The organism is Bacteroidales bacterium, from assembly GCA_041671145.1.
Classification (GTDB): domain Bacteria; phylum Bacteroidota; class Bacteroidia; order Bacteroidales; family JAHJDW01; genus JAQUPB01.
In genome coordinates this window covers 57672-158104 of the sequence record JBAZBZ010000002.1, presented here as the reverse complement: position 1 = coordinate 158104, position 100433 = coordinate 57672, and the positions used below count along the sequence as shown (strand labels likewise).

The window sequence follows — 100433 nt, the reverse complement described above, 5'->3', positions numbered from 1 at the left end:
GTCAACCGGTTCGGTGGACGCTTAGCAACGGAACTAATGTTCTTCCGATAGAGCTTCTTTCGTTCAATGCAATTTATGAAAATGGTGTTGTGAATTTGTTCTGGACAACAGCATCGGAAATAAATAATGATTATTTCACAGTGGAACGTTCAATCGATAGTAAAAGTTTTGAAATAATAACAACAGTAAAAGGAGCAGGCAATAGCAATACAGTTCTTAAATATTCTGCTATTGATAATAATCCGCCGCTTGGAATAATTTATTATCGTTTAAAGCAAACTGATTTTGATGGAACATACAAATATAGTAATGTAATTGCCGTAAAAACAAATAGTAAAATCACAAACCTGATATTAATACAACCATATTTCGACGGAAAAGAAATTGCTGCTAATGTGATAAATACCGGCAAAGAAACATTGAAGGTTGAAATAATTGATTTTACAGGAGCCGTAGTTTACTATAAAATTTTTGAATCATTGGAAGAAAATATTGCTTTGAAATTACCTGCCGATAATATTGTAAAAAACACATCCTATTTCATGAGAGTAAGAAACTCAAAGGAAATCGTTGTAAAGAAGTTTGTGTATTAAAAGAGTTTGAAGTTTAAAGTTATGCAAAACTTAGCGTCTCTGCGTCTTGGCGAAACAAAAAAGTTTCTCGCAAACTTACTTTATTTTACTACTAACAATTTCCAGAATTTCCTTTTCAAGTGCAATTGCTTTTTTCTCTATTTCCTGTCCTTTTTGAATTTTTTCTTTCACAAACAAATCATCTTTCAAACCCGAAGAATTTATTTTTACATTCAGAAAAGCACCCATCACGGCAGAGCGTGCGCATAAAGAACCAACTCCTGCATCACTTACAGAATTTGGATTCCCTTTTTCAGCCATTTCTTTAATAATTTCCATTGAATCATAAGCTGCCTCCATCACTTTAAAAGGTATTTCGATTGCGTATTTTGTTGCTGCATTTACAGCTTCTTTCCTTATCCTCTTTTCTTCGTCAGTAGAATTAGGAAGTTTAAACGAATCCATTATTTTGTTAAATGCATTTGTATCTTCATCAACGAGGTACAAAAGCTTGTCTTTAATAACCTGACCTTTTTCAGCCCAATCAGAGAATTCTTCCCATCGTTCATCCCAGCCGGCTTTATGAGATGACAAGTTTGCAACCATTGTACCCAGCGAAACACCGAGTGCCCCTACATATGCCGAAATTGAACCTCCACCCGGAGCAGGCGATTCCGAGGCCGTTTCATTTGCAAATCCTTTACACGTAAAATCAATAAGTTTCTTTTTTGAATTGTCTTCGAGTAAATATTCTATTATTTTTTCTTTAGGATTAAATGGCTTTAAATCATCAAGACCAAGCGACTTTACTGCGATTTTTATTATTTCTTCTTCTGAAATGCCAACCGAACGTTGTTGTTTTTTTAGAAAATATTTTCCTGCATCAAGCATTGCTTTTAAAGGTATCAATCCAACAAGTTCCGAGCCGGTAACTCTTATTCCTCTTTCCTGTGCTTTTTTAGAAGCTTCCTCAAAAGCAACGTGCACGGGAGTTATGTTTATATTTGTAAGATTTATTGATATTTGGGCAATGCCATATTCTTCAATGTACCAGCCAATCGCTTTTACTGCTTTGAGTGTGCCGGGAATATGCACTGTCTCGCCTTTTTCATCTTTAACAATCTTGCCTGTTATCTGGTTGCCTTCTCTTTTGGGACGGCCTTTTTCTCTTATATCAAAAGCAATTGCATTTGCTCTCCGCACAGAAGTTGTATTCAGATTTACGTTATAAGCAACTAAAAAATCTCTTGCTCCAACAGCGGTTGCTCCTGCTGTTGCATTAAATTTTGCAGGACCGAAATCGGGTTTCCATTTCGTGTCTGTTAATTTTTTCTGGAGCCCTTCATACTCTCCTGCGCGGCAATTAGCAAGGTTTCTTCTTTCTTCGGTAAAGCAAGCATATTCATAACAATAAACAGGAATGGAAAGTTCTTTTCCGATTCTCTCTGCCAGCTTATGTGCATATTTAACGGTTTCTTCCATTGTAATTCCTGCAACGGGAATAAGCGGACAAACATCAGTGGCACCCATTCGCGGATGTTCTCCTTTATGAGTCCTCATGTCAATAATTTCCGATGCTTTTTTAACAGCCAGAAATGCAGCTTCAATAACTGCTTCCGGTTCGCCTACAAAAGTTACAACAGTTCTGTTTGTAGCTTTTCCCGGGTCAACGTCGAGTAGTCTCACTCCTTCAACCGATTCAATCTGAGCGGTAATTTGTTTGATTACATTCATGTTGCGCCCTTCACTGAAATTAGGAACACATTCGATTAACTTTTTCATAAAATGATATTAAAATTTTTACAAAAATAAATTGAATTATTGAATTTTCCCATTTAAAATCACCATTTCAACTTTATTGCTTCCGAAAGAATAAGGAAAATATTGATAAGAAGGAATTGGTTTGGTTATAAAAATATTTGCTTTTTTGCCAACTGCAATACCTCCGAGTTCTTTTTCAACTCCCATTGCATAAGCGCTATTTATAGTTGCAGCATTTATGGCTTCTTCGGGAGTCATTTTATATTTTATGCAACCAAGCGAAATCACAAACTGCATATTTTCCGATGGTGATGAGCCGGGATTAAAATCGCTTGCTAAAGCAACCGGTAAACCCGCATCAATCATTTTGCGAGCAGGAGCATAAGGTAATCCTAAAAAGAAAGAAGTTCCCGGTAAAAGCGTGGGCATTGTTTCTGATTTTAATAAGCACTTGATTTCTTCTTCGCCTGTATATTCCAAATGGTCAACAGAAAGAGCTTTATGTTTCACACCAACCTGCACTCCGCCCGTATAGCCAAGTTCATTTGCATGTATTTTCGGAGTTAAATTATATTTCTGTCCTGCCGATAAAATCCTTTCGGTGTCTTTAACTGAAAAGAATCCTTTATCGCAAAACACATCAATATAATCAGCAAGTTTTTCTTCGGCAATGACAGGAAGCATTTTGTTTATTATTAAATCGATATACTTTTCGGGTGCGTTTTTAAATTTAGCAGGAATTGCATGTGCTCCCAGAAATGTTGATTTTATTGTTAATGGCGAAAGTTTTTTTAGTTTTTTTATTACTCTGAGAATTTTAAGCTCGCTTTCTAAGCTAAGTCCGTAACCGCTTTTTATTTCAACAGCTCCCGTACCAAACGATTTCATTTCATCAAGACGCAATAATGCCTGTTCAACTAATTCTTGTTCAGTGCAACCCTGAAGTTTTTTTGCAGAGTTCAAAATTCCACCGCCGCGTTTAGCAATTTCCTCATAAGAAAGTCCTTTTATTTTATCAATAAAATCAAACTCCCTGCTGCCTGCATAAACAATATGAGTGTGCGAATCACAAAAACAAGGGAAGACCATTTTGCCTGCCGCATCAATTTGTTTTATTTCTTTATTGTTTTTTAATATGTAAATATGCTTGCTTTCAGACATACATCCGAAATCGGATATTTTTCCGTTTTCAATAAAAATAAAAGCATCCTTCAAAGTATTGAGTATTGACATATCTTTTCCCAATATTTTTGAAATTGGTTTCTGCTTAATCCCAATTAGTTCTTTGATATTTTTTATGAGTATCATTTTTTTTAATAAAAATACGCAAGTTTAAATAATTTTGTTTGTCTAAATTAAATATGAAAAGTAGTGGTTTTTATTGGTTTTAAATAATATATATATATAAATCGACATATAAGTAAAAAAATAAGCTATAAATTTCGCAAAAAAGTTGACTTTTTAAAATTTAATATGTACATTTGTTATACTAAAAAATATACGATATTTACATTATAAATTGAAAACTAAAAACACAAAATTATGAAAAAGAAAATTACCATTTTAATTATTTTAGCATTTGTATTAAGTAATTTTACATTTGCCGTAAAAATTGAAGTTAAAGAAGCACAAAAGATTGCGATTAATTTCTATTATGAAATGTATAATAAATTTTCAAAGCATGTTAATCAGAAAGTAGCTCTCAGTGAAATAAAATTAACAGAAACATATACTGAATGTTTGACCATAGGTATTCCCGACTTATACATATTCAACGTAAAAACTCCGTACAATGAAGGTTTTATAATTGTTACCGCTGATGATGCTGCAACGCCTGTTGTTGGTTATTCTTTTCAAGGGGCATACTCTACGCAAAACCAACCACCTGCTTTTGCTCTATTTATTGATTCATATAAAAAAGGAGTTGCATACATAAGAGACAATAATATTGCTGCAACACCTGAAGTTACTGCATCAAGGAACAAATACCTGAAAGGTAATGTTGACATTAATGCGAAAGATATTCTTGACGTAGCACCTTTATTAGCTACAACATGGGCACAGGGTATTGGTTATAATTCAAAATGTCCTGCTGATGCTGCGGGAGAGGGAGGGCATGCTCTTACCGGCTGCGTTGCAACTGCAACAAGTCAGGTAATGAATTATCACATGTGGCCCACAACAGGATATAGTGGTACTCATACTGATTATTGGACTAATTACGGAACATTAACCGTTGACCCTGGGTCAACTACATATTTGTGGAATCAAATGCTCAGGAATCAGGGCAATGATGCCGTGGCTACTTTGCTTTATCATGTCGGTGTTTGCGTGGACATGCATTATGGTGCAACCGCCTCAGGAACACAGATTAGTTATGTGCCGAATGCGCTTACTTCACATTTTAAATATGCAAATTCTGTTACATATGCTACTTCGCCCGGCACCAATCCTGATGCAACGTGGAAAAACAGATTAAGGGCGCAATGCGATGTGCGAAGACCTATGGTTTACGGAGGATATGACGGTAGTGCTGGACATGCATGGGTTTGCGATGGATATCAGGGAACTGATTACTTTGACATGAATTGGGGATGGAATGGTTCAGATAACGGGTACTTTATGTTAACAAATTTGAATGCAGGTGGATATAATTTTATTAGCAATCAGATGGTAGCTTACGACATTATACCAGTAGCGGGATATCCTACTTATTGCAGCGGCTCACAAACATTTACTACACCTACAGGTGTTTTTGAGGATGGAAGCGGAAATGCAAACTATCAGCCAAATGCAAATTGCAGCTGGCTGATTGACCCCACAGACAGCATTGCAACATTGACCTTAAATTTTGAAAAATTAAATACAGAATCAGGTAGTGATGTTGTTACAATATATGATGGAAAAACCACTGCGGCACCGATTTTAGGACAATATTCGGGAAGTCCAGGTACTATGCCTTCAGTTGTTACAACAAAGCCATGGGCATTAGTAACCTTTACATCCGATGCTAATAGTACGGTTGGAGATGGATTTCGCTTAAGGTACAATTCAACTTATCCTGTATTCTGTGCCAGTAACACAAATATTACTGCAACTACTGGTACGGTTTATGACGGCAGCGGTGATGGCTTAGGTTATAATAACAACACAAACTGCCAATGGACAATTACTCCTTCGAATTCTCCTACTTCAATATTAATTCACTGGCTTACTTTTAATACTGAAGCTACTAATGACCATGTTGACATAATTAATAATAATGTTCTTCCCAATGTGACACTTACAACATTTTCGGGTACAAGTTTACCTACCGATTATACTTGCAATACTCCTAAAATAAAAGTAAAATTCAAAACAAATAGTACTGTTACAGGTGCAGGATGGAGTTTCTGGTATGAAACGATAACAAGCGTTCAGGACAGAACAGGAATTAACTCCCTTGCAATTTATCCGGTGCCGGCAAATAATATGTTGAACTTTAGTGTGGCATTTGACAATGTAAAAGATGCAAAAGTAAAACTCATAAACATACTTGGTGAAACAATATATTCAGAAAATGTAGGTACATTTAACGGTGAATACAAACAGGCAATTGATGTAAAGAACTTTGCAAAAGGAATGTACATTATGGAAATAAATACTGACAAAGGAAATATGACTCAAAAAGTTATTATTGATTAATTTTTTTTCATAGTGCGAAAAAGGAGCGACGATTTTTGTTGCTCCTTTTTTTTGTTTTTAAATAAATTTCACATTATCAATAAGTCGTATTTTTCCTGCATAGAATGCAATAAAAGCCATTGTGTCTTCGTAGTTATGCCAGTTCTTTACTGGCAAAAGAGTAGTATTGTCGGCAATTTCAAAATATTCTAGTTTTAAAAGAGGTATTTTTTTTATTTCATTTTCTACAAAAAAAATCATTTCATCAACACTCATTTTTCCTTTAAGTTGTTTTATTTCTAAAAGAATTTGCGAAACTTTTACTGCGTCTGCCCTTTCTTTATTTGATAAACGAGTATTTCGCGAACTCATCGCCAAACCGTCACTTTCACGAATTGTCGGACATCCAATAATCTGAATGGGAAGATTCAAAATGCTTGTCAGTTTTTTTATTATTAAAAACTGCTGATAATCTTTTTCACCGAAGTATGCTCTGTGCGGCTCAATGATTTTTAAAAGTTTTTTTACAATTATCGCTACGCCCTTAAAATGCCCGGGACGAAAATTTCCTTCCATTACTTTATCAAGATTGCCGAAATCAAATTTCGAATTATCGGGTTCGGGATACATTTCTTCTTTTGATGGTGCAAATATAATATCGCAGTTTGCTTTTTCGAGTATTTCTTTATCTGTTTCGAGAGTTCGCGGATATTTTTCGAAATCCGATTTGTCGTTAAACTGCGTGGGATTTATGAAAATGCTTGATACAACAATATTATTTTCTTTTTTTGCTTTGTTAATAAGTGATATATGTCCATTGTGCAATGCTCCCATTGTCGGCACAAAACCAATTGTTTTTTTCGCTTCTTTCAGTTCCGAAATGTGCTTTTTTATTGAAATTATTTTTTCAAATACCAGCATTATCGTGGGGAAAAAGTTAATTGTTAATTGTTAAAAAAATAAAGTAATTGTCAAGAGGTTGTTAAATTTTATTTTGTTTAAAGTTTAAAGTCGTGCATATTGAACTTCAGAACATAAGAATAAGAGTAACAATAAAAAAAATTAACATGCAAATTTCAAAATTTTTAAAATTGAAAACAAAATAAAAAAATAGTAGTAAACTCAAATAACAAAAACCTTAAACTTTAAACCTTAAACTTTAAACTGTTTTAACTGAACATCTGCATATCAAATAACTTTTTATAATAACCTTCTTTTTCGAGAAGTGTAGTATGAGTGCCTTTTTCAACGATTTCGCCTTTATGTAAAACACAAATCGCGTCAGCGTTTTTAATAGTTGAAAGCCGATGTGCAATTACAATTGATGTTCGGTTTTTCATTAATTTATATATTGCATCCTGCACTAAACGTTCCGATTCAGTATCAAGTGACGACGTTGCCTCATCAAGAATTAATATGGCAGGATTTTTCAATACCGCTCTGGCAATGCATAGTCGCTGCCTTTGTCCTCCCGAAAGCTTGCATCCACGGTCACCGATATTCGACTGATATTGATTTTCCATTTCCATGATAAAATTATGTGCATTGGCAACCTTAGCGGCAGCAATAACTTCATCCATCATGGCAGTATCCTTTCCTAAGGCAATATTGTCGAAAACAGTGCCGTTGAATAAAATTGATTCCTGTGTAACAATGCTCATCAAATCGCGCAAATCTTTAATTTTGTAATTTTCAATATTTATTCCGTCAATTAAAATTTCTCCCGACTCAATCAGATGAAAGCGGGGAAGTAAATCGGCAAGAGTGGTTTTACCGCCGCCCGATTGTCCCACTAATGCAATCGTTCTGCCTCTTTCAATCTTAAGATTAATATTTTTTAAAACCCATTCTTCTTCATCATGTTTATAAGTAAACGAAATATTTTTATATTCAATTTCCTTTTTAAATTCATTAACCGCGATAGCATCAGGTTTTTCTATGATTTTAACTTCTGCATCAATAATGTAAGAAATTCTTTCTATTGAAGCTGCACCTTTTTGAATGTTGTAATAGCGTTTGAAAGGGATTTTATCGGAGGTATTATCTGAGATAAAATAATAAGATAACCTATAAAGGATGTGGGAGACAATGACCCCTCTTTGCTTAGCACGAGGGAGCCACCATACCACATAACCGTTACCATTACAAGTGTGCCGAGAAATTCTCCCATTGGTGTTGATAATGAACGCTGGCGAGTTACAGTATTCATTATTATATAATATTGATTGTTCAATGCTTTGAATTTTCTGATTACAACATTTTCGGCATTGAAAGCTTTTATTATTCTTAATCCGCCCAAAGTTTCTTCAATTAGTGATAATAAATCGCCCATTTTATGCTGACCTCTGAGAGAAGTATTTTTAAGTGTTTTTCCAATTCTTCCGATTATTAAACCGCTTACAGGAAAAAATACCAATACAAAAATCGATAATTCAAAACTCATGAAAATGAGCACCGAAATATAAATAATTATTGTCAGAGGGTCGCGGAAAACCATATCAAGTGAACTCATTATCGAAAATTTAATTTCCTGAACATCATTTGTTATGCGGGCAAGAATGTCGCCTTTGCGCTCTTCAGAATAATACGACAGGGGAAGAATAAGAATTTTATTATATATTTTTTTTTGAATATCTTTTACTACACCATTCATAATAGGCGACATGAAATAACTCGCCAGATAATTAAATCCCGTTTTAAATAATGTTGCTATTGTTACAATAATGCAAATCATTATGAGTGCATGTGTTTCGCCATAGTTTATAATGATTTTACTGAGGAGGTAATAAAAATTGTGCTTGATTATTTCAATTGAAAAACCGAAAGGCAGCAAATCTGTGACCAATGGCTGAGTTCTGAAAAGTATCCCAAGAAAGGGAATTACCATTGTCATTGAAAATAAAGCAAAGAAAACAGAAATAATGTTGAATAATATATTTAAGAAAGCATAAGACCAGTAAGGTATTACATAAGAATAAATTTTTTTAAATTCTTTCATTATATAATTAATGTTTAATTTAATAACTTTGCAAACTTAAGAAAAAGAAACAATACATTTTAATTTTAAGATAATAATAATGCTTAGCATAATTACTGCAATACACAATCAGCTTGAGATGAACAAGCTTTTTTATGAAAATATTGTACGGTACACAAAAAATATTTTTGAGCTGATTATAATTGATAACGCTTCGACAGATGGCAGCCGCGAATTTTTCGAAGACAAAGGGGCGAAGGTAATAAGTAATAACGGAAATTATTCTTATCCTTATTGCCAGAACCAAGGGATTGACGCTGCAAAGTACGATTATATGGTTTTTCTTAATAATGATGTTATAGTTTCAAAAGATTGGGACGAAAGAGCGATAAGCATTATGAATTTTCATAAACTTGATGTTGCTTCATGCTCTGCCACAGAAATACTCGAAACACCTGAGATAACTCATGCTCATCTAAAAAAATGGAAATATATTAAAAATCCTTTTGTGTTTTTTTTCGGAAATAAAAGGTGGGTTTTGAAGTTAACTCACAAGTTAATGTACAACAATTGGAAAGAGTGGACTGAAGGAAGATTTGAAAAATGCGGAAAAGTAATAAGATTAGGAATTGCAGGAAGCAATGTTTTTATAACGCGCAGAGGTATTGAAAAAATTGGAAAATGGGATGAAAGAATTCAATCTGCAGATTTTGATATTTTTCTGAGAGCAAAAAAAAGAAGCTTGGAATTTGTTGATATTAAGTCCTGCCATGTCATGCTTGGGGTGTATCTGCATCATTACAACCGGCTGAGTCGAAGAAGAAAAAAAACATCTTTTATTGATAAAGAAAATAAAATTTTAATAAAAGAAAAATGGGATATAAAAACTGCCAATGAAATGCTGAAAGATACCAATATGGTTGTGAAATAAATGATACGTTAAGTAGCATAACAATTAGACAATTCAACAATAAAACACAAAAAATAAAAAAACAATTAAACTTCTAATGAGCGACCATCATTAAAATATGATAGAAAACATAATTAAGTATCAGCGGACAAATAAAACTAACTACAAATTCAGCGTGTTGATTCCTACATGGAACAATATTGAGTTTTTGAAACTGTGTATAAACAGCATACTTAAAAACTCTCATTTTGAAATTCAAATTATTGTAATAGTAAACGAAGATGAAGATGGGACATTAGAATGGCTCGAAAACCAAAAAGAAATAGATTATGTACATTCAAAAAATAATATAGGTATATGTTATGGTTTAAATATTGCCAGAGCACTTGTTAAATCCGAATACATGGTTTATGTGAACGATGACATGTATGTGCTTCCAAACTGGGATTTAGAGTTGCATAAAGAAATTGAACACATCGGCAGTAAAAGTTTTATGTTGTCGTGCACCATGATAGAACCAACAGATACCGGAAATTCCTGCGTAATAGTAAAAAATTACGGACAGGATATTCAGAGTTTTAAGGAAGAAATATTGTTAAATGAATATCATGATTTATTTGTCAATGATTGGAGCGGCAGCACTTGGCCTCCCAATGTCGTACACGTTGATATGTGGGATTTGGTTGGTGGATTGAGCATTGAATTCACTCCGGGCATGTATTCCGACCCTGATTTTTCAAGAAAACTTTTTGAAGCAGGTGTTAGATTGTTTAAAGGTAAAGGAAATAGTTTGGTTTACCACTTTGGTTCTAAATCAACCAAGCGAATTAAAAAAAATAATGGAAGAAAAACCTTTCTGCTAAAATGGGGTATTACTTCGAATACGTTTACAAAAAAATATTTAAAAATAGGAAAAAGTTTCTCCGGAAATATCACAACACCTGTGTTAAATAAAAAAACTATACTGATAAATAAATTGAAGCGAATTATAAGTTGTTAGTAATGTAAGCAATCTGACTGATGGAGGCTGTCTCAAAAGATGAAAATATTTACTTTACCGCAGAGTCGCTAAGTCGCAAAGGTTTAAAAATAAATATTTTATCTTTGCGCCTTAGCGTCTTAGCGGTTATAAATAATACCTTTGATGTTCTCATTCAATATCCACAAATATTTTATTTCTCAAATCAACAGTTTTTCTAATGTTTTTATAAAGTTGTTCTGCCTCTTCAAAATTTAAAGATTGTTGTCCGTCAGATATTGCTTTTTCAGGAACTTCGTGTATTTCAACTGTGATTCCATCGGAGCCGGCAATTGCTGCTGCAAGCGCAATGGGTTCAACAAACATACGTATTCCTATGCTGTGTGATGGGTCTGCAATTACAGGCAGGTGGGTTTTTTCCTTTAATATTGGAATAACATTTATGTCGAATGTATTGCGGTATGCTTTTTCGAAAGTGCGTATGCCGCGTTCACACAAAATAATTTTTTCGTTACCGTTTGAAAAAATATATTCTGCCGAATGTAAAAGTTCTTCAATTGTTCCCGACATTCCTCGTTTAATGAGAACCGGTTTATCAATTTTTCCAAGAGCATCGAGAAGGTTGAAGTTTTGAGTGTTTCTTGTACCAACCTGAAATATATCAATGTAATCAAGCATTTCGTCAATCTGCGAAACCTGCATCACTTCCGAAATTAATTTTATTCCGTTTTTCTTTGCTATTGTTGAAATGGTTTTTAATCCTTCAATTCCGATTCCACGATATGAGTATGGCGAACTGCGCGGTTTGAAAACCATTGCCCGCATGATTTTTATTTTGTTTTTTACAAGATGTGCAATAATGCCGTCAACTTGCTCTTCGCTTTCAACAGAGCATGGACCAGCAATAATTGTAAAATCATTATTTCCGATTTTTATTCCATCTCCAAGAGAAATAACGGTATTCTTAACTTTCCATTTTCGCGAAACAAGTTTATAATTATCGGAAACCCTATGAACATCTTTTACTCCTTTCATGTTGCCGATTATACGAATATCAAACTCATTACTTCCAACGCAAATGATGTAATTGTTAAACTGAGTTTTTACTTCATTTGTTTGGTATGCGATTTCTTTTACTTTTTTAAAAATATTTTCTTTTTCGCTATTTGAAATATTTTCGCTTAATTGAATTATCATAATGTTAGTTGTTTGTTGTCAGTTATTGGTTGTTAGAATTTTTATCATTGTTCTTTATGTTTTATTGCTTAATTGTTAAATTGTCTAATTGTTATATTGTTTATAGCTATGAAAGTTCAGGATTTCTTTTTTTTAACAATTAAACAATTTGTTATTTTTAATTTCATTTACAAAATTATTTATTGTAGTTTTTAAATTTGTTTTACTGTTTGATAGTGCTTTTATGAAAGCACTTCCTATAACCACACCATTTGCAAATTGACATGCTTTTAAATATGATTTATTATCAGAGATTCCGAATCCTATTAATTTGGGATTTTTTAATTTGAGCCGGTTAATTTTCCTGAAATATTGTTCCTGCGATTTTTCGATTTTATTTTTTGCTCCTGTTGTTGAAGATGACGAAATCATATAAATAAATCCTTTTGATGCTGCATCAATTTTTATTATTCGTTCTTCCGAAGTTTGCGGTGTGATAAGAAAAATGTTGTAAATACCATATTTATCAAAAGTTTTTTCATAATCTTCAATAAATTCATTAAAAGGAAGGTCGGGAATAATAACGCCGTCAATACCTGTTTCGCTGCATTTTTTGCAAAATTCATTTATCCCGAATTGCATTATTGGATTTAAACTGCCCATCAATAGCAAAGGAATATCAACTGATTGTCGGATATTTTTTAATTGGTTGAAAATAATTTTTAAAGTCATTCCGTTTGTGAGAGCTTTCTCGTTGCTTTGTTGTATTGTTGGTCCATCAGCTAACGAATCGGAAAATGGAATTCCTATTTCAATAATATCAACTCCTGCTTCTGTAATATATTTGATGATTTCAGCAGTTTGATTTAATTCGGGAAATCCTGCGGTGAAATATATATTCAATATCTCTTTGTGTTTCGATTCAAATAATTTGTCAATTCTGTTCATTTTTTCAGTCATTAGTCATTAAGTCATTAGTCATTAGTAAAAAACTTCGACATTCGATATTTTTTTAATCTTTCAATCTTTTAATTTTCTAATCTTTAAATACTTTATAAACGCCTCCAAATCCTTATCACCGCGTCCCGAAAGATTTATAACAACTTTTTTATTTTTTGTGAATTTTATTTTTTTCAAACAAGCAAGTGCGTGAGCGGATTCGAGTGCAGGAATAATACCTTCCATCCTTGTCAACAGCATTGCGGCTTTCAAAGCTTCGTTGTCGGTAATACTTATAAACTTTACTCTTTTTATATCAAACAAATGAGCGTGCAACGGTCCCATGCCCGGATAATCGAGTCCTGCAGAAATTGAATAGGGCTCTGTAATTTGTCCATCTTCATTTTGCATTATGAGAGTTTTGCTTCCGTGTAGAATTCCGGATTTGCCCAAAACAGTTGTAGCTGCTGAAAAACCTGAATGGATGCCTTTTCCTGCTGCTTCAGCGGCTATAAGTTTTACTTTTCCGTTTTTTAAATAATGATAAAAAATTCCTGCTGCATTACTTCCTCCTCCCACACATGCAATAATGCAATCGGGATTTTCGTTTCCTGTTTTCTCTTTCATCTGAACTTTCAGTTCTTCACTTATTATTGACTGAAATCCTGCAACAATTTCAGGGTAGGGGTGAGGACCAACAACTGAGCCGATTAAATAATATGTTTCGGGGTTATTAATCCAATCACGAATGGCTTCGTTAGTTGCATCTTTCAGCGTTTTATTTCCGCTGTGTACGGGAACAACTTCTGCTCCGAGCATTTTCATTCGTTCTACATTGGACATCTGCCGTTTCATATCGGTTTCGCCCATGTAAACAACACATTTTAAATTCATCAAAGCACAAACGGTAGCTGTTGCAACTCCGTGCTGCCCGGCACCGGTTTCGGCAATAATTCTTTTTTTGTTTAGTTTTTTTGCAAGAAGTATTTGTCCTATTGTATTGTTTATTTTATGAGCACCAGTATGACATAAATCTTCACGTTTAAGAAAAATATTTGTCTTAAAATATTCAGATAATCTTGATGCAAAATAAAGCGGAGTGGGACGACCAGCATAATCTTTCAAAAGCTGACGATATTCCTTTTGAAAATTTTTGTCCGTAGTAATTTTCTTATAATTATTTTTTAATATCTCTATGTTTGCATGCAGCATTTCGGGAATGTATGCTCCGCCAAACTTTCCATAATATCCGTTTTTATCAGCATTATAGTTCATTTGTTTTTTTCGCTATTTTAAGGTTAAATTTTGTTTGCATTATAATTTCGTGCTTACGGCACTTTAATAAATTTGAATTTGCTCGTTCTACCATAATATCGTACCTGCGGTACTTTTTAGCCTCGTTAGAGGCGACATTTTGGTAGAAATAAAACAAAATAAAAAATAAGCCCCGTAGGTGGCGATATTATTTCAATGTATTGAGAACATAGCATTGTAGCATTTATTAAATTATTTTTATAGTACATTAAGTGTTTAATTTGTTTTTTATTTTGTTGATGAATAATTTTATTTTTTCAACATCTTTAATACCGTAGTTAATTTCAAATTTGCTGTTTATATCAACACCGAAAAAAATTGAATTATTTATTTCTTTTATTTTTTCGATGTCTTCCATATCTATACCACCACTGATAAAGAATGGCAATGAGAAATTATAATTAGCAAGAAGTTTCCAATTAAATTTTTTTCCGCTGCCACCAAAATTTTCGGTTTTAGTATCAAATAAAAAATATGTGCAATAGTTTTTATAATCATTTATTTTTTCAAAATCCTTTTCTTCAGATATTCCGAATGATTTGATAATTGATATATTTTCATCGAATAAATTTTTGCAAAAATCGGGAGTTTCATTTCCGTGTAGCTGAACAAAATCAAGTTTGTATTTTTCTTTTTTTAATTTCACTTCGTCAAGTTCAGAATTTACGAAAACACCAACTTTTTTTATTTTAGTGGGAATGCCTTTAAGAATAGCTTTATCGAAATTTTCATTCACATATCTTTTTGAATTATTATAAAAAATAAAACCCATGAAATCTGGATTGACAGCAATCAATTCTTTGATGTTGCTTTCATCTTTCATTCCACAAACTTTTATTTTAAGTGTTTTCACCTGTTTATTTTAAATGGTTATATTATTAAAATGATGTTTTATACTTTATAATTATTGTACGACCAAAAAAGATTAATTTTAATCGGGAAATGGCGATAATTAAAATATTTTGTTGATGTTTAATTTTTAACAATTTAGCAATATAACAGTTAAACAATTTTATTTAAATTATACTTAAGTTTTTAACCATTAGTAACATATCTTTATCATTATACTAATTTCTTAATAAAATCCGCACAAGCTTTTGAAGGATTTGCTGTTTTCATAAAATATTCTCCGATTAAAAATCCTTTAAAACCGCATTTTCTGAGATTTTTAATTGCTTCAATTGAGCTTATACCACTTTCGGAGATTTTAAGAAATTCAACAGGAATTTTTTTTGACAATTCTATTGAAGTATTTATGTCAGTTTTAAAATCATTCAAATTACGGTTATTTACTCCTATAATATCAATGTTGTTGTTAACTTTCTCCAATTCTTCTTTGTTATGAATTTCAAAAATAATTTCGAGATTAAGTGATTTTGCAAATTCTGAAAGTTGCTTTATTTTTTCTTTTTCCAAAACGGCAGCTATAAGAAGTATTACATCAGCACCTATTGATTTTGCTTCAACAATCTGGTATTCGTCAATAATAAAATCCTTCCGCAAAATGGGGTTATAGTTGAATTTGCGGGCAATCGTCAAATCTTCATTTTTTCCATTAAAATATTTTTTGTCGGTCAATATCGAAAGTGCCGAAGCTCCCGCCTGCATATATCCTATGCTCACTTGCTCAACAGATGCATATTCATTGAGCATTCCTTTTGAATGCGATTTTCTTTTAAATTCTGCAATTATTCCTTTTTTATCTTCACGGAGCAAATACTTTTTTAAGGAAACAGTTTCGGAAGCAAAATATATACTTCGTTCAAGAAATTTAACCGGATATAAAGATTTGTTTTCTTCTACTTCGGTTTTTTTGTATTTAATTATTTCGTCAAGTATTGTCATAAGAAGTTTACAGTTTATAGTTTTCAGTTGTTAGTTATTAGTCGTTGTAATTTTACTTCGATATTCATTATTCGGTGTTCGATATTCGATATTTTTTTGATACCACATTTTTAATAAACATTAATTTTTTATTAGTTTTTTAAAAGCACTAAGTGCTTTTTTCCCAAACAAAGAATCTTTTGCTTTCTCAATGCAATCAGCAATACTTTTATTCTGATTAAAACATTTAATTCCTATTGCAGCATTTGCAAGCACTACATTATTTTGTGCTGTTGTTCCATTTCCTTCAAGAACATCAGTAAAAATTTTTGCCGACTCGGGAATAGAGCCGCCTCCTGTAATTTCTTTTTGTTTTATTCTGGTAAATCCAAATTCTTCGGGTGAAATTATTTGTTCGGAATTATTGAAAATTAATTTCACATTGCTTGTCAGCGAAATTTCGTCATAGCCGTCAGTACTGTGTAAGATGACATATTTCTTATTTGTTTGCTGATATAGATAATTATAAATTCGGGCAAGTTCAAGATTAAAAACTCCGATAACCTGATTTTGCGGGAAACAAGGATTTACCATTGGTCCGAGCATATTAAAAAATGTCTTTACTCTTAATTTTTTTCTTATCGGAGCCACTGCTTTCATCGCAGGATGAAACAATGGTGCATGAAGAAAGCAAATACCTGCTTCTTCAATATCTTTTTTCAAAACAGATTCGTCGTTTGTAAATTTGTAACCGAAATATTCCATAACATTTGAAGAACCGCAACCGGAAGAAACTCCGTAGTTTCCGTGTTTTGCAACTTTTGCTCCCGTACCTGCAACAACAAACGATGCAAGAGTGGAAATGTTGAATGTATCTTTACCATCGCCGCCGGTTCCGCACATATCAATGAGTTTGTAATCTGATAAATTTATTCTGAGGCATAAATCAAGAAGAGCATCTCTGAAACCGGCAAGCTCATCAACGGTTATGCTGCGCATAATGTAAACCGACAAAAATGCAGCAACTTCACTTTCGGTGTATTTGTCTTTTGCAACATTTGTTAAAACTTCGTAGGCATCTGTCCTGCTCAGTTTTTTGTGCTCAAATAAATAATTTAAAATGTCTCGCATAAAAAAAAGTTTTTGGTTTTCAATTTATAGTTTTCAGTTAGTTGCCAGTTTCTCAACTTTAAACTGAAAACTGAGAACTATAAACTGTTAAGTTTTAAGCCAATTCTCAATTATTTTATTTCCATATTTTGTAAGTATTGATTCGGGGTGAAACTGCACACCTCTTACTTTGTATTGTTTGTGGCTTATTGCCATTATTATTCCTTCGTCATCAACTGCGGTTATTTTTAAAGTATCCGGAAAATTATTTTTATCAGCAACCCATGAATGATAGCGTCCGCCTTCGAATGTTTCGGGAATACCTTTAAATATTAATTCTTCTTTATCAATAATTTTTACGGGTGTATTAATTCCATGATAAACTTTGTGCAGGTTTATCAACTTGCCACCGAACACTTCAGTTATCGCCTGAAGTCCGAGGCAAACACCAAAAATATTTTTCGACTGCGAATAAGTTTTAATAAGTTCTTTCATAATGCCTGCTTCATCGGGAAGTCCCGGGCCAGGAGAAAGAACAATTTTATCGTAATTTCCAACTTCTGCAATTTTTATTTCATCATTGCGATATACATCAACCGGTTCTTTCGTGAGGTTTTCGATTGCATGAACGAGATTGTACGTGAATGAATCGTAATTGTCTAAAACTAAAATTTTATTCATTTTTTGAAATTTTGATTTTTTTAATTAAAAATTTAATTGTTTAAAAAATTAACTCTTTTGATATAAAATTGTTCAATTAAGTATTCATTTTTCCTGCAATATCTATTGCTTTTTTCAGTGCAGCAAGTTTGTTATTTACTTCGTTGAGTTCGTTTATTTCTTTTGATTCGGAAACAATTCCTGCTCCTGCCTGATAAAACAAAGTGTTGTTTTTACTTAAAAAAGAACGTATCATTATTGCCTGATTAAAATCGCCATTAAACCCTATGCAGCCAATGCAGCCGCCATAATAACCCCTGTTTTGATTTTCATATTTATCAATTAATTGCATTGCTTTATATTTTGGTGCACCCGATAATGTGCCTGCCGGAAAAGTATCTGCCATTACTTTGCAGCTATTTGTTCCTTTTTCAAGTTCTCCTGAAACTGTTGATACCAAATGCAAAACATGACTGTAATATTGAACTTCCGATAAAACTTCGACTTTTACATTTTTCGAATTTCTGCTTAAATCATTTCTTGCAAGGTCAACAAGCATTATATGTTCGGCATTTTCTTTCGGGTCTTTGAGAAGTTTTTCGGCTAATAACTTGTCGGCTTCATCATCGCCGGTTCGTTTGAAAGTTCCTGCAATTGGGTTAATGAAAGCTTTTCCGTTTTTTATGGTTAACTGCGATTCGGGAGAAGAACCGAAAATTTTATAATTTCCGTAATCAAAATAAAACAAATACGGCGAAGGATTTATAGAACGAAGCGCCCTGTAAACATTAAACTCATCACCTGTAAATTTTTGTGAAAACTGCCGCGACAAAACAATCTGAAAAACATCACCTCTGAAACAATGCTCCTTTCCTTTCTTCACCATTTCTATATATTTTTCGTCGGTAAGATTCGACTGTTCACCGGTAACCGAAACAAATGGATATGTTGCAAAATTCTTGTTGTTCAACAGCGTTTCTATTTCTTCAATTTTTGTTTTTTCATCACCAAAAAGATTTTCGATAATTGTAAGCTCATTTTTAAAATGGTTTATTGCAATTATATATTTATAAAAACTGTATTTTATTTCCGGAACATAATATTCCTCTTTTATTTTTGCATTAATATCAATATTTTCAAAATATTTTACGGCATCATAAGCTGCATAGCCGAAGAGTCCGTTTATATTGGAAACTGCGGGTTCAGTGTTATCGAACTGAAATTTGTTAATGAAATCCTGCATTTTTTCGGGAACAGAAACATTCTTATCAATAATTGTTTCTTTTTTGGTACCATCGGGAAATTGCTCTATTATATTATTTTTTTCAACTGTGAAACCGGCAATATGCTGAAAACATACAAAAGAAGAACTGTTTATGCTTCCTCTATAATCAGAGCTTTCGAGCAATATGGAATTTGAAAACTTATCTCTTACTTTAAGATAAATGCTTACAGGAGTTATTGTGTCTGCAAGTATTTTTTTTGTTTTAATAGTTATTTTAATTTTATCCATGTTATTCTTTGTATATAGTTTATCAATTTATATTATAAATTAAGAACGGCTTGCCGTAAGTCCGACAAGCCGTTCAATATTTTTATTTAAAATGGCTTTAGCCCTTTACGGTATAAGAGAAAGTAAATTGCCACCACCATGCTCTATTTAATTTGAAATTCATTTGTTTTTTATTTTAGTTGCAAAGATATGATTAATTTTTTATTTTTAAAAAAAAATTCTTTAATTTGAAAAATATATTTTAATTTAACACTCTCAAAACATATTACCATGCGTATTTCACTTATATCGCTTTTATTGTTTTTTAGTTTATTTTCTTATGCTTCATTTGATGAATACTTTGAAAACAAAGCTCTGCGTATAGATTATTATCATACCGGCAATTCCGTTTCCGACTCTTATTCTATTGATGAAATGCTCGAAGAACCTTATTGGGGAGGGAGTAAAGTGAATTTAATTGACACATTCAATTATGGTAAATATAAATTTGTTGTTATTGATGAGGCAACACAAAATATTATTTATTCTCATGGATATTCAACTTTGTTTTCGGAATGGCAAACCACCGATGAAGCGAAAAAGACAATAAAAAGTTTTTCCGAAACAGTGTTATGTCCTTATCCTAAAAAAAATATTAAAGTAGAGTTTTATTCAATTGATAATAATGGAAAATTCATAAAGAAATTTGAATATTTTGTTAACCCTCAAAATTATTTTATCTCAAAAGAAAAGAAAGCTGTTTACCCTGTTTTTAATTTATTGAAATCGGGTGACCCTGACAAAAAGATTGATATAGTTATACTTCCTGAGGGATACAAAAAAAGTGAAATAAAAAAGTTTAAAAATGATTGTGAACGGTTTACCAAAGCATTGTTCAATGCATCTCCTTTTAAAGAAATGAAGGATAAATTCAATGTAAATGCAGTTGAAGTAACATCTGAAGAATCGGGCACTGACATACCGGGAGAAAATATATGGAAAAATACAGCGATTAATTCCAGCTTTTACACTTTCGGAACAGAAAGATATTTAATGACTGCAGCCAACAAGAGAGTTAGAGATGTTGCATCGAATGTTCCTTACGACCAGATTTACATTTTGGTAAATACCGATAAATATGGGGGCGGTGCAATATATAACTTGTATGCCATAAGTGTTACCACTAATGACCTTTTTGATTATATTGTTGTTCACGAATTTGGTCATGCTTTTGCTGGTTTGGCTGATGAATATTATACTTCCGAAGTATCATACAGGGATTTTTATCCGAAAAACATTGAGCCATGGGAACCCAACCTTACAACATTGGTTGATTTTGGTAAGAAGTGGAAAAATATGCTCGATAAGGATGTGCCCATTCCCACGCCACCCGATGAAAAATATTGCAATAAATTAGGTGTCTTTGAAGGCGGCGGCTACGAGGCGAAGGGAGTTTATCGTCCTGCTTGCGATTGTATTATGAAATCACTAAAAAAAGAATTTTGTGGAGTATGTAAAAACGCAATAATAAAAATGATAGAATTTTATACTAAATAAAATTAGTTTGTAGTTTAAAATGTTTGTTGTTTGTAGTTAAAAATTGAAATAACAACAAACTGCAAACCACGAACTACAAACTCTTCAATAAGAGAGAACAGATTAATTTTTAGTAATAATAATTTAAAACCTTAAGAATTATGTTAAATAAAATTTCCGAAATACATGCACTGGCGAAAAAGTCGAAAAAGAAAACGATAGCACTTGCTGCGGCACATGATGAGCATGCTTTAATGGCAGTGGTTAAAGCAAGAGAAGCAGGTATTATTGATGCCATTCTTGTCGGCGATGAAGTCAAGATAAAGCAAATTGCTGCTGAGAACAAACTTGATATTTCAGGTATAGAAATAATTAATGAACCTGATATAACCGAAGCATGCAATACTGCCGTAAAACTTATCAGTGATAAAAAAGCCGAAATTCTTATGAAAGGCGATGTGCCAACTTCAGTCATGCTAAAATCCGTATTGAATAAAGATTATGGTTTAAGAAAAGGGGAATTATTATCACATTTTGCAATTATTGAAATTGAAACCTATCACAAGTTATTTGCATTCTCCGATGCGGGAGTTAATATTAGTCCCGATATTAATACAAAAAAATCAATAATAGAAAATTCTGTTGATTGCATGAGAAAACTTGGCATAGACAAACCGAGAGTGGCAATAATTTCAGCAGTTGAGTTAATCAATCCATTTATGCAATCTACAATTGATGGGGCAGTACTCTCAAAAATGGCACAACGAAATCAAATAAAAGATTGTATAATTGATGGACCTTTGGCATTGGACAATGCCATTAATCCTGAAAGTGCAAAGCATAAAAAAATAATAAGTGATGTTGCCGGTAATGCTGACATTTTAATTCTGCCTAATATTGATGCAGCGAATATTCTTTATAAGTCAATTGCTTTTCTTACAAATGCAAAATGTGCAGCAATTATAGCCGGTGCATCAGTCCCGATTGTTTTAACATCACGTTCCGATTCGGATGAAACAAAATTAAACAGCATAGCACTTGCTGCTGCAATGAAATAAGTTTGTAGTTTGAAATGTTTATTGTTTGTTGTTAAAAAAAACAACTACAAACCACAAACTTTTTTAATATTGTGCGTTTAATTATAAAAACAAAAATATTAATTTGAAATAAATAATTTTAAAATTATTAAACTATGGAGAGAAAAAATAGTCCGTTGATTTTAGTTGTAAATCCCGGCTCGACATCAACAAAAATTGCAGTTTATTATAACAACAAAAGTATTTTTCAGAATAACATTACACATTCGGCGGAAGAAATAGGAAGGTTTAAAAAAATCAGCGACCAATACGAGTTTCGCAAAAATATAATATTAGAGGAATTAAAAAATGCCGGAATAAATATTAATAATATTGTTATTATTATTGGCAGAGGCGGACTTGTAAAGCCAATCAAATCGGGAGTGTATGAGGTAAATGAAAAAATGATTAAGGATATTAAGAATGAAGCTCTTGGTCAGCACGCAAGTAACCTTGGAGGGTTGATTGCACAGGATATTGCAAAATCATTACCTAAAGCAAAAGCTTATATCGCCGACCCTGTCGTGGTTGATGAATTGGAAGATATAGCACGAGTTGCAGGACATCCTGCATTTGAAAGAATTTCTATTTTTCATGCTTTGAATCAAAAAATCATAGCAAAAACCTATGCCAAATCAAGGGTTCAGAAATATGAAGATTTAAACTTAATAGTAGCTCATATCGGAGGAGGTGTTACTATTGGCTCGCATAAAAAAGGTAGAGTAATAGATGTTAATCAGGGATTAGATGGTGAAGGTCCATTTTCACCTGAAAGAAGCGGAACCCTGCCTGTCGGAGCATTAGTGAAACTTTGTTTTAGCGGTAAATATTCTCAAGATGAAATAAAAAAAATGATAACCGGCAAAGGTGGATTAACTGCATATCTCGGAACAAACAATGCTTTGGAAGTTGAGGAGAGAATTAGGAAAGGTGATAAAAAAGCTAAATTTATTTATGAAGCAATGGCTTATCAAATAGCAAAAGAAATAGGTTCAGCAAGTGCTGTTTTGTTCGGAAAAGTTGATGCTATATTGATTACAGGAGGAGTAGCTTATGATGAGATTTTCGTGAACTGGATAAAAGAAAGAGTTGAATTTATTGCGCCTGTTTTTGTTTATCCCGGAGAAGATGAAATGAAAGCACTTGCAATTAATGCTCTTGGTGTATTAAAAGGAGAAATTGAAGTTTTTAAATATGAATAAATACGCTTCGCTTCTTGCAGGCAGCAATCTTATTTAATATCATCTTTTAAAATCTCATTCCCATAAAAATAAACTTAACCTTACAATAAAAAAACCTGATAAATTATATTTCATTTATCAGGTTTTTTTTCTTTTATCTAATGACACTATTTTAATAAATTTCTCGAAATTACGATTTTCTGAACTTCGGACGTTCCTTCGTATATTTGAGTTAATTTAGCTTCACGCATTAATCTTTCCACATGATATTCTTTCACATATCCGTATCCGCCATGAATCTGGACAGCTTCTGTAGTAACTTCCATAGCAATGTCAGCAGCATATTGTTTTGCCATTGCACTCATAATGCCGTAAGGTTGGTGTTGGTCTTTAAGCCATGCAGCTTTTAAACAAAGATTTCTTGCATTTTCGACTTTCACTGCCATATCGGCAAGTTTAAAAGCAACTGCCTGATGATTGCAGATTTCCGTACCGAATGCCTTTCTTTCTTTTGAATACTGTATTGCTCTTTCCATTGCACCGGAAGCAATACCCAATGCCTGCGAAGCAATACCTATTCTTCCTCCGTCAAGAGTTTTCATTGCAAAAGAAAATCCGAAACCATCTTCTCCGATTCTGTTCTTTTTAGGAACTTTAACATCAGTGAACATTACTGAATGTGTGTCGGAACTTCTCATTCCCATTTTATTTTCATGAGGTCCTAAACTTATACCCGGAGAATTTTTGTCAACTATCAATGCATTTATTCCTTTGTGTTTCTTTTCAGGATGAGTTTGTGCAATAACAAGATAAACAGATGCGCTGTTTGCATTAGTTATCCAGTTTTTTGTTCCATTTAAAAGATAATAATCACCTTTATCTTCAGCAAGTGTTCTTTGTGAAGTGGCATCTGAACCGGCTTCGGGTTCCGATAAAAGAAATGCTCCGATTTTTTCGCCGCGTGCAAGTGGTTTTAAATATTTTTCCTTTTGCTCATCTGAGCCAAATTCTTCAAGCCCGTAGCAAACAAGTGAGTTGTTCACCGACATTATCACTGCTACTGATGAATCAACTTTGGAAATTTCTTCCATAGCCAGCACATACGATATTGTGTCCATTCCACCACCATCGTACTTTGTGTCAACAAGCATTCCAAGGAAACCAAGTTCTGCAAGTTTTTTTACATGTTTTGCCGGGTATTCTGATTTTTCGTCTCTTTCAATAACATCCTGCAATAATTCACGCTGTGCAAAATCTCTTGCAGCTTTTTGAATCATTAATTGTTCTTCTGTATATTCAAAGTTCATAATTTTGGTTTTTTTGGTTATTAAATAATTTATGAGAAAATATTTTTAATAATGTATCGAAGCAAAAATAAAATAAGATTTTCTAATAATCTAATTTTTCACTTTAAAAATTTTATTTTAAAATGAAATTAGTGCGATGATGGGGAGTTTAACAAAAAAATAATAGTTTGTGGTTTGTAGTTATAGCAATCCCGATAAACTTTGTTGTTCGGATAAATCCATACGAAAATCACTGGCAGCTATCACGGAAATTAGTCAATTCAACAATTTAGCAATTCAACAATTTAGCAATTCAACAATTTAGCAATTCAACAATATTAAACTCAGAAAAAATTTTTTTAAAAACAATTAATTTTATATTTTTGAAAAAAATAAAAACAAATAATATGGATTATAAAATTTTAAAAATCAACATAATCGATGCGATTGCAACGGTTACTATTAGTCGTCCTGAAGCAATGAATGCACTTAACTCGATTTTTTTTACCGAAATGAATAATTTTCTTGATTCCATTTCGGAAAGAAAAGATATTAGAGTGTTAATCATTACAGGAGAGGGTAAATCTTTTGTTGCAGGTGCTGATATTGCCGAAATGGCAAATATGAACCAATCGCAGGCGACAGCATTTTCAAAAACAGGACAAAATACATTAAGAAGGCTCGAAAATCTTTCGGTGCCGGTTATAGCTGCTGTTAACGGCTTTGCTCTTGGCGGTGGCTGCGAACTTGCTATGGCATGTGATTTTCGTATTGCAAGCACTAAAGCAAAATTCGGACAACCGGAAGTAAATCTCGGTTTAATACCGGGTTATGCAGGAACGCAAAGGTTTTCAAGAATTGCTGGTATTGCAAATGCCTTATATTTAATTTGCTCGGGCGAAATGCTTACAGCAGAAGAGGCACTCAGAATAGGACTCGTTCAAAAGGTTGTTGAACCAGAACAATTAATTGAACAAGTTATGGATATTGCAAAGAAAATTGCTTCGAAAGGTTCTATTGCAGTGAAAAAATCAAAAGAAGCTATCCGTAAAGGCATTTCTATGGATTTTGAATCTGCATCCGATTTGGAAGCAAAAGAATTCGGAGCTTTATTTGGTAATGGTGAGTCGGGAGAAGGAATGAAAGCATTCCTTGAAAAACGTCCACCAAAATGGTAATTATTTAGAGTTTGTTCAGAATGTCCGATTTCTTCGTTATTCTCGTTTTAAAAATCAGTCATTTACTTTAGTAAACTCCCGATTTTTAAAACTTCGAAAGCCTCGAACTCGGACATTCTGAACCAAACTCTCGACTTTATGGACAGAGACTATTTAATTAAAAAAAACTAAAAAATTATGGACTATACAGGAAAATTGGAAAATGTATCGGTGCTTGGCGCCGCAGGTAAAATGGGCAGCGGGATTGTTCTGCTGACTGCCATGGAAATGGCTGATTTAAGCATTAAACCCGAAAATAAATCAAGAGTATTTGTTTTGAATGCTGTTGATATATCGCAAAAAGCTTTAACCGGCTTAGTGAAATATTTGAATTCACAAGTTCTGAAAGCTGCTGAAAAGAAAATCTCTCAGCTTAGAAAAGCTTATGAAAGCCGCGAAGACCTTATAGAAAACGGTGACATCATAAACCAATATGTTCAGGATGTAATGTGTATTGTGAGACCTGTTACAACAATCGAATCAACTTACGAATCGGATGTTGTTTTTGAAGCAGCAAGCGAAAATCCTGAATTAAAAGTTAAATTATTCTCAAAAATAAATGAGAATAATAAAAAACAACCTTGGTTTCTTACAAACACTTCTTCTATTCCAATAAATGAAATTGACCAGAAAGCAAAGCTTGGGGGCAGAATAATAGGATTTCATTTCTACAATCCACCGGCAGTTCAAAAGCTTGTTGAGGTTATTAAAGCAAATACAACTGTTCCCGACTTGGCGGAATTCGCTTTGAGCTACGCAAAGAATCTGAGAAAAGTTGTTGTGCCATCAAATGATTTCGCCGGATTCGTTGGCAATGGTCATTTTATGCGCGATGCTATTTATGGAATGAATGAAGTGCAGCGGTTGACAAAGGAAATGTCGTTTGTTGAAGCTGTTTATACAATAAATAAAGTAACACAGGATTATCTTATCCGCCCGATGGGTATTTTTCAGTTGATAGATTATGTTGGTGTTGATGTTTGCCAATATATTATGCAAGTTATGAATCCTCATGTTAAAGATGAGGACATACACAGTCCTTTGCTTGATAAATACATGGAAGCAGGTGTAAGAGGCGGACAAAATTCCGATGGTTCACAGAAAGACGGATTTTTGAAATATGAAAAAGGTAAGCCCGTTGCAATTTATGATATTGATAAAAAACAATATGTTGCAATAGAATCTTTTTCTTCTAAATGCAATGAAAAGCTTGGCAGCATGCCGGCTTCTTTTGTTTCGTGGAAAGCAGTTATCGGCAATCCTAAAAAAGAAGAAGTGTTTAAAAAATATTTTGGTGAGCTAAAAACAATGAACACTTTCGGAGCAGAACTTGCAAAAGCTTATTTAAAACGTTCAAAAGAAATCGGTTTGAAATTAGTTTCAGATAAAGTTGCTGCAAAAAATGAAGATGTGAATACTGTTCTGTTAACTGGATTTTTCCATGCTTACGGACCAATAAATGATTTTATTTAATTGTTAGATTTTATTTAATAATAAAAAAATATCTTATGAAAAAATTAAGGAAAAAAGTATATATGATTGGTGGATACAACACCATATCAATGGGCTCAGGAAGAAAAGAATTCAACCCCAAAAAAGCCCGACCGGGATTGGAAGATTACATTAAAGAAGCCGGACAGGGAACACTGAAATTAATCGGCGGTGCTAAGAATGTTGACGAAAGTGTTATCAGCAACTTTATGGCTGCAAGGTACAACAGGCAAGGAAATCTCGCAGGATTTATTCCCTCTATTGATGAAGGATTGAAATGGAAACCTGCAACAAGAGTTGAAGGTGCTTGTGGCTCGGGTGGTCTTGCACTTGCTTCAGCAATAAAATCTGTTTTGGCAGAAACTGCTGATGTTGTTCTTGCACTTGGTGTGGAAGTGCAGAATACAGTTAAAGCCGTTTACGGTTCCGATATTCTTGCCGGAGCAGGTTGGTTTAAGGAAAGAAAAACAGGACATGTTCATTTTTTTCCCGGTAAATTCAGTGACAGGGCAGGTGAGTATTATAAAAAATATGGAAGAGAAAAAACAAGAAAAGCCATGGCTGTTTGGTTCAAAAATGCAGTTGAAAATGCACGCCTCGACCCCACTGCACAGGAACATCACAATGCAACAAAAGACCTTGAAGCAACCGGCTTAACCGAACCAAATGCTAAAAGTTTTGTTGAATTCATAAATGTTTATGATTGCTCAAAAGTATCCGACGGAGCTGCCGCTATTGCCGTAGTTTCCGAAGATGGCTTGAAAAAAACAGGAATTCCTAAAAGTGAAGCCGTTGAAATTATTGGCTTAGGACAGGCAGCATTTGATATTACTTCTAATCCAACCGACATGACAAAGCTTGAAACTACTGAAAAAGCAGTTAAAGCAGCTCTTGATAATGCAGGAATAACAATAAATGAAATTGGTACAGTTGAATGTCATGACTGCTTCTCCATTGCCGGAGTAATGGCAACTGAAGCAATTGGTTTTGCTAAACCGGGCGAAGGTCCCGATTTTGTTATTGCCGGAAACACTTCGCGAACAGGCAAAGTTCCATTTAATACAACCGGTGGATTAATTGGATGGGGACACCCAGTTGGTGCTACCGGTGTTCATCAGGCAGTTGTTATATTGCAGCAATTGACAGGTAAAGCAGGAAATTCACAAATAAAAATTGATGAAAGTCGTCCTTATGCATTATCAGTAAACATGGGCGGTGACGATAAAACTCTTACTGCTATTGTTTATAAGAAAGCAAAATAATATATTTTGTTTTTTATTTATTTCAAAACAGAGATTCCATCTTTTCAAAAGATGGAATCTCTGCTTTTTATAGGGTAATTCGTTAAAACTTAAAACTAAAAACTGTAAGCTTCAAATTCACATATTCCTTCTATATTGTCCGCCAACAGTAAACAATGCATTTGTAATTTGTCCCAATGAACAATATTTTGAAACTTCCATTAAACTTTCAAAAACATTTTTATTGCTCACTGCATCTTTTTGTAATTTACCAAGCATTTGAGGCGATTTGTCTTTGTGAATTTCATGAAGCAGTGCGAGCATATTTATTTGGTATTGTTTTTCTGTTTCGGTAGCTCGTATTACTTCTCCCGGAATTAGAGTCGGTGAACCTTTCGATGATAAAAATGTGTTTACACCCATTATTGGCAACTCTCCGCTATGTTTCAATGTTTCATAATACAGTGATTCTTCCTGTATTTTGCCACGCTGGTACATTGTTTCCATTGCACCCAAAACACCACCGCGTTCGGTAATCCTGTCGAATTCGAGCATTACGGCTTCTTCAACCAAATCTGTTAATTCTTCAATTATAAAAGAACCTTGTAGTGCATTCTGGTTTTTTGCAAGTCCTAATTCATGATTTATTATCATCTGTATTGCCATCGCCCTGCGAACTGATTCTTCCGTTGGAGTGGTTATTGCTTCGTCATAAGCATTTGTATGAAGCGAATTGCAGTTATCATAAATTGCATACAATGCTTGTAGTGTTGTACGTATGTCATTAAAATCAATTTCCTGTGAATGTAGCGACCTTCCTGATGTTTGAATATGATATTTCAATTGCTGCGAACGTGAGTTTCCTTTATATTTAAGCTTCATGGCTTTCGACCATATTTTTCGTGCAACACGACCAATTACGGAAAACTCAGCATCAATACCATTTGAGAAAAAGAATGATAAATTTGGTGCAAATTTGTCAATTTCCATTCCTCTGGATAAATAATATTCCACATAAGTAAAACCATTTGAAAGAGTGAATGCCAACTGAGAAATAGGATTAGCGCCCGCTTCGGCAATATGATAGCCGGAAATGGAAACGGAATAAAAATTTCTTACATTATTTTTTATAAAATAATCTTGCACATCACCCATTAGTTTTAATGAAAAATCAGTTGAATAAATGCAGGTGTTTTGTGCCTGGTCTTCTTTAAGAATATCTGCCTGAACAGTTCCTCGTACCGCAGAAAGAGTACATTCTTTTATTTTATCATAAACTTCTTTCGGAAGAACCATGTCGCCTGTAACACCAAGAAGCATGAGTCCGAGACCATCATTACCTTCGGGCAATTCGCCCTGATAATGTGGTGGCTTTGTTCCTTTACTTTTATAAAATTCTTCGATTTTCTTTTTTACTTCATTTTCTAATCCATTTTCTTTTATGTATGTTTCACATTGTTGGTCAATTGCGGTGTTCATGAAATATCCAACCATAATCGGAGCCGGACCGTTTATTGTCATTGAAACAGATGTTTTAGGATTTGATAAATTAAATCCCGAATATAATTTTTTCATATCGTCAAGGCAACAGATAGAAACTCCTGAGTTGCCTATTTTTCCATAAATATCGGGGCGAACATGAGGGTCTTCTCCGTATAATGTAACCGAGTCAAATGCTGTGGACAATCTTTTTGCGGGCATTCCTTGCGACACATAATGAAACCGCTTGTTCGTTCTTTCAGGTCCGCCCTCGCCTGCAAACATTCGCGTAGGGTCTTCTTCTTCGCGTTTAAACGGAAATGTGCCCGCAGTGTATGGAAATTCACCGGGAACATTTTCCTGCAAATTCCACTTTAAAATATCGCCCCAGCTTTTATATTTTGGTAATGAAATTTTCGGAATAGACAAGTGCGACAGTGATTCTGAAGATGTTTTTATTTTTATTTCCTTACCTCTTACTTTATAAACGTAAAATTCGTTTTTGTATAATTCAACTTTCTTTTCCCAGTTTTCAAGTATTTCCTTATTCTTTACATTTAATTCTTTCTCGATTTCCTTATAAACATTTTCAAGTTGCTTTTTTGTATTCTCATTTTCTTTTTTATTCGGAGTGTTTAATTTTTCAATTGCTTCAATTGATTGTTTTATTCCGAATAGTTTTTGAGCAACGTCTGCCTGTTCATTGCTCCATTTGTTGTATTCCCTTATTGTTTCTGATATTTCCGAGAGATATCTTGTCCTGCTCGAAGGAATTATAAGTATCTTTTCCGGCATTTCATTCGACATTTCAAAAGAACTTTTAAAACAAATTCCTGTCTTTTCTTTTATTTTATTGAGTAAACCTACGTAAAGCCCGTTAACTCCATAATCGTTGAATTGTGATGCAACGGTTCCGTACACTGGTAGAGTTTCTATGTCTATTTCAAAAAGCTGATGATTGCGTGCAAATTGTTTTTTTACATCGCGCAAAGCATCCAATCCTCCGCGTTTATCAAATTTGTTGAGTGCAATAATATCGGCAAAATCGAGCATGTCAATTTTTTCCAATTGCGTGGCAGCTCCATAATCAGGAGTCATAACATACATTGACAAATCGCTATGGTCAACAATTTCGGTGTCCGATTGTCCGATTCCTGATGTTTCAAGAATGATTAAATCGTAATTGGCAACTTTTAAAATGTTCACTGCATCTTTCACATATTTTGACATTGCAAGGTTTGACTGGCGGGTAGCAAGCGAACGCATGTAAACCCGAGGGTTGTTTATTGAGTTCATTCTTATTCTGTCTCCGAGTAATGCTCCGCCTGTCTTGCGTTTCGATGGGTCAACAGAAACTATTGCAATTGTTTTATCAGAAAAATCGAGTAAATATCTTCTTACAATTTCATCCACCAATGAAGATTTTCCTGCTCCGCCTGTTCCCGTTATTCCTATCACAGGAATTTTTTTACTGCTTGCAATTTTTTCTATTTCATTTAAAACCGTTTTTGCTTTATCGGGATTATTTTCAGCAGCAGATATTAGTTGTGCTATGGATTTTATTTCTTTATTTTCAATTTTTTTTATGTCAACATCGGAATTTGTTCCTGTGGGAAAATCAGATTTTTCAAGTAAATCGTTAATCATTCCCTGCAAACCCATCTGTCTGCCATCATCGGGTGAATATATTCTTGTAATACCATATTTATGTAATTCATCAGCTTCATCGGGTAAAATAACGCCGCCGCCGCCGCCAAAAATTTTGATATGTCCAAAACCTTGTTCTTTCAGCATATCATACATGTATTTAAAAAACTCGAGATGTCCACCTTGGTATGAAGTAATTGCAATGCTTTGCACATCTTCCTGTATGGCACAATCCACAATCTCTTTAACGGATTTATTATGACCTAAATGAATAACTTCCGCACCTGTGCCTTGAATAATTCTTCTCATAACATTTATTGATGCATCGTGTCCATCAAACAACGATGCTGCCGTTACAACACGCACATGATTTTTTAAAACATATTTTTCCTGCATTTCAGTATAATTTAATGGTATTTCCAAGATTTTTTTTAAAATAACAGAGGCAAAAATAAAACACGATTTTCTAAAAACCTAATTTTACCTGCTTTTTTAATGTGGCTGTTTGTCAATATTGAATAACGATTTTCATTAATGAGTAATCCCGAATCGCTTTGCTCTCGGGACAAGTTATATACGACTATTGACAATAAAAGATTTTATACTTTAAATTATAGAGGAATTTATTTGCAATTCTGCTTCAAATATTTTTTTGCTTCTTCATCGCCTATAGCAGCAGATTGTTTAATGTCGGCGCATGCGTCAATAAAATTTCCGAGGTTAGCTTTTGCCAACCCTCTGTTGAAGTATGAATCGGTGAGTTTGTAATTAAGTCCTATTGATTTTGAATAATCATCAATTGCTTCTTTATATTTTCTTAGGTTGCTGAAAGTATATGCTCTGTTGAAATAAGCGTTTGCAAAAACAGGGTCAATGTTTATCACTGAAGAATAATCATCAATTGCACGTTCATCTTCTCCGAGCTGGTTGTAATCAAATGCCCTGTTGAAAAGTACATTTGTAAATTTCTTATTAATGCCTATTGCTTTTGTATAACATTCTATTGCTTTATTTATCTGATTCATTCTGTCATAAATCACTCCCATGCTGAAATAAATCTGTGTATTCAGCGGGTCAAGTTCTTTTGCTTTATTAAAATCGGCAATTGCTTTATCATATAAATTAAGTTTGTCATACATAAATGCTCTGTTGAAATATACATATTTATCTTTTGGGTTTATTTGAATAGCATTTGTATATGCTCTAACTGATTCTTTGCTCTTGCCAATCATATCGAAGCAAACGCCAAGATTAAAGCATGTCATAAAATTTGTTGAGTCAATGCTGAGAAATTTCATATAATCATTTATAGCATTGTTATATTCTTTAATTTTTTGGTAAGATATTCCCCTGTTGAAAATTGCTTCTTTGAAATTATTATTTTTTGCAATTGCCTGCGTGAATAAGTCAATGGCATTTTTGTATTCTGTTTTATTGTATTTTTCCATTGCCTTATCGAAAAGTTCTTTTTCAGATTGAGCACAAACAAAAATAGGGGTGAAGATAAAAAGCAGAAAAAATAAATACAGTTTATTTATCATTTGTTTTTATAGTTTAAAGTCTAAAGTTTAAGGTTTAAAGTTTCGTAAAACTTGGCGTACTCAGTAGTTTATTGGCATTGCGGTTAAATTTTTTTTATAAGTTTCTCGCAGAAGTTACGCTGAGTTTCACGCAAAGTTACGCAGAAAAAAGAACCATTTTAAACTTCGACATTCGATATTCATTATTCGATGTTCGATATTAAAATAGTTTAAAGTTTGAAGTTTAATGTTTAAAGTTTCGGAAATTTGATTTCTCTGCATCTTTGCGTCTCAGCGGTTAATTTTTTTTATGTTTATAGCAGAGTTACGCAGAAAAAGGAACCATTTTAAACTTCGACATTCGATATTTTTTCTCGTGTCTCATAGCTCATAGCTATTTTTATTTACCAACTTCCGCTGGCTCCGCCGCCGCCGAAACTTCCGCCGCCGAATCCACCGAATCCGCCGCTCCCACCAAATCCGCCGCCTCCGCCAAAGAAACCACCACCTGAACTAAAATTATTATAAGAGCCACCTCTGCTGCTGCTGCTCATTAGCAACCAAAATGCAACCCAAAATGTAAGATTGTTTGTTCTGGCATACGAGTGTGCACCGGCTATTCTGAATATTCCGAAAAATAAAAAGGCAAGAGCAATTATAATAAAAGGAACCCAACTTTTATTTTGAGAAACTATTATTTCGTGTTTTTTTGAATAATCACTTGCCGAAAATTCTTTCTTTGCTAAGCTCATCAGCACATTTGTTGCGGCATCAAGTCCTTCGTAATATTTATTTTCTTTAAAATTCGGAATTATTTCGTTTTCAACAATTCTTTTACATATTGCGTCAGGTATTATTCCTTCGAGTCCATAACCTGTTGAAATATTTACTTCTCCTCTTTCATTATTATTTTTTGGCTTTATTAAAATTAATATCCCATTATCTTTTTCTTTTTGTCCTATTCCCTTGCCTTCTTTTTTCCATTTTTCTGTTAAACGATTAGTATAATCGGCAATTTCGTAGCCGTTCAAATCTTTAACAATAACAATTGCAATTTGTGTTGATGTTGAATCATCAAATGCAACTAATTTTCTCTCAAGTGAATTTTGTTCATCAGGATTTAAAAAATTTGCAAAGTCGTTTACTAATCTTTGTTGTTTTGGTGCATCGGGAATATCATCCTGAGAATACGAATTAAATGAAAATAAAATAAATCCCAATGCTAAAAACCCAATGCTAAAAACATTTTTTATAAATTGCCTAAATGCGATGCAATAATATTTCATTTAATTTTGTATTTTAATTTTTTAATTGTTTTCCAAAAGATATTTCATTTGCAAGTTCATTTATATCTTCAGCTTTTTTATATGGAAAAAAATCTTTCAGCTTTTGTCCTGCCATTTCAATTCCTGCAACCAATCCTTCTGTAAAATCACCTTCTTTGAAATCCGAAATCACTTTATTTTTTATATCGTTCCAGAAATTTTTCGGTACAACCGCGTTAATTCCCGCATCACCAAGTATTGCGAATTTTTTATGTGAAATTGCAAGATAAAATAAAACGCCATTACGCAATTTTGTTTTGTGCATTTTAAGTTTTGCAAAAATATATGCAGCTTGGTCTAAAACATCGCCTTTGCAATGCGAATCAATGTGCACACGAATTTCGCCCGAAGTTTTTTGCTCGGCTTTTTCAATTGCTTCTTTTATTAATGCTTTTTGAGCATCTGTAAAAAATTTGGCTGAAGGATGCATTTTTAATTAATAAATAATAATTAATAATTTGATTGTTCAAATATTTAAAACTCTACTTTTGGTGCTTTTTCTGCTCCTGCCTGCGATTGAAAATATGATTTCTTTTCAAATCCACATATTGAAGCAACTATGTTTTTAGGAAATCTTCTGATGTAAACATTATATTCCTGAGCCATTTCATTAAACTTTCTGCGTTCAACAGCAATTCTGTTTTCAGTTCCTTCAAGCTGTGATTGTAATTCAAGAAAATTCTGATTAGCTTTTAAATCGGGATAGCGTTCAACCACCACCATTAATTTGCTAAGTGCTGAGCTCAATCCATCCTGTACCTGTTGAAATTTCTGAATGCTTGTGGCATCAAGTTTACTCGGGTCAATGTTCACAGATGTTGCTTTTGCACGTGCTTCAATAACTTCGGTTAATGTTTTATTTTCGTGAGTAGCATAACCTTTAACTGTACTAACAAGATTAGGAATCAAATCAAGTCGTCGCTGATAAACATTTTCAACATTCGACCATTGAGATTTAACTCCTTCTTCGCGTGTTACCATTCCATTGTAAGAGCCACAGCCCGACCAAAGCAAAATAATGAAGAATAATACTACTATTCCCCAAATTATCAAATTTTTGTTTTTCATAGTTTTAATTTTTAAGTTATTTATTTTTAATTATTGTTTACTTTTCAAGTTCTTTCATAAGTTCATCAGTCATTTCGAGATTATGATAAACGTTTTGAACATCTTCATCTTCTTCGAAAACTTCAACGAGTCGTAAAATTTTTTGTGCATTTTCATTATCAAGCTTAACAGTAGTTTTCGGAATTCGTTGAAGTTCGGCATTTTCTACATCTATTTTCATTACTTCGAGTTTTTTTTGCATAGAGCCGAAATCCTCAAATGAAGTTGTAATTGTAAAAACATCGTCTTCCAAAACAACATCTTCTGCGCCTGCATCAATTATTTCCATGATAAAATCATCTTCCACAAGATTTCCTTTTGGCACTGTAAATATTCCTTTTCTGTCGAAAATGAAAGCCAGTGAGCCGTTTGTTCCGAGGTTTCCGCCACGTTTATTAAAATATGAACGGATATTCGAAACTGTTCGCTGAATGTTATCGGTAGTACATTCTATGAAAAGTGCTACTCCGTTGGGAGCATATCCTTCATAAGTTGTTTCAATCAGAGCGGTGCCGTCCTTATCCGAAGCTTTATTAATTGCTCTTTGCACAGTATCTTTCGGCATATTTGCACCTTTTGCATTTGAAACAGATAAACGCAATTTTGCATTTCCATTAATATCCGGACCTCCTTCTCTGACAGCAACAGTAATATCTTTTATAATTTTTGAAAAGATTTTCGACCTCTTTGCGTCTAATGCACCCTTTTTTCTTTTAATTGTTGACCATTTATTGTGACCTGACATAAATTTTTATTTTTTGTAAAATTAATAAAATAAAACAAACTGAAAAAATGCATTTTATTATATTACAAAAGTATACTTTTTTATCAAATTATTTTGATTTTTTAAATTTGGTATAAATTTGGTATAGTAAAAAATTAATTATTTATTAACTTTTAAAATTAAAAAAATTATGAAAAAACTGATGTTAGTTGCAATGTTTCTTTTAGGAAGCGTAATGATTTACGCTCAGGAATATTTACAAATTACGACCATTGAATCTGTTGTTCCGGGTGGACTTGGCAGGTCGCGTATGATTACTACAAAACCCGATGGAAGTACTGATGAAGTTAAAATGGAAAATTTTTTCAGTATGGTAGGTATCAATTTTGATAACATTCGCTTAAATGACAAAATCATTACCGACAAAATCACCGACCTTACGCGACAAGGATGGCAGTTGATGTTAACAACTTCGGGAGTATACGGAGCTGATAAAAGCACCGGTATTTTCATTACTCGTTATCTTTTTAAAAGGGATAAGAAATAAATTTATAACTTCCTGTAATAATAAAAAACCTCAAAAGTTTTAAAAACTCTTGAGGTTTTATTTTTTTGAGAAGCAGTTTTTTATTCAGCCACAACTTCAAAGCTTATGTTAATACTCACATCTTTGTGTAGTCGCACATTTGCTGAATATGTACCGAGTTCTTTAACATGTTCTTCTTTTATATTTATTCTTTTTCTGTCAACATCAAAATTAAATTGCTTTTTAATTGCTTCAGCAAGTTGCATTGATGTTACCGAACCGAAAATTTTTCCTGTTGTGCTGGCTTTTGTTCCAACTTTTACAGTAATATTTTTTAGATTTTCTGCTAATGTTTCAGCTTCTTTTTTGATTTTTGCTTCTTTAAAAGCACGCTGTTTAAGAGTTTCGGTGAGAACTTTTTTATTCGTTTCGCCGGCTAACATTGCCAATCCTTTTGGAATCAAAAAATTTCGGGCATATCCGCTTTTAACGTTTACAATTTCATCTTTGAATCCGAGTTTGTTTACATCTTGTTTTAAAATTACTTGCATTTTTTTCCTCCTTGTTATTTTAATAAGTCAGCAACGTAAGGTAATAAAGCCAGATGTCGTGCGCGTTTTACTGCCTGTGCGACTTTTCTCTGATACTTTAAAGATGTTCCTGTTAATCTTTTTGGTAATATTTTACCTTGTTCATTAATAAATCTCAATAAGAAATCGGCGTCTTTGTAATCAATATATCTGATTTTATTTTTCTTGAAGCGACAGTATTTTTTCTTTTTAACATCGACTGCAAGCGGTGCAAGATATCTTATTTCGGGTTGATGATTTATTGCCATAATATTTATTTTTTAGAAAGTTTTACTTATCCGAATCTGTTTTTTCATCACGTTTTTTATTTTTTTCGGTACGCTTCTTTTCGTTGTACTTCACAGCGTATTTGTCGAGCTTAACTGTAAGAAATTTTAAAATTCTTTCATCTCGTTTATAGGTTACTTCGAGTTCTGAAATAAGTTCACCCGGTGCCTTAAATTCGATAAGATGATAAAATCCGGTTGATTTTTTCTGAACAGGATAAGCAAATTTGCGTAATCCCCAGTTTGCTTCGTGCACAACCTCCGCCTTTTTTTCGGTAAGAAAATTTCTAAACTTGCTTACCGCTTCCTTCATCTGGTCATCAGATAAAACGGGAGTCATAATGAAAACGGTTTCGTATTGATTCATTTTTTTTGTTTTATTTTTTAATAATTTTTGTCTTTCTTAATAATTCAAATATTAAAAAGGAGTGCAAAGTTAAAAAAAATATTTTAACATACAATAACTAAATGAAAGTAATATAAAAAATATGTAATTTTTTAACATATTCCTCGTATAGCTAAAGAAGAGTATCATAGTTATGAACACTTCATCGTATAAAAACCTTAGTTTAGGATTAAGAAAGTGCCAACTTTATTTAAAATCGTCCCGATTTCATTCTTTTTTTCTTATAGCCATCAATCCTACGAAAGTAAGAAACCCGTTCATTATCAGAAGTTCAAAATCGAAAACATAACCGAATAATATTTCTTTTGAATATAAACTTATGAAATAACAAGCCGCAGGTGAGAGAATAGCAACAAGCCAGACGCGATTATCGTAAATTTTAAATTTTGTAAAAAGTCCGAATGCAAATAAGCCAAGCAAAGGTCCGTAAGTATAGCCGGCGACCTTGAAAATGGAGTTAACCACGGCATCATTATTTACCACTCTGAAAATCATTATTACAACTAGCAGTAATGCCGCAAAGCTGAAATGCACAATGTATCTGATTTTCTTTTTTTGCTGTTCCGAAAGATTTTCTTTTTCCTTTAATCCGAGAAAGTCAACGCAAAAAGAAGTTGTAAGAGATGTTAATGCGCCATCGGCACTTGGATATGCTGCGGAAATCAAGCCAAGCATAAATATCAAACCTGCTGCGGGACTTAAATACTTGAAAGCAATAACAGGGAATAAGTCATCGGACTTTGCAGGCATTGCAATTCCTTTTGTGTTTGCGTAGATGTATAAAACCGCACCAAGAAAGAGAAACATTGCATTAACAAATAAAAGTACAAAGCTGAAAGTGAACATATTTTTTTGAGCTTCTTTAAGATTACGGCAACTTAAATTTTTCTGCATCATCTCCTGGTCGAGCCCTGTCATAACAATGGCAATAAACATTCCGCCAAAAAACTTTTTCAGAAAATACCGGCTGTCGTGCCAATCGGTGAAAACAATTTGAGAATATTTGCTGTGCCTTACCGAATCAAAGATTTCGGAAAAGCTAAAATTCAGTTCTCTTGTAATAAAAATGATTGATAGTATAACACCGAGAAGCATGAATGTTGTTTGAAGCGTATCTGTCCAGACGATAGTTTTTATCCCGCCCTCGAATGTGTATAAAATTATAAGCAGAATGAAAACCGCAACTGCAAGTCCGAAGGGAATTCCCCATTGGTCGAACACAAAAACCTGAAGTACGTTTATAACAAGATACATTCTAAAAGATGCACCAATTGTGCGTGACAGCAAAAAGAAAAATGCACCGGTTTTATACGACCAGAATCCGAAACGCTGATTGAGATATGTATATATTGATGTGAGATTTAATTTGTAGTACATTGGCATCAATACTGTTGCTATGGTGAAATATCCGAATAAATAACCGAACACAACGAGCATGTATGAAAACTGTGTTCCTCCGACAGAGCCGGGCACCGACATGAAAGTAACGCCGGAAAGTGAAGCGCCAATCATACCATACGCCACAACATACCAAGGCGATTGCTTATTGCCGATAAAATAAGTGTCGTTATTCGCCTTGCGGGCAGTGAGCCATGTTATGAAAAATAAAAGGGCAGAGTAAATAAGGAATATAGAAAAAATAAAAAAAGGGCTCATATATTGTTTTGTTTGTGCAAAAATAGTAAAATAGTAGTGATGAAATTTAGGATTTAGGATTTGAGATTTAGGATTTAAAAATATCTATATTTTGAACACTTGGATAATCGAACGTTCGAACAAACGAAAAATCGAATAGATTCAAGATTTTTAAAAAAAAGTTTTGTACAAAAATAATAAAAGCAGTAAATTGCAAGTTTAAAAAAATAGTTTTCAGTTTAAAGTTTAAAAAATATTGACAGATTGCAATTATCATAAATATCAAATAATGATTTTTTACTAATGTCTATTGACCAATGACTGAAAGAAAGAACTCTAAACTGAAAATTGAAAACTATAAACTATTCTTGATAGGCTTTATGGGTTGCGGAAAAACAACCTTTGGCAAAAAACTTGCAAATAAGCTAAAACTCGAATTTATCGATTTAGATGATATTATCGAAAGCACTTACGGGAAATCAATTGCAATGATATTTGAAAGCGAAGGTGAAGGTGCATTCAGAAAAAAAGAAAGTCATGTACTTAATAAAATTATTCTTAAAAAAAAATTTGTTGTTGCCACAGGCGGCGGCACTCCTTGTTTCTACGACAATATGGAAATAATGAAAAAAGCAGGCAAGGTTATTTATCTTAAAATGTCGCCGAAAAGCTTAGCTGCTCGGCTGTACAAAGGGAAGGATAAACGTCCGCTAATAAAAGATTGTAACGATAAAGATTTAGTTGACTTTATTTCCGAAAAATTAAGAACACGAGAAAGGCATTATGAACAGGCAGATATAATCGTAAAGGGAGAAAGTATAAAAACCGATGAAGTGATTAAGATGATAAAAAAGTAAAACAGAGGCTGTCTTAAAAGATGAAAATATTTATTTTACCGCAGAGTTGCTAAGTCGCAAAGGTTTAAAATAAATATTTTATCTTTGCGTCTTATCGCTTATAAATAATACTTTTGAGACATCTATTGAGTTGTAGGTTTTATACATTAAGAACGAGCCGTATTAATTCTTAACTAATTTTCTTGCTTCTACACCCTTTTCATTTACAATCCTGAAAAAATAAATTCCTTTAGGCAGATTGCGAATGTCAAGTTCAGTTTTACTTTGTGTAAGCTGACGGTTTATTAATTTTTCTCCGTTGAGATTATAAACGGTTAAAATATTTTCCCTGATATTTTGTGGTGTTTCAATTATTACTTTATCACTTGCAGGATTTGGGTACATGCTCACTTCATTTTTTATAAACGACAATTCATCAACACTATATTTGAAATCTTTTAAAAGCCGTTTCCAAACTCCTGCTCCGCCGGTGCCTGCATAAATGTATGTGCTGTCAAAAGTGAAGCTTCGTATATCAAGATTTGTAAGACCTATATTAACTTGCACCCATTTATCACCATAATTAAAAGTTACAAATACTCCACCTTTAGTGCCTGCAAATATTTTATCGCTATCAACAGCAATTGTATTTATATTGGCATCGGACAAGCCAGTATTTTTGGGTATCCACGACGTTCCATTGTTTGTGGAAACATAAATTCCCAAACTCACTGTTCCTTCCATTATATGATTGTTGTTTTTCACTACCGAACTTACCAGATGGTTTGTTTTCTGCACCCAGTTGGTTCCGTTATTTGTTGAGACATACAATCCGTCATCAATGGTTCCGGCAAAAACGTTCAGAGTGTCGGCAAACATAGAACTCACAAGCAAACTTGAAAGACCCGAATTTTTTAGTGTCCAATTATTGCAAGTATCTGATGATAAATAAACACCGTTATAAGTGCCCGCAAAAACATTTGTATTTTTCAAAGCTATGGCACCGACTCTTTCATTAACCTGCATGCCGTTATTTTTCTGAACCCATGTTTTTCCGCTATCTGCAGAAAGATATAATCCGTTGCTTGCTGTTCCGGCATAAATAAAAGTGCTGTCAATGGCAAGAGCCATAACTTCGCTCATGTCTTTTTCCAAACGCGTCCATTTACTGCCTTTATTTTTTGAAACATAAACCGCACCCATGCTAGTTCCCGCATAAATGCAGGAATCCCTTATCGCAAGGACATTGACATTACTGTTGTTCAAACCTTTATTTTTTTCAGTCCAGTTATCACCATTATCAGTTGATAAATAAATACCATCGCCGCTTGTTCCGGCAAAAACATTCAGAGTATCGGCAGTGATGCAATTCACATTGGAGCCAGGCAGCCCGGTATTTTTCTGAACCCATGTGTTTCCTTTATTTGAAGAAAAGAAAATTCCGCCGTTAGCTGCCGAAACAAAAACCAAAGTATCTTTTAAAGCAATATAATTTATGCTTGTATTTGTAAGTCCGTTGACTTTCTGCACCCAGTTGTTACCATTGTTGGTAGTAAGATAAACGCCACTGCCGACTGTAGCTGCATAAATTGTTGTGCTGTCGTTTGCAAGATGATTAACAATTGTATTTGTAAGTCCGTTAACTTTCTGCACCCAGTTTTTTGCAGTATCAGTTGATATATAAACTCCGTCATTCCATGTTCCCACAAAAATATTTGTACCTTTAATAATGATAGTTTTTACTGCAGAATCGGCAAGACCTTTGTTTTTTCTCACCCATAATTTTCCGGTATCAAGAGACATGTAAACACCTTTTTCGGTGGCAATAAACATGAATGAATCTTTGATTGCTATTGCATTTACAATTGTCAATGCGGGCAGTCCGTTGCTTCGCGATGTCCATATTTTACAGGTATCGTGAGAATAAAATAATCCTCCTCCGTAAGTTCCTGCAAAAATATTAGTATCGTTAACGGCAACAACATTAACATTTGTATTCGATAATCCGTTGTTTTTTAAAACCCAGTTTACGCCATTATCGGTGGAAACATAAACACCATTACCATGTGCTCCGGCAAAAATAAATGTGTCCTGAATGACAATGCTTGAAATATCACCGCCAAATATTCCGTTTGTTTGTATCCATTGCGATTCTGCTTTATAAAAGCATAAAACGGATAAAAAAAGTACGATAGTAAATGTTTTTCTCATATTAATCCTCCTTGATTTATTAAGGTTTTTTGTTTAAATTTTTTATAAATATATTATTTTTTTCTTAACCATGAAATTAAAAAAAATATTTATTGTGATGTAAGTTTCTTTCCCAGCTCTTCAAAGTCAATGCCGTCGAAATTCCCCGAGCTCATGAGTAAAAATATTTTGTTTTCTTTGTCAGAATTCACTAATGTTTCACCAAGTTTCACCGAGTCATTAAAAACAAGTAAATTATTTTTATTAAATGATTTTTTAATATCGTCAGAAGTGAGTGCAGGCAGTTTCTTGTGTTCTATTGTATGGGGATTGAAATAAACTATTGCCTCATCAGCTTTGTTCATACTTCCATCATATCCTGAAAGAAAATTTGAGCTCAGACTGCTAAAGGTATGAAGCTCCATACAAGCAACAATTATTTTGTCCGGAAATTGTTCTTTCACTGCATCAATAGTGGCTTTGAGTTTTGAAGGTGAATGAGCAAAATCTTTATAAACAATTGTTTTGTCATTGCTGCAAACAAGTTCCAATCGTTTTGCAGCACCTTTAAATAACTGCATTGCTTCGTAAAAGCTCATGTCATCTATTCCGAGTTGGTTGCAAATCACCCTCGCACCGTTTAGATTTTGTAAATTATGTTTGCCGAAAATTTTCAACGGAATTTCTTTTCGTTTGCGTATAATATATGTAATTCCATTTTTTATAACATATTCAGGTATGCCATACGAAAATTTATTTATCGGCTTTTCAATTTCATCAACCAATTTCACAACATTTTCATCAGTTTTACAATATACCAGAGTTCTGCCATCATCAATTTGTTCAATAAAAATCCTGAACTGTTCAATGTAATTTTCAAAAGTTGGAAAAACGTTTATGTGATCCCATGCTATTCCGCTAAGCAAAGCGAGTTGAGGTTTATACAAATGAAACTTAGGACGACGGTCAATTGCGGAAGATAAATATTCATCGCCTTCGAGTATTATGAACGGAGCTTTTTCGGTGAGTTTAACCATCGTGTCAAAACCTTCTAACTGCGAGCCCACCATGTAATCAAAATCAACTTTATGATAATTCAAAACATGCATTATCATTGAAGTTATAGTAGTTTTTCCGTGACTGCCACCTATTACAACGCGCATTTTTTCTTTCGACTGCTCGTAAATATATTCGGGAAAAGAATATATTTTTAAATTTAATTTCTGTGCTTGCAGTAATTCTGGATTATATCCACGCGCATGCATCCCTAAAATAACAACATCAATGTCTTTTGTAATGTTTTCAGGAAACCATCCCCATTTTTTTGGCAACAATCCGTACTTATCAAGATGCGATTTTGCAGGCTCAAAAATTTCGTCATCGGAGCCGGTAACTGAATATCCCTTTTTGTGTAATGCAATTGCCAAATTGTGCATTACACTGCCTCCAGTTGCTATCAAATGAATCCGCATTATATATAAATTCGATTTTTTTGCAAAGTTAATACTTATTCCACAACTTTAATCTGTGAATCTGTGGTATTTTTTATCCAAGAATAAAATCTGTTTAACCACACTGCGCCCATGGCAAAACCAAGGCGGGGCACAACAATCCAGAAAGCAGGCACTCCAATTGCCATAAACAGCAATGTGTCTTCAAGCGTAGAATGAGAAATTCCAATATGATGATTTAATAAATCAGCGTCTTTTTTCATGAGTTTACCCTGCGATACTTCTTCTATCATTATTGCTCCACCATATACCAAACCTATCACATTTGCAATAATCCATAGAAAAGCTGTTTTCTGGGGTAACCCCATCACTTTTAAAAAAGGAGATATGATTTTCGATATGAATTCAAATAAATTAAATTCATCAAGTATTTTCTGAATGAGCATTAAAAGATTTACGAGAACAATAATTTTTACAGAAAGAATTATAGTGTTTGTAATCCATGATTTCATGACACCTGCAAAATCGAGCATTTTCGCAATCTGCTGATGCTGATTTATTTTTTGTGCAAGTTCCGCAGGCAAAGCCCAGTTCAGAAATATGGCAGCAAGAATACTTGTGGTAATTCTCAAAGCCACCATTTTAAAAGCAGAAGAGCCGGTTTTTGTCTGAATGATTGTTTCGGCAATAAGATTGTGTGCAATCAAACACATCAACGCAAGAATGGTAGCTTCCCTGACGTTGAATTCTAAACTCACAATAACTGCAATTGCAGAATAAATATTCAGTAGAATGCTTGTAATAAATACCAATCCCGATTTTCCGGGAAGCCCTATTAATTTAAAAGCAGGATATAAATATCCGGCAACCCATTCAATTACTCCGAAAAAATTAAGTATTGTAACCAGTAGCGAAATAGGAATAGTTATTTTTAAAAACCAGAACGCAGATTTAAAAGCAGGTCTCCATGCGCTTTTCAGACACTTTAGAATCCTTGCGGAAATTTTTTTTTCATTGTGCTCATTGCTGCATATAGTTTTCATCAATTGTCTTAAATCATTCTGTATATAAATTAATTTTCATATTTTTTGCTTTATGGTCAAATTATAATTAATCATTTCTGAATTTTGCATCAAGCATTTCGAGAACGGAAGAAACAACCGAAACAATTATGCTGAACCAGAATGCCTGCCCGAAACTGCCAACATAAAAACCATTTACGAGTTTGCTTGTAATTATTATCATAAAAGCATTTATAAAAAGTAGAAAAATCCCGAAAGTGAAAAATGTAATGGGAATAGTAAAAAATATCAATATCGGTTTAAGAAAATTGTTCAGTACCGACAATACTATTGCAACGAGAATAGCTGTGGTAAACTTATCAATTGAAACACCCGGCAGAACCCATGCTGCAAAAAAAACAGCAAGCGTTGTAATTATTATTTTTGAAATTATTCTCATTGTTTTTAAGTATATTTTATTTTTAAAGAATTTGAAGTACGATGTACGAAGTAAGATGTTATGAAATAAACTTCGATATTCGACATTCAGTGTTCGATGTTCGATATTTTTTTTATATTTTAAAAGGTTAATAATGAATGTTTTTTGCGATATTATGAAGCACTACTGCTAATTTCTTTGTCAATTCCAATCTCGAATATTTTTCAATTCCCTTGTTTTCTGATACAAGTTTATTTTCTTTATATTTATTGTAAAATTCCATTATATTTTTTTTCAGAATCTCTACATCATTAAAATCCGAAATCAATCCCGAATTTGTTTCCTTTAATATTTCTGCTGCATCGCCTTCTGTTGTGCCAATGCATAATATAGGGCGTTTTGCAGAGAGGTATTCAAAAAATTTTCCGGTGAGAATACTTTTCGCATTAGGTGTGTCATTTATCAGAAGCAGTAAAACCTGCGACTCCTGTTGAAATTTTATAACTTCCGAATGAGGCATATAATCTATTCTTTTGATAAATTCCGTAAGATTAAATTCCTCTATTGATTGTTTTACAAAATAATCAACCTTGCCGACAAGCTTTATTTCAAGTGCATCTGCAAACTCCTGATTTTGGATTAACTCTTTCAATGCTTTCCAGAGAGCAACAGGATTGCGTGTTTTGACGAGTGTGCCGATATGCGCGATGCTGAACTTTTTATCAAGTTCAATATTACCAATTGCCACATCATCGGTGTCATAACCGTTTGTTATAACTTCATATTTCCGGTTAAAAATATTTTTAAAATCTCCGGCAATTGTTTTACCAATAGTAATAATAGAAGTAGCATTTTTTAAAACTTCAAGTTCAAGTTTATGATGTTTTTTATCAGCACGTCCTGTTAACTTCAGGTCTTTGTAAAAATCAATATTTGTCCACGGGTCGCGGAAGTCGGCGAGCCATGGGATATTTAATTTTTTCTGCAATTGCAAAGCTATAAGATGCATGCTGTGGGGAGGACCTGTAGAAATAATTGCATCAACCGGATTTTGCTTTAAGGACGTTGAAAGAAATTTAACTGAAGGTTTTATCCAGAACTTACGTGCATCAGGAATAAAAAAATTACCGCGAATCCAGACAGATATTTGCTCGGTAAACTTTGGCTTTTTCGTTTCCGACAGGAATGCCGAATTTATTTTCTGAGTTTTTTTTTGTCCGATAATTTTTTTATAAATATGATACGGCTCCCATATAGGTAGCTTTAATACTGTGATGTTTTCTGGAATATCTTTCAGCAATGAATTATCCTCTTCGGGAACTTCAGGATTTTCGGGAGTGTAAATTACCGGCTCCCATCCGAAATCACGCAAGTATTTTGTGAACTTCAGCCAACGCTGAACGCCAGCTCCACCAGCCGGAGGCCAATAATATGTTATTATTAAAACTTTTTTCAAAAAAGTCCGCTTATTTTTTTATTTAAAAAAGTAAATATAAATATTTTTTCTTTCTGCTTAATTTTTTTCATTCGGAATCTTATATCGCCGCCAGAAATTATATTTTGTTAGTGAAGTGTATGTTATTAGTTTATTAAAATATTTATACCGCAAAAGAAAATGCAAAACATAATATGTTAATGCAAAAGAAAATACGGTAACAAGCATCCCTGCCACAGATATTATATTTTCACTTAACCTTTGTGAAAAATAAAAGTAATTTTTTATTATCATTAATGTTTGCTTTGCTACAAAAGGATTTATTATCAAACTTATAATAAATATCAAAGGTATGACAAAACTATGCGGTGTTTCAATTGCTCTTTGCGGACAGTAATTCATGCAGTGCATACAGCTTTCGCAGGTCAACTTCCAGTATGGTCTGTCGTCAACATATTTTATTGATTTCGTTGGGCACGATTCAATACAAACTCCGCATTTATTGCATTTATAGGAAGCAATAAATGTTTTTGCCAATACAAAACGCCCTACAAAATAATACCCAAGTGCAATAGGAACAACAAGCAAATCGAAAGGAAGATATATAAAGGAATCTATATATGTTCTTTTACCGTTTAAAATATTTTCGGTGAACACTTTTATTTTTTCTTTCCACTTCAAATACATCGAATTCACAACTTTTTCCATTAATCCGGGATGCACGGAAATCCAGTTTGAAGGTAAGTCAACAGGCAGCATAGACACAACTTTATATCCCTTAAAAATTAAAACCAATGCAGGTAAAAATTGTGTAATACCGCTCAATCCTGGTAGAAATAATTTGCCGAGTTTTGTTCCTGCTCTTGTATTTATAATAAACACATCGGAATTACGATATAATTTGAATCTGAAAATTAATTTAATGAAAGAGTGGGGTAAGTTAAAACCATGTGTTGCGGAACAAAATCCGATTAATGTTTTACCTGTAAGCTTGGGCTTCGGCTCATTTATGAATTGCTGATATGAAAATAAAAAAACGTTCAGTCCTTTTTCTTTGGCAATACCGGCAATCCATTCCGAAACTCTTTTTGAATTTCCAGTTCCCGAGTAATAAACAATGAATATATTTTTATAAATGCTCATTAAAATTTATGTCCGGGTTTTTAAGATGTCTATATTTTTACTTATTATAATATTTCAATTTCTTTCCCAAGAACTGTGCTGATTCGGCGAGCATTTCCTCAATTCTTAAAAGTTGATTGTATTTGCAAATCCTGTCGGTGCGTGAAGCGGAGCCGGTTTTAATTTGTCCTGTTCTTAAAGCAACGGATAAATCGGCAATTGTTGTATCTTCGGTTTCTCCCGAACGGTGACTTATTACACTTGTATAGCCGTTTTGTGTTGCAAGTTGAACTGCATTTATCGTTTCCGTTAAAGTTCCTATCTGGTTTACCTTTATTAATATTGAATTTGCAATATCATTGTCAATACCTTTTTGCAAACGTTCGGTATTAGTAACAAACAAATCATCACCAACAAGCTGAATTTTTTCGCCGAGGGTTTTTGTTAAAAGTTTCCACCCGTCCCAGTCATCTTCAGCCAGTCCGTCTTCGATGGAAATTATAGGATATTTATTCACCCATCCTTTCCAGAGGTTAACCATGTCAGAAGAGCTTAGTTTATCGCCCGATGATTTTTTTAAATGATAAACTTTTTCTTCTGGTATATAAAATTCGGAGGCAGCCGGGTCAAGAGCAATGCAAATGTCAACACCTGGTTTGTAACCTGCCGCTTCGATTGCTTTCAGAATTACTTTTATGGCTTCTTCGTTATTCGGTAAGTCGGGAGCAAAACCGCCTTCATCGCCAACGTTTGTTGAAAGTCCTTTCTTTTTTAATACATTTTTTAAGTTATGAAAAACCTCAGCACCCATTCTTAATGCCTCGCTGAAACTAACAGCACCTGCAGGCATAATCATAAATTCCTGAAAATCTATTCCGTTGTCGGCGTGTGAACCGCCATTCATAATATTCATCATCGGAACAGGCAGCAGATTTGCGTTAACACCACCGATATATTTGAACAATGGCAAACCTGTAACCTGTGCGGCAGCATTAGCAGCAGCAAGTGAAACACCAAGCATTGCATTTGCTCCGAGTTTTGATTTGTTGGGAGTTCCATCAATCTCAATCATCCTGTCATCAATACCGTTCTGGTCGGTAACATAAAATCCTTTCAATTCTTCGTTTAAAACTTTATTGACATTCTGAACGGCTTTCAAAACGCCTTTTCCCATATAACATTTTTTATCATTATCTCTTAATTCAACCGCTTCGTGTGAACCCGTGGATGCACCTGATGGTACAGCTGCTCTGCCTAAAATGCCACCATCGGTAACAATGTCAACTTCAATTGTCGGATTTCCTCTTGAATCAAGAATCTGACGTGCTGAAATATTTACAATAGAACTCATATAATTTTTTTTAGATTAATAAATAAATTTTGTTTTCAAAAGTGGAGTAAAAATAAATAAAAAAATTGATAATTCGTTATTTGGTTTTTTATTTGATAATTTTTCAACAAATACTTTTTTGTTTTAAATAAAATAAAATACTTTTGTATCGAAATTTAATTATTTAATAATCATAAAAAATCAATAATTATGGCATACATAATAACAGAAGATTGTACAGCTTGCGGAACATGTATAGCTGAATGTCCCGTTGAAGCTATTTCAGAAGGTGATATTTATAAAATAGACCCTGATAAATGCACAGATTGCGGTGCTTGCGCTGATTGTTGTCCTGTTGAAGCTATTAAACCAGGAGAATAAAAAAGTAAATCTGTTATAAAAGCTGTCAATTAAAGCCGACAGCTTTTTTACTACTAATTTTCTTACGACTTTTAAAAATTTCATCATTTATTAATAAAGATGAAATTGTCATCAATCATATCAATTTGTATGGTTGAATTTTTATGAACCGAACCATCAAGTATTTTTTTAGAAAGTTCGTTAAGTATTTTTCTCTGAATAACACGTTTTACAGGTCTTGCTCCATATAGTTGGTCCCATCCGAGTTCTGCCAGTCGTTCTATTGCATATTTGGTAATGCTTATTTTTATCTGATTTTCAGCAAGCATTTTGCTTATTTGTTCAATTTGCATTTCTACGATTTTTCTGATTTCTTCTTTTTTCAAAGGTGAAAACATTATTATATCGTCAATTCTGTTGAGAAATTCGGGACGTATTGTTTTTCGAAGCACATTAAAAATCTCATCTCTTGTTTTTGTTAAAATTTTATTTTCATTATCTTCATTCATTGCCTCAAAATTTTCCTGAATTATGTTTGAACCGACATTTGAGGTCATGATGATTATGGTATTTTTGAAATTTGCAGTTCTGCCTTTATTGTCGGTCAATCTGCCTTCGTCAAGAACCTGCAGTAAGATATTAAAAACATCAGGATGTGCTTTTTCGATTTCGTCGAGAAGCAGGACTGAATAGGGTTTCCTGCGTATTGCTTCGGTGAGTTGTCCGCCTTCATCATAACCGATATATCCCGGAGGAGCTCCAATCAATCGCGAAACAGTGTGTCGTTCCTGATATTCCGACATATCAATTCGTATCAGCGAATTTTCATCATTGAACAGAAACTCTGCTAATGCCTTTGCCAATTCGGTTTTCCCAACACCTGTAGTTCCGAGAAAAATAAATGAGCCAATTGGTTTTTTTGCATCGTTAAGTCCGGCACGGTTTCTGCGTATTGCATCTGAAATAATTCTTATTGCATTATTTTGCCCAACAACTCTTTTATGGAGTTCTTCTTCAAGATGAAGAAGTTTTTCCCTTTCGCTTTGTAACATTCTGGTAACAGGAATTCCTGTCCAGCGTGATACAACTTCTGCTATATCTTCGGCATCAACTTCTTCTTTTATCATAACTGAATGAGATTGCATTTCTGATAAGATTTTCATAAACTCATCGAGCTTTTTTTCGGTTTCTTTAATTTTCCCGTATCTGATTTCGGCTACTTTGCCGTATTCGCCGCTGCGTTCAGCTTGCTCTGCATCGAATTTATATTTTTCAATATCTGCTTTTGTCTGTTGGATGTTTTCAACAATTTCTTTTTCTGCTCTCCATTTAGCGTTCAATGCATTTCGTTCCTCAATAAGATTTGCTATTTGCTTGTTAAGTTCTTCGAGTTTTTTCTTATCATTTTCTCTTTTAATTGCTTCTCGCTCAATTTCGAGCTGACGGATTTTTCTTTCTGCTTCATCAAGTTCTTCGGGAACGGAATTTATTTCGAGCCGCAGCTTTGATGCTGCTTCATCCATTAAGTCAATCGCCTTGTCGGGTAAAAACCTGTCGGAAATATAACGGTTTGACAAGTCAACAGCAGCAATAATTGCTTCATCTTTAATTCTCACTTTGTGATGATTTTCATATCGCTCTTTTAACCCACGGAGAATTGAAACAGCATCGGTAACTGATGGTTCGTCAACCAAAACTTTCTGAAACCTGCGTTCAAGTGCTTTATCTTTTTCGAAATATTTCTGATATTCATTTAAAGTTGTAGCACCTATTGCCCTAAGCTCGCCCCTTGCCAATGCGGGCTTGAGAATATTTGCAGCATCCATTGCACCCTCACCGCTTCCACCGGCACCGACCAAAGTATGAATTTCATCAATAAATAAAATTATTTCACCATCCGAAGAAATTACCTCTTTAACAACGGCTTTGAGGCGTTCTTCAAATTCGCCTTTATATTTTGCTCCTGCAATAAGAGCACCCATGTCGAGAGAGAATATTTGTTTTGTTTTTAAGTTTTCGGGAATATCACCTTTTACAATTCTGTGAGCAATACCTTCGGCAATTGCAGTTTTTCCTACGCCTGGGTCGCCTATGAGAATAGGATTATTTTTTGTTCTGCGATTTAGTATTTGTAAAATTCTTCTTATTTCATCATCTCTGCCAATCACAGGGTCGAGCTTACCTGTCCGCGCCATCTCATTCAGATTATTTGCATATTTGTTAAGAGCATTCAGGGTGTCTTCGGCATTTTGCGATTTTACAGAAGAGCCCTTTCGCAAATCGGTAATTGCAGCTTTCAAATCTTTTTCATTAATTCCATTATCTTTTAATAGCTGAGAAATGTTGTCATGTACGGAAAGTAATCCTAAAAGCAAATGTTCAATTGATACAAAATCATCCTTAAAATCTTTAAGATATGAAACAGCTTTTTGCAAAGCATGATTGGCATCTGCCGACAAGTACTGCTGTCCGCCCGCTGCCTTCGGATACGAGTTTATAATTTTATCAATATTTGTTTCAAATAAAGAAATATTAATATTCAGTTTTTTTAAAAGATAAGGAGCAACATTCTCATCAACGACAAGAATGGCTTTTATAATATGTCCTGTTTCTATTGACTGATGCTGATTTCCAAAAGCAATTTCCTGTGCTTTTTGAATTGCTTCCTGCGATTTTATTGTATAATTATCCAAGTTCATAATATTTAAAATAGTTTAAAGTTTAATGTTTTATCTCTGACAACCAGCAGCTAACAATTAATATTTTAAATCGTATTTTTTTCAATCTTTTAATCGTAATTCACACACCTTACCTCATACCTTATTATTTCTTTTTATATATCATTGATTTTACTTTCACGAAATTTGCTTTAAAAATATATTAGTTCGATAAACATCATCAAAACTTTTGCCATTAAAAAGAATTGAGTTTAAACGGCAAACTTGGCACTTAAAATAAAAATATTTAGGACTTTTTGGCATATTTTTATTTTCTTGCAAGCTATAAACAGCCACATTGTTTAATAAATATCTGTTTATTAATATGTTAGTGATTAATTAGTGCCTGTTCTTAAAATCGAGAGTTTGGTTCAGAATGTTAGAGTTCGAGGCTTTCGAAGTTTTAAAAATCAGGAGTTTACTGTAGTAAATGACTGGTTTTTAAAACGAGAATAACGAAGAAATCGGACATTATGGACAAACTCTAATTAGTGCCTGTCCATACGAGCAATTTATCAATAAAACAATTTTAATTCACAAAAAGTAAAATCTTTAACCGTTTGTATTATAATAATAAAAGGCAATAAAAAACTATTGGAATTTATGGTAATTTGTACTATCAATTAAAAATGTCCTGTATAAGAATAAAATAAGTAGTAAAAAATTTGCATAAAAAAAATTTTTTTTGTTTTTTTGCGTATAAATGAATATTTATAATAAAAAGTCAGTCAAATAATTAAGAGTGTTTTAGGTTTTTTTGATAGAACATATCGTAAATATTTAAGATATAAATCGAATTGGGTGAGATTTAAATTGGTTATTTGTACTGAAACCAAATAAAAAAAATATTTCTTTTGATTTATTGTAAAAAGCAGATAAAATGTTAAGTATTGATTTTGAAAAAGACCAACTGGCAAACTTAGAGTATTCGCTGAATAGAGAACTAATAAGGTCAAACAGGTCGGGTTCATTTGCCTGTACAACTATTATCGGTTGTAATACACGAAAATATCATGGCTTGTTGATTTGTCCGCAACAGATGGTTGACGGTGGTAATCATGTATTACTTTCTTCACTTGATGAAACAATAATTCAGAAAGAAGCTGAATTTAATCTTGCCATACATAAATTTCCTGGCACATATCATCCTAAAGGTCATAAGTATATACGCTCACTTACAAATGATTCAATTCCTAAACTTACATACAGAGTTGGAAATGTGCTTTTATCAAAAGAATTTTTATTTGTTCATAATGACGATAAGTTACTCATCAGATATACATTAGAAGAAGCTCAATCACCTATAAAAATAAAATTTAAACCATTGCTTGCATTCAGAAATGTTCATTCGCTTACAAAGGCAAATGTGAATGTAGATAAAAAATTTGAAGAAATCGAGAACGGTATAAAGTTGCGGATGTATCTCGGATATTCTTATTTACACATGCAGTTTTCAAAAAAAGCCGAATTTGTTCCTTCCCCCGACTGGTATTACAATGTGGAATATATGGAAGAAAGAGAAAGGGGCTACGATTATCAGGAAGATTTATATATTCCGGGATATTTTGAATTGTCAATGAAAAAAGGTGAAAGCGTTGTGTTTTCTGCGGGCTTGTCAAAAGCTGTGCCTTCAAAGTTAAGTGCAATATTTAAAAATGATGAAAGCAAAAGAATTCCCAGAAATAGTTTTGAAAATTGTTTGCTTAATTCATCGGAACAGTTCATAGTAAAAAGAGATAAAAAAACTGAAATTATTGCGGGTTACCCATGGTTCGGAAGCTGGGGAAGAGATACTTTTATTTCCTTACCCGGTTTAACTCTTGCTACTGGAAAACCTAAAGTTTGCAAAGCAGTTATTGATTCCATGATTTCCGATTTAAAAGGTCCGCTGTTTCCTAACATCGGAGGCAGTCAGGAAGTTCCTTATAATTCCGTTGACGCTCCGCTTTGGTTTTTCTGGGCGTTACAACAATATGCCGAGTATACCGATACTAAAAATAAGATTTGGGATGAATACGGTAAAAAAATGTTGCAGATTCTTAACGGATACAGGTTCGGAACTGATTTTAATATTAAAATGGACAACAACTGGCTTATTTTTGCAGGTGATAATGGATATGCTTTAACATGGATGGACGCAATTGTCGCAGGAAAGCCCGTTACACCGCGTGTGGGTTATTGCGTTGAAATAAATGCGCTATGGTATAATGCTATAATGTTTTCTCTTGAAGTTGCAAAGCTTGCAAAAAACAAAACTTTTATAAAAGAATGGAAACATTTACCAGGATTAATTATAGATTCGTTCAAAGAAACTTTCTGGAGTAAAGAAAAAGGTTATCTCGCCGACTATGTGTGTGGCGATTTTAAGGACTGGGCGGTTAGACCTAATCAAGTTATTGCCACTTCAATGCCCTATTCTGTGGTAAGTGAACAAATAAGAAAATTAGTTTTAGATATAACAAAAAGTGAGTTGCTTACACCAAGAGGATTAAGAACATTATCGCCGCGTGATGCAAATTATAAAGGAACATATTGTGGAAATCCGGAAGCAAGAGATTCGGCTTATCATCAGGGAACTGTTTGGCCATGGCTTATTGGGCATTTTGCCGAAGGATATTTGAAAATAAATGGCAAAAGCGGACTGGCAGTTGTTAAAAGAATATATGATGGTTTTAAGGATACAATAACTGAATATGGTGTTGGCAGTATTGCGGAAATTTATGACGGAGACCCTCCTCATAAAGCCGGCGGCGCAATTTCTCAGGCATGGAGTGTAGCAGAAGTCCTGAGGATAGGTAAATTAATCGAGAAGTATTCAAAATAATAAAATATAAATTTGTAATACAAGGAAAACATGAAAGTATTAATGTTTGGATGGGAATTTCCGCCTCATATCACAGGAGGTCTTGGTACCGCGTGTTTGGGGATTACAAAAGGGTTATTAAAAAATGGAGTGGAAGTGATTTTTGTTGTTCCTAAAGCTTACGGCGATGAAACAAACGACATTAGGATTGTTAACGCAAGCGATATTATTATTGATATAAAAGAAGAAATATTTAAAGATTACTGGAAAAAACTTACTTATATAGAAATCGGTTCATGCTTGATTCCTTATTTATCCGAAGAAGAATTTGAAAAAGCAAATACACAATCGGTTTTTGACCACAATGATTATTATTCCTCAATATTTTCATCTTCTTTTAAATTCACCGGAAAATATTCAAAAGACCTGATGCTCGAAGTAGCACGCTATGCTCTTATTGCAGCCAAAGTTGCTTCGGAAAGTGAGTTTGATGTAATTCATGCTCACGACTGGCTGACTTATCCTGCCGGTGTTACAGCAAAACAGGTTTCGGGAAAACCATTGGTAATTCATGTTCATGCTACTGAATTCGACAGGTCGGGCGAAAATATAAACCAAAACGTTTACGATATTGAAAGAATGGGAATGCATGCAGCAGATAAAATTATTGCTGTTAGCAACTATACTCGCCAGATTATAATTGACCGGTACGGAATTGCTCCCGAAAAAGTAGTTGCTGTTTATAATGCTGTTGACCGTGTTGATTGCGATTTTTCGAAATATAAAAAAGCTGTTAAAGAAAAAATTGTTACATTTCTGGGAAGAGTTACTTTTCAAAAAGGTCCCGATTATTTTGTTGAAGCAGCAAATAAGGTCTTACAAAGTGATAAAAATATAAGATTTGTAATGGCTGGAAGCGGCGATATGCTTAACCGCATGATTAAACGTGTTGCTCAACTCGGCATTTCCGATAAATTTCATTTTGCAGGGTTTCTTGCAGGTGATGATGTTGACCGAATGTTTGCAATGAGCGATGCTTATGTTATGCCTTCCGTATCGGAGCCGTTCGGTATTTCACCGCTTGAGGCAATGCGTTCAAATGTTCCTGTGATAATTTCAAAACAATCGGGAGTGGCAGAATTACTTAAGCATGCAATAAAAATTGACTTTTGGGATATAGATGCCATTGCCGATGCAATTTATGGATTGCTCCATTACGATGCTCTACCGAGAATGTTCATCGCTTATGGGAAAAGTGAAGTTGATAACCTAAAATGGGAAAATGCAGGAAGTAAAGTTAGAGAAGTATATGAAGCTATTTGTTGAAAATTTACGATTTTAGATTGAAAGATTAAAAAAATAAAAGATTGAAAAAATATGAAGTATGATAAAAAAGCGATTTAACAATTTGGCAATTAAATAATTAAACATTTCAATATAAAATTTAAGATTTAGGATTTTTTTTACGATTAACAATTAACGATTAACAAAATGAAGCTACTTTGTTTTTACTTTCAGGTTCATCAGCCGTTTCGGCTTAAAAGATACCGCTTTTTTGACATTGGCAACGACCATAATTATTTTGATGATTATCAGAACCGCTACATTCTCAGAAGAATTGCAGGCAAATGTTATTTGCCCACAAATCAGATATTGCTCGATTTAATAAAAGAATACGGTAAAAAATTTAAAGTGTGTTTTTCCATTTCAGGTGTTGCATTAGACCAGTTCGAAATGTTTGCTCCCGATGTACTCGAAAGTTTTCAAAAACTTGCAGCTACGGGTTGTGTGGAATTTTTGGCAGAAACATATTCTCATTCTCTTTCTTCATTGAAAAGTAAAGATGAATTCTTTTCACAGGTTGAAGCACATTCAAATAAAGTAGAAAGATTATTCGGACAAAAACCCACAGTATTCCGCAATACAGAGTTGATTTATTCCGATTACATAGGACAGATGGTTGCCGAAATGGGCTATAAAGCAATGCTTACCGAAGGTGCAAAACATATTCTCGGTTGGAAAAGCAATAATTATCTTTATTGTAATGCCATTAATCCGAAACTCAAAATTTTACTTAAAAATTATCAACTTAGCGATGATATTGCATTTCGTTTCTCACAACAAAGCTGGAGCGAATGGCCTCTTACCGCCGAAAAATATGTTTCGTGGTTGAATTCCGTTAACCAAAAAGAAGAAGTTGTAAATTTATTTATGGATTATGAGACATTCGGTGAACACCAATGGCCAGAAACAGGAATTTTCGAATTTCTGAAAGCATTGCCTCACAAAGTATTCAGAGATTCCAAATATATTTTCTGCACTCCAAGTGAAGTTGCTGCCAAACTTCAGCCGGTTGCACAGTTCAATGTTCCTTATCCTATTTCATGGGCTGACGAAGAACGCGATTTAACTGCATGGCTTGGCAATGAACTTCAGAACGATGCATTTAATAAACTTTATGAACTCGAAGATAAAGTAAGAAAATGCGGAGATGCTGAAATTCAGCGCGATTGGAAATATCTGCAGACAAGCGACCATTTTTACTACATGTGTACAAAATGGTTTGCCGATGGCGATGTGCATAAATACTTCAATCCATTTAATTCACCATATGAGGCATTTATAAATTACATGAATATTTTATCCGATTTTAAAATGCGACTCGATGAATTTGATGCTATTGAAACAACTATTCCTAAAGAAATAGTGAAGGTTGCCGAAGAAGCAAAAAAAATAAGAAAAAAACCAAAATCAAAAAGAATTGTAAGCACTCCCAGAAAACATAATAATATAAGCAAATTTGAACAGATAACAAAGGTTACCGATGCACTTATTAAAAAAATATTAAAGGAAACCGATTTGAAAATAGTAGCGAAAGCTCTTAAAACTACGACCGTTGATATAAAAAATAAATTCTTTTTTAACCTCAGCAAAAAATCTTCAACAGTTCTTGAATCAAAAATAAAGGAACTGAAAAACCTTAAAAAGAAAGATATTGCCGAAAGCCAAAAACATATTATTGAGGTGATTAAGAAGCATTTGTAAAACAGTTGTTGGTTGTTTAGAAAAATCAAATGCCGAATATCGAAGTTTTAACTATTTTTAAACTTTCTCGAATCTACCCTGAAAAAATCTTAGTTTATCAGGTTCGTAAGTAAATTTTAATCCTTTTATTGAGTCACGTTTTTTATAAACATTAATAATTCCTTCCGCAACTAAATCCATGTGAGCATTTGTGTATGCTCTTCTCGGAATTGTCAACCGTACAAGTTCCAGTGCAGGACGATAATTTTTACCGGTTTTTGGGTCGCGACCTTTCGAAACATTTCCTCTTTCCATTGCTCTAATGCCTGATTCTATATAAATTGCCGTTGCAAGCGATTGTGCAGGATATTCGTCCTGGTCAACATGAGGTAAAAATCTTTTTGCATCCAAGAAAATAGCATGTGTTCCTGCCGGCTCAACTATCGGAACTCCTCCTTCCATTAATTTCTTTCCCAGATACTGAGTTTGTTCAACACGAGCCATTATATATTTTTCATCAACCATTTCTCTAACACCTTGTGCAAAAACAGCTAAATCACCGGCAGACAGTCCTCCGTTCGTAACAGAACCTTCGTATTTCCTGAGCATTTCCAATGAATCCTTATAAAATATTTCATCGTCTTTTATAGCGAGAAATCCTCCTATGTTTACAAGATAATCTTTTTTTGCCGAAACAGTGCAGCCATGACCGTAGCTGAATAGTTCCCTTAAAATATCTTTAATTGAAACGTTGCAATAATCAGGGTCTTTTTTCTTAATCATATAAGCATTTTCAACAGCCCTTGTGGCATCGAACATAACAGGAATATTATGTTTTTCGCAATAGTTATAAACGTCTTTTGCATTTTGCATAGACACGGGCTGACCTCCCGCAAGGTTCACACTTAGCTCAAAGCTGATGTAAGGAATGCTTTTTGCACCGTGTTCTTTAACAATTGCATCAATTTTTTTAATGTCAATATTTCCTTTCCATTGGAAATTCGATTGCGGGTCGTGTGCTTCGTTAACTATTACATCTGCAAATGCTCCTCCCGCCATTTCCTGATGCAACTTGGTTGTTGTAAAATACATATTACCCGGAACAAAACCTCCTTTTATAAGACATTGCGACATTATATGCTCGGCTGCTCTGCCCTGATGGGTTGGAATTATATATTTATAACCTGTAACTTCCTGCAATTCTTTTACCAGATTAAAATAATCGTCAGAAGAAGCTTGTGTTTCCGAGCTTGTCTGGTACTTTGCCCATTGTTCAACAGTTTGTGCACAAGTTCCGGAATCTGTCAATAAATCAATCCCGACATGTTTTGATAGCAATAAGAATGTATTATAACCTGCTTCTTTTGCGTGCTTCTCGCGTTCTTCCCTTGTGATTTCACCTATATATTCAAAAGTGTAAATAATAAACGGCTCACAATTAAATTTAAAATCATTTAGTATAGGTCTTTTCCATTTGAAGATGGCTTCATCATTCCACGATGGTTTGTTTGTCAATGTTAATTCTGTAATTATATTTCTTTCATTATAAAGTTCATTAACGGCTTCTGCAATTTGTTTAATCTGTTCGTTTGTAAAACTCAATCGTGGAATTTGCAATGGCAATATGCCGCAATTAGTGTATATCCCTTGAATGAATGCTCTCACTCCTGATTTTAAATATAAAGCGGCAGCCAGAGTATGCGATTGATTATTTTTGATGTTTGATAAAAATTCATTTGCATTGATATAAACACCGTCAGCACCTTTAAAGTGCGGAATATTTTTTATTAATGTTGAAAGTAAATTTATTTGCTGGTAAATCCATGCTGCCTGTTCTTCTTTTATCATTTCTTCGATACCGCGTGCAAATACTTCAATAGTCCTGCCTGCCATTCCACCATACGTATGCAGTCCTTCATAAGCAACAACTTCATTCATGTACATATCATACAACTTATCGTTGTTAGTTGCAATCATGCCGCCGGCATTTGCTCTTGGTTCCTGTCCTGCATCTATTACAAACACATCGGCATATTTTGTTATGTTTTTTACAATGTCAGATATCGAAGCATTCTTATAAGCATTTGAATTTTCCTTGATATATAAAGCATTTGAAACAATATATGAACCGTTTAATACAATTATGGTATTATTCTTTTTTGCAATTTCCTGAACTTCTTTTATATTTTCAATAGATACCGGTTTATAGCCATCTGCGAATAATTCAATATAAATATATGGAACTTTTTTTCCATCAATTTTCTGCTTCAAGGAATTTATGTCAATGTTTCCCTGAAATACAGATTCATTTCCTATCAATACTTCTACTTTGCTATTGTAATCTTTTGTTAATTCTTCTGTTTTTTTTGAATTTGCAAATATTGTATTGTCGCTTGTAACCATTGTTGTGGTTATAAGTTTATGCGCTCCTATAACATTATGAGTAGGACAAACATGTTTATACCCGAAAACAGTTAATACGGCTTTTTCAAGATATTCGAAATTGCGGCTGCCTGCATAAGTTTCATCGCCTATGTATAATCCTGATATTTGCTCCTGGCTTACAGCACTGGTTCCCTGGCTTGTCATATCAAAAATAACTTTGCCCGAATGAATATGAAAAGTATTGTAATTTGCGTTCAGCAATGTATCAACTCTGTCATTATGATTTATAAAGTTGATGTTTCTTACAGTTTTAATTTTGTGGGGTTCTGAAATCATTTTGAATTCTCCTTGATTTTATTTGTTTATTTTTTAATGAGCAACAAAATTAATAAAGTATTGAAATAATTTTCAAACAATTAAAAATAATTTGAAACTTTTCTTAAAGTCGCTGATTTCAACAACATTAACAAATTACATTATATATTTTTTTATTTCCTTATTTTATTTTATTATTGTGCAATTAATAATCAGGGTACTTATAAAAAAGGAGGAACTATGGTACTAATACTTAACAGAGCAGATGTTATATCATTGCTTGATATGAAAGATTGTATTGGTGTTGTTGAAAAAGCTTTTGCTGAATTATCAAATAAAACATGTGTATTGCCTTTACGAATAGGAATTACACCTCCCGGAGGGCTCGCCTTATACATGCCTGCATACTTAAAAGAATCGCAAGCATTGGCTTGCAAAGTTGTATCTGTATATAAAAATAATCCGGCTAAGTATAATTTACCGACAACAATTGGAAAAGTTTTATTGCAGAATCCCGAAACAGGTGAAGTTATTTGCATTATGGACGGAGGTTATTTGACTGCCGTAAGAACTGGTGCAGCAAGCGGTGTTGCTACAAAATATATGGCAAGAGAAGGAAGAAATTTAACTGCCGGAATTTTTGGTGCAGGCGTACAGGCGAAAATGCAGCTCTGGGCAGTTTGCACAGTACGCAACATTTCAAAAGCAATTGTATATGATGTAAGCGAAACTGCTACCGCTAAATTTATTGAAGAAATGCAGAATAAACTCAACATTGAAATTACGCCGGCAAAAAATGCTGACAATGTTCTCGAAGCAGATATTATTTGCACTGCAACTTCTTCTCCAACCCCATTATTCGACGGAGATAAAGTTAAAAACGGAACTCACATAAATGGCATTGGAAGCCATACTCCTAATGCAAGAGAACTCGACACTAAAATAATTAAAAGAGCAAAATTTGTAGGTGACTCAAAAGAAGCATGTTTCAGCGAAGCCGGTGATATCATACTTCCCATAAAAGAAGGAGCAATAACAGAATCTCATTTTTATGCTGAACTCGGTGACGTTATTACAGGAAAGAAAAAAGGCAGGGAAAATGATAATGAAATAACTTTATTCAAATCAAACGGTTTGGCAATACAAGATGCTGCTGCTGCGAAACTTATTTATGACAAAGCTTTGAAAGCAGGAATTGGCTTGAATGTTGAAATTTAATTGTTGATTTTTTATAAATAATCGGTATCATTTGAAATGAATGTTTAAAATTATAACGGTTACCTTTAAAGTAAAAAATATTTAACCACAAAGGGCACCAAGTCATTCACGAAGAACACAAAGTGTTATTTGGCAGTTGGTTTTCTTTGTGAACTTTGCGAAAATCTCTGTGAACTTTGTGGTTTAATTTTTTTTGAGTTCTGATTAATTAAGAATTTTCGAATTAAAAATAAAATAAAAATGAAAGATACACCAATTAATTATGAGATTGTATCAAAATTAATTAAAGAAAGTAAAATATATAATATTGGTAAAGCCTCGATTAGAGAAGTAAAGAAGTTAATTGACAATATAGAAAATGAATCTGGGAAAAAATTCATTCGCATGGAAATGGGCATTCCGGGCTTGCCTGCAAACAAACTTGCCACTGAAGCCGAAATCGAAGCATTAAAAAAAGGTGTTGCATCAGTATATCCCGATGTTGAAGGAATTTCTGTTTTTAAAAATGAGGTCTCAAGGTTTGTAAAATTATTTCTTGATGTAGATGTTAACCCGCAGGGGTGTGTTCCCACCACCGGTTCGATAGAAGCCAGTTTAGTAAGTATTATCACAACTGCAAGAACAGATGAGAAAAAAAATACAACCCTTTTGATTGACCCCGGATTTCCTTTGCACAAACAACAATGCAAAATGCTGGGAGTTAATTATGAATGTTTCGATGTTTATAATTACAGAGGCGATAAACTTAAAGATAAAATCGAATCGTATCTTAAAAAAGGGAATATATCTTCCATCCTGTATTCAAATCCAAACAATCCTTCATGGATTTGCTTCAATGATAAAGAGCTTAAAATAATAGGTGATTTAGCAAACAAATACAATGTTTTTGTTTTTGAAGACCTTGCATATTTCGGCATGGATTTCAGAAAAAATTATTCAAAGCCGGCACAGCCACCATTCCAGCCCACTGTTGCGAAATATACCGATAATTACATCTTATTAATTTCCTGCTCCAAATTATTCAGCTATGCAGGTCAAAGAATGGGAATGATGGTTATTTCCGATAAGCTCTTTAATCTTAAAATTCCAAATCTGCTGAAGTATTTTACATCGGATATATTTGGCATAGCTATAACTTATGGAGCAGTTTATTACACAACTGCCGGCTCTACTCATTCTACACAATATGCAATTGCTGCGGTACTCAAAGCATGCAACGACGGCAAAATAAACCTGATAGAAGAAGTGAGGGAATATGGCGAAAAAGCCAGAATAATGAAAAAAATGTTTACCGACAATGGTTTTAAAATTGTTTACGACAAAGATGAAGATGTACCTATTGCTGATGGTTTTTATTTTACTTTGTCATATCCCGGATTTACTGGTGAAGAATTACTTGTTGAACTTTTCTATTACGGCATAAGTGCAATTTCATTAACAATTACCGGAAGTGAAAGAACAGAAGGCATAAGAGCTTGTGTTTCATTGGTTGATAAGAACCAATTCCCCGAACTTGAATACCGGCTTAAAAGATTTAAAGAACTTCATTCCTGATATTTTATTTCGCTTTAGAAATATTATACCATTTGTTACGTTAATAGCTTTGATATTCGATATTAAAATAGTTTAAAGTTTAAAGTCTCGAATATTTGTTGTTCAATCGCTTCGATTTTTTTTAATGAGTATTAAATACAAAGTATTAGTTATGAATTATGAAATAAGATTTTTTTAACTTTAAGTACTTTTTATTTTGTAAATTTGCTGTAATGAAATTCAAATTTTATATTTTATTTTTTGCTTCGATAATTTTCACAAGTGTTTTTGCACAGGAGAAAGACATGCGGTTGGTGCAGTTTTCGGGAGTTGTTGTCAGAAGTCCCGATTTAAGACCGGTTTCGTTTACCAGTATAGTTATTAGAGGCACAAACAGAGGAACAATAACCGATTACAACGGTTTTTTTTCTTTTGTAGCAAAACCCAATGAAATTATTGAATTTTCGGCAGTAGGTTTTAAAAAAGAACATTTCCGAATTCCCGATACAGTTGCAAACAACCGCTATTCATTAATTCAGGTAATGACTGTTGATACCATAATGCTCAAGACAACTGTAATATATCCATGGCCCACTTACGAACAATTCAAACAGGTTTTCACAAAAGTTAAAATTCCTGATGATGATATGGAAAGAGCAAGAAAAAATCTTGAAGTTCAGGCAATGAAGCAGAAAATGCAGGAAATGCCAATGTCGGCTACTGCCAATTACAGAAACTACATACAGCAACAAACAAACAAATTATATTATGCAGGGCAGTTGCCGCCGAATAATCTTCTTAATCCGCTTGCATGGGCGCAATTCATTAAGGCATGGCAAAACGGTGAATTCTTTAAGCAGTAAAAAAATAATTAATAGTTAATAATGAATAATTCCAACCTATTAACTACAAACTATTTTCAGTGTTCAACAACAAGTTTTGATTTCACGGAGTTGTATTTCACGTCAATAATATTTATCAAATAAATACCATCGGGCAGTTGCGATACATCAATTATGTTTTTGTAATTGCTTTGCAAAGCAATATTGCCAAGCAAATCATAAACTTCAATAAGTCGTAATTCATTGCCTCCGTTTTCGATTCTTAAAAAATCATTTACGGGATTAGGATAAATTTTAATTTGCTTTGAAATGCTGTAATCTGCTGTTTTTACATTAAGGCAATAAGTTATACCCGGGTCGATAGTACCGGAATTAAAATCAATATATGGTGAACTTGGCGGTGGTGTTGAATCACAGAAATCGAATGAACCTTTCATGTAACCTAAATTTGCTGTTGAGTCGCCAATTTGAAATTGCCCTGTTGTTCCTTTAACAGTATCAATATTTAACCAATCATGTGCGATATGAACATAACCATCGTTGTTAAAAACAGCTTTATGAAGCGTAGAATCCACATTAAGGAAATTGCGGGCAATTGAAACGAAACTGTTATAATTTTTATTATTAAAAAATCCCCAGTTTAAAAAATCGCGATTCCCCTGAATTTCATCATTATTTTCAAAATTTCCGAAATTGATAAAATCATTAAAAATTATCAAACTGTCGTTTATACATTTTTGTGAATTTGTAAAATTCGTAAAATTCAATCTCCCATTGTTATATAAACTATCGGCATTTAAAAAGTCGGTGGCATCAATTACCCCATTATTTACAATAGTTTTATTATTAAGAAATTTGCTCGCAACAATGTGAGCTTTATTGGTGTTTGTAATTACTTTGTCATTCTGAAAACTGTCAACACCGAGAATATTGCTGTCGTTTAAAAAATTAATATTATTATAAAATACAAAATTAATATTCATCACACCATGGTTAGTGGCAGTTCCGGCTTGCGAACCAAAAGAGTTAAAATTAAAAGTTCCGTTATTGGTAAAAGTTCCTCCGTTCACCAAAAAACCTCTTGGCTTTGTTCCTTCACTTAATGATTTTCCTTTGTTAATAGTTAAAGTACCGGTTGTGTATGTAAAAACCGTATCAACGGTAACATTAGTGTTAATAATCACAGCCGTAGCATTAACACCAAGTATTGGAACAAAAAATGGAGCTGGAGGTGTAGGGCTCCATATTAATGGATTCAACCAGCTTCCGTTTGCAACCGATGTATAAGTTTGTGCATTTGCAACATTGTAGAGAATGCAAATAATAAAAATGATTTTCAGAGTAAATTTTGTTTTCATGGGGTTTGGTTTTTAAATTATTTACAATACAAATATAAAATTTTTGTATAAATTGCCCAATTAAAAAGTAATTATAAAAATAGAAAATAGAAGACGCAGATTCGTTGTGAACCACAATATGCTCAAATTAAAAACATATATTGTAATTTTCTTATTAACATTTGTTTTCATTGCTGCAAATGCTCAAATAAATCAACACTCAGTTGACAGCATGGAAAGAAAACTGAGAACTGCAAACGATACAACCAAAATAATTATTTTAAATAATTTATCCATTCTTTGTTTTTCTTCAACGGCTAAAAGCGAATACTATGCAAATAAAGCATTGACGCTTTCAAGAAAAATAAAAAATGAAAAATTTGAAGCTTATACGCTGATTTACATAGGATATATTAACTTATTTAGAAGTAATTATAAAAAAGCCATAGAATATGCTGAAACGGGACTTAAAATAAGCGAAAAAAATAATTATAAAAAATGTATTGCAATGGCAACTGACTACATTGGCAAAGCATATTACTATCTTGGCGATTACAACAGGGCATTAAATTATTTTCAGTTATCATTAGCGGCATATAGAAAAGTCGAAAACAGTAAAAGTGATACAGTAGGTATTTATCTTTATCTTGGATATATTTTTTTTGATCAAAAAAATTACGATAAAGCTCTTAGTTATTTTCTTAATGCATTAAAAAAAGAAAAAGAAAACGGAAGCTATTATTCTCGTTTAAATATTAAAATTGGCGATATATATAATGACTGGGGCAGATATAAAGAAGCACTCGGATATTATAAAAAAATAATTGAAGTTAGTTTGAAAAGTGGTGATAAGCTTATTGCTGCATATAATATGAACAGAGCAGGAGAAATTTATTTAAAAATCAATGAATATAAACCGGCTAATGAATATGCAACAAAAGCATTGAAAATATTAAGCGAATTACGTGATAGTACTGGTATACAGGCATCGATGAGTATTTTGGGGAACACTTATAAAAAGCAAAAGCAATACGGCAAAGCATTTTATTATTTAAAAAGAGCAGTTGAAATATGCCAGAGAACAAACTATAAGCAGCAAGTGGCAGATAATTTATTCAGCATCGGCGAACTTTGTTTTGAAACGAAGGACTATGATAATGCAATAGAAAATTTCAACAGTAGTTTGGAAATGTCAAAGAAACTTAATTCGCGAAAAAACATTTTTAAAAATTACGAAGCACTGTCAAAAATTTATTTGGCAAAAGGCAATTATAAAGAGGCATACAAGTACGAACAATTATATACAAGCGTAAAAGATTCGGTATTTAACGAAAACATAAACAAGCAGATTACCGAAATACAAACAAAATTTGAAACCGAAAAGAAAGAAAAAGAAATATTAAAACTTAATAAGGAAAAAGAAATAAAAGAGGCTACCATAAGCCAGCATAAACAATTTCGCAATTATTTAATTGTATGCTTCGTACTTTTATTATTAGTACTTTTCATTATTTATAATCGCTATAGATTAAAGCAAAAGCTGCGACACGAGAAGCAACTTGTGGAGCTTGAGCAAAAAGCACTTCGTATGCAAATGAATCCTCATTTTATATTTAACGCATTAAATTCTATAAGTTTATTTATATCGAACAAAGATGAATTATCGGCAAATGATTATCTTATAAGGTTTGCAAAACTTATGAGGCAAACATTGGAAAATTCAGGTAAACCGTTAATCACTATTCGGCAGGAAGTTGAAGCATTGAAATATTATCTTGATTTGGAACAATTGCGGTTTGCAGATAAATTTGATTTTAATATTAATATTGATTCTAAAATCGAACAGGAAGCCATGTTAATACCACCATTGCTGCTACAGCCAATTGTTGAAAACGCCATATTACACGGAATATTTCCTAAAAAAACAAAAGGGAAAATAGACATTACGCTTGAGCTGAATGGTAACAATAAAATAACATGTAAAATAGAAGATGATGGAGTAGGAAGAAATTACAAACTCAAAAGCAACTCGTATGAATCAATAGGAATGAAGGTAACTGCGGAGCGTTTGAGAATTATAAATCATGCAAATAAAAAAGAAATGCAGTTGCATGTATTTGACATTAAAGACGAAAATAATAATCCGGAGGGAACAAGAGTGGAGTTTAATTTACCTGTATTGATGACGTGATACGCTGATAAAAAAACATAAAATAAAAACGCCACAGGTTCAGATTATAAAATTTATTTTTTAAAAATCTGTGAATTTGTGGCAATTTTTTTGCTTTTGTATTTTTTGTTTTCCCTTGACTTTATAAAGTTATTCTTTGTTTTACAAAATAATCCTAATTTGAATACCGATTGGTAAGTATTTGTAAAACAGCAATTAATAAAAATTCTTAGTACTTTTTTATAATAAAATTTATTTTTTTCTGCTATTTTTTCGTAGTTACTCCCCCTAAAATTTATTAGTTGCCCCACGTTTTTTTGGTAAAAAAAACAGTAATTTCTCTGTTGTTTTCCCTTAGAACAGTGCTTAATTTTGCCATATTCATTTTTTAAAAATATTCACTAACTAAAACTAAATTTATTATGAAAACAGCAGCATTTATCATGGCAATGCTTGTAAGCACAAGCATTTTTGCACAAGGTGCAAAAAAAAGTACAGCTTTAAATACACAAGGACCAATAATTGTTAATGTTGATGATGGTCCTATTATCCCTCCTCCTCCTCCTATTATTCCACCTCTTGGCTAAACATTTGATGATGAGTTAAAACGGCTGAACCCTTACACCAAACTCTGCGAGGGTTTGTAACCCTCGCAGAGTTATCAGCAGTTTTAACCCAATATCAAATAAGCAAACATCAATCAAATGAACATAATCGGAACTGGTTATGGGGATGAATTGCTTATTGAAAACAATTTTAAAAGCAGCTATCTCAGAAGTAAGTGTGCTTTGATTTTTTTAGTCGAACACTATATGTTAACGTGGTTTCGGAATTATAAAATACGAATAAAAGGTTGAAGATTTCTAAGTATTAAAAAAATAGCCACTAATAAAACGAAATTTCACGAAGAAAAATAAAACACATAACTTAACTAAACAAATTAGTGTTTTTTATCACAGAATCTTTGTGGCAATAATACTTTTAACTCTTGATTTGCATTATAAAAATTAAAATTCAAAAGTTTAATTGTTTTTTTTGTGAGATTTTATATTTTTGCATTGTGGTGGTTATGTTTTTTTGCTACCAAAACGCCAAATCACACGAAAGTTAATCATTATACTATTTCTTGTATTATTTTGAAGTAAAATAAATTAGATTCTGTGCTCACATTATTGTTAAAATATTAAATTTGCAGTCGGCCAATTAACGAAATTTTTTAAAAAATAAAGTATTAATTTCCGTAATAATATGTCGTATTGATAGAAATAAAAATGCCACAGATTCACTGAAAACAGCAAATAATGATTTGGCAACATATAACTATCCTTATAGGATTAATAGTAATTTTGGTAAAAATTCATTATTTCAAAAAGAGTAATTTTATAATCTGTGGCAATCTTTATTACACATACTATCCGTTATATAACCATTACATTCTTATTTATTGCATCAATTACTTGCCTTAATGCTCAAATAAGTCAACATTCAGTTGACAGCATGGAAAGAAAACTGAGAACTGCAAACGATACTACCAAAATAATTATTTTAAATAATTTATCCATTCTTTGTTTTTCTTCAACGGCTAAAAGCGAATACTATGCAAATAAAGCATTGATGCTTTCAAAAAAAATCAAAAATCAAAAATATGAGGCATATACCCTGATTTATACTTTCAGTTATATATATATATTAAAAAATAATTACAGAAAACTATTAGAATGTGCTAAAAAGGAGTTGCAAATAAGTAAAGCAATAAATTACGAAACAGGCATTGCCCTTGCAAATTATTACATCGGTACAGCAAATTGTTATATGGGTAATAATGATAGTGCTTTAATTTATTTTAATAAATCATTAACAAATTATCGGAAATTAAAAAGTAATGACACAATTAAAATTTATTATTTTATCGGCTTTATCTATTATTCTCAAAAGAATTATGAGAAATCGCTAACCTATTTTTTAACTGCATTAAAAAAGGAAAAAGAAAACGGAAGTTATTATACACGTTTAAATGGTTACATTGGCGATGTTTATAAGGATTGGGGCAGATATAAAGAAGCACTTGGATATTATAAAAAAATAATTGAAGTTAGTTTGAAAAGTGGTGATAAACTCGTTGCTGCTTATAACATGAACAGAGCAGGAGAAATTTATTTAAAAACCAATGAATATAAATCGGCTAATGAATATGCAACAAAAGCATTGGAAATTCTAAGTAATTTGCGTGATAGTTCAGGCATACAATATTCAATGAACATTTTGGGAAACACTTATAAAAAGCAAAAGCAATATGGCAAAGCATTTTATTATTTAAAGAGAGCAACCGGAATATGCCAAAGGATAAACTATCAGCAGCAAGTGTCAGATAATTTATTCAGCATCGGCGAACTTTATTTTGAAACGAAGGACTATAATAATGCAATAGAAAATTTCAACAGTAGTTTGGAAATTTCAAAAAAACTTAAATTGCGGAGCAACATTTTTAAAAATTACCAAGCACTGTCAAAAATTTATTTGGCAAAAGGCAATTATAAAGAGGCATACAAATACGAACAATTATATACAAGCGTAAAAGATTCGGTATTTAACGAAAACATAAACAAGCAGATTACCGAAATACAAACAAAATTTGAAACCGAAAAGAAAGAAAAAGAAATTCTGCGTCTCACAAAAGAAAAAGAATTAAAAGATGTAAGAACTAAAAGAAATATTATTATACTTGTTATTTCGTTTTTGTCAATACTGATAATAATAATAGTTTTAATAAATCTTTTGCGTCAGAAACTCGAAAAAAGAAGAATGTTAAAAAGAACCATTGAAACCGAAGAAAAAGAAAGAAAGCGATTTGCCGAAGACCTGCACGATGGGCTTGGACCATTATTATCTACAATAGGACTTTACGTAAATGAATTTGATTCTGCAAAAAACGATGAACCCAAAAAACAGGAAATTATTAAATACACAAATGAATTAATTGACGAAGCAGTTAACAGTACGAGAATGATTGCACGCAACATAACTCCGGGCACAGTGAGCGAAACGGGAATTTTTAATGCAGTTCAAACATTTTGCTATAAAGTAAATGTTTCAAATTATGTAAATATAAATATAACTTCAAATGATAAAGAAAAAAGATACGACAGCACTGTTGAAATAATTTTATACAGAGTGCTTCTTGAATTAATAAACAATACAATTAAGCATGCAAAAGCAAAAAATATAAATATCGAATTTAAAGCTAAAGAAAAATCATTGAACGTTCTTTACACAGATGACGGAAAAGGTTTCGATTACAAAAAAACAATAAATGACCCCAAAAAAGGAATGGGATTGAATAATATTATTAACAGAATAAGTTCCATTAACGGCGTATTTGAATATACAAGCAAACCAGGCGAAGGAGCTAATGTAAAAATTGAAATACATTCAAAAAGTTATAAAAAGTAGAGTTTATAATTAATTTATTAAATATTTTAATAAAACCGAAGTTGGAAATTGGAAGCTGGAGATTAGAAAAATAGCACATTTCAAACATCCAACACTAACTTCCATCAGCACTAATAAAATAATATTGAACATAATACTAAAATTTTAAAAACCATGGAAAAGAAAATAAAAATTATTGTGGCAGATGACCACGAAATATACCGCAAAGGTATAGTGGAAATCATTAAAAGTTTGAGCAATACTGAGCTTATTGCTGAAGCTGCTGATGGTCAGGAATTACTTAATCTGGTAAACAAGAATCAGGTTGATGTTGTTTTTACCGATATAAAAATGCCCATAATGAACGGCATTGAGGCAACAAGGGAAATACTGAGTAAATACCCTTCAATTAAAGTAATTGCGTTAACCATGTTCGGAGATGATAAATTTCTTCGTAATATGATTGATGCCGGAGCAAAAGGATTTCTGTTGAAAAATACCAACAGCAAAGAAATCAATACCGCCATCAATAATGTCATTAAAGGTGCTACGTATTATTCTGTAAATTTCCTTTTATCAGCTTTTAAAAAAGTTTATGGAGTTAAAAGTAAAGATAAGGACAGCGAACCCGAAAACATAAGGTTTACCGACATGGAATATAAAATAATTAGATTCATAGCAAAAGGAAAATCGTTTGATGAAATAGGCAAAGTTCTAAACATAAAATTTAATACGGTGAAAAATTATGTTTATCCTTTGTTTAAAAAAACTTCATCAAAAAACAAAGCCGAACTTATTGTTTACGCATTAAAAAACCGACTGATTGAAATGGAAGATTTAGATATCGAAAATGAAGAATTGATTTTGGAAACTTTTACTTTCTGATAATTAATTTTCATCCTTTAAACCTAATATCTCAAACAATTTTATATCATCTTCAATTTTTGTATTTGCTGTGGTAAGAAGTTTTTCACCTATAAATACGGAATTGGCTCCTGCAAGAAAACATAATGCCTGTCCTTCCTGTGTCATGTTTATTCTTCCGGCAGCAAGCGAAATATTTGACTCGGGTAAAATTATGCGTGCAGTAGCTATCATTCGGACAATTTCCCATACCGAAACTAATGGTTGATTTTCAAGCGGCGTTCCTTTTACCGGAACTAATGCATTTACAGGAAAATTGAACGGATGTTTTTTTTGTGTTGCAAGTGTATGCAGTAAATTTATTCTGTCCTCATTGCTTTCGCCCATTCCTATTATTCCACCCGAACAATAAGGCATTCCTGCATCAATTAAATTATTTATTGTCTCCAGACGAGCATCATAAGTTCTTGTTGTAATAATTTCGGGATAAAAATTTCTCGAAGTATCAAGATTATGATTATATCCCGATATACCTGCTTTCAGCAATTTTGCGGCATTTTCTTTATTTACCATTCCCAAAGTGCAGCAAACATCCATGTCGAGTTTTTGCACTTCTTTAGCCATTTCGATTATATTTTCAATGTTTTCGTTTCCTTCAGCATTTCTCCATGAAGTACTCAGGCAAATTCTTGTAGCTCCCGATTTTTTTGCTTTCATGGCTTTTTCAATCACTTCACCGGTACTCATAATTTTCTGCGGTTTTATTCCGGTATCATAATGCAGCGATTGAGCACAATAAGCACAATCTTCAATACATTCACCTGTCTTAACCGAAATCAAAGTGCTTATTTTTATTTTTTCGGGAGAATGAAATCTTCGATGAACGCTTGCTGCGTCATAAACCAATTCCAACAACGGCTTATTGTAAATTTCTCTTACTTCTTCTATTTTTCTTCTGTTTTTCATCATAGCAGTAACGTGAGTTCAGAATTAAATTTAATATACTTATAAAAATAATTGATTGTAAAACCTTATTTTATAACCAAAAATCTTAATAGAAAAGAATCCCAACCTCTTCTAATTTATTTCCTTAAATATTTTTAGCTCATCAAAATAATATTTAACAAAAAAATAAATAAAATCTATTTCAGAACAAAGGTATTAAATATTTAAAAAACAAATTAAAATCATTTTTTTAATATAATTTACTATTGAAACTAAATAATTTGTACTAATAATAATCAGCAAAAGGTATATTTTTCTAAATAAAGCAAGATTTTCCTTTGTCAATTGGATTAATAATGTTTCATTTGCAAGTTTTTTTAAAGTTTTAATTTACCATTAGTAAACTTAAAATAAATGATATTGTTAATTTGATATAGTACTACCTTTTAAACTTTGTGTACGCCTTTGTGTTTATAGTTTATAAAAAAGATAACCACAAAGGGCACAAAGAAAATTTCGCAAAGAACTATATATTTAATTAACAATGCCAAAAATAATATTGCAATTATGGAAAATAATTTTTTATGGCTCCTTGACAACGGACATTCAAAAGTAACTCTTGGCAAGCGTTCGCCTGTTATGGAAGATGGTAAAAGATTTTATGAATATGAGTTCAACAGGGATATTGTGCGAAGAATTTCGCGTCAACTTATAAGTTGTGGCATTCGTCATCACATACTTGTTCCCGAAACCGCCATTGAAATCAATATTAGAGAAAGGTTAAACAGGGTAAACAGCGTAATTTCAGAATTGCCCAAAATTTTAGTTTCAATACACAGCAATGCTTTTGGCAATGGAATGAATTGGGAAAACATTGATGGGATTGAAACTTTTTACTATAATAAAAATCCAAACAGTAAAATTGTTGCTTCCATCTTTCATGAAACATTGGTAAAAAAACTGAACTGGACAGACAGAGGGCTTAAAACCAAAACTAATGATAAAAACGGCAAGCTTATAGAACCTTACCTTCTTAAACAGCATATTCCTTCAATAATGACTGCAACCGGATTTTACACCAACAAAGACGAATGCATAAAGCTATTATCGGATTTGTGGCGTGAGAGAATTGCAAATGCCCATTTTGAAGCAATTAAAAAAAACGAAGAAAATTTCAAAAAATCATTATTATTTCAACCGGAAATGTACTATGCAATTTAATATTTTTTTTTTAATCATTTTTCTTGTATTCTTCATTATAAATTACTATATTTATATTTTTTACGAAACTTACTTTTTGCAAAAAGCGTAAAAAATTATGAATATGTTTAATATTTATTTAAGATGAAAAACAAAATTCAGGTAGTTATTGTAGATGACCATGAAATCTTTCGCAGAGGATTAAGAATGGTTGTTGATAGTTTGGATTATACCGAAGTAATTGCTGAAGCTTCTGATGGGATGGAATTTTTAAAAATAATTGAAACCAAACATCCTGATATTGTTCTAATGGATATAAGAATGGATGTTATGGACGGCATTGAAGCAACTGCCGCAGCATTAAAAATATTTCCAGAACTCAACATAATTGCATTAACAATGTTTGGTGATGAAAAGCATTTGCAGGAGATGATTGAAGCAGGAGCAAAAGGGTTTTTACTTAAAAATATAAAAAAGACAGAACTTGATATTGCAATACGTTCAATTTTAGATGGGAAAAACTACTATTCAGGAGAATTACTAGGATTTTTTACAAAAAAATACTTTGGCAATAATCCTGCCGATGAAAGCGGACTTACAAAAAAAGAGAAGGAAGTACTTGTACTTTCAGCTAAAGGATACACGAGCAAAGAGATTGCGAAGAAACTTTATGTATGTACTGCAACAATAAATGCGCATAAAACAAATATCCTTTCAAAAACCAATTCGAAAAATGTTGCGGAATTATTAATCTACGCAATAAAAAATAAATTGATTAACATGAGCGATTTGGGTATATCGCCCCTCGAAACAGCGTAGATATATCATCAACATTATTTTTTCTTAGGAGTTTTCGTAGAAGTTCCTTTTGTATTTTTACCGGCAGGTGGTTCTTTATACTCACTTCCTTTTACATATTTTTTTGTGGCAACAACATTTCCATCACTATCATAATATTCCCAAACTCCTTCTTTTAAATCATTTTTATAAGTTCCGCTTGCTATAAGAATAGCTTTTGAATTATAAAATTTCCATTCACCATCCATCTTTCCTTTGACGTAATTTCCTTCGCTCTTTTTTTCTCCATTTACAGAATAGTAAGTAATCCAAGGTCCTTCTTTTCTGCCAGCTTTGTATGAACCTTCCGCACTTACCTGCCCTGTTGCGTAGTATTTTTTACATTCACCGTCTTTTAGTCCGTCAAAATAATTTACTTCTTCCATAACTCCACCCGTTCCTGCATGATACCGTGTTGCGAGTCCGTGCCTTTTGTCATTAACATATTCAACCTGATATATTAAAGTTCCGTCAAAGCTATAAAACTGCCATGTTCCCTGTTTTCTGCCAAACTCATCAGTCTGATTCATTCCCCTCTTTCCTTTTTTTGCTTTTTCCTGTGAAAACGAACTGCCGAAAGAAAAAATCAGACACAAAAATAAAACTCTTGTTAATATTTTTTTAAGTATATGATTCATCAATTTCTTTTAAAATACACTTTGTTAACGTAATACAAATATAACTCATATTGAGCTATTATATATATTCAAACGCTAGAAACGTAAAAAAGTTTAAAGGATTTGCAGTTTAAAGTCATTTGTCATTAGCAAAATGTGTAACTACAAACCACAAACAAATTAAACGACAAAAATTTTTTCGTTACGGTTTTACTGTAGGGAAATTGTGATTAAATAGCGATAATTGCTGCGAACCTAGAATATTTGAAATAAAATCAAAATACACTTCGGTGAAATTAAATTTGTTTACATCATAATATTCATCTGGAAGTGCCCTGTTGCCAATGTCGCCCATGTCAATAGATTTGGTATTGAATTCCTCTAGTTCTTCATACTTGACAACTTTGCTCAAAACCGGCATTTGACCGTAATCGTTTCTCAGGAGCAAGTCGGTAACTTTATCGGCAAGTGCCTGTGTCAATCTTCTGTCGTAGCAGCCGCATCTGCCAGCACGTGCATAATAACCTGTGATTTGCGCTCTTGCTTCGATTCCGAGTTTTCTCGAAATCTCAGAAGCAACAACTCCGCTAATTCCGCCGAACAAAGCATGTCCGAATTCATCAACTTCGGAACTTGCATATACCATGTCAACTTTTCCTTTATTTTCATCGTACCATCTTACACCTTCGGAAATTGCTATTATCAGTGACTTTTTTCGTGATGAATTATATTTTTCTTTTACTGTATTAAAAAATGCTTCTTTTCTTTCTTTTGTAATCTCGAATTCGGGAATGAGTGCAATGTCGGCTCCGCCATATATTGCACTGCCCGTGAGCCATCCTGCATCTCTGCCCATTATTTCAAGCACGGCAATTCTTGAATGTGAATCAACAGTAGTTCTCATGCGGTTTGCAAAACCCGCAATGCTGTCGGCTGCTGAGGGAAAGCCCGGACAAACAACCGCTTCAATTTCTTTATTTTTATAAGAATGAATTGTTCTTGTGCGTAAATCGTTATCAATTGTTTTCGGAAAGCCAATAACAGGAATGCCTTCGGTTTCAAATAATTTTTTTGCAGCACCGTTTGTGTCGTCGCCGCCAATTGAAACAAGAACATCAATTTTATATCGCTGTAGATTTTTTAAAATCTGAGGAACCCTGTTTTCGGGATTTTTCTTTGAGGGGAATGGATTTGTGCGGCTTGAATTTAAAGCCGTTCCACCATGCCAACCGTCGTAATGCTGATTTGTAAGGTCAACAATGTCGCCATCGCCAAGTAATCCTTTCCATCCTTTTCTGATGCCGTAAACTTTATAGCCGAGTACTTGTGCTCTGTTTCTTATTGCTTCGATGCTTGAATTCAAAGCAGAAGTGTCTCCGCCCCCTGTGAGAATGGCAAGTGTTTTGCCGCTGAATATTTTTTTGTCAGATTTCATTTTTTTAAATTTAAAACGTTTTTACAAAAATAAAAAAATATGCCTTCTTAACCAATAATTTTGTTTTTATAATAAATCTACCTTTTAAAAAATCTCAACTATTTTTTGTGAATTATTTCGGTTAAAATATTTTTATTTTTTCTGAAATTTTTGTTATAACTTTCTTTAAGAAAGTCGAAATATTGTGCATTTTGGGTATATTCCATAATTTTATTTTTTCTGTCTGAAATTTTTGCACTTTCAACATCGTGCAGTGCAAGTTCTCTGCCGAGGTTTTCCTGTAATATTTTTGTTTCAGCATAAGGAAAATCGCGCTGATATAATTTTCTCAGCAACAACAATGATTTAGCAAAATCCTTTTTCGATAAGTAATAGTTTGCAGAATTATTGATAAAATTATTATTATTACTTTTCATAACTAAATCGAACAAATCAATATCTGCAAGTCCATATTTATTTACTGAAAAATGAGAATAGTAATCTTTCATTTTTTCATAAACTTCGTACGTTTTATTGTAATCAGCTTTTTTAATAAACTCATTTATTTTGATAAGAAACCTTTGATAATCGGCAGGAATTATATTTTGTTTTTTTAATTCTTCTGCTTTGCTTGTATTAACAGCACAATCCGAAATGTTATTAACACTGCTTAGCATATTTGCCAACAATGAATCTGTTTCGAGATATTTTTTTTGCACCAACAAATACTGAATTTTAGAAAAATTATTTTCATATTCATTTTTTATTTTTACACATTCTTGCATTCTGGAAAATTTATTGTATTCTTTTATTGAAGTTGAAATAGTGCTATCATCATTAAGTTTGTATTTTTCTTTCATCAATACCGCTTCATTTAAAAGCTGTCTTGCCATGTTATTTTCATTTGCCCAAATGTTGAATTTTGCTTTATTTATTTTTTCTATGATTACCGGTTTTGCCGATTCTTTCAGTAAATCATCCAATTCTTTATTTTTGGAATAATAGTATTTACCCTGCATATCAGCAGCTTCAACAAGATTATTAAATGCTTCTTTTTTTCTGTCCAACAGCAACAACTGTTTTGCATCTTCTATTAGCCGTGTATATTTTTGAAACATCGTCAATCCAACAAGTGAATCAACAACCGAAAGCTGCATTACAATTATGGCATTGTGTTGCTGATATGCTTTAGCGCGGTTGATTAATATTTCTGCAAGCAGAAAATCTTTTTTGGCAATAGCATTTCCGGCGTCACTTATAATTTCCTTGTAAATGCCGTTCTTTGCATCGGCAATACCTTTAGCAAGAGCTTCGCTGCATATAAAAGATTTGTTGTTACATAATTCCGCAGCACTTTTAAATTCATCCAGCGCTCTTAAAAATTTCGATGAAGAAATATATTTATTTCCAACTTCGATGTGATTGTCGTAAACTATTTTTAGCAAATCAACTGCTTCCTTGTCGTTAGTAATATATTTTGAATTTTTCTGTTGAAATTCTCTTGCCCTGAGCAAATAAGTTTCAGCAATATCGAAATTTTTTGTTTCTATCGCCCTTTTGCAAAACAACATGAATGAGTTGTAAATTCCATGTTTTGCAATAAAAAGATTTGCTGATAATTTTTCTTTTTCTGAAATTAAGGTTGAGTTTCCGAATAGTATCTCTGCACTGTCAAGTAAAGCCACAGCATCATGGTATTTTTCTTTTTTAATTAAATCTTCACTTTCAGAAATATATTTGTTGAAAATAATATTCATGAGTTTTATCGTTTGCACTTTTAATCTTGCATCAGGACTCATTTTGCTCAAAATGTTCAGTGTCTTTTTATATGCATCTTCCTTTCTGTTATTAACGAAATCAAGAAATGATATCTGGTAATTTGACGGCGCATAAAGGGAATTTGCAACAACGGATTTTTGAAAATATTTGTATGCCGACAAATTATTGTTATAAATAAGATTTTCCATTCCTTTTCTGTAATAAATTTCATCAAGTCCTTTTATCAGTTTATCAAACTTATCGAGTAATATGGTTAAGCGTTTTTCAATGTCATTTAATTTTGCCGAAAAACCTATAGGGTCGTGGTCTTTTAAATAAAGAAATTCCTCAAATCTTTCTTCCTTTAATGAGTCCATTTTCTTTTTTATGCTGCGAACTTCCATGTCGTTCACTGGTATTAAATCTATATTTTTCTCATCAATTGCTTCAATATCTTTTAACAACTGATTTGTTTTTTTCTCAGAATCATAATATTTTTTTACCAGCATTAACCTATTGTCAAAGATTTTTTTATTTTCATTATCATAACTAAAATCAATATCCTGAATTGAAAATTTCAGTTCAATATTTTTCAACGAGTCCTTAAAAAATATTTTGTCAGAAATAAAATTTTTATCCTTTAATAAACTGATATGCCTGAATCCTATTGATTTCATATCATTGCCATCTCTGCCGGAAATATTCAAATTCAGAGCAATTTTGCGGGGAATTAAAGCATCGTAGATTTTAATCCCTTTATATTTGTAATCTCCCACAAGCGTGAAATCCTTTATTTCAACACTTATATCATATTCATAAGGATTGTTTTGCCTTACCTTGATGAATTCATTAAAAAATAAAGTAAATGAAGAAGATTGTATTGGTTTTGAAATGTTTTCAGCTATTTTTGTTATAAAATAATTTAATATGATATTGCTTTCGCTTTTTACTGAAGATATGTATTTAATGGTTTGCGAACCCTTTGAAGTGTTTTCATAAATAGGAATGGTTTGCGAAATGCAGATTTTAAAAGTCAGAAAAAAAAACTCTATAAAAATAAATACTGATTTTTTCTGCATAAAATAATCTTTCGGAATTTTTTACAAAAGTATACAATTAATGCAATTAAACTTCGAAATTTATTATTCATTATTTAGTTGTTGGTTGTCGGTTGTTAGTTGTTAATTTATTGCTTTATTGTTTAATTGTCTAATTGTTGAAGAATGTAAATAAAACTGTGAATTACCGATGAAGACGCAATAGAAACAACTCGTGAATTAGGCAGGGAGCATGGCTTGCTTGTTGGAATATCTTCAGGTGCAAATGTTTGGGGAGCAAGAGAATTGGTAAAAAAAATCAAAGGCAATATAGTAACAGTTTTACCCGACCGTGCCGAACGGTATTTCAGCACTGCGCTTATGTGATGAAATGCTATAAGGAATATAAAACAAAAAAGCTACCGAACTCTTCGATAGCTTTTTTGTTTTATTTCAGTATAACTTATTTGAGGGTGAATCCTGTGTTACCAATCAAGTCACTGTCGGAATAAATTTCAACTTTATAGTTACCTGTTGCCAGTTTTTCTTTTGGCGTGAAATAAGTAGTAAGCTCAATTTCAACATTGGAATAATCGTAATCTCTTTTTATTGTGAATACAAGGTCTTCGCCGCCTGATTTGAATTTATTTGAATCATCAATACCTTGAGCTAAAACACTTCCGTTTGGTGCGAGAATTCGTATATAAGCAGATTTTGGTCCCATTGGAGTAATTAAATTCTTGCTCACTTTAAATTTAACCTTAATTTTTTGCACTTTGCTTGCTTTAGGAGTTGCTTTTTCTTTGGAGCCGCTTCCTCTAACACCTGCAGCATCTATGCTGTATGCAGAAAGAACTGAACCCATAGTAACCTTATCAGTGAGCTCTTTATTCTGAGTTTCGAGTTCGGCTGCACGTGTTTGCAGTTGGTCGCAATGCACTTTTAAGGTGTCGCGTTCTGCTTGTAACTGTTTCTTTTCAGCAATTAGTTTACCTACTTCCAAAGAAAGATTGTCATAATCCTTTTTCAAAGCATCATATTTGGCTCTGAAGCCGCTTTTGGCATATCCGCCGCCTGTATTTTCTGTTCCGGTGGAGGGTCCATATCCTGAACTTCTTGCTGCTCTCAGTTCGGATTTAATAGCATCAAGTTTCTTGATATAATCGGCAATTACGACATCATTCAATGAATCTCTTTCTTTAGTTACCGTCAATAAATCACTCTTAAGTTTTTCGACTTCCTTTAAAAGAGAATCGGCTTTAAGAGTTATTAGTTTTTCCTTTGCAATTGCTGATTCTTTTTCAGTTTTTTGTTGGTTGTATAACCAGCCAAGGCCACCTAAGCCAGCCAGCAACAGGACAATTATTATAACAAAAATAACTGCACCTGATTTTTTCTTTTTTTCGGAGTTTTCAGGATTTAATTCGTGGTCCTGATTTACTTGTAGTTCTTCCATAATATTTAGTTTTAACTTAATTCTTAAAATATTTTATGAGATATATTTTCGATTTTGTTTTTTATACTGTAAAATGATTTAAAAGGTTACGAAAAAAAATTAAATTTTCGAAATTCTGTCATAAAACTTTCTATAAATTTATCATTTTTAGTGCTGAAGCGGCTGCTTCAACTCCTTTGTTTCCGTGTTTGCCTCCTGCTCTTTCTATTGCTTGCTCAATTGTATTGGTGGTAAGAACTCCGAATATAACCGGAATACCATGGTTAATGTTAAGCTGCATTATGCCATTTGCCACGGCACCTGAAATAAATTCGAAATGACGGGTTTCACCTTGAATTACACAACCAAGACAAATCACTGCATCAACAAAAGTATTTTCGAGCAACAATTTTGCGCAATAAGGCAACTCAAAACTTCCGGGTACATTTTTTCTTATTATGTTTTCTTTTTTTATTCCGGATTTTATTAAAGTGTTAAACGCTCCCTGATAAAGTTTTTCTGTAACCTCTTTATTCCATTCCGAAACCACAATTCCTATAATTGTTTTGGGGTGGACTGTTATGCCTTTTTTATTATATGATGATAAATTAGTTTTCTTTAATGGCATAATAAATTATAAAAATTTGAAACTAACAACACAAACAAATTATGAGAATTTATTTTTTTACTAATGACAATTGGCTAATTACGTTGAACCTTTTTATTGCCCCATTTTAGCTTTAATTTTAGCAATATCTTTTTCGGCTTCTTTTGCTTCATAAGATTTGGGATAATCATTTTTCAGGCGTTTGTAAACTTCAAGTGCTTTGTCAAGTTGATTGTTGTCCTCGTAAGTATTTGCAAGTTTATTAAGAAAATAGGGAGAAGTAAGAATATTCATTTTTCTTTCAGAAGCTTTTGTATAATATTCAATTGCTTTATCCGTTTGTTTGAGCTCCAGATAAGCATCGCCGATAGCTCCGATGGCAAGTGTCTTAACAATCTGGTCGTCGGATTTAAATTTTTCAAGCTGGTCTATTGCATTCTGGAATTGCCCGAGTTTTAGGTAACACATGCCGGCGTAATAATGAGCCAAATTGCCTGATTTTGTTGAGCCGTACTGGTCAATAATTTCAATAAATCCAGGGTTGTTGCCATCGCCATTCAATGCAAATTTCAGTGAATCTTTTTCGAAATAATTTTCGGCATTAAATATTTGTGCCTGTGCTTCTATTTCACGTGGTGCTAGATAAAATTTCTTATATGCAAAATAAATTAACAAAATACCGACAATAACGCCTACTACTATTGATACGGTTTTTTGATTTTCGTTTATGTATTCTTCGGTTCGTGTAAAAATTTCTTTTATCGAATTCTTTTTTACTTCAGCATTTTCGGATTCTTTTGCCATACTTATATTGATTTTAAAAATGGTTATTTTTGCAAAAATAATTTTTTTTTGCGAATTCTTGGAATAAATTTACAAAATATTAATTTTAAACTGGTTTTTAAGCAAATTTAATTTACTTGTATATCACAAACGGCTAAAATTTAACTTTAGCTAACAAGCTTTAAACTTCAAACCGTAAACTAAACATGTATTTACAAAAGCTTTCACTTATAAATTTCAAGAACTTCCACGAAGTTGAGATTGAATTTTCTGAAAAAATAAATTGTTTTGTGGGCAATAACGGAATGGGAAAGACAAATCTTCTTGATGCCATTTATTATTTATCGTTTTGTAAAAGTTATTTCAATTTAATGGATAGCCAAAACATAAAGCACAATGAATCGTTTTTTGTAGTTCAGGGAACTTATGTAAAAGACGATAATTCGGAAAATGTTTACTGCGGATTGAAGTTAAACCAGAAAAAACAATTTAAACTTAATAAAAAGGAATATTCACGTTTAGCCGACCATGTGGGTTATTTCCCTCTTGTAATAGTTTCTCCTGATGACAGTGAAATAATTACCGGCGGCAGCGAAATAAGACGAAAATTTGTTGACAGCATAATTTCGCAGTACGATAAAGTTTATCTCGACAATCTTATAAATTATAACAAACTCATTTTTCAAAGAAATAACCTTCTTAAACGTTTTGCAGAAAGCAAATCATATAATAAGGAAAATCTTGAAATATGGGACGAGCAAATAGTTCCTCTCGGCAATGAGATTTATAAAAAGCGTTCGGAATTTGTTAATGATTTCAAACCTGTATTTGAGAAACATTATAAATTTATTTCCTTAAATAATGAAAAAGTTGAATTGGAATACAATTCACAACTCAAAGGAAATGATTTTAAAGTATTACTGAACGAAAATATTGGAAAAGACAGAATGTTGCAATATACATCAACAGGCATTCATAAAGACGACCTTATTTTTATGTTTGATGGATTTCCGGTAAAGAAATTTGGCTCACAGGGACAACAGAAATCTTTTATAATTGCCCTTAAGCTCGCCCAGTTCGATTTGCTTGCAGAAATTAAAAAATTTAAACCTGTTATTTTATTTGATGATGTTTTTGATAAACTCGACCATTTGAGGGTTGAACAAATTATTAAACTTGTTTCGGATAATAATTTCGGGCAAATTTTTATTACAGATACCGAAATACAGAGAATACAAAATGTTTTTGAAAAAGTTAAAAGCGAACATAAAATTTTTAATGTTGATAATGGTGCTATTGCTATGTCAAATATATAATACACTAAAAAAAATAAAAAATTGCTTTTTTAATGAAAATATGTTAAATTTGTATTTTAAAATAAAAAAATATGATTTGTAAATTAGCTTTTTATTTATGCATTAGCACATTCTGTACAGCAGGAACTGGTGCACTTTTATTGCATACAAGTGATGCAATATCCGAAATAAGACAACAGCATAAAGTCAATGTTCGTCAAAAAAAGTCAAAAGAAATTATAAAAGAAGGGAACGAATATGATATTAATACGCTTAAACACGATAAACCAATTAAACTTAAAAAGTAAGAAAGTTTTCTGCAAACATTGAAACTTTCCGCCAATTATCATTGTAAAGTATAAATATTATTGATATGAAAGAGATTCCATCTTTTTGAAAGGTGGAATCTCTTTTTGTTACCAACCAACCTGCTAATTTGTATGTATGAAATATCCAAATGTTCTTTCGCAATAAAAACGCTTTGCTTTTCCCCGCTTACGACTAAGTACTTATGGCGTACTACTTTTTTTTGTTTCATCATACCAAAATAGTACTTTTGATAAAATTTAGAAGAATAAAAAGTGTCTCAGAAAAACTTCACCGTATATCGTTCATCTGCCGGTTCGGGTAAAACTTTTACGCTTGTAAAAGAATATCTGAAATTGATTCTTGCCGATGATGATTGCAATAAATTCCGCGGTATACTTGCAATAACATTCACCAATAAAGCAGCTGAAGAAATGAAGCAGCGTGTAATTGACACGTTAGATGATTTGACTGTTTTGAAAAATGAACAAACCAAAAGCTTGTTGGAACAAGTAAAGAGTGAGCTGAATCTTGATGAAAATATAATTAAAGCAAGAGCAAAGAAAATTCTTAATGCAATACTTCACAACTATTCCGATTTTGCAATAGGCACAATTGATTCGTTCACTCATAGAATAATACGAAGTTTTGCAAATGATTTGAAAATAGGTTTTAATTTCGAAGTCGAACTTGATGCGGAACTTATATTGGAACATGTAATCGATGTGCTTATTAGTAAAGCCGGAAGTGATGAGGATATTACCAAAGTACTTGTTGAGTTTATTGAATCAAAAATTGAAGATGAGAAAAGTTGGAAAATTGAGAATAACATTCTCGGTTTTTCAAAAAATCTTTTCAAAGAAGATACCTGCTCTCATTTTAGGAATTTAAAAAAAATTTCAATAAAGGACTTCCTTGCATTAAGAAGTTTATTTTACAAAAAAATAAAATTGTTTGAAAATAAAATAAATGAAGTCGGGAAGAAGGGAGTTGAAAAAATAAAATCGAAGAATATTGAATTTAAAGATTTTTTAAACGGAGAAAAGGGATTGCCGAAATATTTTGAAAAACTTGCATTGTTTGAAAAAGATGTGAATTGCTGGTGCCTAATTCATACGTTATGGCAGCCATTGATGACGGGAAATTTTATATTAATAAAATTGATGGCGTAACAAAAAAAATGATTGATGAAATAAAGCCCGAATTAATTTTAATTTATGAAAACGCACAGCAGTTAATAGAAAAAGAAAAATCCGATTATGTTTTGTTTTCGTTAATCAACAGGAATATTTATGAAACAGCGCTATTAAATGAAATTGAAAAACTTGTTGAAGAATACAAAAAGCAAACCAACAAAATTCATATTTCTGAATTCAATAAATTAATTTCAGATATTGTCATTAACGAGCCGGTTCCGTTTATATTCGAGCGAATAGGAACTAAATATCATCATTTTTTAATTGATGAATTTCAAGATACATCGGTTATGCAGTGGCAAAATTTTCTGCCGATGATTGAAAACTCGCTTGCAAATTCAGATTTCAATATGGTTGTTGGAGACGGAAAGCAGGCAATTTATCGTTGGCGTGGCGGAGAGGTTGAGCAATTCGGCAATTTACCGGAAATATACAAACCGCAAAGTGAAATTATTTCCGAAAAAGAAAATATTCTGAAACAAAATTATACTGAGCAAAAGCTTGATGTGAACCGAAGAAGCAAAAATGTTATAGTAAAATTTAATAATGATTTTTTCGGCGTGGCTTCAGAACAGCTCAATGCTCAATACAAAAAAATATATGCTGATGTAAAGCAAAATACAAAAGAAAACAATGAAGGTGGTTATGTTAGTGTTGAGTTTATTGATAATGTTGATTACGATGAATTAACATTAGTAAAAATCATTGATGTTGTGGAGGAAGCAATAAAAGACGGATATGAATTAAACGATATTGCCATTCTCTGCCGCTCAAATGTTCATGCAATAAAAACAGCAATTTTTTTATTAGAGAATGACATAAATGTAGTTTCTTCCGAATCGCTTTTGTTATGCAATTCTCCCGATGTTTGCTTCATTGTGTCGTTCATGAAATTTTTAGTAAATAATGATAATAATATTGCAAAAGCAGAAATATTACAATATCTGAAAAGTAAAAATTACATCAACATAGAGTATGAAGAAATATTTGGAAATGCTGCCAAATTAAGTGTTTTGCAATTTACTGATTTGCTCGGGAAAAATAATTTTACTCTCTCTCTCTCGGGATTATCAAGTTTTAATTTATTCGACCTTGCGGAAAAGCTCATAGATACTTTCAAACTCAATGTAAATTCAAATATTTATATTCAGTTTTTTCTTGATTTGGTTTTGGAATACAATTCTAAATCCAATAGCATTTTATCTGATTTTCTTGTTTGGTGGGATGAAGAAAAAGGTAAAAAATCTTTAATGATACCGGAAGAAATTAATGCAGTGAGGATAATGACAATCCATAAAGCAAAGGGATTGCAGTTCCCTATTGTCATTATACCTTTTGCCGACTGGAAAACAAATAAGCTTGCAGATTATATTTGGCTGAATATCGAAAACAAGGGAATTAAGAATATGAATTCTGTTCTTGTTTCATTAAACAAAAAACTTCTGCATTCGGAATACAGCGGGGTATATGAAGAAGAAGTGAATAAAACTTTTCTTGATGAACTGAATGTATTATATGTTGCTATGACTCGCCCGAAGGAACGATTACATGTTTTTGCAAAAGAAGAAAGAAAGAAAGAAAACATATCAGGTGTTATAAAAAAATATTTTATTTCAAAAAGCGATTATATTGAAAATAAAACTCTTTACGAATACGGTGAAAAAGCCGTGAAAGTATCTCCCTCTGATAAGAGAAAGCAAAGTAATGGAAACATGGTTAAATTAAATTCATTTATATATAACAGTTGGCAGGATAAAGTTTTATTAAGAAGAAATGCTCCTGATTTATGGAATGACAAAGTATTCATAAAAAAACAGAGAGGAATATTAATACATGAAGTTCTTTCAAAAATATTTACTGTCACAGATGTCGAACTTGCTGTAAATTTAATTCATTCGGAAGGATTAATTAAAAACACCGAAAAGGAAAAATTAAAAGAAGAAATAACTGTTTTGCTTTCTAATCCTGAAATAAAGCCATATTTTGAAGAAGGAATAAATGTTAAATCCGAAAGAGAAATATTAAAAGACGGTAAAACATACCGTCCCGACAGGATAATTTTAAAAAATAACAGGGCAATAGTTATTGATTTTAAAACAGGAAAAGAAAAAGAAAAACACAAACAGCAAATCAAAGAATATGCCTGCTTGCTTCAGGATTTGGGATATGAGATTGAAGAGGGAGTGTTGATTTATATTGATGAGAGCAAGGTTGTTAAAATAAAATAATAATTATACTTTAAATGGCTAAATTGTTTAATTGTCAAATTGTTGTTTTAACTTAAGTACATATTACTAATAGTTGACTTATAGCAATTCAACAAATTAACATTAAAAATTAAATTTTAAACAATTAAAATAAATTCAATATTTAATAAATAAACCTTATTTTTGCAAATTATTCGGGATGTAGCGCAGCCTGGTAGCGTACTACGTTCGGGACGTAGTGGTCGCGGGTTCAAATCCCGCCATCCCGACAAAATTATTTGGGATTTAAGAATTACGATTTTTGTTTGTAAATTATGATAGTAATTATTGACTACGGAATGGGCAATTTGCGGTCGGTTTTGAATAAGTTCAATAAAATCGGCACTAAAGCAGTTATTTCGTCGAAAGTTGATGATATAAAAAATGCTTCAAGGCTTGTGCTTCCTGGTGTTGGTCATTTTGCAAACGGAATGAAAAATCTTAAAGAATTAGGATTGCTCCATGCTTTAAATGAAAAAGTTCTGAATGAAAAAATACCTGTAATCGGGATTTGTCTCGGAATGCAATTGCTCACGGAGTTCAGCGAAGAAGGAAACGTTGACGGATTGAATTGGATTAAAGGAAAAACAATTCGGTTCAATTTGAAGAGTGCAAAACTTAAAGTTCCTCACATGGGTTGGAATTCTATAATTAAGAAAAAAGAAAATATTTTATTGAAAAATATTCTCGATGATTCAATGTTTTATTTTGTTCATAGCTATCATGTGGTGTGCAGTAATGAAAGTGATGCCCTGACAACTACCGACTACGGGTATAATTTTGTTTCATCGTTGCAAAGTGAAAATATTTATGGCACACAGTTTCATCCCGAAAAAAGCCATGAATACGGACTTCAGCTATTGAAGAATTTTACGGAAATATAATATTCGTAAAATTTAATCATTAAGCCATTTTTTTAGTTTTGGTGACAAAAAACATTTATCTAATACATTCTTACTGATGCGTTTTATTTATAACATTTCAATATGGCTTTATTTTTTTGCGATTACTGTTGCATCGTTGTTTAATGATAAAGCAAAATTATGGCTCAAAGGAAGAAAGGGAATTTTTGATAAAATAAAAATTTCCTTAACAGGAAATGATAATATCATTTGGTTTCATTGTTCTTCACTTGGCGAATTTGAGCAGGGTAGACCTTTGCTCGAAAAAATAAAATCAGAATATCCAAAATATAAAATATTGTTGACTTTCTTTTCACCTTCGGGGTACGAGATTAGAAAAAATTACGAAAAAACTGATTACATATTTTATCTTCCTCTTGATACAATTTCGAATGCGAAGAAGTTTGTGGAACTTGTGAATCCGCAAATTGCAGTGTTTGTAAAATATGAATTCTGGTTTAATTATATAAGCGAATTGCATAAACGTAATATTCCGATTTATTCTGTTTCGTCAATTTTTAGAAAAAATCAGTATTTTTTCAAAATACACGGAATATGGGCACTGCAGCAGCTTAAAAAAATTTCGTGTTTTTTTGTTCAGGATGAAAAATCAAAAGAATTACTCGGAACGCTTGGTATTATAAATGTTATTGTAAGCGGTGATACGCGTTTTGACAGGGTTTATGAAATTTCAAAAAATGTAAAGAAATTTCCTGTTATTGAAGCGTTCAGGCAAAATAAAAAAATATTAATTGCCGGTAGTATTTGGCAGAAGGAAGAGGAATTTTTAATAAAACTTATAAATGAATCAGAGTTTGATATTAAATACATAATTGCTCCGCATCTTATAAAAACTGAAAATATTGATAATTTTATTTCCAAAATATCTTTAAAAGCAATTAAATTTTCGGAAGCTACAACAGAAAATGTTGTTGCTCCAAAAGTTATGCTCATTGACGGCATTGGTTTTCTCTCGCATTTGTACCAATATGGAACGCTTGCTTTAATTGGCGGTGGATTTGGAAAAGGAATTCATAATATTCTTGAACCTGCAACTTTCGGATTGCCAGTATTTTTTGGTCCAAATTATACAAAGTTTAATGAAGCTAAAGAGTTACTCAAATGTGGTGGAGCATATAGTATAACTGATTTTCAGAACTTAAATGAAAAACTGAGTTGTTTATTAAATAATGAAGAAGCACTTAAAAGAAATTCTTACATTTGCTTAAATTACGTGGATAACCGCAAAGGTGCTACTGATATTATTTTGAAATATATTGAGAAAAATATTAAGTTTTGATAAAAATTGTGTTGTGAAGCTAAGATTTTATTTTATTTTGTTTTTTTTATTTTCCGGAATATCTTCATATTCTCAGGTTTGGGAATGGGCGAAACAAATAGGAGGAGATGACCACGACATCGGACGCGGTATTACCATTGACAGTAAGGGGAATGCGTACGCAATGGGCGATTTTTTTGGAGTAGCTATTGCAGATTCGGTAAAGCTAAAAAGTTATGGTGATTGGGATGTTGTTTTTGTAAAATACGATTCATTAGGAAAAATTAAATGGGTTAAAAACGCCGGAGGAGCGATGCTTGATAAAGGAAATTGTATTTGCGTTGATAAAAAAGATAATGTTTTTATAACAGGATGTTTCTTCAACGTAGCGACTTTTGAACCTTTGAAATTTATTGCACCAGTTAACAGAAGTGCATTTCTTGTAAAAATTAATCCCAAAAACGGCAAGGCATTGTGGGCAGCACAGGTTAACGGAACTTATTATCAGGAAGGCACATCTTTAACTTTTGATAATTCGGGAAATATTTATGTTGCAGGTAACTTTTATGATACCGCGTACTTTAATAGAAAAAAAATAACCTGTGACTCGGTTTATAATACTACAGATACATTGACAAGCAAGGGAAAATCAGATATTTTTATTGCTAAGTATGATTCTCTTGGTATGTTAATATGGGTGAAAAGGTTCGGAGGCGCAAAAAACGATGAATGTAATAGTATAGCATGCGACAGAAATAATGATATTTTTTTTACCGGCACTTTTGAGAATTTATCGTATTTTGATAATACTTTACTTAACAGCAATGGTAAACAGGATGTTTTTATTGCAAAGCTTGATAAATCAGGAAATGTTCTATGGGCGAAGCAATCGGGTGGAGGAGATGAAGATGTCGCAAAGGGAATAGCAATTGATACAAACAGCAATGTTTTTGTAACCGGATATTTTTCGGGTATAGCACTTTTTGGTACGAAACTTCTTACAAGTCGAGGCAGAGCTGATATTTTTCTGTCAAAATACGATAGTATCGGAAATTTACAGTGGACAAAACAGGCAGGTGCCGAGGGCTGGGACAAAGCTAATGCTATTACAATGGATGACTCGGGAAATGTATATATTGCAGGAAGTTATAGCGGTAAAGCTATTTTCGATTCTACAAAAATTGCAAGCAAAACTAACAGTATTGATGTTTATATTGCAAAATATAATAGTGTTACAGGTGATTTTAAATATGTGATTGATGCAGGCGGAAAAGGAATTGATGAGGCAAATGGGATAAAGATATGTAAAAACGAAAATATTTATGTTACCGGTTCATTTGGTGCTTTCGGAAGTATGGCAAGTTTCGGGAAAACTACTTTAAGAACCACTTTTGGTACTAATGATATTTTTATTGCAAAATATGTTTTAAGTTCTAAGCAACAGAAATGACAGCAATTTTCTGATAACTTCGACATTCTTTATTTTATAAAAATCTACATTATGTACGAGTACTGATTGCATCAGCAACATTACCCCCATCAATAGCCGAAGAAATAATGCCTCCCGAATAACCTGCGCCTTCACCGCAAGGAAAAAGATTTTTTATTTGTATGTGTTCGAAAGTTTCTTTGTTTCTTGGAATTCTGACAGGCGATGAAGTTCTCGATTCAACGCCTATAATCACTGCTTCGTTTGTCAAAAAACCTCTCATTTTGTTGTTGAAAGCTCTAAATCCTTCTTTGAGGTAAAGAGAAATGTTTTTCGGTAAAATTTCCGAAATATCTGTTGATGCTATTCCCGGATTGTAAGATGTTTTTGGTAAATCAGCAGATGATTTATTATTTAAAAAATCCATTAATCTTTGAGCAGGTGCTTTCATTGACTTTCCGCCAGCTTCGAATGCTTTCGATTCTATGTCACGTTGGAATTTCAAACCGGCAAGTGCATTATGTTTCGAAAAGTTTTTAAAATCTTCAATATCCACAGTAACCACTATTCCTGAATTAGCAAAAGGTGAGTTTCTTTTTGAATTTGACATTCCGTTTACAACAATTTCATTATTTGAAGTTGCCGAAGGCACAATAATTCCCCCTGGACACATGCAAAAAGAAAACACTCCTTTGTTGTTTGTTTGATGAGTTAACATATAGCTGGCAGCCGGTAAAAGTGGATTTCTTTTTTTTGTGTGATACTGAATGGAATCAATCAACGATTGAGGATGTTCTATTCTAACTCCAATTGCAAAAGGTTTTACTTCGATGATGATATTTTTCGATTGCAGTAATTCATAAATATTACTTGCAGAATGTCCGGTTGCAAGAATTACAGCTTTGCCCGAATATTTTTCATTATTGTTTGTTACAACACCTTCAATGGAATTATTTTTTATTATAAAATCGGTAGCTCTTGAATTAAAATGAAATTCGCCACCTGCATTTAAAATTGTTTTTCGGATAGAAGAAATTATTTCAGGCAATTTATCGCTGCCAATATGTGGATGTGAATCGAAAAGAATATTTTTATCAGCACCGTGAGCAACAAGAATATTAATAATTTTTTTTACATCCCCTTTTTTTGTCGAACGTGTGTATAGCTTACCATCGGAAAATGTACCTGCACCCCCTTCACCGAAGCAATAATTCGAATCGGAATTAAGTTCAATATTTCTGTTAAGTAGTGCAATATCGATTTTTCTGCTTGAAACATCTTTTCCGCGTTCAATAATTACGGGCTTGAAATTATTTTCAATTAATTTAAGTGCGGCAAATAATCCTGCCGGTCCCGCCCCAATTATTAATATTTTGGGTTTTTCCGAAACATTTTTCTGATATGCAGTAAGGGGATTTATTTTTTCAGGAGGAGATTCATTACAAAATATTTCAAGACGAAAAATTATTTTTATATCAGAAGAGCGTGAATCAATTGATTTTTTAAGTATTTCAATATGGGAAATATCTTTTTCAATAATATCATATTTTGATGAAATGTATTTTGAAAATAAATTTTCTTCTGCGGCCTGTTCGGGAGAAAGTGAAATTTCTATAATTTTTCTCATCTTAATTATTCGAAATAAAATGTAAGAAACAGAACTTTGGAAGTAAGATTGCGAATAGAATTTGTGTAAACTGTATTTTCTCTTACAAGTAAATCGGGTATTCCGACTGAAAATTTTATTTCGGGAGAAAGTTTGAAATACTCGAAATACATATCAAGACCAAAACCCAGTTCAAAAGAAATATTATTTTTTTTTATTTTAACAATGTCTTTATCAAATGTTTTCTTTTTCGCCTGGGAAGCAAGGTCTATGCTGTATTTTGCTCCACCAAGCACATAAGCTCTGAAATTGTTTACCCTTGCAGATTTGTATTTTAAACTTAAAGGAAATTCAAGTATTGAAGATTCAACTTTTATTGATTTTTTGATTTTTATCGTGTCTCCTTTCAGAAAAGTATAGTCGAGATTTCTGTCGCCAAAGGTTAATGTGGGAGTCAATCTTAAATCGAAATGATTTCCAATTCTCAGATTACCCAATATGCCGAGATTAAAACCCCATGTCGGAGTTGTTTCCAGAATGGCCATTGAATCATTCTTAAAAAAATCAGGATATGTGCGTACTGTAAAATCGTATTTGTTGAAGCCGAAACAAAAGCCGAAATGATATGGTCTTCGGTCAAATTTAGGCATGTTTTCAACTCTTGGCTTTTGTGCCAAAACTATCGAAGTAATAAAAAAAAACAATATGACTGTTTTTGTCTTCAATTATAGCGTTTTAATTATTCTTTAAACGATAAAAATGAAATTTTGTTGTAGTAAATTTCTTATTTTGGCTTAATAACGAAATTGATACTTGTTGTAACTAATTAATTATTTTCTTAAGTTTGTATTTGTTTCATTTATAATTTTATTTAATATATTTTTTATGATAAAAAGTAAAAAAAATATTCTGATAATAATCATTTTGATTTTAATTGCAAATGGTGGCTTTTCACAAGATAATAATAAAGTATTGCCTTCAGTGGATATTAAAACAATAGATGGAAAATCTTTTAATACTTCTTCAATTTCTAATGACGGTAAACCTATAATATTAAGTTTTTGGTCAACATGGTGCAAACCATGTATTAAGGAGCTCACAACAATTGCCGAATTATATGGTGATTGGCAAAAGGAAACCGGTGTTAAAATAATTATCGTTTCCGTTGATGATTCGAGAACAACTCTGAATGTTAAGCCGTTTGTTGAAGGTAATGATTGGACGTACGAAGTATTGCTTGACGCAAACAGCGATTTTAAAAGAGCAATGAATGTGAATTTAATACCGCATACTTTTATTTTAAACGGTAAAGGACAAGTTGTATGGCAGCACACTTCATTTACCGAGGGCTCTGAAATCGAATTAATCAATATTATAAGAAAAATCATTAAGGGAGAAGCAATAGATAAATAGAATTATGTTAATTATAAAACTACGTTAATTCGAAGTTAGAAGTTGGATGTTGGAAGTTAGAAAAATTGCAAGATTTCAACAAACAACTTCGCTAATAAGGCATAATATTTTTTAAAAAGGTATAAGTTAAAATTTTCAAATTGAAAAATAAATCAGTAATATTATTTTTGTTGATATTTGGATTTAAAATAAGTATTTCCGCTCAGAATTTTTTAAAAAATGGGGAAATTCATGGAAGCTTTCAAACGGATTGTCAATATTATTTTAAAGATACTGCAATTGGAGCCACTAAAGTTCCTGAAGATTTTTTAATGAATGGTTTTGCAAATTTTTTATATACAAATTCAAAATTTAATGCGGGATTTAGATTCGAAAGTTATCAGAATGCACTTAAAGGATTTGATGTAAGGTATAAAGGGAATGGGATACCATACAGATTTGCTTCATATAAAACCGATAATGTTGAAATAACTGTCGGAAATTTTTATGAACAGTTCGGAAGCGGAATGATATTGAGAACTTATGAGGACCGGGGACTTGGTTTTGATAATTCAATTGATGGAATAAGAATAAAATCAGAACTTATAAAAGGAATTACCTTAAAAGGACTTGTCGGGAATCAGCGTTCATTTTTCACTAAAGGTGAAGGAATCGTGAGAGGTGCTGACGGAGAATTTTTTTTAAATGATATTTTTAAAAAACTTTCGGAAAAGAAAACAAAATTAACTTTCGGCGGAAGCTTTGTAAGTAAATATCAGAATAGTAATGACCCGATATATTATTTTCCGGAGAATGTGGCTGCTTGTGCCGGAAGGTTAAATTTTACTTCAGGAAAAATTAATTTATACGGAGAATATGCATACAAAATAAATGACCCTTCGGCAGTTAATAATTTAATATACAAACCCGGCAATGCAATTTATTCATCAATTACATTTTCACAAAAAGGACTTGGCATTTTATTATCGGCAAAGAGAGTTGACAATATGGATTTTCGTTCTGAGAGAAATGCAACCGGAAATAATTTATTAATAAATTATTTGCCTGCTTTAACAAAACAACACACCTATTCATTGGCATCAATGTATCCTTATGCAACACAACCAAACGGAGAAATTGGTTTTTATGCACAGGTTATTTATACTGTTAAAAAAAATACATGGCTGGGTGGTAATTATGGTACTGTAATAAATTTGAATTATTCAATTGCAAATTCAATTGATAAGGAAAAAACTAATGATACCATTCCATTAAATGAAAAAGGAACGTTGGGTTATAAATCCGATTTCTTTAAAATAGGAAATGAAAAATATTTTGAGGATTTTAATGCGGAGGTAACTCATAAATTCAGCAAAAAAATAAAAGTGATATTATTTTTTGCAAATCTGGTTTATAATAAAGATATTATCGAAGGTCATACTGGCGAAGGTATTGTTTATGCAAATACTTTCGCTCTTGATTTATCATACAAACTTGATGAAAAAAATAACTTGAGAATGGAACTGCAACATTTATATACTGAACAGGATAAAGGTAATTGGGCATCCGGTTTGTTGGAATATACAATTAGTCCGAAATGGTTTTTTACAGTTTCTGATGATTGGAATTATGGAAACAGCAATAGCAAAAAACAAATTCATTATTATACGGCTTCATTAGGTTTTGTGAAAAATGCAACAAGAATTGCAATAAATTACGGAAGACAAAATGAAGGAGTTATATGCGCAGGTGGCGTTTGCAGAAATGTTCCTTCAATGAATGGAATTACAATGTCAATTACAAGTAATTTTTAAAAATGAGAAATAGATTTATTTATTTTGTAATATTTATTTTTTTTATTGCATTTATTTCTTGCGATAAAATTGAACCTCCGTATAAGAAAAAAAATACCGAACAAAATAATGATACTTTAAAGCAAAGAAAAATTTTACTTGAAGATTTTACCGGACATAAATGTGTTAATTGTCCCGGTGCAGCTAACACTATTATGGAACTGAAACAACAATTCGGTGAAAGATTGGTAGTGATTTCTCTTCATGCCGGATATTTTGCTGAACCGGATGCCAGCGGAAATTATATTTATGATTTCAGAACAACAACCGGCACCGATATTTATAATTTTTTCGGAGTAAGTGCATTTGGAGTTCCCAGCGGAATGATAAACAGAAAAGGTTATAATACAGATTATATTTTCAGTTATGCTGACTGGGGAACAAAAATAAATGAAATAATAAATATTTCTCCCGATGCACATATCGAAATCACAAATAATTACTCAAACACAAATAGAAATCTTAATGTAAATGTAAAAACAGAATTTTTAAAATCATTTACCGGAACTTATAAACTTTGTGTTTATCTCACGGAAGATAGCATAATAAAATATCAGAAAAATAATTCACCTGCGTTAGGAATAGTTCCTGATATTGCCGATTATGTTCATCAGCATGTTTTGAGATGTGCAGTTAATTCAACGTGGGGCGATACTTTGATAAGTGGAAATACGCCAACCGGATTTACTATTTTTAAAAATTATAGTATTGTTTTAAACAATGAGTGGAAAGAAAAAAATTGCACTGTTGTGGTTTTTGTTTATAATACTTTTAATTATGAAATTGTTCAGGCGGAAGAGGAAAAAATAATTTTGTAAGATAATTTTACAAAATAAAAAAGGGGGATTAAATCCCCCTTTTTAGTTTAACCTACTTACTTTTTTTTCTTTTTTGCTGCAGGTTTCTTTTTTGCTACTGCTTTTTTAACAGCTTTTTTAACAACTTTTTTTGCCATGATATGTATACATTTTAATTCCAATTATCAGAGTGGAATAATCTCTGCTGAAATTTTCATTTTCAAACTTATTACAGTTTGATTTTTTAATTCAGGTTAAAAATTCCAAACAACTTTCCTGAGTTTTAATGAAACAAAAATAATATTAAATTTAATCATAGATTTAAATTTGTTATTAATAATATAAACAAGTTATTAACTTTTTTTTTGAAAATATTTTTTTATTTTTTTTTCAATAACGGAAAGTATTATTAATAAAGGAAAATAGAAGAATGAAAAATATTTCTTTGTAAGAAAAAAAATAATTTTTGAATTTGATTTTTATGAAATTATAAATGCAAAATTTATTTTTATGTTTTTTGTAAGTTAAAAATTTTTATTTTTTTTGAGAAACAAAGAAAAATTTAATGATAGTCATAAAATCATAGTATATACACATCAATAATGACAAGTATTTGCTGATTTTCTTAATTAAAATGAAATTAAAATAGAAAAAAACGAAATGTTTTTTTATTTTTTGAGATTAATAAAACTGATTTTTTTAAAAAATAATTTAACGAAATGAAAAATCTATTTTTTATTAAAAAAGTTTTTGTGTTTGCATTTATGTTCTGAATGAAAAGTATTGTAAACTCTTTATTATATTACTTTTTCATTTAATGAGATTTGTAGATTTATTTAATTCTTTTTCAAAAATAAACTGCTATAAAAAATATCATATTTTTATTTTGCTGAAAGTAATTTCAATTTTTGTGTTTGACTTCTTTGTAGTTTAACTATATTGAAGTTATTTGTTGTATTAAAAATATGATGTAAAAAAATGAATATGGAAAGTTTAAAAGATTTTATTTGAAGAAATGAAAAAAAGAAAAATGGTTATCTGAAAATAAAAATTATTGAAATCTTGATTGATATTAAAATAGAAGTTATAAATTAGATGTTTGAAATTATGTGTCTTTAAATTTAAAACATATACTATCTTATATCAAAATATAAAATATTTTTTTATACTTGAAACAACTTTAGCAATTCGCAAAAAATATTTTTTGTGAACATATAATAATGTTAGAATATAGATGAATGATTTTTTCTCAATATTTTTTTGAGATTTTGTAATGTATCTTAAACCCAAATTAAACTTTAGGCATGAAGCGAAATAATGCTATAGTTGAGCTTAAATTATAATAGCGAAATAATTTGTTGGAAATCATTTTTGTTTTACTTTGATTCAAATTTGAATAAAAGAATAAAAAAACCGGAATTTATTTTTATCCCGGTTTCAAAAAAATATTAAAAAGTTTAACGCAGTTTTAAAATTTATTTTATTAAAGTAAGAGCTCCGTGAAAATCATATTCACTTCCGTCTTTTCCTTTTGCGTAAATTATATAATAATATGTTCCATCGGAACAATTATCGCATTTCCATCCTGCATCAATATCTTTTGTTTCATGTAATTTTCTTCCCCATCGGTCGAAAATCAACATTCGGAAATATAAATAATCACCAGTATATTTAACCTTGTATCTGTCATTAATGTTATCATTATTCGGAGTGAAAACATTGAAAACTTCAATTTTGAATGGTACTACAACTTCAACTGTGAAAGTGTATTCCATTAAACAGCCATTCGCTGACATTACAATAAGTTTTACTGTGTACTTACCACTTTTTTCGTAAGTATGATTTGGATTTTTTAGATTGCTTGTATCTCCGTCGCCAAAATTCCAATGATAATTTGAGCCGTTTGTTCCATTCCAGTCAAATAAAAATTTGTGAGTTATGACATCAAGATATTTATCGGCAGTTGGAGTACCATCAGGGTCTGTCATTATGTTATTAACAACTATAGTTCTTATTATTGGACATCCATTCAAATCAACTACTGATACAGTAAAACTTCCTGTATGTAAATTATTAATGCAACTTGTATTTGCTCCTGTATTCCACAAATATGAATATGTGGGTACTCCGCCTGTAACTGTTATACAAGCTGCTCCGCTGTCATTATTGCAAATTTCATCAGTCGGGATTGTACTTGCAAAAAGTTGTGGAAAGACAGTAATAGTTGTTTGTATGGTATTAGAGCATCCGTTATTATTAGTACCAGTTACGATATACATAATTGTTTGTGTTGGTGAAACTGTTTTAGGCTGTCCCGTACCTAATCCATTATTCCAACTATATGAATTACCTCCGCTAGCTGTTAAAATAGTATTATTACCATAACATATAGATGATGGTGTTCCATTTAAAGTTATACCGGGCTTTTGGTTAACATTAACTATAACACAATAAGTATTTGAACAAGTATGCGAGTCGGTGCCTGTTACGCAATAAGTTGTGATAGTAGTAGGGCTGACAGTTATGCCGGGAGTATTTGGTCCTATATTCCACGTGTACAAACTACCTCCTGAAGCAGTGATAACAAATGAATTGCCAATACATATTGCTCCTCCGTTTGCAGTTATTGTTGGGTTTGCAAATATTGTTACTATTGCAGACGTCGAATTTGTACAGTTTGCAGTTGTTCCGGTAACAGTATATGTGGTAGTAGTTGTAGGACAAACTGATATGATATTACCACTCTGTCCTGTACTCCACATAAATAAATTAGGTCCATTTGCTGAAATTGTCGTACATATTCCTTTACAAGCTTGACCACCTGTTGCAGTGATGTTAGGTATTGTGTTTATATTTACTACTGTTGAAGAAGTTCCTGAACATCCTGAAAAATTTGCACCGGTAACGGTATAAGTTATTGTTGCTGTAGGACAAACAGTAATAGTAGCACCTGTTTTCGTTGGACTTGTACTCCATGTATATGTATCTCCGCCTGTTGCCGAGATTGTTGTGCAACCTCCACTACAAACTACATTTCCCGTAGCTCCAATTGTAGTAAAGAGGTTTAC

Annotated in this window: 78 protein-coding genes, 1 tRNA gene and 1 pseudogene (1 of these 80 only partly in view); 36 read left to right on the top strand and 44 right to left on the bottom strand. The window is 32.5% G+C overall.

From position 1 onward, the window contains the following. Positions 1-593, top strand: a 593-nt coding sequence (locus WC223_01355; GenBank protein MFA6922875.1) for a hypothetical protein, incomplete at its 5' end; no start/stop codon positions are given. 75 nt (positions 594-668) lie between these two features. On the opposite strand, the gene ftcD is transcribed toward WC223_01355, so the two are convergent. Next, positions 669-2354 (bottom strand): glutamate formimidoyltransferase, encoded by a 1686-nt coding sequence (ftcD, locus tag WC223_01350; GenBank protein MFA6922874.1) that lies wholly within the window; start codon positions 2352-2354, stop codon positions 669-671. 36 nt (positions 2355-2390) lie between these two features. Then, on the bottom strand, positions 2391-3641 hold the full coding sequence (gene hutI / locus WC223_01345; GenBank protein MFA6922873.1) for an imidazolonepropionase: 1251 nt from the start codon (positions 3639-3641) through the stop codon (positions 2391-2393). A gap of 234 nt (positions 3642-3875) precedes the next feature. On the opposite strand from hutI, the gene WC223_01340 reads away from it, so the two are divergent. After that, positions 3876-6017, top strand: coding sequence for a C10 family peptidase (locus WC223_01340; GenBank protein ID MFA6922872.1), 2142 nt, complete (start codon positions 3876-3878; stop codon positions 6015-6017). A 57-nt stretch (positions 6018-6074) separates the two neighbouring features. Here the strand turns inward: WC223_01340 and panC are convergent, their stop codons facing one another. Continuing rightward, positions 6075-6917, bottom strand: coding sequence for a pantoate--beta-alanine ligase (gene panC / locus WC223_01335; protein MFA6922871.1), 843 nt, complete (start codon positions 6915-6917; stop codon positions 6075-6077). Between the two features lie 248 nt (positions 6918-7165). Continuing rightward, positions 7166-8994, bottom strand: a pseudogene (locus WC223_01330) (ABC transporter transmembrane domain-containing protein). 79 nt (positions 8995-9073) lie between these two features. On the opposite strand from WC223_01330, the gene WC223_01325 reads away from it, so the two are divergent. Continuing rightward, positions 9074-9904: a glycosyltransferase gene (locus WC223_01325; GenBank protein MFA6922870.1), complete on the top strand. Its 831-nt coding sequence runs from the start codon at positions 9074-9076 to the stop codon at positions 9902-9904. 97 nt (positions 9905-10001) lie between these two features. Beyond that, positions 10002-10883, top strand: coding sequence for a glycosyltransferase (locus WC223_01320; protein MFA6922869.1), 882 nt, complete (start codon positions 10002-10004; stop codon positions 10881-10883). 150 nt (positions 10884-11033) lie between these two features. Here the strand turns inward: WC223_01320 and WC223_01315 are convergent, their stop codons facing one another. The 8 genes from WC223_01315 to WC223_01280 all read right to left on the bottom strand — a co-directional run bounded on the left by WC223_01315 (position 11034) and on the right by WC223_01280 (position 19398). Continuing rightward, positions 11034-12059: a bifunctional 3-deoxy-7-phosphoheptulonate synthase/chorismate mutase gene (locus tag WC223_01315; GenBank protein ID MFA6922868.1), complete on the bottom strand. Its 1026-nt coding sequence runs from the start codon at positions 12057-12059 to the stop codon at positions 11034-11036. Between the two features lie 132 nt (positions 12060-12191). After that, entirely contained in the window at positions 12192-12986 is a 795-nt protein-coding gene (gene trpA, locus WC223_01310; protein ID MFA6922867.1) for a tryptophan synthase subunit alpha, read from the bottom strand. 72 nt (positions 12987-13058) lie between these two features. Further along, entirely contained in the window at positions 13059-14252 is a 1194-nt protein-coding gene (gene trpB, locus WC223_01305; protein ID MFA6922866.1) for a tryptophan synthase subunit beta, read from the bottom strand. A gap of 247 nt (positions 14253-14499) precedes the next feature. Further along, entirely contained in the window at positions 14500-15144 is a 645-nt protein-coding gene (locus WC223_01300) for a phosphoribosylanthranilate isomerase (protein MFA6922865.1), read from the bottom strand. Positions 15145-15353: 209 nt separating this feature from the next. Next, the gene (trpC, locus tag WC223_01295) at positions 15354-16136 is read right to left on the bottom strand and encodes an indole-3-glycerol phosphate synthase TrpC (GenBank protein MFA6922864.1); all 783 of its coding nucleotides are present in this window, start codon (positions 16134-16136) and stop codon (positions 15354-15356) included. A gap of 120 nt (positions 16137-16256) precedes the next feature. Next, positions 16257-17246 (bottom strand): anthranilate phosphoribosyltransferase, encoded by a 990-nt coding sequence (gene trpD, locus WC223_01290; protein ID MFA6922863.1) that lies wholly within the window; start codon positions 17244-17246, stop codon positions 16257-16259. An 87-nt stretch (positions 17247-17333) separates the two neighbouring features. Next, complete coding sequence (locus WC223_01285; GenBank protein ID MFA6922862.1) at positions 17334-17906, bottom strand: aminodeoxychorismate/anthranilate synthase component II; 573 nt, start codon at positions 17904-17906, stop codon at positions 17334-17336. A gap of 76 nt (positions 17907-17982) precedes the next feature. Continuing rightward, entirely contained in the window at positions 17983-19398 is a 1416-nt protein-coding gene (locus WC223_01280) for an anthranilate synthase component I family protein (GenBank protein MFA6922861.1), read from the bottom strand. Between the two features lie 270 nt (positions 19399-19668). Here WC223_01280 and WC223_01275 point away from each other — a divergent pair, with 270 nt between their 5' ends. From WC223_01275 to buk, 3 genes are all read left to right on the top strand, one after another. Continuing rightward, on the top strand, positions 19669-20934 hold the full coding sequence (locus WC223_01275; GenBank protein ID MFA6922860.1) for a M64 family metallopeptidase: 1266 nt from the start codon (positions 19669-19671) through the stop codon (positions 20932-20934). Positions 20935-21074: 140 nt separating this feature from the next. Beyond that, positions 21075-21971: a bifunctional enoyl-CoA hydratase/phosphate acetyltransferase gene (locus tag WC223_01270; protein MFA6922859.1), complete on the top strand. Its 897-nt coding sequence runs from the start codon at positions 21075-21077 to the stop codon at positions 21969-21971. A gap of 134 nt (positions 21972-22105) precedes the next feature. Further along, the gene (buk, locus tag WC223_01265; GenBank protein ID MFA6922858.1) at positions 22106-23191 is read left to right on the top strand and encodes a butyrate kinase; all 1086 of its coding nucleotides are present in this window, start codon (positions 22106-22108) and stop codon (positions 23189-23191) included. Between the two features lie 146 nt (positions 23192-23337). On the opposite strand, the gene WC223_01260 is transcribed toward buk, so the two are convergent. Beyond that, positions 23338-24477: an acyl-CoA dehydrogenase family protein gene (locus tag WC223_01260; GenBank protein ID MFA6922857.1), complete on the bottom strand. Its 1140-nt coding sequence runs from the start codon at positions 24475-24477 to the stop codon at positions 23338-23340. 386 nt (positions 24478-24863) lie between these two features. On the opposite strand from WC223_01260, the gene WC223_01255 reads away from it, so the two are divergent. The 3 genes from WC223_01255 (at position 24864) to WC223_01245 (ending at position 28426) form a co-directional block, all read left to right on the top strand. After that, positions 24864-25634, top strand: coding sequence for an enoyl-CoA hydratase-related protein (locus WC223_01255; GenBank protein ID MFA6922856.1), 771 nt, complete (start codon positions 24864-24866; stop codon positions 25632-25634). A gap of 177 nt (positions 25635-25811) precedes the next feature. Continuing rightward, the gene (locus WC223_01250; protein MFA6922855.1) at positions 25812-27146 is read left to right on the top strand and encodes a 3-hydroxyacyl-CoA dehydrogenase family protein; all 1335 of its coding nucleotides are present in this window, start codon (positions 25812-25814) and stop codon (positions 27144-27146) included. A gap of 35 nt (positions 27147-27181) precedes the next feature. Continuing rightward, on the top strand, positions 27182-28426 hold the full coding sequence (locus WC223_01245; GenBank protein MFA6922854.1) for a hypothetical protein: 1245 nt from the start codon (positions 27182-27184) through the stop codon (positions 28424-28426). A 117-nt stretch (positions 28427-28543) separates the two neighbouring features. Here the strand turns inward: WC223_01245 and WC223_01240 are convergent, their stop codons facing one another. The 6 genes from WC223_01240 to WC223_01215 form a co-directional block, all read right to left on the bottom strand. Then, positions 28544-31954, bottom strand: a complete 3411-nt coding sequence (locus WC223_01240; GenBank protein ID MFA6922853.1) for a methylmalonyl-CoA mutase family protein — start codon at positions 31952-31954, stop codon at positions 28544-28546. A 200-nt stretch (positions 31955-32154) separates the two neighbouring features. After that, complete coding sequence (locus WC223_01235) at positions 32155-33072, bottom strand: tetratricopeptide repeat protein (GenBank protein MFA6922852.1); 918 nt, start codon at positions 33070-33072, stop codon at positions 32155-32157. A 383-nt stretch (positions 33073-33455) separates the two neighbouring features. After that, the gene (locus tag WC223_01230) at positions 33456-34337 is read right to left on the bottom strand and encodes a TPM domain-containing protein (GenBank protein MFA6922851.1); all 882 of its coding nucleotides are present in this window, start codon (positions 34335-34337) and stop codon (positions 33456-33458) included. A gap of 13 nt (positions 34338-34350) precedes the next feature. After that, entirely contained in the window at positions 34351-34806 is a 456-nt protein-coding gene (locus tag WC223_01225) for a TPM domain-containing protein (protein MFA6922850.1), read from the bottom strand. A 44-nt stretch (positions 34807-34850) separates the two neighbouring features. Further along, on the bottom strand, positions 34851-35444 hold the full coding sequence (locus tag WC223_01220; protein MFA6922849.1) for a LemA family protein: 594 nt from the start codon (positions 35442-35444) through the stop codon (positions 34851-34853). Between the two features lie 37 nt (positions 35445-35481). Beyond that, positions 35482-36228 (bottom strand): YebC/PmpR family DNA-binding transcriptional regulator, encoded by a 747-nt coding sequence (locus WC223_01215; GenBank protein MFA6922848.1) that lies wholly within the window; start codon positions 36226-36228, stop codon positions 35482-35484. A 169-nt stretch (positions 36229-36397) separates the two neighbouring features. On the opposite strand from WC223_01215, the gene WC223_01210 reads away from it, so the two are divergent. Then, entirely contained in the window at positions 36398-36754 is a 357-nt protein-coding gene (locus WC223_01210) for a hypothetical protein (GenBank protein ID MFA6922847.1), read from the top strand. An 80-nt stretch (positions 36755-36834) separates the two neighbouring features. Here the strand turns inward: WC223_01210 and rplI are convergent, their stop codons facing one another. The 4 genes from rplI to WC223_01190 all read right to left on the bottom strand — a co-directional run bounded on the left by rplI (position 36835) and on the right by WC223_01190 (position 39651). After that, positions 36835-37284 (bottom strand): 50S ribosomal protein L9, encoded by a 450-nt coding sequence (gene rplI, locus WC223_01205; GenBank protein ID MFA6922846.1) that lies wholly within the window; start codon positions 37282-37284, stop codon positions 36835-36837. A gap of 14 nt (positions 37285-37298) precedes the next feature. After that, positions 37299-37571 carry a 30S ribosomal protein S18 gene (rpsR, locus tag WC223_01200; GenBank protein MFA6922845.1) on the bottom strand — a complete coding sequence of 91 codons (273 nt, stop codon included), beginning with the start codon at positions 37569-37571 and terminating at the stop codon, positions 37299-37301. 22 nt (positions 37572-37593) lie between these two features. Then, positions 37594-37956 (bottom strand): 30S ribosomal protein S6, encoded by a 363-nt coding sequence (gene rpsF / locus WC223_01195; protein ID MFA6922844.1) that lies wholly within the window; start codon positions 37954-37956, stop codon positions 37594-37596. A gap of 246 nt (positions 37957-38202) precedes the next feature. Further along, on the bottom strand, positions 38203-39651 hold the full coding sequence (locus WC223_01190) for a sodium:solute symporter (protein ID MFA6922843.1): 1449 nt from the start codon (positions 39649-39651) through the stop codon (positions 38203-38205). A 296-nt stretch (positions 39652-39947) separates the two neighbouring features. Between WC223_01190 and WC223_01185 the strand changes: the two genes are divergently transcribed. Then, on the top strand, positions 39948-40487 hold the full coding sequence (locus WC223_01185) for a shikimate kinase (GenBank protein ID MFA6922842.1): 540 nt from the start codon (positions 39948-39950) through the stop codon (positions 40485-40487). A gap of 162 nt (positions 40488-40649) precedes the next feature. Here the strand turns inward: WC223_01185 and WC223_01180 are convergent, their stop codons facing one another. The 7 genes from WC223_01180 to eno all read right to left on the bottom strand — a co-directional run bounded on the left by WC223_01180 (position 40650) and on the right by eno (position 49455). Continuing rightward, positions 40650-42677, bottom strand: a complete 2028-nt coding sequence (locus tag WC223_01180; GenBank protein ID MFA6922841.1) for a T9SS type A sorting domain-containing protein — start codon at positions 42675-42677, stop codon at positions 40650-40652. Positions 42678-42766: 89 nt separating this feature from the next. Further along, on the bottom strand, positions 42767-44128 hold the full coding sequence (locus tag WC223_01175; GenBank protein MFA6922840.1) for a Mur ligase family protein: 1362 nt from the start codon (positions 44126-44128) through the stop codon (positions 42767-42769). Positions 44129-44163: 35 nt separating this feature from the next. Further along, on the bottom strand, positions 44164-45150 hold the full coding sequence (locus WC223_01170) for a nucleoside recognition protein (protein MFA6922839.1): 987 nt from the start codon (positions 45148-45150) through the stop codon (positions 44164-44166). Positions 45151-45217: 67 nt separating this feature from the next. After that, on the bottom strand, positions 45218-45568 hold the full coding sequence (locus tag WC223_01165; protein MFA6922838.1) for a phage holin family protein: 351 nt from the start codon (positions 45566-45568) through the stop codon (positions 45218-45220). 127 nt (positions 45569-45695) lie between these two features. Beyond that, on the bottom strand, positions 45696-47003 hold the full coding sequence (locus WC223_01160) for a glycosyltransferase family 4 protein (GenBank protein MFA6922837.1): 1308 nt from the start codon (positions 47001-47003) through the stop codon (positions 45696-45698). Positions 47004-47060: 57 nt separating this feature from the next. Next, the gene (locus WC223_01155; protein MFA6922836.1) at positions 47061-48125 is read right to left on the bottom strand and encodes an EFR1 family ferrodoxin; all 1065 of its coding nucleotides are present in this window, start codon (positions 48123-48125) and stop codon (positions 47061-47063) included. Between the two features lie 37 nt (positions 48126-48162). Beyond that, on the bottom strand, positions 48163-49455 hold the full coding sequence (gene eno / locus WC223_01150; protein ID MFA6922835.1) for a phosphopyruvate hydratase: 1293 nt from the start codon (positions 49453-49455) through the stop codon (positions 48163-48165). Between the two features lie 189 nt (positions 49456-49644). On the opposite strand from eno, the gene WC223_01145 reads away from it, so the two are divergent. Beyond that, on the top strand, positions 49645-49815 hold the full coding sequence (locus tag WC223_01145; GenBank protein ID MFA6922834.1) for a 4Fe-4S binding protein: 171 nt from the start codon (positions 49645-49647) through the stop codon (positions 49813-49815). Between the two features lie 83 nt (positions 49816-49898). On the opposite strand, the gene clpB is transcribed toward WC223_01145, so the two are convergent. Continuing rightward, positions 49899-52493 (bottom strand): ATP-dependent chaperone ClpB, encoded by a 2595-nt coding sequence (clpB, locus tag WC223_01140; protein MFA6922833.1) that lies wholly within the window; start codon positions 52491-52493, stop codon positions 49899-49901. Between the two features lie 898 nt (positions 52494-53391). Here clpB and WC223_01135 point away from each other — a divergent pair. The 3 genes from WC223_01135 to WC223_01125 all read left to right on the top strand — a co-directional run bounded on the left by WC223_01135 (position 53392) and on the right by WC223_01125 (position 58359). Further along, on the top strand, positions 53392-55335 hold the full coding sequence (locus tag WC223_01135; protein MFA6922832.1) for an amylo-alpha-1,6-glucosidase: 1944 nt from the start codon (positions 53392-53394) through the stop codon (positions 55333-55335). 30 nt (positions 55336-55365) lie between these two features. Continuing rightward, positions 55366-56640 (top strand): glycosyltransferase family 4 protein, encoded by a 1275-nt coding sequence (locus WC223_01130; protein ID MFA6922831.1) that lies wholly within the window; start codon positions 55366-55368, stop codon positions 56638-56640. Between the two features lie 165 nt (positions 56641-56805). Next, entirely contained in the window at positions 56806-58359 is a 1554-nt protein-coding gene (locus tag WC223_01125; GenBank protein MFA6922830.1) for a FliG C-terminal domain-containing protein, read from the top strand. A gap of 57 nt (positions 58360-58416) precedes the next feature. Here the strand turns inward: WC223_01125 and WC223_01120 are convergent, their stop codons facing one another. After that, positions 58417-61059 carry a tryptophanase gene (locus WC223_01120; protein ID MFA6922829.1) on the bottom strand — a complete coding sequence of 881 codons (2643 nt, stop codon included), beginning with the start codon at positions 61057-61059 and terminating at the stop codon, positions 58417-58419. Between the two features lie 219 nt (positions 61060-61278). Between WC223_01120 and WC223_01115 the strand changes: the two genes are divergently transcribed. The 3 genes from WC223_01115 to WC223_01105 all read left to right on the top strand — a co-directional run bounded on the left by WC223_01115 (position 61279) and on the right by WC223_01105 (position 64652). Next, the gene (locus WC223_01115; GenBank protein ID MFA6922828.1) at positions 61279-62256 is read left to right on the top strand and encodes a hypothetical protein; all 978 of its coding nucleotides are present in this window, start codon (positions 61279-61281) and stop codon (positions 62254-62256) included. 240 nt (positions 62257-62496) lie between these two features. After that, entirely contained in the window at positions 62497-63810 is a 1314-nt protein-coding gene (locus tag WC223_01110) for a pyridoxal phosphate-dependent aminotransferase (protein ID MFA6922827.1), read from the top strand. Between the two features lie 212 nt (positions 63811-64022). Beyond that, the gene (locus WC223_01105) at positions 64023-64652 is read left to right on the top strand and encodes a carboxypeptidase-like regulatory domain-containing protein (GenBank protein ID MFA6922826.1); all 630 of its coding nucleotides are present in this window, start codon (positions 64023-64025) and stop codon (positions 64650-64652) included. A 56-nt stretch (positions 64653-64708) separates the two neighbouring features. Here WC223_01105 and WC223_01100 read toward each other — a convergent pair whose 3' ends face one another. Beyond that, positions 64709-65989, bottom strand: coding sequence for a T9SS type A sorting domain-containing protein (locus tag WC223_01100; GenBank protein MFA6922825.1), 1281 nt, complete (start codon positions 65987-65989; stop codon positions 64709-64711). Positions 65990-66107: 118 nt separating this feature from the next. Between WC223_01100 and WC223_01095 the strand changes: the two genes are divergently transcribed. From WC223_01095 to WC223_01080, 4 genes are all read left to right on the top strand, one after another. Then, a complete protein-coding gene (locus tag WC223_01095; GenBank protein MFA6922824.1) occupies positions 66108-68159 on the top strand; it encodes a tetratricopeptide repeat protein in 2052 nt (683 codons plus the stop codon). Between the two features lie 401 nt (positions 68160-68560). Continuing rightward, positions 68561-68725, top strand: a complete 165-nt coding sequence (locus tag WC223_01090) for a hypothetical protein (protein MFA6922823.1) — start codon at positions 68561-68563, stop codon at positions 68723-68725. 802 nt (positions 68726-69527) lie between these two features. Next, positions 69528-71588, top strand: coding sequence for a tetratricopeptide repeat protein (locus WC223_01085; protein MFA6922822.1), 2061 nt, complete (start codon positions 69528-69530; stop codon positions 71586-71588). A gap of 153 nt (positions 71589-71741) precedes the next feature. Beyond that, positions 71742-72452 carry a response regulator transcription factor gene (locus WC223_01080; protein MFA6922821.1) on the top strand — a complete coding sequence of 237 codons (711 nt, stop codon included), beginning with the start codon at positions 71742-71744 and terminating at the stop codon, positions 72450-72452. A 3-nt stretch (positions 72453-72455) separates the two neighbouring features. Here WC223_01080 and bioB read toward each other — a convergent pair whose 3' ends face one another. After that, positions 72456-73400 carry a biotin synthase BioB gene (bioB, locus tag WC223_01075; GenBank protein MFA6922820.1) on the bottom strand — a complete coding sequence of 315 codons (945 nt, stop codon included), beginning with the start codon at positions 73398-73400 and terminating at the stop codon, positions 72456-72458. Positions 73401-73943: 543 nt separating this feature from the next. Here bioB and WC223_01070 point away from each other — a divergent pair. Further along, positions 73944-74597, top strand: a complete 654-nt coding sequence (locus tag WC223_01070; protein MFA6922819.1) for an N-acetylmuramoyl-L-alanine amidase — start codon at positions 73944-73946, stop codon at positions 74595-74597. Between the two features lie 123 nt (positions 74598-74720). Further along, positions 74721-75395: a response regulator transcription factor gene (locus tag WC223_01065; protein MFA6922818.1), complete on the top strand. Its 675-nt coding sequence runs from the start codon at positions 74721-74723 to the stop codon at positions 75393-75395. Between the two features lie 14 nt (positions 75396-75409). Here the strand turns inward: WC223_01065 and WC223_01060 are convergent, their stop codons facing one another. From WC223_01060 to WC223_01030, 7 genes are all read right to left on the bottom strand, one after another. Then, positions 75410-76051: a toxin-antitoxin system YwqK family antitoxin gene (locus WC223_01060; protein MFA6922817.1), complete on the bottom strand. Its 642-nt coding sequence runs from the start codon at positions 76049-76051 to the stop codon at positions 75410-75412. Positions 76052-76232: 181 nt separating this feature from the next. Continuing rightward, positions 76233-77465: a 6-phosphofructokinase gene (locus WC223_01055; GenBank protein MFA6922816.1), complete on the bottom strand. Its 1233-nt coding sequence runs from the start codon at positions 77463-77465 to the stop codon at positions 76233-76235. Positions 77466-77563: 98 nt separating this feature from the next. After that, positions 77564-80281, bottom strand: coding sequence for a hypothetical protein (locus WC223_01050; GenBank protein MFA6922815.1), 2718 nt, complete (start codon positions 80279-80281; stop codon positions 77564-77566). 122 nt (positions 80282-80403) lie between these two features. Then, complete coding sequence (locus WC223_01045) at positions 80404-80568, bottom strand: hypothetical protein (GenBank protein MFA6922814.1); 165 nt, start codon at positions 80566-80568, stop codon at positions 80404-80406. Positions 80569-80702: 134 nt separating this feature from the next. Continuing rightward, positions 80703-81695, bottom strand: a complete 993-nt coding sequence (locus tag WC223_01040; protein MFA6922813.1) for a hypothetical protein — start codon at positions 81693-81695, stop codon at positions 80703-80705. A gap of 130 nt (positions 81696-81825) precedes the next feature. After that, positions 81826-82302, bottom strand: coding sequence for a 6,7-dimethyl-8-ribityllumazine synthase (ribH, locus tag WC223_01035; protein ID MFA6922812.1), 477 nt, complete (start codon positions 82300-82302; stop codon positions 81826-81828). A 93-nt stretch (positions 82303-82395) separates the two neighbouring features. Continuing rightward, a complete protein-coding gene (locus WC223_01030; protein ID MFA6922811.1) occupies positions 82396-83085 on the bottom strand; it encodes a tetratricopeptide repeat protein in 690 nt (229 codons plus the stop codon). 185 nt (positions 83086-83270) lie between these two features. Between WC223_01030 and recF the strand changes: the two genes are divergently transcribed. The 8 genes from recF to WC223_00990 all read left to right on the top strand — a co-directional run bounded on the left by recF (position 83271) and on the right by WC223_00990 (position 91738). Then, positions 83271-84380 (top strand): DNA replication and repair protein RecF, encoded by a 1110-nt coding sequence (gene recF, locus WC223_01025; protein MFA6922810.1) that lies wholly within the window; start codon positions 83271-83273, stop codon positions 84378-84380. A gap of 71 nt (positions 84381-84451) precedes the next feature. Then, positions 84452-84667: a hypothetical protein gene (locus WC223_01020; GenBank protein ID MFA6922809.1), complete on the top strand. Its 216-nt coding sequence runs from the start codon at positions 84452-84454 to the stop codon at positions 84665-84667. A 273-nt stretch (positions 84668-84940) separates the two neighbouring features. Then, complete coding sequence (locus WC223_01015) at positions 84941-85837, top strand: UvrD-helicase domain-containing protein (protein MFA6922808.1); 897 nt, start codon at positions 84941-84943, stop codon at positions 85835-85837. After that, a complete protein-coding gene (locus WC223_01010) occupies positions 85786-88089 on the top strand; it encodes a 3'-5' exonuclease (GenBank protein ID MFA6922807.1) in 2304 nt (767 codons plus the stop codon). Before WC223_01015 ends, WC223_01010 begins: the two co-directional genes overlap by 52 nt. A gap of 174 nt (positions 88090-88263) precedes the next feature. Beyond that, positions 88264-88337 (top strand) — tRNA-Pro (locus WC223_01005). 45 nt (positions 88338-88382) lie between these two features. Next, the gene (gene hisH, locus WC223_01000) at positions 88383-88991 is read left to right on the top strand and encodes an imidazole glycerol phosphate synthase subunit HisH (protein ID MFA6922806.1); all 609 of its coding nucleotides are present in this window, start codon (positions 88383-88385) and stop codon (positions 88989-88991) included. Positions 88992-89067: 76 nt separating this feature from the next. Then, positions 89068-90309: a glycosyltransferase N-terminal domain-containing protein gene (locus WC223_00995; protein MFA6922805.1), complete on the top strand. Its 1242-nt coding sequence runs from the start codon at positions 89068-89070 to the stop codon at positions 90307-90309. A 13-nt stretch (positions 90310-90322) separates the two neighbouring features. Further along, positions 90323-91738 carry an SBBP repeat-containing protein gene (locus WC223_00990; protein ID MFA6922804.1) on the top strand — a complete coding sequence of 472 codons (1416 nt, stop codon included), beginning with the start codon at positions 90323-90325 and terminating at the stop codon, positions 91736-91738. 49 nt (positions 91739-91787) lie between these two features. Here the strand turns inward: WC223_00990 and WC223_00985 are convergent, their stop codons facing one another. Together WC223_00985 and WC223_00980 are read right to left on the bottom strand one after the other, a co-directional pair. Then, positions 91788-93344: an NAD(P)/FAD-dependent oxidoreductase gene (locus tag WC223_00985; protein MFA6922803.1), complete on the bottom strand. Its 1557-nt coding sequence runs from the start codon at positions 93342-93344 to the stop codon at positions 91788-91790. Positions 93345-93349: 5 nt separating this feature from the next. Further along, positions 93350-94048, bottom strand: coding sequence for a porin family protein (locus WC223_00980; GenBank protein ID MFA6922802.1), 699 nt, complete (start codon positions 94046-94048; stop codon positions 93350-93352). Positions 94049-94208: 160 nt separating this feature from the next. On the opposite strand from WC223_00980, the gene WC223_00975 reads away from it, so the two are divergent. From WC223_00975 to WC223_00965, 3 genes are all read left to right on the top strand, one after another. Further along, the gene (locus WC223_00975) at positions 94209-94736 is read left to right on the top strand and encodes a TlpA disulfide reductase family protein (GenBank protein MFA6922801.1); all 528 of its coding nucleotides are present in this window, start codon (positions 94209-94211) and stop codon (positions 94734-94736) included. Between the two features lie 140 nt (positions 94737-94876). Further along, a complete protein-coding gene (locus WC223_00970; GenBank protein ID MFA6922800.1) occupies positions 94877-96529 on the top strand; it encodes a DUF6029 family protein in 1653 nt (550 codons plus the stop codon). 2 nt (positions 96530-96531) lie between these two features. Then, a complete protein-coding gene (locus tag WC223_00965) occupies positions 96532-97386 on the top strand; it encodes an Omp28 family outer membrane lipoprotein (protein MFA6922799.1) in 855 nt (284 codons plus the stop codon). A gap of 1454 nt (positions 97387-98840) precedes the next feature. Here the strand turns inward: WC223_00965 and WC223_00960 are convergent. Then, on the bottom strand, positions 98841-100433 hold the final stretch of the coding sequence (locus WC223_00960) for a gliding motility-associated C-terminal domain-containing protein (protein MFA6922798.1). 1665 nt of this gene lie beyond the right edge of the window; only the last 1593 of its 3258 coding nucleotides appear in the window; its start codon lies off the right edge, out of view; it ends in the stop codon at positions 98841-98843.

Bases quoted from the DNA above. Each gene is read 5' to 3' on its own strand.
- WC223_01235 (MFA6922852.1), bottom strand. From the start codon at position 33,072: ATGATAAATAAACTGTATTTATTTTTTCTGCTTTTTATCTTCACCCCT.
- WC223_01285 (MFA6922862.1), bottom strand. From the start codon at position 17,906: ATGAATAAAATTTTAGTTTTAGACAATTACGATTCATTCACGTACAAT.
- WC223_01260 (MFA6922857.1), bottom strand. From the start codon at position 24,477: ATGAACTTTGAATATACAGAAGAACAATTAATGATTCAAAAAGCTGCA.
- trpD (MFA6922863.1), bottom strand. From the start codon at position 17,246: ATGCGAGACATTTTAAATTATTTATTTGAGCACAAAAAACTGAGCAGG.
- WC223_01010 (MFA6922807.1), top strand. From the start codon at position 85,786: ATGGCAGCCATTGATGACGGGAAATTTTATATTAATAAAATTGATGGC.
- buk (MFA6922858.1), top strand. From the start codon at position 22,106: ATGGAGAGAAAAAATAGTCCGTTGATTTTAGTTGTAAATCCCGGCTCG.
- WC223_00995 (MFA6922805.1), top strand. From the start codon at position 89,068: ATGCGTTTTATTTATAACATTTCAATATGGCTTTATTTTTTTGCGATT.
- WC223_01170 (MFA6922839.1), bottom strand. From the start codon at position 45,150: ATGAAAACTATATGCAGCAATGAGCACAATGAAAAAAAAATTTCCGCA.
- WC223_01270 (MFA6922859.1), top strand. From the start codon at position 21,075: ATGTTAAATAAAATTTCCGAAATACATGCACTGGCGAAAAAGTCGAAA.
- WC223_01275 (MFA6922860.1), top strand. From the start codon at position 19,669: ATGCGTATTTCACTTATATCGCTTTTATTGTTTTTTAGTTTATTTTCT.
- WC223_01070 (MFA6922819.1), top strand. From the start codon at position 73,944: ATGGAAAATAATTTTTTATGGCTCCTTGACAACGGACATTCAAAAGTA.
- WC223_01230 (MFA6922851.1), bottom strand. From the start codon at position 34,337: ATGAAATATTATTGCATCGCATTTAGGCAATTTATAAAAAATGTTTTT.
- WC223_01050 (MFA6922815.1), bottom strand. From the start codon at position 80,281: ATGCAGAAAAAATCAGTATTTATTTTTATAGAGTTTTTTTTTCTGACT.
- WC223_01325 (MFA6922870.1), top strand. From the start codon at position 9,074: ATGCTTAGCATAATTACTGCAATACACAATCAGCTTGAGATGAACAAG.
- WC223_01130 (MFA6922831.1), top strand. From the start codon at position 55,366: ATGAAAGTATTAATGTTTGGATGGGAATTTCCGCCTCATATCACAGGA.
- rpsR (MFA6922845.1), bottom strand. From the start codon at position 37,571: ATGGCAATAAATCATCAACCCGAAATAAGATATCTTGCACCGCTTGCA.
- WC223_01145 (MFA6922834.1), top strand. From the start codon at position 49,645: ATGGCATACATAATAACAGAAGATTGTACAGCTTGCGGAACATGTATA.
- WC223_01060 (MFA6922817.1), bottom strand. From the start codon at position 76,051: ATGAATCATATACTTAAAAAAATATTAACAAGAGTTTTATTTTTGTGT.
- WC223_01340 (MFA6922872.1), top strand. From the start codon at position 3,876: ATGAAAAAGAAAATTACCATTTTAATTATTTTAGCATTTGTATTAAGT.
- WC223_01320 (MFA6922869.1), top strand. From the start codon at position 10,002: ATGATAGAAAACATAATTAAGTATCAGCGGACAAATAAAACTAACTAC.
- WC223_01180 (MFA6922841.1), bottom strand. From the start codon at position 42,677: ATGAGAAAAACATTTACTATCGTACTTTTTTTATCCGTTTTATGCTTT.
- WC223_01165 (MFA6922838.1), bottom strand. From the start codon at position 45,568: ATGAGAATAATTTCAAAAATAATAATTACAACGCTTGCTGTTTTTTTT.
- WC223_01020 (MFA6922809.1), top strand. From the start codon at position 84,452: ATGATTTGTAAATTAGCTTTTTATTTATGCATTAGCACATTCTGTACA.
- WC223_01120 (MFA6922829.1), bottom strand. From the start codon at position 61,059: ATGATTTCAGAACCCCACAAAATTAAAACTGTAAGAAACATCAACTTT.
- clpB (MFA6922833.1), bottom strand. From the start codon at position 52,493: ATGAACTTGGATAATTATACAATAAAATCGCAGGAAGCAATTCAAAAA.
- WC223_01190 (MFA6922843.1), bottom strand. From the start codon at position 39,651: ATGAGCCCTTTTTTTATTTTTTCTATATTCCTTATTTACTCTGCCCTT.
- WC223_01100 (MFA6922825.1), bottom strand. From the start codon at position 65,989: ATGAAAACAAAATTTACTCTGAAAATCATTTTTATTATTTGCATTCTC.
- recF (MFA6922810.1), top strand. From the start codon at position 83,271: ATGTATTTACAAAAGCTTTCACTTATAAATTTCAAGAACTTCCACGAA.
- trpC (MFA6922864.1), bottom strand. From the start codon at position 16,136: ATGACAATACTTGACGAAATAATTAAATACAAAAAAACCGAAGTAGAA.
- WC223_01220 (MFA6922849.1), bottom strand. From the start codon at position 35,444: ATGAAAAACAAAAATTTGATAATTTGGGGAATAGTAGTATTATTCTTC.
- WC223_01155 (MFA6922836.1), bottom strand. From the start codon at position 48,125: ATGAGCATTTATAAAAATATATTCATTGTTTATTACTCGGGAACTGGA.
- WC223_01055 (MFA6922816.1), bottom strand. From the start codon at position 77,465: ATGAAATCTGACAAAAAAATATTCAGCGGCAAAACACTTGCCATTCTC.
- WC223_01110 (MFA6922827.1), top strand. From the start codon at position 62,497: ATGAAAGATACACCAATTAATTATGAGATTGTATCAAAATTAATTAAA.
- WC223_01040 (MFA6922813.1), bottom strand. From the start codon at position 81,695: ATGGAAGAACTACAAGTAAATCAGGACCACGAATTAAATCCTGAAAAC.
- WC223_01215 (MFA6922848.1), bottom strand. From the start codon at position 36,228: ATGTCAGGTCACAATAAATGGTCAACAATTAAAAGAAAAAAGGGTGCA.
- panC (MFA6922871.1), bottom strand. From the start codon at position 6,917: ATGCTGGTATTTGAAAAAATAATTTCAATAAAAAAGCACATTTCGGAA.
- hisH (MFA6922806.1), top strand. From the start codon at position 88,383: ATGATAGTAATTATTGACTACGGAATGGGCAATTTGCGGTCGGTTTTG.
- bioB (MFA6922820.1), bottom strand. From the start codon at position 73,400: ATGATGAAAAACAGAAGAAAAATAGAAGAAGTAAGAGAAATTTACAAT.
- ribH (MFA6922812.1), bottom strand. From the start codon at position 82,302: ATGCCATTAAAGAAAACTAATTTATCATCATATAATAAAAAAGGCATA.
- eno (MFA6922835.1), bottom strand. From the start codon at position 49,455: ATGAGTTCTATTGTAAATATTTCAGCACGTCAGATTCTTGATTCAAGA.
- WC223_01065 (MFA6922818.1), top strand. From the start codon at position 74,721: ATGAAAAACAAAATTCAGGTAGTTATTGTAGATGACCATGAAATCTTT.
- WC223_00985 (MFA6922803.1), bottom strand. From the start codon at position 93,344: ATGAGAAAAATTATAGAAATTTCACTTTCTCCCGAACAGGCCGCAGAA.
- WC223_01115 (MFA6922828.1), top strand. From the start codon at position 61,279: ATGGTACTAATACTTAACAGAGCAGATGTTATATCATTGCTTGATATG.
- WC223_01210 (MFA6922847.1), top strand. From the start codon at position 36,398: ATGAAAAAACTGATGTTAGTTGCAATGTTTCTTTTAGGAAGCGTAATG.
- WC223_00965 (MFA6922799.1), top strand. From the start codon at position 96,532: ATGAGAAATAGATTTATTTATTTTGTAATATTTATTTTTTTTATTGCA.
- WC223_00975 (MFA6922801.1), top strand. From the start codon at position 94,209: ATGATAAAAAGTAAAAAAAATATTCTGATAATAATCATTTTGATTTTA.
- hutI (MFA6922873.1), bottom strand. From the start codon at position 3,641: ATGATACTCATAAAAAATATCAAAGAACTAATTGGGATTAAGCAGAAA.
- rplI (MFA6922846.1), bottom strand. From the start codon at position 37,284: ATGCAAGTAATTTTAAAACAAGATGTAAACAAACTCGGATTCAAAGAT.
- WC223_01225 (MFA6922850.1), bottom strand. From the start codon at position 34,806: ATGCATCCTTCAGCCAAATTTTTTACAGATGCTCAAAAAGCATTAATA.
- WC223_01250 (MFA6922855.1), top strand. From the start codon at position 25,812: ATGGACTATACAGGAAAATTGGAAAATGTATCGGTGCTTGGCGCCGCA.
- WC223_01030 (MFA6922811.1), bottom strand. From the start codon at position 83,085: ATGGCAAAAGAATCCGAAAATGCTGAAGTAAAAAAGAATTCGATAAAA.
- WC223_01175 (MFA6922840.1), bottom strand. From the start codon at position 44,128: ATGCGGATTCATTTGATAGCAACTGGAGGCAGTGTAATGCACAATTTG.
- WC223_01315 (MFA6922868.1), bottom strand. From the start codon at position 12,059: ATGATAATTCAATTAAGCGAAAATATTTCAAATAGCGAAAAAGAAAAT.
- ftcD (MFA6922874.1), bottom strand. From the start codon at position 2,354: ATGAAAAAGTTAATCGAATGTGTTCCTAATTTCAGTGAAGGGCGCAAC.
- trpA (MFA6922867.1), bottom strand. From the start codon at position 12,986: ATGAACAGAATTGACAAATTATTTGAATCGAAACACAAAGAGATATTG.
- WC223_01105 (MFA6922826.1), top strand. From the start codon at position 64,023: ATGAAATTCAAATTTTATATTTTATTTTTTGCTTCGATAATTTTCACA.
- WC223_01255 (MFA6922856.1), top strand. From the start codon at position 24,864: ATGGATTATAAAATTTTAAAAATCAACATAATCGATGCGATTGCAACG.
- rpsF (MFA6922844.1), bottom strand. From the start codon at position 37,956: ATGAATCAATACGAAACCGTTTTCATTATGACTCCCGTTTTATCTGAT.
- WC223_01125 (MFA6922830.1), top strand. From the start codon at position 56,806: ATGAAGCTACTTTGTTTTTACTTTCAGGTTCATCAGCCGTTTCGGCTT.
- trpB (MFA6922866.1), bottom strand. From the start codon at position 14,252: ATGAACTATAATGCTGATAAAAACGGATATTATGGAAAGTTTGGCGGA.
- WC223_01280 (MFA6922861.1), bottom strand. From the start codon at position 19,398: ATGGATAAAATTAAAATAACTATTAAAACAAAAAAAATACTTGCAGAC.
- WC223_01080 (MFA6922821.1), top strand. From the start codon at position 71,742: ATGGAAAAGAAAATAAAAATTATTGTGGCAGATGACCACGAAATATAC.
- WC223_01090 (MFA6922823.1), top strand. From the start codon at position 68,561: ATGAAAACAGCAGCATTTATCATGGCAATGCTTGTAAGCACAAGCATT.
- WC223_01135 (MFA6922832.1), top strand. From the start codon at position 53,392: ATGTTAAGTATTGATTTTGAAAAAGACCAACTGGCAAACTTAGAGTAT.
- WC223_01095 (MFA6922824.1), top strand. From the start codon at position 66,108: ATGCTCAAATTAAAAACATATATTGTAATTTTCTTATTAACATTTGTT.
- WC223_01185 (MFA6922842.1), top strand. From the start codon at position 39,948: ATGACTGAAAGAAAGAACTCTAAACTGAAAATTGAAAACTATAAACTA.
- WC223_01245 (MFA6922854.1), top strand. From the start codon at position 27,182: ATGAAAAAATTAAGGAAAAAAGTATATATGATTGGTGGATACAACACC.